Below are 115,343 nucleotides of genomic sequence, written 5' to 3'. Positions count from 1 at the left end.
CACCGCGCAGGGTAATGAGTTGTACCACAGCTTAATTGGTATCGCCCAGACGACCCAACAACTTGCCCGGAGGACATTAGTTAACACCGCAATTAATAGCACAACTAATGTATTAACAGGTGAAGAGGCATGGCAACACAGTGTAGCGATTCCCGCAACCCAATGGCAGCTTACAAGTGTGATTGCCAAAACTACGATTGCGGAAATTGTTGAGGCGTCTACCGCGCGGAACACAGATAGTAACTTACTGCATAAACTTACTAAAAATGATCGTGTGGATTGGGTGACCCTATTAGTTATTATTGGCATTTTGTTTTATAGCTGTGTGCGCTTGCAGCGTAAAAGAACCAGTAGATTGCAGCTGTGGGTTGATACCGGAATTTATACTGTAATTTTCTTTTCCGGCGTTATCAGTATTTGGGTAGTGGAATATGGCGTTATTAACCCACCCAAAAATCAATCAATTATCTTGGCTAATAAAGCCATCATCGAAAAATTTGAACGTAAAAACGCTTTGCGCTCACTCAATGCTTACGATGATGCTCCCGTCTATGTGCCGGTTGGATTATTTATTCAATCCATCGAATTTCTCAGCGCTAGCAATGTCAACATTACCGGCTATATTTGGCACCGCTATCAGGAAGGGCAAGATTCCAATTACGAAATTGGCACAGTCTTTCCTGAGGCAATCACAACTAATATCAAATTGGCATATGCGCAGGAAAAAAATGGTGAGACGTTAAAAGGCTGGTATTTTGAAACGACCCTGCGCGAAAACTTTTCCCCCGATCTGTTTCCGCTAGATCGGCAATCTGTATGGATAAGGCTCTGGCACGAAAAAATTGGCGATAACATAGTGCTAGTGCCAGATCTAAAGTCTTACGACAGCCTTAATACCCGCTCATTGCCGGGCATAGAAAAAGATTTTGTGCTGTCTGGTTGGTCGTTATTTCGCTCATATTTTGAGATGCGTGAAAATCAGTACAACACTCGCCTTGGCATTGCGAGCAAAACTCCTGGTGGGGTAGTGCCGGAGTTGTATTTTAATATTGAAATTATGCGCAACTTTATCAATCCATTTCTCGCACATCTATTTCCGTTATTTGTTGTTGTGCTGATGCTCTATGCTATTGTCATCACTATGTCTACCGATGAAGAAAAGAAAGACTTTCTCGGTTTTAACGCCGCTGGCGTAGTGGCGTCTTGTTCAGCACTATTTTTTGTCGCACTTATATCCCACGTGCAAATGCGCAATGAGCTAGCCGCCAATTCGGTGGTGTATTTAGAATATTTTTATTTAATAACCTACGTGATTATTCTACTTATTACCGCAAATGCGGTTTTGTTGTCGTTAAAAGTAAAATTTTCATTTATTCAGTTTCACGACAATTTATTACCTAAACTCTTTTATTGGCCAGCTATTTCTGGCGCACTGTTTATTTGCACTGTCTGGGCGTTTCGCCACTAGTCAGTAGAAGGAAGTAGCGGTACGAACAAACGTTGCTGTTTTTATCATTGATCTACTATCAGGGAAATCCCGGGAGAACACCATGGCCTTCACAACTCGCCAAACTGCTAGCGAAGAAAAATCGGCGCAACAAGCGGCTGCCAAACCCAGTGTGCAATTATTTAACGATCAGCGCGCCTCCACCGCCGCGCAACTCAAGCAACAACAGATGATGACCTCATCACCAATCACACCTCTGCAACGCGCTGAAGATGAAGAATTGTTGCAAGGAAAATTCCAAATAGCACAATTAATGGAGGAAGAAGAGCCGTTGCAGGGAAAATTTGTCGCACAGCGTATGGAAGAGGAAGAGCCACTACAGGGCAAATTTGAAACGGCACAATTAGTGGAAGAAGAGGAACCCCTGCAGGGAAAATTTGAAACAGCGCAGCTCGCCGAAGACGAGGAATTACTACAGGGTAAGTTTGCTAATGTTGCCACTGCACAATTAGAAGAAAAACCTAACAACACCGGATTACCTAATCAACTGAAATCTGGCATTGAATCTCTGTCTGGGATGAGTATGGATGGCGTAAAAGTTCATTACAACTCAGACAAACCCGCTCAACTAAACGCCCACGCCTACGCGCAAGGCACTGACATTCACGTCGCTCCCGGTCAGGAACAGCATTTACCCCACGAAGCATGGCATGTTGTGCAACAGGCGCAAGGCCGTGTACAACCGACTACGCAAATGAAAGGCACGTCGGTTAATGATGATGTGGGGTTGGAAACTGAGGCGGATGTGATGGGTAATAAAGCCTTGTCAATACAGGCCAAACCGATCCAATCTAAAAAAGATAAAAATTTCAAAGGTGTCACTACTCAACTGAAATCGTTAGTTGCGCAATTGCAGCAAACAGATGTATGCCTTAAATCAGCATCGGGAACTTACACAGATGCTGAAGGTACATCTCAGACATTTACTTTTAGACAAGGAAGTAAAGGTAGTGATGTTTTATTCACCACGAAAAGTCATCCGAAAGGACATATTGATCATTCGGCAGAAGTAATTGATTATCTTAAAAAGCAAAGAGAAATTCCGGATGGAGCCACCAACATAGTACTTACTAGTTATGATACTTACGGAATTAAGAAGTAATTAAGTATTAGCTTTACCTACAAGCATTAATTGGTAATGCCGTCGTGAAACCCTAAGCTCTCGATAGTTGCCCGTATGAGGTTTAGCGCAATGCGGGCGCTTTTATTGCGGAACAACAAAAGTCAAATCTTCATCTATTTCAGGGTAGTGGATGAACTGGCCGTCATCCATGTTGACTAGTAGTCCTTTTTGTAAAAACGCCCAGTCTGCCTGTGGAAATTCGTGACTGAAAAGACTGTCTTCGATTATGCAGACAACTATTCCACACTTGTCTTTCCAAAGCTGGACTTGATCATGAAGCTTGATGTCCTGGCCACTTAAATATTTCATGATGAATTCACCGATTTATACGGTTAAAGATTTCTTAAATAACAGATTTAATTGTTCAATATCCCGCTCAGTATCTACTTCAACGGGCTTATGCTGTTCATAATGTTCCAACATACTTTCAATAAATTGGTTAAGTACTGGAATCGCAGGTGCCAATTCCTTTTCCATACTTTGTTTTTTGCGCTCTAATAACAATTCAATCTCTTCATTCACCTGGGGGAAATCGGTTAATAAGTCACGCAGCCGGTGAAATTCAATGGGTGCCGGTGTTTGGTATTTTTCCAACCACATAATAGAAAGCAGCGGGCGCAATACATAAAAATACTTTTTAAGTGGCACAATTTCTTCTTTGAGATAACCGCGATAATTCGTTTTGGCCATACTACGATAGTGATAAATCCCCTTCGCCGGTGAATAAATCTCCGGCAACAAAGCGCGCGCCGCAGGCGCAAACACACCGTCGTCCACATACACAATGGGCGATTGCAACCACTCCACAATTCCGGGGTTTGACCGCCACAAGAGTTGTAACGCCTTGCGAATATCCCAACCGTTAATATCAATCTCATCCACAATCGGGTATTCAATCACATCACGCTTGTCTTCCACATCAATCGTCAAATACAAATCGCGCGGATGCGCATAAATAAACCGCACATCAAAATCGCTGTTCGGCGATGCAAAGCCCCAAGCGCGGCTGCCGGATTCAATCGCGTACAGAACTTTAACACTGTGTTCTTGCTCTGCGGCTCTAATGCGTTTCAGGATTTCAGTATGGATGTGAGCTGGGATCATAAGTATCTTCTTTTTAATTTGTAAATCTATCGCTTAGGTGGTTGCCGTTTCTTCTCCGGCGCAGCGGCTGATGAAACCCAACCTTTGACAAACAACCCCAAGCCCAAACCACCCAGAAACACCAACCAAAATAAAAATAGCGGTTTGTTTTCCAATCCGCTTGGCAAGTTCATGCCAAACACGGCAGACACACTCATCAATGGAAATGCGATAGCGGCGAGAATATTGAGTTTGTGTTGCGCGCGGTTGCCAACTTCAGCGGCGCGCGCCTGTGCTTCTGCGCTGCGCGCCAAACGAAATTCCAGCGACAAACGCGCATCGGCCAATAGCAATTCAAAGCCGCGCGCAATATCCACACTGCGGTCGCGCATGTCGATAATAAACGCATCATTGCCAAGCGCTTCACGCGCGGTTTGCAGTGCCTGTTTCATATTGTTTGAAGAGCGCGCAAGCGGAATCAATCTATCGATAATGGCAAACAGTGAATCAATGCTGCTCACTTTCTCAAACCGGTCTTCAAGTTCGTTGTACAGCAAACGATAGTCTTCCATAAACTTGGCTAGCGCATGGTCGCCATGATCAATTCCCTTACACAACCATTTACCTTGCGGCAAGCGCAAAAAAATCTCATGCTCCCGCTCATTGCTATCCGCCTTCGGCGGCGCATGCAAAACCAACAACAAATGATCCGCTTCAAAAATCGCCCGCTGCGCCCCCCAGCTTTCGCTACCCAAACGAGCATTAATTTCGCTGGGTAAACTCCATTTATAATTGCTGCGTTTCATGAATGTTCTCCGAACTGAATGATTGAGAAGTTACAGCTTGCCTTGGATTTCTGCCGATTGCGAATCATACATAATCCAATTCGCAGCGGTGTGAATTACCTCATTAAGATTGCGGCGGGTTTTGCCTTTTAGCGCGCATTCCCAAATCACTAATACCTTCCAGCCCATCGCGCTACAAGCTTGAATATTGAGTTATATGCGGCAATTTTTCATTGCGGAATCCTTGAATGATATTTAATTATTATCGGATTCCGCATGGAATTGGTCTACAGACTTTAAGTCACATATAGAAAATTTTTAGACTGCGATCTTTAATTGTTTTACGGGGATTTTTGACTTTGGTTTTACTATGGATGATTTTTTTGATGTTGTATTCAACATTTCGATATCATTTAGTAACGCGACTAATGAACGGCCAACTGCGTAAGCAAGGTTAACGGGAACCGCATTACCTATTTGTTTATATTGCGCTGTGAGCGGTCCAGAAAATTCCCAGCTGTCGGGAAATGTTTGGATTCGCGCATACTCGCGCACAGTAAGAGGTCTATTTTCTTCTGGATGACATCTTTCAGTTTGTTTTTGCGCCGGGGCACAAGTTAATGTGAGGCTAGGCTCTTCCCAAGACAAACGTCTCGCCATGCCTGTTTTTCCGCCACCTAAAAAATAGCTTGCTTTCATATATTCGCGTTGCAATTTATCTGGAAGGTCACGCCAATATCCTCCTTGCGGCACTTTTGCCAATATTTCTGCCTTTCTCTTGGGATATTTTTGTCCTTCAGACTCGGGAACATCAGTAGGATAAAGCTCTCCCGCTTTCAATGCGTCACGCATAGTCATTATACGGTTATAGGGTGACGGCCAACTAAAATCCACTAAAGGCGCGAGGTCTTTACGAATACCAATTAAAAATAATCGCTCACGTTTTTGCGGAACCTGGTAAAACACTGCTTTTAGAACACGCGGATCAACAAGTTCATAACCAATGTCATCTATTACATCAGTAATTGCTTGAAGCGTTGCGCCATCCTCATGCTTCAGAAGACCACGTACATTTTCTGCAATAATTACTTTTGGATTCGTTTCCTTTACTGCACGTGCAAATTCATAAAAGAGTGTCCCACGTGTATCGTTAAACCCAAGCTTTTTACCCGCGTAAGAAAACGCCTGACAGGGGAATCCACCAGATAAAATATCAATTTTATTTTTGTAATCAGTGAAATCAACTTTTGACACATCGCCTTCAACGACATTCCAATGCGGGCGATTTAATTTGAGTGTGTTGCAAGCGTGTTTATCAATTTCATTAAGCAAAACTGATTCAAAACCCGCCTTTTCCATTCCAATTGCTAACCCACCAGCACCAGCAAACAACTCTAATAATTTATATGGGCGCAAAGGCTTAGTTTTCATTTCTTTTGCCCAAGTACTTTTAAATAGAACTTGAGCTTGCTCAAAGGTTTCGAGCTGAGATCGGTGGTAAACACGGTAATTATTATCTGGATGGCGCTGGGGTACCAACGTACCGTTGGCATCCCAGCGACGAAGGGTTTCTTTAGAAAGTGAGAGGATATCTGCTACTTGGGCGATCGAATAATATTCAGGAACCATGGCGTACACCTTGTAACATTGGACATGGTTACAACTGTATACGCATACATATATTTTGTCAAACCTTAGTCATGGTTATCACCATAAGCCATGGCAAAGTACTTGCTAAATAATTCCTTTCCTTCAAGTGTAAAGCTCTCTTCTGGATAATATGTTTTGTACGTATCCTCAATTACTTGTGGCAATACATTGTAAAGAGCTTTTAGTGAGTCTTTTTGATTTGTGACTAAGTCATAGAAACTGGCTCCATCGATAACTCTAATTTTTTCATTGGCTGCGCATTTAGTACCTTTATCTTTATCTGAAGGCGTAAATTCCTTATCCACACGTGTAGGTTTGTTTGGAATTATGTTTACGAAATAAGCAGTGTAACCCCAATAAATACTTGCTTTCGGCATAATTAATCTTTCTAACGACAGGTATTCGTTCACAAGTTTTGCGCCAGTAACGGTGGAGTATTTATTTTTAATTTCAGCAATTATTTTTCGATTTTCACATCTCAAATCGACATTTCCACCTACAGATAAATCTTCCCATCCTTTGACACTTCCAAGTATCTTTTGATGGAATGCTCCTACGTGATTTTGTACAGTTTTTTGCGCTTGTCGCGCCTCTTCGTTATTCCTCCATGCCTCGTGCGAGAGCTTAAACCCCCCAGCCTCAAAAAATGCACCAAATGGATCAATCACATTTGAATGAAATTTAGTTGCCGCAGAACTCTTTGCCTTTCGAGCTATATCGAGCACATGTTTAACAGCACCGATTAAGTTTTCATCATCAATAAAATTAAGGTATGGCATGTAATCCTCTAATTTGAAATCAAGAAACTATTTGGATATAGGTTGGTTACGTCCGGGGTTGGTCTGATGCAATTTGCCAAACGGCGTGCGGCAGTAAAGGTGCAGCGTTAACAACAGTTCATCTTCTTGCCAGTTATTCGCCACGCGCTAACCCTCGGTGGCTGGTGCTGCTGTATTTATTGTTCATCACTCTATTCCATCGCTGTTCCCTGGGGCGGATTCTGTACCAAATCGGAGCAGATGTGAAATACATCGCATTACAGGCTGGGGATTTGTATAGCTTGCCTATACAAATCCACCAAAAGTTAAACCAGTCAGGCTTTTGCCAGCCTAAAATTTCGACCCCGGTTCTTGCAAAAACTCAATCTCCTCCTCCGTCGATTCCCGTCCAAGAATCTTATTGCGATGCGGATAGCGGCCAAAGCGGGTGATGATGGCTTGGTGTTTTAGCTCAAAGTCGAGATTATTTTCCATGCCCGGTGCGCTAAATAAAGTCACCGCAATCTGGTGGATTACGGCGGATTCGCTGTGCATAAAGGGCATATAAAGAAAACTGCGCTCGGTGGGGGATAAGGCTTTGTCGGCGTCTACGGCCAGCGCCTCTTGTGCAAGTGCTAAGGCGAGTGAGTCTTGGGCGAAGGCGTGCGGGGTGTCGCGGAATATATTGCGGGAGAATTGGTCGAGAATAATAATTTCTGCCAGGCGCCCTTTTGCGGCCATGCGCCAATCAAATAATTCACAGCGTATTGCTTGGCTATGAATTGCGGAGTAGCGGCGTTTGATCTCTGCATCCAAGGATTGATCTTTCTTCCACCAGTGTACGGGTGTTAGTTCGTTAAACCAGAAGTTGAGAATGTCTTCGTACATATCTATGCCCTCCAGGAAAATGGCAGATTACTGTAAATGGAGCCTAATGAAGATGCCGTTTGCTAATGCATATGAAGTTGACGATTATCCCTTTCCCCCTGTAGCTGCTCCTTCTATGCTTGTCTACACCACAAAAAACACAGTGACAGTAATCCACAGCGAAAGAGAGGTTTTTATGCGTTGCCCCATCAACTTATTCATCGTCCTGCTATTTGGTTTATGCGCGTTGTCCGCGCAGGCTGATGATGCGGATGCAGAAGTCACAGTCTACAAGGCAATCCAGTTTGCCAAGCCCGACAATTTCCCGCTCACACTGGATATTTATGTGCCGAAGACCGGTAAAAAAACCTATCCAGTACTGGTGGTTTACCACGGCGGCGGCTGGTTAATTAATAACAATTCGATCATGAATGATTTTGCGACCAAAATCGCGCGCGATGGCGATATGGTGGTGGCGAACATGAATTACCGGCTGCTGGTGGATCAAGATAATAGCGTCACTATGAATCAAATTGTGGAGGATGCATTCGGCGGTCTGCTGTGGGTGAAAGACCATATCGCGCAATACGGTGGCGATCCAGCGCGTGTCGCCATAACGGGTGATAGCGCCGGTGGGCACCTTACGGCGATGATTCTGTTGCGCGGGCGCCAGTTGGAGAGCGATGGTTTTGCGGGTGATAGTTTAGGCTTTAATCCAAGTTATCTACCGGCTGGCAAAACCGCCGAGCAGGTGGCACAAGAGGACGGTTTACAGGTGCAGGCGGCAGTGCTGAGTTACGCGGGGTTTGATCTTTATACTCGTGCGGCTTTAGGTAATTTTGAGACAGATAAAAATAGCTTTTGGAAGTTTGCTAACGCCGAGGCGCGCGGTTTGTTCGGCAATCATATTAATGTGAAAGACAACAGCGATTACTACAAAGCGGTATCGCCGATATATTTTGTACCCAAGGCGAGTGAATATAAATTGCCCCCGCAATTTGTACACGTGGGCAGTCTGGATACCGCCACGCCACCCGCAGCGGCGCAACATTATGTTGATTTATTAAAAGCGGCCAAACAACCGGTGGAGTACAAGGTCTACCCCAATAAAAATCATGCCTATTTGGATAACGGCTGCAACTGGGCGGGCAGCTGCTTTGCGCGGGACGCGCTTTGGCCGATGGGCGATATCATTCGCTTTCTCAATAAGACGTTGGAAAACTAGGCCAACCCGCCAGTCACACCGCACTTCGTCACTCCCGCTTACGGGAGCCCAGCTTTAGGCCTTAAAACCTATGGATCCCCGCACGCGGGGATGACATTCTGGAAAATATAGACCTTTCTAAAAAATGATGAATATATTCATCATTGATGTTGATATCAGTCATTATGCTGTATATATTCATCATAATGACTGATCACCTAATACACCTATGAACTCTGCCCTTGAACAGCTCGGCTCACAAATCAAAACCCTGCGCAAACAGCGCGGGTGGAGTCAGTTGCAGCTTGCCGAAATGGCCGGTCTTGATCGCACCACCTTGGGTATGCTGGAGCGCAACGATTACACCGATATTGGCATCCGCAAGATTGAGCGAGTGCTGGCCTTATTGGGGAAAAAATTGACTCTGGCGAATGCGGGTTTGCCCACGCTGGACGAGCTGGTAGCAGCTCAGGCGGAGGGGTCGCAGCATGCAGGATAAGCTCGATGTGTTTGTCGCCAGCCAGCGTGTTGGGCGGTTGGCGCGCGTGCAACAGCGCCACAGTTTCACCTATGGCCTGGATGCAGCCGAGGCGCTCTCGCTTACCATGCCGCTGCGGCTAGAAACCTATAATTACGAGCAGGGTTTGCATCCGCTGTTTCAAATGAATTTGCCTGAGGGTTACTTGCGTCAGGCAATTGAACGTTTTGCCGCAAAACATTTTGGCAGCGATGATTTAAGCTATCTCACCCTGCTGGGCAATCATCAGATTGGACGCTTGCGCTACAGTCTGGTCGATAAAAAATTGCCAGATGAAACCGCCGCAAATCTATCACTCGATGAGCTGTTAAATAGTGATGATGCCGAACTATTCCAGCAATTATTTGACCGCTATGCGATTCATTCAGGTGTAGCGGGTGTGCAACCTAAAGTATTGATGGATGCACACAATACCAATTCGAACCCGCTGACCGACAAAGCAAGCTTGCCATTAAAAAAATATATTGTAAAAAGTTGGGGCCCCGAGTTTCCCGAGTTGGCCTGCAATGAATTTTTCTGTTTAACCCTCGCGCGCAATGCTGGCTTAGCAACACCGAATTTTTTTCTCAGCGATAACGGTAAGTTGTTGGTGTGTGAGCGGTTTGATATTGACGAGCAAGAGCAGTCACTGGGGTTTGAGGATTTTTGTGTATTGCAGGGCAAAACCACGCAACAAAAATATGAATCCAGCATAGAAGCCTGTGCCGGTACAATAATCCAATTTGTATCGCCTGAGCATGTTCAGCAAAGTCTGGAGTATTTATTTACGCTAACTCTACTGAATATCAAAATAAAAAATGGCGATGCACATTTAAAAAATCTGGGTGTGCTCTATTCCGGATTAACAGAATATCGCACAGGGCAAATGCCTTCAGTCACCCGCAAGCTCGCGCCGGTATTTGATTTAATCAGCACTACACCCTATATTCCCCGCGATTCCATGGCGCTCACCTTGACCGGCAGCAAACGCTGGCCAAAGTGGAAAGTGCTGGAAAAATTCGCCAAAATTCATTGCCGCTTGAATGGCAAAACTATCGAGAAAATTGTGAGCGATGTTGAAGAATCATGTGCGTCCAGCCATGCGTTATTGGAACAGCTAATGAACACTCACACTGGGTTTCAGGTGATTGGTGAAGAAATAGGAAAATTATTGCAGCAAAGGATGTTGTGATAGATGAATACTCCGCTTGCTATTTTAAATTCCACTTTCGGCTACCACGAATTTCGCGGCCCGCAGGCGGCGGTGATTGATGCATTGGTGGCCGGTGACGATGTGCTGGTGCTGATGCCCACTGGCGGTGGTAAATCTCTGTGTTACCAAATTCCCGCGCTGGTGCGTGAGGGTGTGGGTGTGGTGATTTCACCGCTGATTGCCCTTATGCAAGATCAGGTCAGTGCACTGCGCGAACTGGGTGTGCGCGCCGGGTTTTTAAATTCATCGCTCAGCGCGCAGGAAATGCGTGCGACCGAGTTGGCCTTGCAGCGCGGCGAATTGGATATGCTCTATGTTGCGCCCGAGCGTTTGATTCAGCCGCGCACCTTGGAATTATTTCACCAGATAAAAATTTCCTTGTTTGCGATTGATGAGGCGCACTGTGTATCGCAATGGGGGCATGATTTCCGTTCGGATTATTTAAAACTGGAATTGCTGCACCGCGAATTTCCGCAGGTGCCGCGCATTGCCTTAACCGCGACTGCAGATGTACGCACCCGCGACGAAATTATCGCGCGCTTGCAATTGGAAAATGCGCAGCAATTTATCAACGGTTTTGATCGCCCCAATATTCAATATCGCATCGCGCAAAAAAATAATCCCAAAATTCAGCTGATGCGTTTTTTGCGGGAGGAACAAGCGGGCAACTCGGGCATTATCTATTGTTTGTCGCGCAATAAAGTGGAGCAAATTGCCGCTTGGTTAAGTGGTGAAAATTTTACTGCGCTGCCCTATCACGCAGGTTTGCCGGCCAATGTGCGGCAAAAAAATCAGGAGCGATTTTTACGCGAAGACAACATCATTATGGTGGCGACTATCGCCTTCGGCATGGGTATAGACAAACCCGATGTGCGTTTTGTCGCGCATTTGGATCTGCCCAAAAGTATTGAAGCCTATTATCAGGAAACTGGTCGCGCGGGGCGCGATGGTGAACCAGCTACCACTTTATTGCTTTATGGTTTGGAAGATGTAGTGAAGCTGCGGCAGATGATGGCGCAGAGCGAAGGCAGCGAAGAATTTAAACGCAATGAACAACAGCGCTTAAATGCAATGTTGGGCTTGTGTGAAATTACCAGTTGTCGTCGCCAAAGTTTACTGCGCTACTTTGGCGATACGCTCGCGCAACCCTGCGGCAATTGCGACTGCTGCATTACCCCGCCGCAAACCTGGGATGCAACCGAAGCGGTGCAGATGGCGCTCTCCTGTGTCTATCGCACCGGCCAGCGGTTTGGTGCGGGTCATGTGATCGATGTGTTGCGCGGCAGCAATAATGAAAAAATTCTTTCGTTTGGTCATCACAAATTAACCACCTACGGCATTGGTAAACATTTAAGTGCGGATGAATGGAAAGCGGTGTTTCGCCAGCTAGTTGCGCGCGGTTTGCTCGATGTGAATGCCGATGGATTTGGTGGTTTGATCTTAAATGAAAGTTGCCGTGGGTATTTGCGCGGCGAAGAAAAAATTGCCCTGCGGCGCGATATAAAAATGGTAGCGAGTTCACCGCGCCGAGCCAACCTCGGCCAAAATATCGAAGCGGAAGATCAGGGTTTGTGGAATGCACTGCGCAGCTGCCGCAAACGTTTGGCAGAAGAACAAGGCGTACCGCCCTACGTTATTTTTCACGATGCAACATTGCGCGAAATGTTGGAGTTCCGCCCACTCACTACCGAGCAGTTGCGCAGTATTACCGGTGTGGGTGAAAGTAAATTAAAACGTTTTGGCGATGAATTTTTAGCGGTCATTCGCGCAGCGGAATACGGGGAGTAAAATGGACTCTTTATCACAAATTGCCTTAGGCGCTGCCGTTGGCGTTGCAGTGATGGGGCGCAAAACCGCGCTGTGGAACGCTGCCTTAATGGGCGCTGTGGTGGGCACCTTACCGGATCTGGATGTGTTAGTTAATCACGGTGATCCGATTCGCGAGATGACCATGCATCGCACCGAAAGCCATGCGCTGTTTTATCTCACCTTGGTTGCACCATTTTTTGCGTGGATTGTCGCAACGCTCGCGCGGCAAAAATATCTATTTAAACGTTGGTGGCTTGCTGTCTGGTTGGTTTTAATTACCCATCCATTACTCGATACCATGACGATTTACGGCACCCAACTCGCGCTGCCGTTTAGCGATTATCCCTTTGGTATTGGCAGTGTTTTTGTTATCGACCCACTCTATACCTTGCCATTATTAATCGGTACAGGCATTGCACTTGGGCGCAAACAACTAGCGGGATTGCGGTGGAATACCATTGGTCTTGCCGTTAGCAGTGTGTATTTATTGTGGGGCCTGGCGATGCAATTTTATGTTGGCACACTCGCCGATAAATCCCTCGCGGCACAGGGTTTTTCAGTGCAGCAGCGGCTTGTCACTGCAGCGCCGTTTAACAGTGTGTTGTGGCGCATAGTGGCGATTACGCCAAAGGGTTATGCCGAAGGATTTTATTCATTGCTGGATGGCGACACAGATATACGTTTTGTTGAATACCCGCGCGGAGAGGCAATTTATAATCTTGTGCGCAGCAACTGGGAAGTCAACCGCATCGCCTGGTTTAGTCACGGCTATTTTAAAATGGAGGAAAAAAATGGGGTGATCAGTATTGCGGATTTGCGTATGGGTGTTGAACCCTATTACACCTTTACTTTTGAGGTTGCCGATTACACAACTGAAAACAACCATACAAAAATAATCTTCACACCACCAAAACAAACCAGACCTGCTATTAATAGTGAACAAACGTTGCAATGGTTTCCAGCGCGGCTATTGGGTAATACAGATCAGTCACTAGTGGAGCTTTTGCAAAAATAGTTTTGTGCTTTTGTAAGCTCTGAATACAAGTAAAAAATCACGAATAATTTTTTAGGGCTGCTACTATCCCGTCAAATCATCAAAGCCCATAATGACCGACTCGCCCTGAGCAACCAGAATTCTAGTGGTTGTCGCGAAGTATTGATCTACCAACGCTGGGCAGCGCGAATGAAAGCTAATTCACAACCCAACCATTAACAGCATCGGAGACAGGAAATGTCGGAAACCAATCCCTATCAAACACCAAAGAGTAATCTTGAAGATGAACAGCCTGGGGGCATTTACCAACCTAATTCTAATTGGGATATAAGTCCTGCACTAAAAGAAGCGTGGGCCCTGACCAAGGGAGTCAAGGGCACCCTTTGGGGAGCAATTTTTATTTACATTGCTATCTCTGTAGCTGTGTCGGTGCCTTTCGAATTTATTGGAAAGGATTCACCATTCATGATTATCATTTCCCAGATCGTTATTGCTCTAGTTACCTATCCCATATCTGCAGGAATTACCATGATAGGAATCAAGCGCAGCGTTGGAACATCTACGAGCGCCACAATGGTGTTTGATTACTACTCCAAAGCTATACCGCTATTTTTTCTCTATTTATTAATGATGATACTGATTCTGCTGGGATTGGTATTGCTGATCATTCCAGGAATCTATTTGATGGTAGCCTATTCAATGGCAATGCCATTGCTTGTGGAAAAGAACATGGGGATCTGGGAGGCATTGGAAACATCGCGCAAGCGGATTACCAAGTGCTGGTTCGAAATTTTTATTCTTTATCTACTTATCCTTATCATTTTTACGATTGCTGTCATACCTCTGGGTATTGGTTTGATTTGGGCTATCCCCTTCAGTGTGATGTTGTTTGCAATTGTTTATCGTAGCTTATTTGGTGTTAGCCAAAAGATCTAAATCTAATTTCATCTGCATTCCCCTACTCAGCTTGGGAGTGCAGATGAAACAGTCACTGTAGACGCTGAAATTATTCACAGCGATATCGATGCTTCAGCGTCCGCTGGGCCCTGCGCAAAATCTTTTACTAATCGATCACCCCCCCTGTGTATCGCAACCGAGTGAGAGCATTTATGCCGTCCTGGATCGAATAGCTACAGCAACCTGTATTGACAATAGCTATACACTGGGTAAAGTGTGTATATCTATTGTGTATGCATTTGGAGCTAGCTATGCGTGCTGCAGCGATTAACCTGCGTGCTTTACCGGAACAGCGTGATCTGATTGATCAAGCCGCCAATTTACTGGGTAAAAACCGCTCTGACTTTATGCTGGAAGCCGCTTGTGAACGGGCTCAGGCGGTATTGTTGGATCAAGTCTTTTTCAGTTTGGAAGGCGATAAATTTCAACAATTTGCTGCTCTGCTGGACGCACCATTAGAGGCAAATCAGGGTTTGGAACGGCTGATGGCTGTGCAGGCGCCTTGGGACGAAACTAAAACATGAGTTTGCAGTTAACCAGGCCGCAACCCTTGGTTGCATCCCATGTCATCAGTGAGTTTGAGTGCGGTGAAGCGAGCTTGGATGACTGGCTCAAACGGCGTGCGCTGATCAATCAAGTGAGTGGCGCCAGCAGAACTTTTGTGGTGGCCGATCAAGATAATCGTGTGTGCGGTTACTACGCACTTACCGCAGGTGCGGTAGCGCATCAATTGGCGACAGGTTCAGTACGGCGCAACATGCCCGATCCGATCCCGGTATTAGTGCTTGCGCGTCTTGCAGTGGATCACCGCGCCCAAGGGATAAAACTGGGCGCAGGTTTATTAAAGGATGCAGTTGCGCGGGCTGGGTCGGTTGCGCAAAACGCAGGGGTCAGAGCGCTGGTAGTTCATGCGCTAAATGAAAAGGCCAAAGCGTTTTACCAACACTATGGTTTTACTGTATCCCCTATTCATCCTCTGACCTTAATGCTGCGTTTGAATTAACGCGTTGCTGTTATCCGGCGCTAGTGTTGCTCAGGTTGTGTTAGCGCAGGCGCGGCCACTTCGGTTGCTCTTAATTCCACGGGCGAAATAGAAGCGTGATGCAGTGTTTGAGTTGGGAAGGCAATCTCCGCGCCGTGTTTGGTGACGATCTCATACACCTTTAGCAGCACACTTTGTTTTACTTCGTGGTAGTGAATCCAATTAATCGTTTTGGTAAAACAGTAAATAAAAAAATCCAGCGACGATGCATTGAACTGATTGAAATTGACGATGGTGGTTTGGCTGGTATCGATTTCATCGTCATCAATTAACATTTGTTTAACGTCTGCAACAATCTTGCTCATCAGGTGTGCATCGTCATAGCGAATGCCAATCACTTCGTGAATGCGGCGATGGCTCATGCGCGATGGATTTTCTAACGAGATAGTGGCAAAAGTGCCATTGGGTACATAGAGCGGGCGTTTATCGAAGGTGCGAATAGTAGTAAGGCGCCAGCCGATTTTTTCTACAGTGCCTTCAATGTCCTGATCGGGTGAACGCACCCAATCGCCCACGCTAAAAGGGCGATCCATATAGATCATCAAGCCGCCAAAAAAATTCGCGAGCAAATCTTTTGCGGCAAAACCAATCGCTATACCGCCAATACCACCAAAGGCTAACACACCAGAAATGCTGTAGCCCATGGATTGTAAAATCACTAACACGGCAGTGATGATGACCGAGCCGCGCAGCAATTTACTCATCGCCGATACAGTGGTTGGGTCCATCGGGTCGGCCATTTTTTCCGGCGATACCACGATGCGCTCTGCGCCACTGATTAAACGCACAATAAACCAGGCGATCATCGCAATTAAACCGAGCCGCGCAACGGGTTCGGCAAAAGCGTAAAACGTGGTGCCGGCGACATGATCAGCCATCGCCGCAGAGAGTGATAAACCGACAATCCAGATCATGGTGCTAATCGGTTTGCGCGCTGCCCACAGAATGGTGTCATCCCACAGGTTGTTGGTTTTATCAAAATGTTTTTGCAGTTGCTTGAATATTTTCCCCACAACAAAACTGACGATAAAGGTGAGTAAGACCAACGAAAATATTTTTATACTGCCGCCCCAACTGGTGTCGGCCATACCAAAACCTTTAAATATCTCGTCGAAAAAATCCAGCTTCATACTTACCTCGCAATTACTCTGGTGTAGGTTTAAGTTAACACTCTAGGTTAATTTAAAATTCGCCGTCGCGCGCCATGCGCTCGCGTTCTTTGCGGTCTTCCTCTTCTTCTTTGGCGTTTTCAATAATGCGCATCATGGTGGCGAGATCAGCCTCCACATTGCTCTGCGCAAATTCGCCGGTGAGTTTGCTGTCGGGGTGCAAATTGCCGTGCTCAAACAAATCCCACATTTCATCTGCGTAGTGGGTGACTAATAAATCGGGCGCGTATTGGCCAAAATAATCGCGCATATTATTCACATCGCGGGTCAGCATCATTTTCGCGCTGTTGTTACCGGCGGCATTGACCGCTTGGGGCAAATCGATGACCACGGGACCAGAGTGATCGACCAATACATTAAATTCAGACAGGTCGCCATGCACTAGGCCAGCACAGAGCATGCGCACAATTTCGGTGATCATCTGCGCGTGATAGGCGCGTGCTGTGTCCGGGTCAAAGGCGACGTCATCCAAACGCGGTGCCGGGTCGCCCTCTTCATCGACCACCAGCTCCATCACCAATACGCCATCGACAAACCAATAGGGTGTAGGTACACGCACACCGGCTTCGGCGAGGCGATACAGCGCCTCTACTTCGGCGTTGAGCCAAGCCTCTTCCGCCTCCTTCTGGCCATAGCGAGTGCCCTTTGCCATAGCGCGAGCGCGGCGCGAGTTGCGCACAGTGCGCCCCTCCTGGTATTGCACAGCTTGTTTAAAGCTGCGTTTTTTGGCTTCTTTGTAGACTTTGGCACAGCGGACTTCATTATTGGCGCGCACTACAAAAACCTGCGCTTCTTTGCCGCTCATGAGGGGGTAATAGACTTCGTCAATCAGGCCATCATTGACCAGAGCCGCTAAGCGATTGGGTATTTTCATTGATATTGGGGTTCAGCTATTCGGGGTCTAAAGGATATTCCCCCGCATAATAACACCCTGAACTTGTTACCGGAAAAACGATTGCCTGCACTACACCAGATTCAGTATTCCCGAAGAAAGCGACGAAGGCGCAGCAACCAGCCTCGTTTGAGGTATTCCTTAAACAATTGTGTTTTATTCCAGCCGATATGACTGAAAAATCGTGTGCGATACAGATCTAATTCAGGGTGCTGATTGTTGTGTAGGCTGCGCATATCGCGCGCGACGCAGATATGGGTTTTCACGCAAAAATAGCTAAAATAAAAACGCGCGCGCGAGGATAGCTGCGGGTATTTTTTTGACCAGAGATCCAATATGCCCGCACAGGCAATGGACATATCCTCAATCTTCTTCTGGTTGGTGCTGGATAAAATACTGCCGTCACGCTGCCGATAGGCAACCCAAACACTGGGTTGATAAAAGTACGTCTGGGCACGCAACATCAGACGCGGTGTCACCACCATATCTTCCATCACCCGGCCTTCCGGAAAGCGCAAATCGCTGCTCCAAAGCGAGCGCTTGGAAATTTTTGACCAAATGTGTAAATTGCGCGCCTTGTAAATCCCTTCAAATAATTTAAGTGGGTCAGTAAGTAATTTTCGTTTTGATCCGACAAAAGTTTTGCTGTGATTTTCGCCGCGCCATAGATGTTTCCAGCGTTGCTGTTCGCGCCAAACACGAAAGTCACACAGTATCAAATCGGGTAAATATTGACGGGTGATTTGCTGTAGTGCAGCCAGTGCCCCGGCTTGTAATGCATCATCCGAATCCAGAAACCAGACATAATCGCCGCGTGCGCTATCGAGCAACGTATTGCGTGCCGCACTTAAACCGCGGTTGAAATCATGGCGTAAAATCGTCAAGGGGATACTGGAATCCTCAGCAAAGCTTTGTAGCACGTGACGCGAATTATCCGTTGAACAATCATCCAGCGTAATTATCTCTACGCCCGGTATGATTTGCTGCACTACCGAATCAAGGCATTCGTGCAGATAGGATTCAACGTTATAGACCGGAATTAAAATACTTAGCCAGGGTTTGAAAGCGGGGATCACAATCAATTACACCTATTAATTTTCCAATACCAACTGATCAACCAGTAGATTGGCATTTTCACGCGGTAAATTCATAAAGACCTGTTCATACTGCTGTGCCATAGTGGCAAGTGAAAATTCTGCGAGTGCGCGCTCGCGCCCCTGCAAGGCAAGCAATTGTGCGTAAGTAGAATTGTGGTACAAAAGTTCCAGCGCATCGGCCATGGCATAAGCGCACTGGGGTTTGACGAGCAAGCCATCCTTACCGTGCTGAATCATTTCCTGCACGCCCGCCACCGCCGACCCAATTACCGCACAACCGGCGGCCATACCTTCTGCGAGCGCAAGCGGCATACCTTCATAGCGCGTACTCAGTACACAAAATTGGTGCCGCATCAATAAAAATGGCAGGTTGCCGCAGTGGCCGGCAAAATGAATTTGTTGATTGAGTTGTAATTCATCGACCAGTTTTTTAGCTTTGGCTAAGTGGCGTGCACTGCCCGATCCGGCAAACAACACGGGCAGATTGATTTTTTTATCGCGCAACAACGCAACTGCACGAATCAGAGTTTCGTGATCTTTTTGTTTGGCAAAACGGGCGGGCATGATGATGCCGGGAATGCGCGCGGAGAGCGGCAGCGAACTCGCGGATTGAAATTGGCTCAGATCGATACCATTGTTAATCGCGCAAACTTTATCGGCGGGAAAACGCAATTCAAGTAGGCGCGATCGCACACCTTCCGAGCAGCCGATAATTTTATCGGTGTATTGCGCAAGCCAGCGCGCTTGTAATAAACGCAGCGGCGTATAGCGCTCGCGCGAATTATGTTCGACATGAATTAAGTGTGGCACCCGCGCGAACAAACCTGCATATCTGCCCCAGAGATGTTCACTAAAACCATGGGTCACGAGAATATCCGGTTGATATTCGCGGCAGATTCGCATCAGCTCGATAATGGTTGCCAGATGCGACCAACCGGCGACAAGCTTAAGTGAAATCCCCTCGGCCTGTAATTGACGAACGCGCTCAGGATCGGTGGAAGATTTTTTCCGTAATACCAACATAGGGGAAAACGCTGGATTATTTTTCGCAGCCCGAATCAGCTCTATAGCGACTTTAGTAGAGCCGGTAAAACCGCCGGTGACAAAATGCACTACTTTAAGGGGATTTGGTACTGCAGATAGGTTTTGCATAAAGACTGCCGCCAATGAGTAAGGCGAGTCGCACGAGCCAAATGGAGTGCAACCCCGATGGCTGCGAGTATAGAAATACGGGTTGCAGAAAGTTGTGAAATTTTGTGCGGGTTGTTAAAACGTCAGATGGGATATTAAAGACATAAAAAAAGCGCACCGATGAGGGTGCGCTTTCAGCAAAGCGAAGGTGGTGGGCTATTGCAGGTGCAGCTTGACAAATTTTACCATTGCTTCGAGTGCTTGTGTGCGGGTAGATGCTTCGAGTAAGTGATGGTTGTCGCCTTCCAGCTCGATTAAATCAGCGGCTTTATTTTGTTTCTTTAAGGCTTTTAACATTTGCTCGGATTGTTTGAACGGAACTCGTTTGTCATTCGTGGAATGAATTAACAAAACCGGCGCAGCGAATTGATTTGCATGGGCCTCTGGAGACATTTTTTCCAGTTCATTTTTATCGACTTTACCATTGGCAAATTGCATTGCCATATAATCTGCGACTTCACTTTTGTTACCGTGTTGGCTTTTGTCCCAAGCGAGCATTTCATTGAGATTGCCGATTCCGTTAATAGACACAACGCACTTATATAAGTCGGGTGTAAATGCACCACCTGCCAGCGCCGCATAGCCACCGTAACTGGCGCCGACAATACAAATACGCTTGGGATCAACCAGCCCTTTGCTCGTAAAAAATTTTACGGCATCGGTCAGGTCATCCTGCATTTTTTTACCCCATTCGCCATGACCCGCTTTGTAGTGGGCAACACCAAATCCGTCTGAGCCGCGAAATTGTGGCTGAATCACTAGATAGCCTTGTGCAGCCAATGCCTGCGCCTGATAATCAAATCCGATAGTGTCGTAGGAAGCGGGGCCGCCGTGTGGATAAATCACTGCAGGCAAGTTTTTAATTGCATCTGCCTTGTTGCGTGGAATTGTAATTAAGGTTGGAATTTTTAAACCGTCGCGCGCGGCATAGGTCACTTTGCCGATGGGCTGGATATCTTCCGGGCTAAATTGCGGGCGTCCGGACGTTAAAAATTGTGAATTGTTATCTTTATCAAATAAAAAATAATCATCCGGATAATCAGAGCCTTCCACATTAACGACGATCTTTTGCCAGTCCGGTGTCCAACTGGCTAACCACACCGCCTGATCAGGGAATTGCGCCATAATATCATTCATTTTTTGATTGGTTTTCGGATCAAAAAATGCGTAACTTGGTGTGAAACCTGAGTATCGGACGCCATATACCACACGTTGTAGATCGGTGATAACGCTCTCGATATCAGCGTCATCACGTCCGAGTAGTGGGCCGGTAATGGTGCCATCAGCCAAACTCATAGTGTAATAACTCGTACGGCCAGTATCTCTATTGTTTGTCAGCATAACGAGCGATTTGAAATCCGGCGTGACTCCAACAAAAGACTTTCGCTTAATCTCTGCACTCTCTTTGAATATCTCTATCCACTTGCCGTCGCGCTGCGCAATAATCTTATGTTCATTATTTCTATCGTCGTGCTCCTCTTTTGCAATTGCCTTACCTTCACGGTTAACAAAAAAATCTTCGGTATTGAAATCTCCACCTTCGGCTGCGCGCAAAAAATTTCTTTGCAGGCTAACTTTATAAAGTGAATAAACCGGTTTTGGAAAATGATTATCAACCTGGGAAAAAGCTGGCATAAGCGCATATTGTCCATCGGGTGTAACGCCTACAACGTTCCCAAGGCCAGTTTGTCCAGCAAGAATTTTATTGCCAGGAATAAGTAACTGCCTGATTTTTTTATCTTTGATATTCAGTACAAAAGCAGTGCTCAGGTCAAACTTTCCTCTGAATCCTGCGACGCGAGTAAATTCTGAAGCGCGCATAAACACTTGCTCATTATTAAAAAAGTAAATTCCTTGCGGTTGAATTGCCGATACATCAAGTGCGAATACCTGTTTTTTTTCTTTGATCGAAACGATGTAGACCGCATCTTGATCTTTGGTCACCTTGCGAAAGGCGATCAAGTCACCGTTAGGTGAAATAGCAACCATGCCAACACTGGGTAAAGCTCCGTAGTCATTGAGCGAGATGCTGGCGTGAGCAGAAAGTGTTATAGCGCAGAGTAGAAAAAAGAGGGAGTTAACAATATTGCGTAAGGTGATGCTCATCCAAAGTTCCATCCAAAATTAGAATTAATATCCACGTTGACTTATTGGCACACAGGTTTTGGTGTCTATCCTATAAATCAAACTACTTGAACCCTATGCCTCTGTTTATAAAATGTTAGGTGGTTTGCTACCACGATTGATAACTGCGAGGCTGTTAGAGTAAATGAGAGCGGGTTGGCCTACTGCGAGCAAAGCCAACATTACCCGCGCGCAGTATCTACAAGTGCAATTTTTACGTCAATCTCCCTGATAGGGTTTGGGCGATAGTTTGGGCATAGTGCACTATCGCGTATAGTAATGTCTCCATAGGTCTCGCATCGAATCCAGGGATGCTTGTTCACAGAAGGCAATGTTATGCGCGGTATGCACTCCTCCGGTTTATCCTCCCATCCCAATCAAGCCCCGCGCAATGCAGCGGCTAAAGTCAATTTGCGCCAGAGCACGGCCTATTTGTTGCCTTATTTGTGGGATTTTAAAGGCAGGGTGATATTGGCGGTGGTGGCGTTACTGGCCGCGAAAGGCGCGACGCTGGTGATGCCTTGGGCGCTGAAACATATCATTGATGGAGTTGACCGCAGCATCGCACCGGAATTGGTGTTGCCCGCCTTTTTTATTTTGTTCTATGGCGCGTTGCGTTTTGGCAGTGTGTTTTTTGGCGAAGTACGCGATGCATTGTTTAGCCGTGTAACCGAACATGCGATGCGCAAAATTGGTTTGCGGGTGTTTCAACATTTGCATTCATTGGAGATGGCATTTCACCTTGATCGCGCTACGGGCGGTATTAGCCGCGATATAGAGCGCGGCACCAATGGCATCAGTTTTTTGATGCGTTTTTTAATGTTCAATATTGTTCCCACCCTATTTGAAATTCTAATGGTGGCGATTATTTTTGCCGCTGCGTTTTCGATCTGGTACGCGGTAATTACCTTGGTCGCGGTAGCGATCTATATACTGTTTACTATTTACACCACAGAATGGCGCAATAAATTTGTACGCGAGGCGAATCAGGCTGATTCATCTACCAGCACCCGTGCGATTGATTCGCTGCTCAATTACGAAACCGTAAAATATTTTAATAACGAAGGTTATGAAGCCGAAACCTACGACAAATTTCTCGCCAATTGGGAGCAGGCTAAATTAAAAAATCGCATGTCACTGCTGGCCCTTAACTCAGGGCAAGCATTGATTATTGCCTTGGCGATGACCGCGATGATGTGGATGGCAGCGCAAAGTGTGATTGATAAGGAAATGACACTGGGCGATTTGGCGATGATCAACGCTTATATGATTCAATTATTTATTCCGCTCAACTTTCTCGGTTTTGTCTACCGCGAAATTCGCCGCTCGCTGACTGATCTGGAAAACATGCTCGCGCTACTAAAGCGCAGCCCCGCGATTAGCGACAGCGCCGATGCGCAACCTCTGCAAGTCAATAAAGGCGCAATCCATTTGCAGCAAGTGGATTTTGGCTACCACCCTGAACGCCCGATTCTAAAACAATTTAATTTGCAAATTCCGGCAGGTACTAAAGTAGCGATTGTCGGCTCCTCCGGTGCGGGTAAAAGCACTCTCTCGCGTTTGCTCTACCGCTTTTACGATATTCAAGCCGGCAGCATTGAAATTGATGGGCAGGATATTCGCAGGGTTACGCTGGACAGTTTGCGCCACGCTATCGCCATAGTGCCGCAGGATACGGTGTTATTTAATACCAGCATTCGCGAGAACATTGCTTACGGTAATCCCCAGGCGAGCGATGAACAAATCGACCGCGCGATTAAGATGGCGCATCTTGAACAATTTATTAATAGCCTGCCGCAGGGCGATAAAACCCTGGTTGGCGAGCGCGGTTTAAAAGTATCGGGCGGCGAAAAACAGCGCATCGCCATTGCACGAGTTTTATTAAAAGGCTCGCCAATTTTAATTTTTGACGAGGCCACCAGTGCGCTGGATTCCAATTCCGAAGCAGCGATTCTCGCGGCCATGCAGGAAGTGGCTAGTGGCCATACCACGCTGGTGATTGCACACCGTCTATCAACCGTGGTGGATGCTGATCAGATTATCGTCTTGGATGCGGGGGCGGTTATTGAACAAGGCACACACGTTGAATTATTAGCTCGGCAAGGGAAATATGCGCAAATGTGGGCGATGCAATTGCAGGAGCACGAATAAAAAATGGGCAGGTCAATCGCTTGACCTGCCCACTGCCAATTACTTTCTAGTCAGTCAATAGACTGAATTAGTTAGTCATCTCTTTTGCGGCTTCTTTGGTTTCTGCTGCTGCATCTTTCATTGCATCGGCAGCATCAGCTGCGCCTTCGCTAATCGCTTCACCGGTTTCTTCCATCGCTTCAGCGGTATCGTCTTTCATTTCTCCTGCCACATCGGCCATATTATCGGCGGCTTCTTTCATTGAGTCGCCCGCAGCTTCCATAGTTTCAGCTGCAGCTTCTTGTGCTTCAGTAACCGCTTCTTTTACTTGTTCGGTGGTGGTTTTTGGCTCTTCTTTTGCGCAGGCAGTGAGCAAACCGGCGGCAATTAACAAGGTGGCAAGTGTGTGAATTGGTTTCATCGTTCGATCCTTATGGTGGTGTTGGTGTGGTTGAGGCGGCCGATTCAAGGCTAGGGCGCAGTCGCGATGGCCGCTGGGGGCAGTCTATACCTATGAGTGCAATCATAAAAGGATAAAAACCTGTACGCCGAAGAACCAAACAGGTGCGAAGTAAAAATTTCATGCATCTTTTTAGCCTTGAGTTCTGCAAACAAAACGGTGCACAGCGGGTTTTATTGCAAAAAAACATTTGTAATGCGCCCCAATAATTGACATACGCGCCAATTTTTTAACTTGGCATAGCTTTCGCTAATGCTCCAACACCAATACGCAAAACGAATGTGGTTGAGGAGTTATTAAAGGGCAGACTTGGATCGCCCGGCAGTGACAGATAACTGCAACTATTGATTGATGTCAGGTGCTTAGCATGTCAGGAACTACCCATACCGAATCCAGATGGCAATTTGATTATGGCAAATATCGCGGCATTATTATTTCTATCGCCTTATTTTTATTGCTCGATGCGTCCGTCTTACTATTTAATTTTTACGTGTCGTTTGAAATTGCCGATGATGCTGTAGGCGTTAATCTTGCCGGACGTCAGCGTATGCTGTCGCAACGCATGGCAAAAACCCTTTTTGTATTAGATGCATCGCACGATGACCCGCAGGGATTTAAAACCGCGTTTGATGAGTTGCAGCTCAGTAAACACTTATTTGATGAAACACTCACAGCATTTAGCAATGGTGGTGTGGTGCGCGGTGCAGGGAGGGAAGTGGTAACGCTGGAGCCGGTAACGAATCGTTTGGGGCGCGACTCACTGCATAATACGCTAGCGCTCTGGCAGCCCTATAAAAATGCGATAGAAAAATTTTCCAATGATGTAGAACAAAATGTAGCGACTGATGGCTCTCTTGCTGGTGCGGTTGCTATGGCACGGCTGCACAATTTGCCGATCCTTACCTCCATGAACGATCTTACACTCAGCTTGGAGCAAGTCGCCGCTTCCAAGGCCACCCGTCTGCGCATTATTCAAACGGTTGGCATTAGCCTCGCAATTATCAACTTCCTTTTTATTATGCTGCACTTTGTGCGGCAATTGCGCGATAGCGATAAGGTGATTGAAAAAGCCCGGCGTGAAACCACGGAAATTCTTGAAACAGTAAACGAAGGTCTGTTTCTGATCGATAAGGATTTAATTATCGGCGAACAGCACTCTGCGCGGCTGCTTGAGGTGCTCGGTCAGCAGGAATTCGCGGGTAAATCCTTGCAGGTATTATTGGAAAATATTGTCAGTGCAAAAGATGCAGAAACCGCTCGTGGTTTTATCGAGTTGTTATTTGACGCCAATGTAAAAGAAAAATTAATTGGCGATTTAAATCCGCTAAATTTGGTTGAGGTTAATATAGCGCAGGACAATGGCGGGTTTCTTACCAAACATTTGCAATTTAGTTTTGCGCGCGCTTATCAAAAAAATGATGACGACGTACAAATCATTTCCCATGTATTAGTGACGGTGTTGGATATCACTGCGCAGGTCAAATTGGAGCGTGCGCTCAATGAGAGCCGCAAGCACAATGAATCGCAACTGGAAATGTTGACCGGACTGCTGCATACCCATCCGGGGTTACTGAGAGAATTTATCGCCAATAGTTTTAATTGTTTTAATCGCGTCAACAATATTTTACGCCAACCGGCTAAAACCACTCAGGCCGTGCGCGACAAAGCTACTAGCATTTTTCGGGAAATCCATAATTTCAAAGGTGAGGCGGCATCACTTAAGTTGGAGTTTTTTGAAAATGCAGCCCATAAAATGGAAGATACTTTGGCGCTTTTGTGCGAAAAGCGCGACTTGAGCGGCAATGATTACCTTGGTCTTACCGTGCAATTAGAAAACCTGATTAGTTACACGCAGCAGATTGAGCATCTCACCGAAAAGCTGGGGCAGTTTGCGGTGGTGAGCAACCATATTCAGCGCCCTGCGACTAATCACTATAGTGCCAATAGCCGCCGCAGTGATGGTTGGGATCATCTGCATGACTTTGTACAAAATATTGCACTGCGCAATGGCAAGCAGGTCAAGTTAGTCACTAGTGGTTTAAGCGAAATTAATTTGGCAACTGCTGCGCAACAGCAATTAAAAGAAATTTGTATTCAACTCTTGCGCAATGCGGTAGTGCATGGCATTGAATCGCCACGGGATAGAGAGCTGAGTGAAAAACCTATCACTGGCCGTATTGATTTGCGGCTCGCAAAAATATCTGACACTGAAATGGAATTGACGGTAATGGATGATGGTCAGGGCCTGGATTACGAAGCCATTCGCACTAAAGCGTTTAAATCCGGTAAATGGCCGGAAGCGGAAATTGAAACCTGGACAAATAAACAATTGCTCGGATTAATTTTTCATGAGGGCTTTAGCACCGCAAAAGACATTAATAAGGATGCAGGTCGCGGTGTGGGTATGGAGGCTGTGATGAACCATGTGTTAACCCAGCGCGGTAAAATTAGTGTGTCTAGTCGCACCGGTCGCCATTGCCGTTTTGTGATTACCTTACCAATAGCTCACGCCACCAGTGGCGAAGAAATAGCAGCTTGAATATGAAAGGAAACTAAGATGCTGTCACTGATGATTGTCGATGACTCGAATATTATCCGCCGTAAAATTGAACGCTGTAATGATTCAGATAGGTTTCGCGTAGTTGCGGCGGCGGCCAATGGAATAGAGGCGCTTGAATTATTTAAACAGACCCGCCCGCAAGTGGTCACCATGGATTTAACTATGCCGGAAATGGATGGCATTGCCTGCATTGAGCAACTGATGGCGTTGGATTCAAAGCTGCGCATTTTAGTGATTTCTGCGCTATCGGATAAAGCCACTGGCATCTCTGCACTAAAAAAAGGTGCGCGTGGATTTTTATGCAAACCCTTTACGGATGATCAACTGCTGGAAGCGCTTACCGAGCTAACTGAAGATTAGGACCTGGCGAATGTCACAAGAAACCTTGCAAGTATTTATCGATGGCGTGGTGCGCTATTTTCATCACACCAATGACAAGAATGTAAAAGTGGGTACACCTTATTTAGTCGAAAATAATAAACCAGCGGCTTATGATGTAACTGGCATCATCGGAATCTCTGGTCCTTATCGCGGCTGTGTCTATTTCACCGCGCCGCGTATTTTGCTCAAACATTTATTGTTGAGTATTGGCGAGTCGGATACTAGCAACGAACATATTTTTGATTTGGTGGGAGAGGTCGCCAATACCATTTCTGGCAATGCGCGTAGCCGTTTTGGGCACGAATTTATGATTTCAGTACCGGTGATGATTGAAGGTGCGCCCAATCATATTCATTTACCGGCACAGATGCGCTCCTATGTTATTCCCGTTTATTGGAAGGCCTATCACGCAGCGGTAGTGATTTGTTTGGAGCAGTAGCCTGATCGCTGATCAGCGAGTGAAATGGGTACTCAAATAAAGTTGTTCGACTTTTTCACGCGCCCATGGTGTTTTGCGTAAAAATTTCAAACTGGATTTCACACTGGGGTCGGCTTGAAAACAGCGAATGCTGATCAAGCTGCCCAACTCTTGCCAGCCATAGTGTTCGGCCAGCCGCGTCACTATGGTTTCTAATGTCAGGCCGTGCAGTGGATTATTCTTTTGCTCGGTCATGTTTTTATCTCACAGAAAATGAAGCCGTTATTCTACCCTATTTTTATGTTGCAACTTGTTTGCTGTTATAGGCGAACCAAAGTTGGCAAACAGTCACACCTAACACGCCCATTAGCATCAGCAGCGAAAAAGGCATGGCGCTGCCAGTGTAAAAAAAGGCGAGCAGTGGCCCGGCCAAAGCACCAGTGCTAAAACGCAGCGTGCCCATTACGGCGGTTGCAGTGCCTGAGTTGTGGGGGAATTTCATTAATACCAGTGCGTCGGTATTGGTTGAGACCAAGGAGAGGCCGGCCATAAGCGGTGCAATGCTGAAGACGGTAAACCAGAGGTTCAATTCAAATAGGTTAAACACGCAGAGTAAAAGTGCACTGACTAAGGCTAACACCACACCTGCACGCAACATTCGCACTGAGCCGAGGCGGGTCACCAAGCGGCTATTCACAAAATTCGCCAATATCAAACACAGCACATTTGCACCAAACAAAATGCTGAACGCTTGTTCGCTGACACCAAAATAATTGATATAGATAAACGAGACGGCGGTAATAAAACAAAAAAAAGCAAATGCGCCAAACATCATGCTCATGATGAGAGGGCGCGCCTCTGTATTGGAAAATACGATTTTGTAACCGCTAAAAAAATTTCCGGCAATCCCGCTACGAGTGTTAATGGGTTTACTGATTTCAGGCAACCACTTCCACACCAAGGCAAAGATCAGTACACCATAGAGTGCCAATATATAAAAAATACTGCGCCAATCACTCAGCCATAAAATGGCGCTGCCAATTCCAGGTGCAAGCAGTGGTGCCAGCATCATAATCATCGACATATACGACATGCCTTTGGCGGTATGTTCCTGATACATATGCCGCACTAATCCCGGTACAACTACTGTTGCTGCGGCGCCACAAAATGCTTGCAGCGCGCGCAAAAATAAAAACTGCTGCACATTATCGACCAGCGCGAGGGCGATACTGCAGAGAGTAAAACCCGTAAGGCCAAAAATCGCCAGAGGCCTGCGCCCGAGTAAATCCGCCAGTGGGCCAAACAGCAACATGCCTACCCCGTAGGCAGCGAGAAAAATGCTGAGCGATTGCTGCACACTGGCTATGTGTGCATTTAAATCCTGAGCGATAACTGGCATCGCGGGCAAATACATATCCACTGCCAGCGGGGTGGTGGCAATAACGGCGGCGAGTAGAACAATTAAAAATGGGTGGGATTGTTTGGTCATAACCAGATCGCATGTCAGAGAAGCGTTTATGCTACGCCTCTGCTGGTTATTAAACGATGGGATAGTGCATCAGTAATTGCACTAAAAATTCGATCATTGCGCAGCAGTGCTTGTTGCCGCGCAATTATTTTTGAGTTTATTTATGGCATCGGCATAAACAGGTTGTAACAGAGCTAATTGTTTTTCACCCAAATAATTTTGAGCGAACTCCCAAGGTGGAACACCGTTATTCCAATCGCAATTCACCACTGCAATTGTTGCCAAGTTTTGCGCGACGGATGTTTTTAAATAAGGACGGTAATTGTTTGCGTGGGCGAATTCGGCAAACCGATCCAATTCCGTAACATAAAATTCTGCCGTTCGGGTAAAGCTCACGTTGTGCACGCCGGCTTGTTCCATAATCGCTTTGACATACATAGGCTTGAGCGCAGCTTGTGTTTGCGGCCAGTCTTGCAAATTAAAATGTCCGGTTTGCGCCGCGCAATTTATCGCGAGAGGCACCAACAATAAACTGAGGATTAACCGGCTTTGGCGCATGAATCGCATGAATGATTTCCGCTGGGATAAGGTGAGGGAGTAATTATACTTGCAGGCTCTGGCGCTTTAGCAAACCCAATTGATTGACATTGATCTAAAGGCGTGTAAACTGAGCCTCAGCTTGAAAGTACGTCTAATATTTATGCACCACATTTCGAAGTTCCATAGTATTTCGTCCTGTTTACATAAGTAATTCCCACATTTCCAGCACAAGCGCCCTTCGGGGTAAACTTACTTTTGTATTAATAGGTAATACTATGTCTAAAACTACTACTGGCACTGTTAAATGGTTCAACGAAGCTAAAGGTTTCGGTTTCATCGAGCAAGAGTCTGGTCCAGACGTTTTCGCTCACTTCAGCGCAATCTCTGGTTCAGGCTTCAAAACTTTGGCTGAAGGCCAAAAAGTTAGCTTCACCGTTACTCAAGGCCAAAAAGGCCCACAAGCTGAAAACATTCAAGCTATCTAATTATTAGATGCTTATTAGCGACTAAGGTCGCTGATGTTACAGCTAAAAAGGCGAAATCTTCGGGTATCGCCTTTTTTATTGCCTGAAATTGGGTGATTTTGCCGCTGAAGCCTGACAAAGGTCATCAACCATCCACCGCAGCCTTGCATTTGATCACTGCTCCCCAATTGTTCCCTGAGCTTATCGACTCCTGCGGAACTATTATGTCTTTATCACGCTCCTCTCCTATAGCCGAACCCTTATCGCGCCGCCAAATTTTGCTGGATCTGCTGCGCCCTTATCGTTTGCGCATACTACTGGCGCTGGTTGCTTTGGTCGTTGCCGCTGCCTGCGTCTTATTAATCGGCCAAGGTTTGAAACAGGTGATTGATAAAGGGTTTGTGGCCGGTAGCCCAGAGCTGCTCAACTATGCGCTGTTGGGATTACTGGGCGTTATTCTGGTGATGTCGGTGGCGACTTACAGCCGGTTTTATCTTGTCTCCTGGCTGGGCGAGCGCATTACCGCAGATTTGCGCCGTCGGGTATTTTCCCATCTGCTAACGCTCTCGCCGGTATTCTTCGAGCAAAATCGCACCGGCGATGTGCTTTCCCGTTTAACTAACGATACCACCCAACTGGAAACGGTAATTGGCTCCAGTGTTTCTATGGCATTGCGCAATGCCTTGTTATTGCTGGGCGGTTTAGTGATGTCGGCGGTCACCAGTGTGAAGTTGATGGCACTGGTATTGGTGGCGATTCCTTTTGTCTTGGTGCCGATTATTGTGTTCGGCCGCCGCCTGCGCAAACTGGCGCGCGCAAGTCAGGACAGTGTGGCCGATGTGGGTGCATACACCGATGAAGTAATCCACGAAATTCGCACCGTACAGGCTTATGGCCACGAATCAGCCGCTGCCAACGAGTTTAATCAGCGGGTAGAAACGACCTTTGGCGCGGGTATCAAGCGTGTGCGTCAGCGTGCATTGTTGGTTGCAGCGGTCATCACCTTGGTATTTAGCGCGGTGGCGATGATTTTGTGGGTTGGCGGTCACGATGTATTGGCGGGCGGTATCACCGGTGGTGAGTTGTCGGCTTTTATTTTTTACGCCGTGATAGTCGCCAGTGCGATGGGAACCATATCGGAAGTAATCGGGGAATTGCAGCGCGCCGCTGGTGCCACTGAGCGATTAGTTGAACTACTGGCGACCCCCTCGGCGTTGCCTATGCGCGAGAAGCCGGAATTATTGCCGGTACCAGCACAGGGTTTAGTGGAAATGCGCGCGGTGCAGTTTGCTTATCCCACACGTTTGGATGCACCGGTGTTTGATGGTTTTAATCTGCGCGTGAATCCCGGTGAAAAAGTGGCGCTGGTCGGCCCGTCAGGTGCGGGTAAAACCACGGTGTTTCAATTGCTGCAACGGTTTTACGATCCCCTCGCGGGTGAAATTTTATTGGATGGTGTCGATTTAAAAGATGCCGATATCCAACAAGTTCGCGAACGCATCGCACTGGTGCCGCAAGACCCAGTCATTTTTGCCGCGAGTGTGCGCGACAATGTGCGTTACGCGCGCCCTTCTGCCAGTGATGAAGAGGTGATCGCCGCGTGCAAAGCCGCATTTGCACTGGAGTTTATAGAACAATTGCCCGAAGGTTTGGATGCCTATCTCGGTGAACGCGGGGTGCGTTTATCGGGCGGGCAAAAACAGCGCATTGCGATTGCGCGGGCAATTCTCGCTGATCGCCCAATCTTATTATTGGATGAAGCTACCAGCGCGCTCGATTCCAATAGTGAACAAGCAGTGCAGCAGGCCTTGGAAGTGCTGATGAAAAACCGCACCACTATTATGATCGCGCACCGCCTCTCGACGGTGGTCAATGCTGATCGCATTTTGGTATTACAGCAGGGAAAAATTGTGGCGAGTGGTACACACACAGAATTATTGGCAAACAGCGATTTGTATCAGCAGTTAGCTCGGTTGCAATTTCAGTTAGATGAGTAGCAATTATCATTAGTAAGCAATATAACCAACGCCTTTTGCCATCATCGCTGCACAGAGAATAACGGCGATCAGTGCGGCAACTTCAATATAGATGACTCGACGAATACGTGTCAGGGTGGTGAGACTAACGTCAGGAAATTGGTGTTTTTTAATAGTTGTGCGCCATGAAAAAAATGTTACTGAAGGATAAATGGATAAAATTCCAATCAGAACAAAAAGAGATATTTTTATAATAAACGGCATGCTATGAAAATAAAAATCTGCGCCTTTTTCAAGATAAAGTACTCGCGCAAATCCGACCAATAAAATAGTTAATGCAGATAAACCGTACAGTTGGTCTGACTTGATTAACGACTGAGCTGTTTGTTGGGTAAAGGGTTTGCGAATTACTATACCTTGATATATTAGTGCAGAAAATAAACTAAACGCTGCAATATGATGAAAGAATGCCATTAACCAACTAATATAAAATACACTCATAATAAACCCCTCAGACTATTCCGATATTGATCGCTTTTAATACGGCTTGAGTGCGGTCGCGACAATCCAGTTTTGCTAGCAAATTGGAAACATGATTGCGCACTGTGCCCTCGGCGAGAAAAATAGCGCTCGCAATTTCTTTATTGGAAAAGCCGCCCGCCAATAACCGTAAAATTTGCAGCTCGCGTTCCGATAGATCAATTTTTTGTTCTGTTTTTTTCAGCCGTGATAATTCCTGTAACATATTGCCTTCAGCGAGAAAGCCAGCGCCTTGCGCGAGGGTTTCAAGGCTGCTGACTAACTTTTCCAGTGATACATCTTTTAATAAAAAACCATTGGCTCCGGCCTTTATGCTCTGCACAAATAACTCACTGTCATCGAAGGTGGTTAACATTAATACCGGTGTCAGGTTGTTTTCGGCGCGCAATCTTTTAACCAGTTCAATGCCATCCATCACCGGCATGCGAATATCAGCGAGTATCACATCGACTGGGTTATTCAGCAGTGCGGCGAGCGCGTTTAGGCCATTATTTGCTTCCCAGCTAATCACTGTTTTGCCCGAGAGTGCGAGTAAACCAGCGATACCTTTGCGCACTAATTCCTGATCGTCTACCAAGCCAATTTTAAGCATGCTGTTGCTCCAGCGAAATCTCCAGACGTGCGCCTTGCGCCAAGGGCGTTAAACGACTGCTGCCATTAAATAGTTGTAAGCGTTCATTGATGCCGAGCAGGCCGCTGCCGGGTGTGATTGTGTTTGGGCAACCGCGACCGTTATCGTCGACGAAAATGCATATTTTATGTTGTTGCTGTTGTAGCGAAATATGTATTTTTGTCGCGCGGCCATGGCGCAATGCGTTGCTAATTCCCTCTTGGATGCAGAGTAATAGTTGCTCTGCACACTCTGCGGATTCCAGTTGTAGCTCCCCTTCCAGCGTCAATTGTAGTTGTGGTAAACGCAGCGCAAGCGCTTGCATTGCTTGGCGTATATCGACAGTTAATGGCGTGCGCTGGTTGCGCACTACAGCGCGAATATTGTCGAGTAATTGTTTGGCGAGATTTTTTGTGTCGGCCACGGATATTTGTAACTCAGGTGCAACTTTGTGCTGCAAAATCTCCAATTGTAAATTCAGGGCGGTGAGTTGATGACCGAGTATGTCGTGCAAGTCGCGCGCAATGCGCAAACGTTCATCTTGTTTGCTCGATTGCGCCAAAATAATCCGCGTGGTGAGCAATTGCTGGTTAACCTGTTCAAGTTGTTCACGGGCACGTCGCTCGCTAACGCGGGCAAAAGAGGTGGATAGGGCGAATAGTTGAAAACCAAGATAGATAAGCGCAGTAATTATCGCGTTGTCAAAGTGCCAGAAATCTATTTGAATGTAATAGAACAGCAGATTGCTAATGAGCACTTGTAGAACTGCTGCGCGGCGCGAAAAATAATCCGGTAACTGTGCTGCCCAGACCACCAATAATACGGGTGATATTTGCCCAGCGTGGACCAGCATTAATAGGAGCGCAATGCACAGTTGCACCAATAAAATGATCCGGGTTTTGCGCAGCGAAATGTTATTGGCATAGCCGCTGCCAACCATTAAAAACAGGAGTAAAAAGACACCGTAGCCAAGTACGCTCGGCCACAAAAATGAGGAGCCTGCGAGCCGCCCAAACTCTACATAGGCCACTCCGCTCCAGGTGATAAATCCAGCCAGTGTCAGTAGATAATTATCTTTATTCATGGTGTTTGTTCATCTTGGAAGTGAGCGCCGCGCTGCTTCGATCTGATCATATTACGGTTTAACTCCGGCGGGCTAAATAGGACATACGTCATGCCGTGACTTTGAATATGGTGCGATGGACGATTGTCATCGCCAAATGATGAGCTTTGTCAGTGTTTAAAGGTGAGCAATGACACCTGAGTTGGGCGCAGAAGTTATCTATGCTGGGTGCTCATCGGGAATTGGCCCGATTGATTTGAGTAAGGAGATCCCTATGCGTATTAACACAGGTGTATTCGCCATTGCGGCCGCTATCATCGCCCTGCCAACTTTTGCCCATGAACTGACTTTGAATGTGAATCATATCAAATCGATTAAGGGTAACTTGTTAGTGGCGGTTTATGACAAAGAGGCGCACTACAATACCAATAGTAATTGGGTAGCTGCGAAACAGGTAAAAGTGGCAGGGACAACAATGTCATTAAATTTTGCCGATTTGCCCGCAGGAACTTATGCGATAAAACTGTTTCAGGATGAAAACGAAAACAACCAGATTGATATTGGTGCTAATGGAATTCCCACTGAGCTTTATGGTTTTTCCAACAACCTTGGTAGCTATGGTCCCCCGTCATTTGATGAAGCAAAAGTCATTATCGATAAGACGACCGAAATAGAAATCCAACTGCGGTAAATAGAAAATTGCGGTAAATAAAAAACGGCAACCCTAGGGATTGCCGTTTTTTATGTTTCAACCATTTTTACATCTGGCTAACTTGCAGGTAGAGCCAGACGCAAATCCGTTGAATTAGTTACACGCGCGAACCAAAGACCATGCATTAGTCCACGCCCAGCCAGTGCCAGGTGCATATGCGCCACCCTGTGAACACCAGCCTGCCACAGTACAGCGGTACTCACTGCCTGCGTTGTTAACCACCGCACCCGCAGCATAAGCTGAACCATTTACGTAGGCAGGTGAGGTGCAGTTGCCGCTTGAAACAGATGAGGGTGCGCTTGAGCTGCTAACCACAGCAACACTTGATTTGCTGGATGAGCTAGGCGCTACGCTTGATGGGGTTGATGAGGCGCCGCCAGAAGTACAGGCACCCAAGTCAAGCCAGTAGCTGTATTGACCGTTGTTGGTGGCTGGATCGTTGCCTTGAGTCCAGTAGTTGGCTTGGTAACGTTTGCCGTTGTGTTGTACTTGCGTTGGGTTTTGGTAAGCAATAGTAGAGTTCCAGATGCCCAGACCAGCACAGGTGTTAGAAGAAATACTTGAGCCAATGGATGAGCTGGCTACCGAGCCAACGGATGAAGAAGTTGAGCTTGGTGCTGCAGAGGAAGCGACCGATGAAGTGCTGCCACCAGAGTAGTTAACATCGATACATTGGTAGAAACCTTCAGCCGAATCTCTTTCCCAGTCGCGTTGCCAGATGCTGTACACGATATGGCGGCCGGTACGTGGTGGCATTTGTACTGTGTGGTAAGAGAATTGTTCCTGATCTGCTTTACCGGAATCGTGAATCAATACCAGGTCAGACCAACGCAGTGGTTGCGCGTGGTTGTAGCCTTCACGGGTGATGTAATAGCGGAAATACATGGTTTTATGCGCAGCAGTGTTAGTCCACACAAATTGCAATGGCCCAGCAGTTACGTTAGTGGCTGGCCAATCGGTGCGCGCCAGATCCATACCGTAAAGATTGGAGCGGCCAGCGCTGCACAGGCGACCATCAGGAATAAAGAATTCGTGATTGTCGCGCACACCACCTACAGCCACTTCTTGTGGCGTGTAAAGGCCGCCGTTACCAGCCGCTTTCGCAGCTATACACGCAGGAGCTGTTGGGTTTTCTACGCCATTTTCTTTACATTGGATTACGCGGCTTTTCGGCGAAGATACATAACCGTGGGAAAATGCCTGGCTGGCAAGCAAGAGCGAACCTAGTACCACAGCGGAAATTCCGCAGGCTTTTATTGTCTTTTTCACTTTTCATCTCCAAGGGATTTTTTGTTTATTAACCAACATGGCCGGGACTGAGCAGTTCAGCGCGCCGATTTGGAATGATGTTTGTTGTCCATACATGCAAGCCGATCTCATGTGATTGAGAATCGGTTCCATTGGTACGGAGTTTAAAATGACAACGTTGTATTTGGCGAGTACGAGTTTAGGGTTTAGGGGTAGTATTTTGCGAAGGAAGTTTGATTTTCAGAATTTTTCAGATGGAAAAGCAATATAAAAGCGGATTTTTGCCCGAGATGGCTGGGACTAATCGCTTCTTTTTATAGAGACAACGTTGCTTAATCTTCGCTTAGTTAAGCGGAAATACACAGATAAACATACTGCCTTTGCCCACTTCACTGGTGATTTTTAGCTCTGCTTCATGGCGCATCAAGACGTGTTTTACAATCGCCAAGCCCAGACCTGTGCCGCCGGTACCGCTGTTGCGGCTGGCATCAACGCGGTAAAAGCGCTCGGTCAAACGCGGGATATGTTGCGCTTCAATGCCGGGGCCGTTATCGCTTACAGATACATAAAAGTGTTTTTGATCCTGCCAGAGCAGCACGCTCACCCTGCCGTCATTGGGGGTGTATTTGATCGCATTGGTGACCAGATTGGAAAACGCGCTGTGCAGTTCCTTTTCATTGCCGGAGAACAGCAGTGGTTTGGTTGTGTTATTGCAAATGAGCGTTAGGTGCTGACGCTTCTCTTTGCTCAGCACTTCTGCTTCGCTTTTTACAATGGTGAGCAGCTGTTCAATATTGATCGGCTTTTGGTTGTGCCCTGCCTCCGTGGTTTCCAGTTTGGAGAGCACCAGCAGATCGTTAATCAACAGCGACATGCGTTTTGCCTGCTGCAGCATTTGCTGTAAGGGCTTATCCCAGCTGGGTGTGCTGTTGTTATCCGCCAGTGTTTCTACATAACCGTTGATAACTGTCAGCGGGGTGCGCAATTCATGGGAGACGTTGGCGACAAAGTCCTGCCGCATTTTTTCCAAATTGTGTAGCTGGGTGACGTCGCGCACCACGATCAAGCGCTCGCTTTTGCCAAACGGGGTGATTTGGAATTGCAGGTGTTTGGATTGAAAGCGTGGTGAGGGTAGCTCCAGCGGCTCCTCGTATTTGCCCTCTTCGAAATAGCTGACAAATTTGGGGTGACGAATAAAGTTAATGACCGATTGGCCTTGGTCTTTGGTGTTAAGCGCCAGCATCCGGTGGGCGGCGGGATTCCAAAAATCCAAGTGTCCGCGGGCATCCAGAATGATCAAACCGTCTTTCAGTGCCGAGCTGATTTCCTGAATACGCTTAATTACTGCCTGCAGATTTTCTTTTTCAACTCGTTGGCTGCGCTGTAACTGGTAGATGTTGTCAAACACCTGACCCCAGATGCCAGTGGCTTCGGGTGCTTCTTCCGCTTCCTGACACAGCAGCCACTGATTGAGGCGGCGCATTTGCCAGAGCATCCAGATAATGTAAGCGGCGCAGCCAATCAGCATCCAAACGGCGTACAGGCCGCTGAAAAAACCAATCAGGCTGCACAGGGCGAGAATAATGAGAATGCGCTGGAGCTCAGCGCTAAAACCTTTTAACAAGACCTAAACCTCGTGGTGTATAGCAGTCACAAGGTCGGGACTCCGCCGCAAGACCGTCTGAGACATGGATGTCGAAGATGAGCCTACATGGATGTATTCACGGCGTGTCTTGCGGTGGAGTCCCGACCTTGCGACGAAAATCAGGGATCAGGCTTCAATACGAGTAGAAAACCTATAGCCCGTACCGCGTACCGTCTGGATCAAATCTTCGTGGCCATCAACGGTGAGGGCTTTGCGCAGGCGGCGGATATGAACATCCACTGTGCGCTCTTCCACATACACATTGCCGCCCCAAACGTGATCCAGCAATTGGCTGCGAGTATAAGCTCTTTCCTGATGGGTGAGGAAAAACTCCAGCAGGCGATATTCAGTCGGGCCCATATCAACCGATTGATCGTGAATGGTAACGCGGTGGCTGGCGGGATCAAGGCACAAGCCTTGTACAGTAATCGGCGCGGAATTGATTTGTGGATCGGCGCGGCGCAATACTGCTTTCAAGCGTGCGACTAATTCGCGCGGTGAAAAAGGTTTGGTGATGTAATCATCGGCGCCCACTTCCAGCCCCTGAATCTTATTATCTTCTTCGCCTTTGGCGGTCAGCATGATGATGGGGGTGTTGGCGGTCACTTCATCGCGCTTCAAACGGCGCGCTAATTCGATGCCGCTGGTGCCGGGCATCATCCAATCGAGCAGGATCAGGTCGGGCTTTTCATCGATAATAATGCCGTGCGCGTCCTGTGCATTGCTCGCTTCCAACACGTTGTATTCAGCCATTTCCAGCGCTACCCGCAGCATATCGCGGATTGCGGATTCATCGTCAACGATTAGAATTTTGCGACCAGTCATAAATGTTCTGCCTGAAAAAACCACGGTTTGCCTCACAGGTTTGTGAAGCTATTGTTGCAGTGTATTAAATAAGCTCAGTGTTACACATTTATGACAGGGTGAAAAATTAGCCGCTAGTGAAATTGATAATCCATAACGATCCCGACAAATACCGCGACACCGACCCAGTTGTTATTGAGGAATGCCTTAAAACAGGCGGCGCGGGCGCGAAAGCGAATCAGCCATTGTTGATAGACAAATAAGCCGGCCGCAACTGCCAGCCCTACATAGTAAAAACTGCCCAACTCAAAGCGATTGCCGACCAGTATCAAAGCGTAAATTGTCATGACTTGGAGTGCGCCAGTGATAATGCGATCCTGCTCGCCAAACAATATCGCGGTGGATTTGACGCCGATTTTCAGATCGTCATCCCTATCCACCATCGCATAAAACGTATCGTAGACCACTGTCCAGAGCACCACTGCCAGATATATCAGCCAAATACCTTGCGTGAGTTCTCCCGCTTCGGCGGCGTAAGCCATAGGTATGCCCCAGGCGAATGCCGCGCCCAGTACCACTTGCGGCAAATGGGTGTGGCGTTTCATAAAGGGATAGCAAAACGCGAGAATCAGGCCGCCAACCGACAGTTTGATGGTGAGAGGGTCGGTAAATAGCACCAGCCCAAAGGCGATCAAACATAGAGTGATAAACAGGCCGATGGCCTCGCGGCTGGTGAGGGCGCCGGTGGCGAGTGGGCGATGTTGGGTGCGCTCGACCCTGCCATCAATTTTGCGATCGGCAAAGTCATTGATTACGCAGCCAGCGGCGCGCATCACTATCACCCCCAGCACAAAAATCACCAGATTCTTGAGGCTGGGCAAGCCCTTGGCCGCAATCCATAAGCTCCAGAGTGTGGGCCACAGGAGCAGCAGGGTGCCAATGGGGCGGTCCATGCGCATCAAACGCCAGTAAAGTGGGGCTTTTTGTCGTATTTTGGCGACAAAGCCGCTTTTTAAGCTATTTTTCGCCACAGGATTAACAATGGTTTTTGCTTTCTGTTTGCTGCGTTCAGGCTTGTGTGTCGCGGCTGATTTGGTCTTGGACGCCGCTATTTTTTTTGCCGTCGCCTGTGTGGCTGCGGGTGCTGAATCGCCGGGTTTTATATCTTTTGGGGTTGTCATAGCCAAACGCCGTTTTATTAGGGTTATCGAGTCGGTGGCGGAGCGAGTTGATCGGCAAAGGCCGGTAAAAATACTTCGCTCACTAGCAGGGGTTTCTGCTGCAAGTAAAACACCGAGCGCCGCCCCCAGAGCGGTTGGTTGCCAACCAGATCAGCGGGAACATAAGCATGATCGCGGCTAATTCGCGCCACTGCAATGGCGCTGCGCTGCAACTGTGGCTGACTGAACAAAAACGCCCCCAAGGGGCGGTTGCCCTGTTTGCGCAGGTGGCGCAGTGATCCGGTCAGGCTGGACAGTGGCAACAGGCTGCGGGCAAATACCCAGGGTTCGCCCTTGCCTTGCAGAATAACTTCGCGAATCAACGCCAGGGTGGGCCGCCGCATTCCCAGCACCTGGCGCTCGTTTAGCCGTGGCACCCCGATTATTTGGCGCACCACCTGCACCTTGAATTGGCCTTGGCTCTTGGCGATGAGCCGCGCAGTCAAGGAGCTGCTGTCGCTCAGCCAATCTTGCATCGCTGCAGATGGATGTTGGTGCCGGGCAATGCGTTGCAGTGGCTGCCATAACAATGAAGAGGGTAAATAACGCGCAGCCTTGGGCAAAATGTGGCTCCTGTTTTGATGCTGCCATGAGGTGTAAAGGGGCAAAAGGCTCAGCAGTTTATCAGCTTGTGTTCGCTTGGGCATGGCGCGGGAGGCGGAAAAAGCCAGATCAAGTCTGCCGTAAACAAATTAATGCGGGTAAACTCCTAAGCCTATCGATAGTTACTACCAAGGAGAGCATCATGCATAAGACCGATATAGTTGTCGCGCTGGCGAACAATACAGATTTGGGTGTAAACAAGGCCGACCTAGTGGTTTCTGCTTTTATTGAGCAGGTCACTAATGCCTTGAGCCGCGGCGAATCAGTCGCCTTACTGGGTTTTGGCACCTTTAATGTGAGCGCGCGCGCTGCACGTGAAGGGCGCAATCCACAAACTGGCGCAACGATTCAAATCGCCGCCAGCAAAACTGTAACTTTCAAACCGGGTAAAGCGCTGAAAGACGCGGTCAACGAATAATCGCTGCGCCAAACGGCTCTGTTGGCGGCACCCATCGGCCGCCAACTTCAACTTCTCTGTCCTCCTCATTTAACAAGTCACAATAATCCTGCGAGGCTACATGTCACTGACCAATAAAATTTTGCTGGGAATGTTGCTCGGCCTGCTGCTCGGGGTGATTTTTAATTTGCTGCTGGGGCTGGATGAAACACAGACTACGGCGACTACCGTCTATGGCCAGTGGATTCAGAATGTGGTGATCAATGGCATTTTTGATGCTGTTGGCCAGGTGTTTGTGGCCTCGCTGAAATTATTGGTGGTGCCCTTGGTGTTTGTGTCGCTGGTGTGCGGCGCTGCCTCGCTCGGCGGCCACAACCGTATGGGTGCACTGGCGACTAAAACCGTCGCACTCTATTTGTTCACTACCTCTGTGGCGATTTCACTGGCGATGGGGGTGGCGATGTTGGTGCAGCCGGGTGCTGGAGTGGATATGGCTGTTGCCAGTACTTATGCAGCACCAGCGGCACCATCGATTAAAGAAACCTTTATTAATATTTTCCCCAGCAACCCGGTGCAGGCGATGGCAGCGGGCAATATGTTGCAGGTGATCGTGTTTTCGATTTTGTTTGGCGTCGCCATCTCGCGCACCGGTGGTGAGGTTGGCAGCAGTATGAAAACCTTTTTTGAGCACCTCAATGAAGTGGTGTTGAAAATGATGATGTTGCTGATGCAGTTGGCGCCTTATGGGGTGTTTTGCCTGCTAGCGAAGCTATTTGCCACGATTGGTTTTTCTGCGATAGCTGATCTGGCCAAGTATTTTTTCACTGTGTTGTTTGTACTGCTGCTGCACGGCTTGGTGGTGTACGGCTCTTTATTAAAAATCCTGACCGGCTTAAACCCGATTATCTTTTTCCGAAAAATGTGGAAAGTAGCGGTATTTGGTTTTAGTACCGCTTCAAGCAATGCCACCCTGCCCGTCACTATGCGCACCGTGGAGCACGACTTGGGGGTGGACAACAAAGTCGCCAGTTTCTCGGTTCCGCTCGGCGCCACCATCAATATGGACGGCACCGCAATTATGCAGGGCGTGGCCACCATTTTTATCGCCCAGGTTTACAACATCGATATACCCGCCTCCGGCTATCTGATGGTGATCCTCACCGCCACCCTCGCCTCAATCGGCACCGCCGGTGTACCGAGTGTAGGTTTGGTGATGTTGGCGATGGTATTGCAGTCGGTCGGTTTGCCGGTGGAGGGCATTGCGCTGATTATCGGTGTGGATCGTCTGTTGGATATGGTGCGCACCGCAGTGAATATCACCGGTGATGCCACAGTGTCGACCATAGTCGCCAAGAGTGAAAACATGCTGGATAAATCCCGTTTTGACGATATGAGCTTAAATGCCGAAGTTGATCCAGTGTGATCTGATTAGCGGGCGGCAAGCCATAAAAAAGGCGAATTGCGCTGCGCAATTCGCTTTTTTAATGATTAAGCCGAGTAAGTAAATATCAGTGACGCGTTTCAGAATCAGTTTCAAACTCCACTCGAATCGATAGGTCTTCTACCAAACAGGGCCAGCGCTCCAGTTCTTCGGTCCAGCCTTTATCGCGGTGCAAATTGACATAACGGGAGATGTTGGCGCCTTCAAAACCGTGTTCGTTTAACAGTAGTTCAGCGGAAAATAACACCGCCTGATCCAGCTCATTGGCAAACGGCTCGCCAATTAATTCGTGGGCAATCACATTGGCGACTGTCATATCCATGGGCGCGAGTGGAATGCCGCTTTTGGCCATAAAGCGATCATTTACCTCCTCCAGTAGGCGATGGGCTAGATAGGCCTCATCCAGCAGCGCCTCTAATTGGCTGTGTGGGTCGACAATTGAAGGCGGCGACATAAAATAATCGCTCGCAATTTTTAATAAAGGCTCAATGTCTTTATCGATTCCCGCTTCTTTAGCCAAGCTGCGAATGGCGTCGATAAAATCGGGAACGTGTTTGATATAGCGCACTACAAAATCAGCTAGTCCCTTGGCTGCCTGCTCTTCCGGTAATTTAATAGCGGTGTGCAGGCGCTTTTTACGGCACTCCACAAATTCCAGCAATTTTCCAGTCGCAGAGTCTTGCTCTTGCGCCTGCTGGATAAGCTGGCGAATAGGGTTTAGGGGGTCGGTCAATCTATTTCTCTGATAGTGGTTATAAGTGATCACATTAGCAGTCCTGCAAGTTGCTGCTGACATTCATTATGTCGCGCTTTAAAAGTAAACCATGACTAGGCAAACGCAAGTGAGTCTTAATACCGACTTTTTATAAAAACGCTGGCAACCGATGAAATCGACCTGAGGGATGCTTTTAACGCCAGCAGGTCGATGCCTTCAATATCGATATTAAAATGCGCCAGAGAGCTTCAAACGGAGGGTGTTATCCAAATCACCGCTGAAATATTGCTGAAATTGCAGGCTGAGATCGAGACTGCCGAGGGTCTGACCTATGCCCAATACGCCATAAACTCCGCCGTTAATGTCGATATCTTCCGAGTAACAGTTGCTGCAATTGCTGATGCTGCGCTCGGACCCCAGAATGCCGCTCACCCCGCCGCGCAGGGTTACAAAGCTCATATTGTTCTGCCCAAAGCGATATTTGGGGCCGTACTCGGCAAACAGCATAAATGCGTTGGCATCGGATTCGGTGTAATCCGTATCGCCCCAGTAGTCTTCAACATATTGGGAAAAGGCAGCGTTATCGCGATAAAACAAAATGTTGGCACCTAGCACCAGAGTGTTTTCAGATTTGCTGGAATAGTATTCAGCGGCACCGCCGATTGCGGTGGCCGTATCTTCAATCCACTGTTCGCTGGCAGCTTGGGTATCGATAGTCACATGATCCACATGGCCGGACCAGCTCCAGCCGGTGTAATCAGCGTTGTTGGGATTGTTGTTGGCGAATGCAGTAGTTGCGGTGAGCAAGCTGGCGCTAAGCAGGCAGCGGCGGAGCAGAGAGTTGGCCATAGAGTGATCCATCATAATGTATAAAGAGGTTGAAAAGCGGCAGGCAAGATACTGCTCTTGTGCCAGTTTGTAACGCATGGATGAGAATTTTGGGAGAAATTATCTGTATGGCAACTTAACAATCAGCCTAATAGCGCGGCTTTCCGTGAATTTGGCGCCCCGAGTCTATATAATTCGCGCTTTATTATGTGCCGCCGGACATTTTCCGGTTTGATGGAGTTCCGCATGTCAGATCGCATTGCTCAAGTTACCCGTAACACACTGGAAACCAAAATCAGCGTCAGCCTCAATTTAGACGGTGCAGGTAAGGGTGTGTTTAATACCGGTGTGCCCTTTTTGGAGCACATGATGGATCAGATCGCCCGCCACGGCATGATTGATCTGGACGTCACTTGTGACGGCGACACCCATATCGACGATCACCACTCAGTGGAAGACATAGGCATCACCATCGGCCAGGCCATCGCCAAGGCCATTGGTGATAAAAAAGGTATTCGCCGCTACGGCCACTCCTATGTGCCACTCGATGAAGCCCTGTCGCGGGTAGTGATCGACTTCTCCGGCCGCTCGGGTTTGGTAATGCAGATTCCCTTCACCCAAAAGCGCATAGGCCAGTTTGATGTGGAGCTGTTTTGGGAGTTCTTCCAAGGCTTTGTCAATCACGCCGGTGTAACTCTGCATGTGGATAACTTGCGCGGCCACAATGCCCACCACCAGATCGAAACCGTGTTCAAAGCTTTTGGCCGCGCCCTGCGTATGGCGCTGGAAAAAGATCCGCGTATGGAAGGCATTATGCCTTCAACTAAAGGTAGCCTCTAAGTCATGAGCCAAGTGAGTAAAGCGCAAACCGTTGCTGTGATCGACTACGGCATGGGCAATTTGCACTCGGTGGCCAGTGCGCTGAGCCATGTGGCGCCAGAGCAGCAGGTGCTAGTCACCGCTGACCCCGCCCTGGTGGCAGCGGCTGATCGGGTGATTTTCCCCGGTGTAGGCGCAATCCGCGACTGCATGGCCGAAATCAAGCGCCTGGGTTTTGATCAACTGCTGCGCGAGCAGATCGCCACCGGCAAACCGGTACTGGGGATTTGTGTGGGCATGCAGGCCTTGATGGACTTTAGCGAAGAAAATGGCGGCGTCGATTGCATCGGTATCTTGCCGGGAAAAGTGCGCTTCTTCGGCGAAAACCACACCGACAGCACAGGTGCACATTTAAAAGTGCCGCATATGGGCTGGAATCAGGTGCATCACAATGATCACCCACTCTGGGCCGGTATAGCGCAGGATGAACGATTCTATTTTGTGCATAGTTATTGTGTTATCACCGAAGATGCCAGCTTAATCGCCGCGACTTGTGACTATGGCATCCAGTTCCATGCGGCACTAACGCGCGGCAATTTGTTTGTGGCGCAGTTCCATCCGGAAAAGAGCCATACCGCAGGGCTGCAGCTGTTGAAGAATTTTTTACATTGGGATGGCCGTAATTAGGGCACGGCAAGCAGCGCTCCTACGGGCGAAATTGTAGGGGGCGCCGCTTGCTGCGCCCAAAATACGCAATTGTTATTCAGACCCCAAATACCAACGATTATCAGGGCGCAGCAAGCAGCGCCCCCACATGAGATTTTGAAATGCTGATTATCCCCGCAATTGATTTAAAAGACGGCCAATGTGTACGCCTGCGCCAAGGTTTGATGGATGATTCCACCGTATTCTCCGACGATCCCGTCGCGATGGCAGCACAATGGGTCGAGCAGGGTTGTCGCCGGTTGCATTTGGTGGATCTGAATGGCGCCTTTGAAGGCAAGCCGATGAATGGCGGTGTGGTTACTGCTATCGCCAAAGCCTACCCCAATCTGCCGATCCAAATTGGCGGCGGTATTCGCAATGCGGAAACCATCGAGTACTACCTCAATGCCGGCGTGCAGTATTTGATTATCGGCACCAAAGCAGTCAAAGAGCCGCAATTTGTGACCGATATGTGCAAACAATTCCCCGACCACATTATTGTCGGGCTAGATGCCAAAGACGGCTGGGTCGCGACTGACGGCTGGGCAGAAGTGTCCAATATTCAAGCATCTGAACTCGCCAAGCGTTTTGAGCAGGACGGTGTGAGCAGCATCGTCTACACCGACATCGCCCGCGACGGCATGATGCAGGGTGTGAATGTGCAGGCAACTGTGGCCATGGCGCAGGCCTCCAGCATCCCGATTATCGCCTCAGGCGGTGTGACCAATATGGATGACATCCGCGCACTTAAAGCCGAAGCCCATAAGGGTATTTGTGGCGCCATCACTGGCCGCGCGATTTACGAAGGCACCTTGACCATGGCGGAAGCGCAGGCTTATTGCGACCAATAAGGGGATTTTATACATGAGCCCGACAGTCTTTAGGGAAAATGGCTACCGGTTTTTCTTCTTCTCACGGGAAGAAGAGCGAGTTCATGTCCACGTAGTGGCAGCCGATGGTGAAGCAAAGTTTTGGCTAAAACCAGAGATTGAGCTGGCGCGTAATCATCGGTTTTCGCGCCTACAATTGAAAGAAATCGAGTCCTTAATTGAGGTTCATTACCATGAGCTTATCAACGCTTGGCAAGAACATTTCGGCGGTTGAAGTGACGCATATATCAGCACATGGCGTTTGGCTGTTAGCTCACAACAAAGAGCTGCTGATGACTTACGACGATTTCCCTTGGTTCAAAGATAAATCGGTCGGAGCTATCTTAAATGTGCAAGAACAAAGCCCCGGTCATTTTTATTGGCCCGATATGGATGTGGATCTGACTGAAGAAATGATCGAACACCCAGAACGATTCCCTTTAAAAGCCAACGTTTGATTAGTTAAGAGTTATTTATGGCACTCGCAAAACGCATTATTCCCTGCCTCGATGTCGATAATGGCCGTGTGGTTAAGGGCGTCAATTTTGTCGGTATCCGCGATGCGGGTGATCCGGTGGAGATCGCCAAGCGCTATAACGACGATGGCGCCGATGAAATCACTTTTCTCGATATCACCGCCACCCATGAAGGGCGCGATACTACCGTGCATACGGTGGAGAAAATCGCCAGCGAAGTGTTTATCCCGCTCACGGTTGGCGGTGGTATTCGCACCGTGGATGACATACGCACCATGCTCAATGCCGGTGCTGATAAAGTCGGCATCAACTCGGCGGCTATCTACAACCCGGAGTTTGTGAAAGCGGCTTCGGATCGTTTTGGTGCCCAGTGCATAGTGGTGGCGATAGACGCGAAAAAGGTCAGTGTGGATGGTGAAGCGCCGCGCTGGGAGATTTTCACCCACGGCGGGCGTAAACCTACCGGCATTAATGCGGTGGAGTGGGCGATCAAAATGGCGGAATTTGGCGCCGGGGAAATCCTGCTTACCAGTATGGATGGCGACGGCACCAAAAAAGGTTATGACCTGGCGGTAACCCGTGCGATCAGCGATGCGGTGCCGATTCCGGTTATAGCCTCCGGCGGTGTGGGCAATTTGCAGCACTTGTGTGATGGGGTAACTGAAGGCCGCGCCGATGCGGTGCTGGCGGCCAGTATTTTTCACTTTCGTGAATACACTGTGCCGCAGGCGAAAGCGTTTATGCGCGCTCAGGGAATTGAGGTGCGGCTGTAAGGCTTGTTGCAAAAACACACCATTAAAATACAAAAAGGGCGCTCAGTGAGCGCCCCTTTTGTAACCGGCCTAAAGCGTACTTCAGGCCGCGCGGTACTGTTTTAGCATGTCCGATACTTTTGGCTCGGACGCTTGAATAAAGTCGATAAATTCCCCAACGCCAATTTCTGCGTCGTCGCGGCTATCAAACGGACCTATATCCACCCCTTCGCGGGTGGTGTAGTACCAGTAGCCATCTTTTTGCAGGTAGCGACCATGGCGCGAAGGTACTGAACCCTGCTCGCCCGCTCTGTTTGATGTAGCCATATACAACTCCTCGCATCTGTTCCTGAAATCGAATCCTTCAGTGGTTGATCAAATATCACCCATGGTGATTATAGACACCATTGAGAGCCACCGGCTAGATTTAGTTGGTCTTTTACAACTGTTTTTTTATAACCAATAGTAAGTATTATAAATTTAATGCGCCATTTTTAGGGGTTTGATGACTAAATCCAGCGAGAATGGGTCAATCGGTAGCCAAATTTGTGGCCAGAGACCCATGGGTGGGGCGATACAGCGAGTCTGTTTTGTATTGTTCAGCGGGCGCGCGCCATGTGTCATCAGTTGCGATACTTTGACCAGCTGAACTTGGTATTGATCCAGCAGCGGTTGTAATTGCTCCAGCTCATGCAGTGTTTCGGGATAAGGGTGGCCAATGGCGATTGCCGAGCCATGTTGCTGTGCCAGCTTTAGGGCGCGAATCAATTGGTATTTGATGTTGCTGGTGGTGCGTTCATCATCCAAAAATACATCGCGCTTGCGACTGGGCAGATGAATCTTTTCCGCCATAGCTAGCGCTTGAGTTTGGGCGCTGGTGCGGCTATCGACAAAATACAATTGCCGCTGCTGCAGTTCCTCCATCAACCAGCTCATGGGTTCAGCTTGTTCGGTCAGCTGGCTGCCCATGTGATTGTTGAGACCTTTAATATGGGGAATATTGGCCAGATTGTGGCGCAATACAGTAAGAAATTCGCCGTGCTGCATGCCGCTCTTTAATCCACCGCGCCCCAATGGATAGTTGTGACGATTGCTCATGGGAGCATGGAGCATGATCTCTTTGCCGCTGCGATGGGCGCGCTCAGCCAGTTCGATTCCGTGGGGGGTAAAGGGTAAAACGGCGAGGGTGAAATCGCCGCTTAAATCTGCCGTGCGTTTGCCTAAGGTGAGATTGTAGCCAATATCATCGATGATGATTGCCAAACGATTTGAGGCGACCACTGGCAAGCTGAGGAACGTCGCAATCCAGAACAAGGTCAGGCCTAAAGCAAGGCGATGGGCGCTCGGTTTTAACACGCGAATTTATTCGCTGTCGCCCGTGGTGGACTGCGCTGGCTCGAGGGCTATGTCGGCTGCTATGGGTGCAACATTTGTTTTAGCCGCAAGCGGTGAACTCTGGATAAAAATATGCAGCCCTTTTAACAAGTTCAACGCTTCATGTAGCTGATTATCTTCTTTAAGTAACTCGGCGCTGCTGATGCGTTTTTTAGCGCGATCTTTACTGGTGCTTTCTGTGCCGCCCTTGCTATTGCCCAAATGGCGGGCGAGGTCTGCTTCGGTGGTGTTGATACCCGGTTGAATGGCGGTGACTTGCACCCGCTCTACATCAACGTCCGGTTCAATACCCTGTGCCTGAATCGAGCGGCCATTAGGGGTGTAATAGAGTGCAGTAGTGAGTTTGATCGCGCGGTCATTGCTGATTGGGATGACCGACTGCACTGAGCCTTTGCCAAAACTGCGCGTACCCATGATGACGGCGCGCTTGTGGTCTTGCAGCGCACCGGCAACTATCTCGGACGCCGACGCAGAGCCATCGTTAATCAATACCACCAGCGGTAAATTATGGGTGAGATCGCCGACTTCAGCGTTATAACTGATATTGCTGTTGTCGAGGCGACCTTGGGTGTAAACCACTTGGCCACCGTCGAGAAAGGCATCGACTACTTCCACCGACGACTGCAACACACCGCCGGGATTGTTGCGTAAATCCAGAATAACGCCTTTGGTTGCAGGGTTCTTTTTTAATTGAGCGCGCAGCTTTTTGGCCACATCTTTGCCGGTATCGAGTTGAAACTGGGCGAGGCGGATATAAAAATAATCCTGCTCCAGTACCCGCGTGCGCACACTTTGCACCTTGATGATATCGCGCACCAAGTCAAAATCGATGGGTTGATCGGCGCCGTCGCGCATCACTGTAATTTTGATTGAGCTATTTTTTGGGCCGCGCATTAAATTGATGGCTTTGGTTAAGTCCATGCCTTTGACCGGTTGGTCGTCGATACGGATAACAATATCGCCCGACACTATGCCTGCGCGCGCCGAGGGGCTGTCATCAATTGGGGTAACCACTTTGACAAAACCTTCGTCGATACTGACCTCCAACCCGATGCCGCCAAATTCGCCGGAAGTGCTGGCTTGCAGGTCGGCAAAGGCTTCTTTATCGAGATAGGCTGAATGGGGGTCAAGCTCGGCGATCATGCCTTTTATGGCAAATTCGAGCAGTTGCGCATCGTCGATTTCATCGACATAACCGTTGCGCACATGGTCGTAAACGCGGGTGAAAGTGCGCAGTTCTTCAAGCGGTAACAAACCGGCGTCAGTATTGGTTTTGTTGTCGGCTTGGGCGGGCGCAATCAATACGCTGAAAAGCGCGTAGGGAGCAACCAACCTGATAAAAACAGGTGCTTTAAACGGGAAAGTAAAAGCAGCGCGAAACATAACGTCTCCGATAGCGCAACAACTGAAAAAATAAGCGCGACATAAAGGTCGCAATCTGAATGGCTTAGCGGGCGCACACTAAGCTAAACTATAAAAAAATGACAGCCGCCCCAAAAAATAATTCCGGCGCCAGTGTAGATATTAACCGCGTGCTAGCCAACCACCGGGATCTATGGGTTTACCATTGTGGCGAATTTCAAAATATAAACCAGTTCCCGCCTGACCACCCGAATTGCCGACATTGGCGATGGCTTCACCGGCGCGCACGGGTTCACCGGCTTTTTTTAATAAACTTTGGTTGTGGGCATAGAGGCTCAAATAGCCTTCGCCATGGTCAACAATCACCAGCAGACCGTGGCCGCCAAAATAATCGGCAAAGACAACCCGGCCATGATGCACCGCTATCACCGCATTGCCCATAGGTGCAGCAATATAAGCGCCATTCCAATTCATCTGCCCCGCAATCCGTGCGCTGCCAAAGCGATGAATCATGCTGCCTTGCGTTGGCCAGGGCAAGCGGCCTTTGCGCAGCGAGAATTTTTCGCCGCCTTTGGGCAGGGGCACATAGCTGGGGGAATTGATGGCGCCGGTGGTGGCGACACGTTTAGTTACTCGCTCTAACAGCGCCTGCAAGCGGCGGCGATCATTGTTGAGCTGGTTGAGTTCCTGACTTTTATTTTTTAGCTGGCTATTCACTTTTGCCAGCGCTTGCTGACGTTGCCCGTGAATGGTTTTGAGTTGCGCGCGCTGGGCATCCAACTCGGCTTGCATAGTGCCTAATTCAAGCGTTTTTTTTTCTATTTCCGGGGTGAGTGCATCGATGCGGGTGATGGTATCCAAATAAGCTTGCATCTTGCTGGTATGGGCTTCCATGAAGTAACTGTGGTATTTCATGATGCGTGATAACTGATCGGGCGATTCCTGATTTAGCAGTACCTTCACTTCACTCTGCTCGCCGAGTTTGTGCGCCGCGCGCATTTGTTCGGCAATCTGCGCCTGCTGATTTTTGCGCGCCTGCTCTAATTGGCTGCGCTCGTTTTTTAATTGCTCCAGCTCTTTGTTTTGTTCATTGAGCTGCTTGTTGATATCGCTCGCTTTCTTTTGCAGCTCGTTGATTTGTTTTTCCGACTTTTCCAGATCTTTTTGCAAATCTGTACGAGTACCCTGCACATTTTTTAATTCTTGTTGCAGCGCCTCGATTTCTTTTTGCAGTTTTGCCATCTCGGCTTTTTCGTCGGCGAGCGCAAAGGTGGCGATGCTACAGACCAAGCCCGCAAAAATAATTCCGGTAATCGATGCAAACAAACGATTCATCATTGTTATAGATCTGATAGGAAACGTAGGATGGATGGCGCGCTAGCGATACCCATCAACTTTGGTCGTGAATGCCAGGCGGGTATCGCTTGCGCTCCACCCACCCTACACAATTAGGCACAGATTAACCGAGGGTAATTAAATTCTTACCGGTCATTTCTGCTGGCTGAGGAATACCCATCAAATGCAACATGGTGGGGGCGACATCGGCCAATGAACCGCCGGGCGCAATAGTGCCCTTGCGTGAACTGCAGAAAATAAATGGCACCGGCAGCGTGGAATGCTGGGTGTGTGGCTGGCCAGTTTCCTCGTCGAACATTTCTTCCACATTGCCGTGGTCGGCGGTAATCAGCGCTTCGCCGCCGACTTTTTCTACCGCCGCCAGTACCCGGCCGAGGCAGATGTCGATGGCTTCTACCGCTTTGGTTGCCGCTTCCATAATGCCCGAGTGGCCGACCATATCGCAGTTGGCGTAGTTGCAAATAATCGCATCGTACTTGCCCGACTCAATCGCTTCGACCAGTTTGTCGGTCACAATTGGCGCGTTCATTTCAGGCTGTAAATCGTAAGTTGCGACTTGTGGTGATGGCACCAAAATGCGGTCTTCACCGGGATAAACCACTTCGTTACCACTGTTGAAGAAAAAGGTGACGTGCGCATATTTTTCCGTTTCAGCGATGCGCAATTGGGTTTTGCCCAGCTGCGATATGTAATCGCCAAAGGAATTGCTCAGGCTCACCGGTGGAAAGGCGATAGGCGCATTGATGCTCGATGCGTATTCCGTGGTTTGTACAAAGTGGGCGATTTCTGGGTGCAGCTCGCGGGCAAAACCGTCGAAGTCCGGGCTGATTAAGGCATTGGTGATTTCGCGCGCGCGATCCGGGCGGAAGTTCATAAAAATCACTGAGTCGCCATCGTTAATAGTGGCGACTTCTTCATCTTCACCGCAAATCACCGTGGCTTTGACAAATTCGTCGTTTTCGTCGCGCGCATAAGCGGCGGCCAAACCTTCAACGGCGGTGTGAGCATCAAATTCAGCATCGCCAGTGACCATCACATCGTAACAAGCTTGTACGCGATCCCAGCGGTTGTCGCGATCGAGTGCGTAATAGCGGCCGATAATCGAGGCAATTCGGCCAGCGCCCAATTCTTTGAACAGATCCTGCGCCTTTTGCAGGGATTTTTCCGCACTGCGCGGCGCGGTATCGCGGCCGTCTAAAAAGGCGTGCAGGTATACCTCTTTGGCACCGCGCTGTACCGCCATTTTCATCATGGCGTAGATGTGATCTTCATGGCTGTGGACGCCGCCCTCGGACAGCAAACCGAGAATATGCACGGCTTTGCCAGCGGCGATCGCGCTATCGATGGCTTTTACATAAACCGGATTGGTAAAGAAGTCGCCATCGCTGATGGCTTTATTGATGCGCGTAAAGTTCTGATACACCACGCGGCCAGCGCCGAGGGTCATGTGTCCCACTTCGCTATTGCCCATTTGCCCGTCGGGCAAACCCACTGCCATGCCGGAGGTTTCGATCAAACTTTTGGGGTTGTTGGCCCAGAGTTTATCGAATACGGGTTTGTGGGCAGCAGCAATTGCGTTGTACTTGGTTTTTTCAGAGTAACCATAGCCGTCGAGGATCAGCAGAACTACAGGTTTTTTCGCGCTCATAAATCGCTTCCAATGTCGGATGAACATGATTGGTTGATGCCGGCAGCCGCTCGTGGCAGCACAGGGATACAACCTCGTGGGTGATGGTTTGGGTGGAAACCCAAGAATGGCAAGCATTCTAGCGGGTTGGGCGCCTCAACTCTAATGTTTAAACAAAAAAGCAGCGATTGGGATCTGACTATAGGGTCGATTGCCCGCGCGCAATCCGGCGTCTAACCGTAAGAGGCAATCGTGTATACTTCGCCGCCTTATCGCCCGCGCCGTTAGCCCGCGCCGAAAAAGTTGCGGCGGCTTGCATTGAAATCTCTGTGCCTGCCCCCACTTTTGTCCTGGCGGCGCAGTTTCGGGCGGTCTGAGCCCCTTACCGCAAACCATTAAAAGGCAAGTATCGTGGATTTTATCGCATTTGTTTCGCAAGAGTGGCTGCTAGTCACCACCCTGATTGTGTTGATTTACATTTATGTTTGGCGCGACCGTATTAAAAGTGGCCGCCCGGTATCTCCCCACGAAGTGACCAAACTGGTGAACGATGGCAATGCAGTGGTTGTTGATCTGCGTGAGAGCGCGGAATTTAAGGCGGGTCATATCGTAGGGGCGCTAAATATTCCCTACGCCAAACTCAGCAAAGAATCGACTGAAGTGGCCAGCTACAAAGACAAAACCATCATCCTTGTGGATAAACTTGGCCAGCATGCGGGTGCCGTTGGTCGGCTGTTGGGCAAAGAAGGTTTTGATGTGCGCCGTTTAGGCGGTGGTATCGGCGAGTGGCAGGCACAAAATTTGCCACTGGTAAAAGGTAAGTAATCGTTTTAGAACCCATTGTTATTTTTTGGAGTTTGTTATGGCGCACGTGAAAATGTACACCACAGCTGTATGCCCTTTTTGTGTCAATGCGAAAAAATTGTTGGCGCAAAAAGGTGTGGCGGTGGAAGAAATTCGCGTGGATAGCCAACCGCAATTGCGTCAGGAAATGATGGCCAAAAGCGGTCAGCGCACAGTTCCACAAATCTGGATTGGCGAGCAGCATGTCGGCGGCTTCACTGATCTCTGGGCGCTGGATAAAGCCGGTAAGTTGGATGCGCTCTTGGCACAAGCCTAAGCGCCTTTTTAAATATTCCTAAACCAGTCAAGTCGAGTTCATTATGACAGAAGAAAATAACCAACAAGATGCTGGCCAAGCAGCTGCTGATGCGCCGGTATTTGCGATTCAACGTATTTACTTGAAGGATATCTCCTTCGAAACCCCAATGGGACCAGAGGCATTTACCAAAGCCTACAAGCCTAATATCCAGCAGGATTTAAACATTCAGGCCAACCAAATCGAAGAAGGTTTGTTTGAAGTGGTATTGTTGCTCACCATCACTGCTCGCATTGAAGATCGTGCGGTATTTTTGGTAGAAGTGAAACAAGCCGGTCTGTTTGCGATCTCTGGTATTGAAGGCCCGGCAGTGACCCAGCTGATCAATACTGCCTGCCCACAAATTCTGTTCCCCTACGCGCGCGAAGCCGTGGATGGCATTCTCGGTCGCGGCAGCTTCCCTCCACTGATGCTCGCTCCTATCAATTTTGATGCAGTATTTGTGCAAGCGATCACCGCGGCACAACAGCAAGCTCAAGAGCAGGCACAGGCAGAAAAGCCGGAAGTGGTGAACTAATCTAACCGCTGGGTTATATGAAAGTTACATAAAGGCGATCATTGCGATGATCGCCTTTTTTATTGCGCGCAATTTATCGCTATCCGCCTTGGCACGGAATTTGTCATTGTAATCTCCCCAAAGTCTCGCATAATCAAGCCTGCCGTTCGCTTTGGAATTTTCGCATGTTCAATCTCTCTAGCAATAACCGCAAGACCAGCCATATCGCCGCGATTGATCTCGGCTCCAACAGTTTCCACATGATTGTGGCCCGCTGGGACAATGGCCAACTCACCCTGCTCGACCGTTTGCGCGAACCTGTGCGTTTAGGTTTTGGGCTGCAGGAAGATCTCAGCTTGAGCGATGACGCGCGCGATCGCGCGCTTGCCTGTCTGGAACGCTTTGGCGAATGCCTGCGCGGCTATCCCTCGCGCAGCGTGCGAATTGTCGGCACCAAAACCCTGCGCACCGTAAAAGATTCGAGTGCGTTTCTGATTGAGGCGGAAAAACGCCTCGGGCATCCGGTGGAAATTATTTCCGGCGATGAAGAGGCGCGCCTGATTTATCTCGGCGTGGCCAACGATATAGCGCCCGATGGCGATAATCGTATCGTGATGGATATAGGCGGCGGCAGCACGGAAGTGATTATCGGCAATGGCATGCAACCGAAATTGAAAGAAAGTTTGAACATGGGCTGCATCGCCATCACCAAAAAGTTTTTTATGGATGGAAAGGTCACCGAAAAATTAATTACCAAAGCGTTGATTGCCTGCTTGCAAGAAATTGAGCCAGTAAAAGAAGAGTTTTTACAAGCTGGCTGGCAACAGGTATTGGGTGCCTCGGGCAGTATTAAAGCGGTCGCCAAAGTCTGTGAAGCCAACGGTTGGAGCGATGGCACTATCACCCTCGAATCGCTGGAAAAAATCATGGCGATTTATTTAGACCACGGCAAACTGGATGCGCAAATTGCCGGATTGTCAGATGATCGCCAACCGGTTTTTCTCGGCGGCGTGATTGTCTTGAGTGCACTCTTTGATGCGCTCGAATTGCGCCAAATGGTCGCCGCCGAATGGGCGCTGCGCGAAGGCCTGTTGTTTGATCAAAAAGGCCGCTTGGAAAATCACGATATTCGTCAGGCGAGTGTTGATGCGCTCGCCGCGCGTTTTCACGTGAATATGGATAAAGCCAAAGCGGTAGAAAAAACCGCGCTCAATTTATTGCAGCAAGTGGCAGAAAGCTGGCAGCTCACCGCTGACGACGCCAGTAAATTACTCGGTTGGGCGGCGCGTTTGTATCAAGTGGGTCTGGACATAGCGCACAACGATTATCACAAACACTCTGCCTACATAGTGCAAAACGTCGATCTCGCCGGATGCTCGCGCGCCGAACAAATCCAACTCGCCGCATTAGTGCTGGCACACCGCAAACGCTTTCCCAGCAAAAGCTTTCCGCTCGATAATACCGATTTAGTTCGCCTTGCTATGTTATTGCGCCTCGCCGTTATCTTTCATCGCGGCCGGGTTAAATCCGGAATGCCAGCAATTACATTATCGGCCGGAAAAAAACGTGTGGATTTACAGCTGCCCCATGACTGGCTGGAACAGCACCCGCTGACCTGCGCAGACTTGGAAACCGAACAGCGTTATTTGGGGGATATTGGCTATGAATTGACAGTTAATTGATGATTAAAAAGAATTTTTCCATATCGAATAATAGAGCAGGGATTTATATGAAGTCAGGGTTAATTTACACGTTTCGTTTTATTTTATTACTGTTGGCAGTGTGTTTATCAAGTACAGTATTTGCCGCTAATATTGAAAAATTGGCTAAGGGAAAATGGTTGCAGCTCACTAGTGATAATTTTCAAATTATTACTGATTTAAAAGAAAAGAAAGCGCGAATTTTGATTGATGATCTTGAAGCATACCGATATTTTTTGATTGAGTTAATGGGCATGCAATTACAGCCAAACCTTGATCCGCTACAGGTATTGGCATTGGGGTCTGGCTCAAGTTTTAAACATATGGGGTTGCCCAAAACTTGGGCTGGCGTTTTTGTGATTCACCCCGACAGATACTATGCTATCGCCAATGTGGATAATTACTCTGATGATTTGAAAAAGCCGAGTTTTGGCCGTCAGGTTTTATTACATGAATATACGCATTTTGTGCAAAAGTATTCACTCAATCGGGTTCCTCATCCATTATGGGTTCAGGAAGGTAAGGCTGAGTATCTAGGCACGTTTAAATTTGACGGTGACAAAATTTATTTGGGTAATCCCAAAGCCATTATGTTTCGCACCGCAGGACTTTATTCCAATGCAGGGAGATTGCAGATAGATGCTGAAAGCATCATGAAAACCAAAAGTTTGCCCATTCATTCGACCAAAATAAGCGATAGAGTTGTCATTGATCAGTTTTATGCTCGCGCATTTTTTATTATGCATTACATAAACTCTTCACCTGAATTACGGCAGGGTCTAGATGTTTATTTAACTGCAGTAAAAGACGGTAAAAATGAAGATGAGGCGTTAATGCAGGCGTTTGATCAAAATTTTTCTGAGTTTGAAAAAAACGTAACTGATTATGTTCTTAATGGTTTGTGGATGAGAGTTTTATCTCCTAAAGCAGGCAATATTATTTTTCCGGTACCAGAGGTTAAGGTCACCAAGTTGGATGCGGAAACATTCAAGACCAAAGTCGGCTATTTTATTTCTGAATAGAACAGGCGCAATAAAAAAGCCGATGGCAAAACGCCATCGGCTTTTTGTTTTTTGCACACGAATTAATTACACGCCGAACCGCTCACTACAGGAATTTCTGCTGTGCCTGAGTGAGTGCCCTGGAAGCCGAACTCAACCGATTGCCCGGGTTGAATGGTGCTGTTCCAACTCAGGCCAGATGCAGAGTAAGGATTGTTGCCGCTGACCGTTGCATTCCAAGTGCCGCTCAGGCGGGTATTGCCTGCGTAAGTCCAACTCACATTCCAGCCGTTGATTGCGCTGCTGCCTTTGTTGGTGATGCGGATCGTGCCGGTAAACCCCGAACCCCAGTTATTGCTAATCACATAGCTGCAGTTGCCCGCTGCGGTTGCTGTACTGGATGCGACACTGGATGTTGCGCGGCTACTGGCAGGCAATGAGCTGGCCGGAGTCGAGCTGGGCGCAACTGAACTGGCCGGGGTTGAGCTCACAGCGGTGCTGCTGCGCGATGAGCTGCTAACCGGTGCGCTGGCATTGGGGTTGGTGCCGACAAAATTCAGGTCGGGTGCTGGTGGTGTTGCCATGCCATCACCGAGGAAAAAGCTGGTGTGCGGCGGTTGGTTGTAGCCCACGTTTTGCCAGGCGATGGCGGTGCGGTATTGGGTGTCGTGCATCAGCGTGCGCAGCTTGTGGCTGGTGACATGGGGGGTGGCAAAAATCAGTAGCTGGCTGTTGTTTTCGTGGCGCCAGATCACCTCTTCGCGCCAGTCACCGAGGATATCAGCGGACAGACCGGGGGTCGCTTTGGTGCCGTTGTTGGAGGCGGCGCCGTAGTTATAAGCGGTGAGCAGACGCGAGCTGTTATTGCTGGTGTAATTCCACTTATCGATCATGGTGTTGTTGAGCTGTTCACGCAGCAGATCGCCATCCCACCAGGCGGCAAAATTAACTGAAGCGGGTTTGTTGCTGGTGATTTGGCTGCCACTGGCCGAATTGGTGCCACCTACACTCGCCCAGCTTTCAGCGCCGGGGGTGCGCGGGTCTATATCCATTATCACGCCCCGGCCTATATCGCCGCCGCCTTGGAAGCTCCAGATAATCTGACCGGTTTTCGCGTCGTGCATTTCCACCCCGTGGTTGCCGTAACTGGAGGGCGACTCATGCACCATAAACACTTCCAGACCGGGGCGATTGGGCAGGAAGTCGGAGAGATGCAGCGCATCGCCGTGACCCAAGCCAGTGGAGTACAACAGAGTGCCGTTGTCGTTGATAGTAGCGGCGCCAAATACGATTTCATCTCTACCGTCCTGATCCACATCGCCCACCGTAAGCGAGTGAGCGCCCTGACCGGCAGCGGCGCCATTGCCGCTGGAGCTACTATCAAAGGTCCAGCGGCGGCTGAGCTGGCCGTTGCGCCAATCCCAGGCGACCAGCACGGCGCGGGTGTAGTAGCCGCGGGAAAATATCAAACTGGGGCGGCTGCCATCCAAATAGGCGACACCAGCGAGAAAGCGATCGACACGGTTGCCGTAGTTATCGCCCCAACTACTGACGGTGCCGCGTGCGGGCAGATAGTCGGTCGTCGCCATTGCCACGCCTGTTTGGCCGTTAAAAACAGTGAGATATTCCGGGCCTGAGAGGATATAACCGGCAGAGGTGCGGTAGTCGGTATTGGCATTGCTGCCGCCGAGCACAGTGCCTGCGGCATCGCGGGTGCCCGGGGCGGTTTTCATCGCCACTTCGGCTTTGCCGTCGCCATCCAGGTCATACACCATAAATTGCGTATAGTGGGCGCCAGCGCGGACGTTTTTGCCCAGGTCGATGCGCCAGAGCTGGGTGCCATCCATCTCATAAGCATCGATAAACACATTGCCGGTATAGCCCGATTGGGAATTGTCCTTGGCATTGGATGGGTCCCATTTGACGACAATTTCATACTGACCATCGCCATCCAGATCACCCACACTCAGGTCATTGGGCGAATAGCTATAAGCCTCACCACTCGGTGTACTACCGCCATTAGGGCGATTGAGGTTAATGGTCAGATAAGGGTTCGCCCAAGTCGCTTTGGCGGCGTTCGCTGCCAGCTCGACGCCATTCACTACCGCCCGGACGGTGTAAGCCGCGCTGGTAGTGCCGCTGCTATCCAGATAGTTGGTGCTATTGGTAATGGGCGATGCAGTGATTTTGCTGCCGTTGCGATAGACGTTAAAGCTCACGTTGGATGGATCATCACCCAGCATGCGCCAGCTGATCAGCACACCGCTGCCAGAAGGCAGCGCAACCACACCTCGGTCGAGGTATTCGGCTTGGCGTGCGGCAAAGCTACTGAAACTGGCGAGGCTGAGGCCGACACAAAAACACGCTAACAGGGTTTTGCGCAGCCGTGGCTGCAAAGAGAATCTGCTCATAGTGGTTATCTCGTTATTCGATGAGTAAGGCAGGCCCGATCGCAAGACATAGCAAACCTGTCATGCGCGCCGGAGCTGCGTTTATTTGGGTGTTACCGAATGCCGTTAGGTTCAGCTACAACTGATTATTGGAATTATTGTGATTGTTAGCCTGCTGGAGAAAACCGGTACGTTGCCGGAAGCGGGTGTGAGCGATAATATAATAAGTATGATTAATGAAAAACCAGTGGCGTAATTTTAAACGCCAGATTGGCGAAGTTTTTCTCAATTTTGCGACGTAATGGGAGATTTGCTGTTGGGCATTGCTGCCCAACCCAAGGGTTCAGGATGAGTGTGCTGTCCATGCGTTAAATTTATCGCGCAGGCGCAATGAGATAGCGGCAAGGTAGGCCACGAACAAAGCCGAGAAAGCGCTCAAATACAGCGCATCGACGGTGGTTAAACCCAAAAACGGAAACTCTAGGCGTGCGACAATAAAGGATGCGGCATAGGCAAAAAGCGCATAGGCAACCAGGAATGCCTCATGCCTTATCAGCTCGGGGCGCCCCAAGCGGCTTAAGGACGGCAGCCCCAGAATAAGCCTTACCCATAATGGTCTCTCGATATACTCATTTGTTGTGCTGTTCATTGCATATAGCTCCCGTTCCAGTAAGTCGACATTGATAGCAAATGTCGCCGCCAGAGCCCGAAGCGATGCATAACTCACACGATGACCCGCTTCAACACGCTGAATGGTGCGAAGACTTAAATGAGCCGCTTCAGCAAGTTGTTCCTGCGAAATACCCCTATCTTCTCTAAGTTTGCGAATTAGCATGTCTATCTCCGGTTGCGACACCCCCAATCTAGACCACTTAAAGCACTGTCGGTGACGACAGCTGCCGCCAAATTACCCGCCAATTACAGTTTGTAAGCTCACCTTGGGGTTAATTACCAATATGCGCTGACCAGCGTTCCAGCAGAATGGCTTGGGCGTCTATTGCATCTTCATCCTTTTGGGGATGAGTGGGGATGTAGCTGCCGTCTTCCTGCAGCAGCCAGGCGTGGGTGTTATCGCGTAAATAGAGTTCCAAGTCTTCGATAATGCGGTCGCGAATTTTTTTGTGTTTGATTGGGAAGCAGGTTTCTACGCGGTGAAACATATTGCGCAGCATCCAGTCCGCACTCGAACAAAATAATTCGGCGTTGCCACTATTTTCAAAATAAAACACGCGGTGATGTTCCAGAAAGCGGCCGATGATCGAGCGCACGCGAATGTTGTCCGACAGCCCGGCTACTCCGGGGCGCAGTTGGCAGACGCCGCGCACAATCAAATCGATTTGTACTCCCGCCTGCGAGGCGGCATAGAGTTCGTTTACCAATTCTTCATCGTAAAGCGAATTCATTTTGGCAATGATGCGCGCGGGCTTGCCCTGTTCGGCATTTTCTTTTTCGATGCGGATGCGCTTCACCATACCTTTGTGCAGGGTGAAGGGGGCGTACAAAAGCGCATCCATTTTGGAGGCTTTGCCCATGCTCGATAATTGCAAAAAGATGCGGTACACATCCTCGCCGATTTCTTTGTCGCAGGTGAGCAGGCCATAGTCGGTGTAAAGCTTGCTGGTGCGCATATGGTAGTTGCCGGTGCCCATGTGCACGTAGTAACGCAGCTTGTCGGTTTCGCGGCGAGCTACCAAAATCATTTTGGCGTGGGTTTTAAAACCTACAACACCGTAAATCACGTGAATGCCGTAGCGCTGTAAACGCTCGGCCAGCGCTACGTTTTGCTCTTCATCAAAACGCGCGCGCAGTTCGACAATCGCGGTGACTTCTTTACCTGCCTTGGCGGCGGCGACCAGCGCATCTACCACCGGTGAGTTGGTGCCGGTGCGGTACAGGGTTTGTTTAATCGCCAAGACATGGGGATCGGCGGCGGCTTCGCGCAAAAAATCCACTACACCTTGAAAGGCATCAAAGGGGTGATGCAGCAAAATATCCTGCTTTTGCAACACCTCAAAATAGGAGTTGGTGCGCTTGGGCAGTTTTGGCATCGCCTGTACAAACGGTTTGAAATAATACTGCGGGTCTTTGATTAGATCGAACAAGTCACCGTAGCGATTTAAATTGACCGGGCCGTTGATGCGGTATAAATCGCGCGCTTTAATTTCACAGCGCTGTAATAGAAATTGTTCCAGTTCCGCGGGGCACGAATCGGTCAGCTCCAAACGCACTTCGTCGCCGTATTGGCGATAGGCCAGCTCACCCTGTACCGCGCGCAGTAAATCTTCGGTCTCTTCTTCATCGAGAAAAATGTCCGAGTTGCGGGTGAGGCGGAATTGGTAGCTTTCCATCACCGTCATACCGACAAAAATTTCGCCCATAAAAAAGTGAATGATGGAGGAGATAAATACAAAACTGCGCCCGTCATCGCTCAGCTCTGGAGGCAGTTCAACAATATGCGGCAGCGAGCGCGGCACCTGCACTATCGCGCGGCCGGAATTGCGTCCGAAGGCATCTTTGCCATCCAGCCGGACGATAAAATTCAAACTTTTATTGAGAATGCGCGGAAACGGGTGCGCCGGGTCTAAACCAATCGGGCTGAGTACGGGCAATACATCGGACAAAAACACCTGTTTGAGATGTTGGATCTGCGCCTCTGTCCACTCTTCACGGCGCAGGATATGAATGCCGTGCTCGTGCATTTCCGGCACTATTTCGTTATTGAGAATGGCATATTGCTCTGCCACCAAGGCGTGGGCGCGCACTGAAATTTCGTTCAGGGTTTGGGTTTGGGTCAAGCCGTCCGGCCCTTGGGTGGGCGGTGCGTTGCGCTCCAGAATTTCAACCAGACCGCCGACGCGCACTTCAAAAAACTCATCGAGGTTGGTGGAAAAAATGCCTAAAAAACGCAGCCGTTCCAGCAGTGGCAAGCTGCGATTATAGGCCTGATGAAGGACACGTTTATTAAATTCGAGCAGACTTAGCTCGCGATTGAAATAGGCGCTAGACACCTTGTACCTCGTTAAACTGATTCGTGTGGAGCAATATCGCGCCAGATTATGGCAATTGTGTGACAGAAATAAGACAGCCAATGCCTAGTGCTAACACTAGCAAAGTTTTGACTCTGGTGGCGGGTTAAGTGCAAGAACGAAACGAAGGAGATTAATAACAGTCATCGGGGAAATAGCGGCAAGGATGAGTGTTGTTTAGGTTAAGTAGGGAGTCGTCACCCCCGCATGCGGGAGTGACGACTATACTCAGCCGCTGGTGAGCGGCGATGCAATTATCTTAGTTGCACTTGTACACATCAAAGCTTTGGCGACCATCTTGTACCAAGCTTGCAGGCACTACTGTGTCGCCGCCAAATTGGCTAGCTTCGTTGCGCGCCATATTGGTCAGTTCAGTCGCTACTTTTTCCGGTGAGCGTTTCATCGAGCCAACAAAGTTGTCTTTGACTTTGACGTTCACGGTGCGCACTTTGTCACAGCTACGTACATTGCCGGCATTGGCAACCGCAACACTGGCGCCTTGTTCGCTGACTTTTACCCAGCTGCAGGCGCTGGTCAGGCTGACGATGGCGGCGAGTAAAAGGGTGGTTTTTTTCATGGTAATTCCTCGGTAGTGATCAAGCATAAACGGGGGCAAAAAACTCGCGGATACACTAATCGTAAGGCGATCCAGTTGCAAGCTGTGGCAAGACATGTCTTTCGATGTAATGTGCGGTAATAATTTTTTTTGGTAATCGCGGGCATGAGTAGTATCTTTAGCGAGCGATTACTTACGCCGGATTGATTGGTTTTGTTGTAATCCGGACAAGTTACTAGCAATAACATAAGAAACTTTAGGAAAAAAACACTAAAGAGGAGTTAACCCTATGGGCGCATTCAACGCTGGCCTGTGCGATCTATTTTCCCGACACAATCTGTGGCGGCTGACCAAGTTGGTGATAATTCTCGCCATCCCGTTCGGCATCACTCTGCTAATCGGCAAACTTTACCAAAGCTGGGATGATGACCCGGAGCGCGGCGCCATTGCGATTGAAAACGGCGCCTTTGGCGAGAGCTATTCCACCCCCATTTATTTGGATCAGGGTTGGACTGCCAACGACAGCCTCTGGTACTACAACACCACGCAAGGTTCGGCGTTAATGCCCTACGACTTTTTTATCGCGCTGGAACAGGCGGATTCCAAAGCACCGTTTCGCGCTAACAGTGTCATCGATAAGTATCGCTACCTGCCGCAAAAACCCACCTTTTTTAATCCCGACGGTCTGCCGGTTGGTTTTGTAAAAGAGACCTACAAAGGCAACGATTACATTGGTTTTACCTGCGCCGCCTGTCACACCGGGCAGGTGAATTACAAAGGCACGGCACTGCGTATCGATGGCGGTCCGGCCATGGCCGATATGGTGGGTTTTCTCACCGAGCTGCAAAAGAGTATGGATACTGCCTTGGCTGACAGCGAAAAGAACCAGCGTTTTGTGGCTAAGGTATTGGAGCTAAATAACACCTATAGCAATGCCGAAACCGTGCAGGCTGATCTGCGGCGCTGGGCGCGCAAAATTCGCCTTTACAACAATATTAACGACTCGACAGTTGAATACGGTTACGCGCGGTTGGATGCCTTTGGTCGTATTTATAACCGCGTGCTGGAACATGTGATCAGTCGTGATCAAGTGCGCGATGTGCTGTTGGGGATGACCAAAGCTGGCGACGCCGAGGCTGATTTGCTGACGCCGACACAGGTTGACAAAGTACTGGAAGGCATCAGCGAAACCATTATTGGGGATCTGCAATTTGCCCAAATCATCGACCGGTTGATGTCCACCAAAGAAGGCTATCCAGGCCTTGCAATGAGCGATATGAATCGCATCAAAGCAGAGATATTTAATGAACCAAACGCGCCGGTAAGCTACCCCTTTTTGTGGGACATAGTGCAATCAGATTATGTACAGTGGAATGGTCTGGCTGCCAATGCCGGGGTTGGCCCACTGGGGCGCAATACCGGTGAAGTGATTGGGGTGTTTGGGATTCTCGATTGGACCGCACACAAGCGCGGCTGGAGTTTATCATCGTTTATTACCGGGCAAAAAAGTAAGAGTTATCAAATCGATTTCACTTCTTCCATCGACTTGGTAAACCTGTCGCGTTTGGAGACCCATCTCGCCAGCCTCACCTCACCTGTCTGGCCGACGCTGGAAACCGATAATACCCAGCAAAAAATCGCCAATGAGATTTTTGGCAAGTTACCCGAGTGGCAAATCGATGCAAAAAAAGTGCGTCGTGGCCGTCAACTTTATGCTGAGTATTGCGAATCCTGCCACGAGGTCATTGACCGCACCGACCACGACCGGATTGTGGTAGCCGATATGTCGAGCCTGGATGTAGTGGGCACCGACCGGGCTATGGCAGAGAACAGTGTCAATTACAAAGGCTATGCGGGTAACTTCACCAATACCTATCAAAGTGAAAGCGTGGGCTCATTGGTAATTAAAAATCAGGCGCCGGTAGTGCAGATCCTTACCGCAGCGACTATGGGCGAAGTGACTACCGCACCGGATCCGGATAAATGGTGGCCGCGCCGCGCGCTGGATTGGCTGTATATGTTGGCCAAATCCTTCTTTGATAATGAAATCAAAGCCAGTGTAAAATCCGGCAACTATCAACCGGATACCACCGCTGCGCCCTACCAATCGCTGCTATCCTACAAGGCGCGTTCACTCAATGGCATTTGGGCAACTGCCCCTTATTTGCACAACGGTTCAGTACCGAGCATTTATGACCTGTTGTTGCCAGTAAAAGGCGCTAATGACCCGGCTGATGGGCACTATCGCCCGAACCAATTTAAAGTAGGCAGCCGCGAGTTTGATCCGGTCAAAGTGGGCCTGCGCACCGAAGGTTACGAGGGTTTTACCTTCAAAGCCGACAAGCGCGGGGATTACAACAGCGGTCACGAATACGGAACCGCCAATGCACCGGCGGTTAATGGCGTGAAAATGGAGCCACTGACCGAAGAGGAGCGCTGGGATTTGGTTGAGTACATTAAAACCTTGTAGCGATCATTAAATAGATCAGCATGCTGGATTTTTACACCCTGCAGTGTTTTTTTAGGCACGAGCCTGATTAACACACAAATCAGAGTGTAATCAAAGGAACGAAAACGCCACTTTTTGTCTTATTACCTGTAGTGGGGCTAGGGCAAAAGTGGCGTTCTTGTATCTGTTGATGTTTGAAAGCATCGAGGATACGCAGTAAAGATCGCATTTTTTTTGCCCCCAATTTTTATGGTCATCACTTACTGACCCTTAACGAGTTAGCTGTTTGGTTATGCGATCAACAATAAGTAGTAATTTTTACTCATGGGGGCGCCTCATCAGCGGCGCTGCTTTGGGGGTATTACTGGCGGCGCCAGTGGTGCAGGCAAACGGCGAAAAACGGGTCACTGTGCCCATCGCCCTGCCGTTTCAACAACAGACTCAACAGCAAGCTAGTGCTGCTGCCAGTTCGCTTGGTGCGGCGCAAAATACCTATGCACCTAAAATCCAGCCGATGACCTATACCCAAACGCCCCCGCCAGTTGCGGTGGCATCGATTGCGGCTTCCTCGGTTTCCTCCGCTGCTGCAGTTGCTATTGTCAGTTCTAGCGCGAAGAGTATTGCGGCGGTTGCTGCAACATCGGTAGCCGCTGCACCGGTAGCGGCAAAAAAGCCCCCTCCTGCCCCCAGCGCTGCCAAAGAGGCGCGCCCAGTGGCGATCAATATTCCGTTGGTGACTACAGCGCCGATCAAGGCGCCGCGCTATCCGGTCGGGCATCCGGAGGCATTTGTGCCGGAATTTGAGGATTACGTCGCCAAAAAGATTGCGCCCTTTGTGCCGGGCGTAGCGGTTGTTATTGTCTCCGGTGGGCAGATCAAATCCCTCAACGGCTATGGCGTACGCCGTGCAGGCACCCGCGAAACGGTCACGCCAGATACGGTGTTTCGTCTTGCTTCATTATCTAAAGTATTTGCTGCAACGGCGGCGAGCGTGTTGGTGAGCGAAGGGCGCATCAACTGGGAGACCACCGTCACCGCGGTATTACCCGATGTTACCTTTAGCAATGCGCGCTACAGTAAGCAGCTCACCTTGCGTCATATTCTCTCTCAATCCTCGGGTTTGCCGCGCCACACTTACAGTCACTATATCGATGCGGGCAAGAGCTACGCCGATTCAGTCGCGCGCTTGCGCTATGTCAATTTCGTCTGCCCGCCGGGCAAGTGTTTTGCCTACCAGAACGTGCCCTATAGCCTCGCGGGGGATATGATCAAGAAAAAATCAGGCATGAGTTTCGAGCAGTACACCGAAGAAAAAGTATTTGATCCACTTGGGATGCGCACGGCGTCCTATGGTTTGGCCAGCTATAACGCCTCACCCAATCGCGCCGCGCCGCATATCAATGATGGCAAGCGCTGGGTACCCACCGCCGTGGTTGGCAATTGGTATCGCGTAGCACCAGCGGCAGGGGTGAATGCCAGTATTGTCGATATGTCGCGCTTTTTGCTGGCACAAATGGGCAAACGTCAGGATGTATTGCCGCTTGCGGTGCTCAACCCCATCCAGTCGCGGGTGACCAAAAATACCCCGGCGCAAAACTATTATGGGGTGCGTAAAGCGGTGGACAATACCGCCTATGGCATGGGCTTGCGCGTATTTGACTACGGTCGCTACAAAAACTTTATCCATCATGGCGGTCATGTAAAAGGTTTCCGCACCGAGATGGTATTCAATCGCGACCTGCAAATCGGCATGGTGTTTTTATCCAACTCCGAAACTCGCCTCGCGCGCGATGTGATTTTTAAGTTCCTCGATAGTTACGAACGCGCCCAGGTTGCCGCGCGCGAAGCGGCGAAGAAGAAAAAATAACCATGAAGCTCGCCACACTTGCCACTGCTCTGCACCCGCGCCAGATTTTGCGCGCGCTCGATGATATAGACCGTGCAGAGACCTCTTATACGCTGGATCGCCCCGCCGCCCTTCGCCGGGTGATGCTGGTCTTGGCCTGTGTGTCGGTGAGTTTATTGGTGCTGCATTACGGTAAGTTTGCCCAGAACCTGCAGCTGTTGTTGGGCTGGTTGGATGCGGGTTACTGGCCGCGGTTGCAGGCCAGCGGCTGGTTGGAGCTCTGCGGTTATCTCTGGTGGACACTGTGCCATCTGCTCACGTTTATTGTGTTGCCCTGGCTGGTGATTCGTTATGGCTTTCAGCAATCCATGGTGGATTTTGGCTGGCGCTGGAATCAGGTGGGCGAACACTGGCGCGGCTATCTGCTGCTGCTCAGCCCGATTTTGGTATTTGTGGTGCTGGTGAGTTTTGGTGAAGATTTTGTCAATCACTATCCGTTTTATCGCAACGCCGGGCGCAGCTGGTTGGATTTTTTATTGTGGGAACTGCTCTATATGAGCCAGTTTGTATTTCTCGAATTTTTCTTCCGCGGTTTTATGGTGAATGCCCTGCGCCCCGCCATAGGCGCCAATGCCATTTGGGTGATGTGTGTGCCCTATATGATGATTCACCTGCCCAAGTTGGCGCTGGAGGCAACCGGGGCCATTTTATTTGGCCTGTTCCTCGGCATACTTGCTTTGCAATCGCGCTCTATATGGGGTGGTGTTTTGGTGCACGCCGGTGTCGCGCTGAGCATGGATGTCGTTGCATTGCTGCGTAAACAAGAACTACCTGGATCGTTTTTTCCCTTCTGATTTTCCTCTTATAACTTTCTGCTAAATGCAATGTTGCGCTGCGCTGGCGGACCCCAGCAAAATCAATGACTTGTCGCTTAAACATACAAATAAGCAAACTAACTGCCGGGATTTTGCCGAAATAGTGAGACTTGAATCACGTATTTTTGCTGCTAGAGTCACAGTTACCCCATAAACATACCCATGTGAGGAAAGGATATGAAACACCTCAATCAGGCGGTAAGCATCAATATTGTATTGGTATTGAGTGCGTTGATGATGGTAGCGGCAGCCAATGCATCCATGCTCGACTGCGGTAAATCCTTAAGGTTGGAATTGGTCGCGAGTGCAGACTGTGTTTTTGTTGAGATGACTGCAGCGGAAGGCAAAGTAACGGTTGGGAATCATAGCGTTTCCGCGCCCGCAACCAACACCCCAGGCGCGGGTTTTCAGGTCAACCAAACGCGTACGGCGAGTGCAATACCTGAATCAGCGCCACTCTTAGTCTTGATCGGTGCATTGCTCGCTGTGTTATTAGTCCGCGCCAAGAGCTACAACACCAAGTAATTTACCCGCAAGATTGCCCCGCTGATCCGCCCAGTAAAAACAAAGATGGCCATATGTATATCTAGCCAGTAAAATTGCCCCACATTTTTTACTGGCACCGGTTATGGATGTTTCCCTCCTCTTAGATTCCCTCAACGATGCCCAGCGCGCAGCGGTATCCGCCCCCGCCTGCAACCAGTTGATTCTCGCCGGTGCTGGCAGTGGTAAAACCCGCGTATTGGTGCATCGTATTGCCTGGCTGATCCAGGTGGAAAAAGTATCGCCCTACTCGATTATGGCGGTGACCTTTACCAATAAAGCCGCCCGTGAAATGCGCGCGCGGCTGGATGAGTTGTTCGCGCAGAACGGCCAACACATCAACAGCCGCACTATGTGGGTGGGCACCTTCCACGGCCTTGCCCACCGCCTGCTGAAAGCCCATTGGCAGGATGCAAAACTGCCGCAGAACTTCCAGATTCTGGATAGCGATGACCAGTTGCGGCTGATCAAACGCGTCTACCAAGCGCTTAATATCGACGAAAACAAATGGCCGCATAAACAGGCGCAGTGGTACATCAACGGCCAAAAAGACGAAGGCCTGCGCCCGCAACATATTCAGGATTCGGGCGACCCGTTTGTGCGCACTATGCTGCAGATTTATCGCGCCTACGAAGAAGATTGCCAGCGCGGCGGCATGGTGGATTTTGCCGAGATTCTGCTGCGCGCCCACGAACTCTGGCTGCACAAACCGCACATTCTGGAACACTACCAGCAGCGCTTCCCGTTTGTATTGGTCGATGAGTTTCAGGATACCAACAGCGTGCAATACGCCTGGCTGCGCGTACTCGCCGGTAAAACCTCCTGTGTTTCGGCAGTGGGCGACGACGACCAATCCATTTACGGATGGCGCGGCGCAAAAATCGAAAACATCCAGCGCTTCTCGCAGGATTTTGCCGACACCACAACGTATCGCCTCGAACAAAACTATCGCTCTACCGGCAATATTCTCAAAGCCGCCAACGCGGTGATCAAACACAACTACGGCCGCCTCGGCAAAGAGCTGTGGACGGATGGTGAAAAAGGCGACCCGATTTCGCTCTACGCCGCCTACAACGAACAGGACGAAGCGCGTTTTATTGTTGAGCGTATTCAGGAGTGGGCGCGCAAAGGCCGCGAGAAGAAAACCATCGCCATTTTGTACCGCTCCAACGCCCAGTCGCGGGTATTGGAAGAGGCGCTGCTGCGCGAGGCGATTCCCTATCGCATCTACGGCGGCCAGCGCTTTTATGATCGCCTCGAAATTAAAAATGCTTTGGCCTACATGCGCCTGATCAGCAATCGCCATGACGATGCCGGTTTTGAGCGGGTGATCAACACACCTACACGCGGCATAGGCGGCAAAACGGTTGACGATATCCGCCTGTTTGCGCGCGAACAGGGCTGCTCGCTTTGGGCGGCCGCAGAGCAAATGGTAGCCAAGCGGGTATTTGCCGCGCGCGCCGGCAACGCGGTGCAATCCTTTTTAAATTTGATTGAAAAGCTCGCACAGGATGCCAACGCGATTGATATCCACGGCGATACCGCCTCGCTCGATATGATTGCCAAACAGGTATTGGATGAAACCGGCTTGCTGGCCTTTCATCAAAATGAAAAAGGTGAAAAAGGTCAGGCGCGTGGCGAAAACTTGCAGGAATTAATTACCGCCTGCCGCGCATTTGATGCCGAAGAAGAGGATGATGAGGGCCTCACGCCGCTGCAACAATTTTTAGACACCGCCGCGCTCGACGCCGGTGAAACCCAGGCCGATGAATTTGAAGATGCAGTGCAATTAATGACCCTGCACTCGGCCAAGGGGTTGGAATTTCCGCTGGTGTTTTTAGCCGGTGTGGAAGAGGGGTTGTTCCCGCATAAAATGTCGGCGGACGACCCGGATCGCTTGGAAGAAGAGCGGCGCCTGTGTTACGTGGGCATCACTCGCGCTATGGAAAAGTTATTTATTAGTTACGCTGAAACCCGTCGCTTGTACGGCAATGAAACCTTTAACGCGGTGTCCCGTTTTGTGAAAGAAATTCCTGAAGATTGTATCGAAGAAGTCCGTTTAAAAACCGCGGTTACCCGTCCGGTGAGTTTTAATCGCCCGGCCTTAACCCAAGCCTCCAAACGCGCCCCCATGTACGAAACCGGAGAAGACACCGGCTTCCGCCTCGGCCAGCGCGTCACCCACGCCATGTTTGGCGAAGGCGTGATTTTGCAATTTGAAGGCACCGGCCCCAACGCGGTGATTCAAGTGAAATTCGCCGAAATTGGCATCAAGCGGTTAGTGATGCAGTATGCGAAGTTGCAGGGGCTGTAAACCTTAAGGGTGATAAGCCCGCCACTACAAATGTAGCCAAATCAGCTACATTTGTAGCAAATTTGGCTACACAAAAAATCCAATAATACGAAGTGCCCAAACGCAGGAGCTACGAATCAAATACCATGAACAATAAATCCATCAATTGGTATCCGCTGGTTATCATCGTTTTGATTGCGCTGTTTGCCGCGACTTTTGCGGCCTTGGTATTGGAGAAATCCAAACCTAAAGGTGCGCTGCAACAAGAGGCGGCAGCTGAGCAAGCATCCGCCAGTGTTTCTACCCAACAATACCATTGGAAAATGGTGACTTCTTGGCCGAAAAATACACCCGGCTTAGGGGTTGGCGCGGAAAATATTGCGCGGGTGATTAATGAGATGTCCGGTGGGCGTTTGCAAATTCATGTGTATGGCGCCAATGAATTAGTGCCCGCCATGGGGGTGTTTGATGCGGTGTCGTCCGGTAGTGTGGAGATGGGGCACTCGGGCAGTTATTTTTGGCGCGGCAAAGTGCCCGCTGCGCAATTTTTTACCTCTGTACCTTTTGGTATGAACGCGCAGGAACTCTACGGGTGGATCAATCACGGCGGCGGTATGGAGTTGTGGCGCGAGCTCTATGCGCCGTTTAATTTAATCCCCTTTCCGGCGGGCAATACCGGTGTACAGATGGCCGGTTGGTTTAATCGCGAAATTAATTCAGTAGACGATTTGCGCGGCTTAAAAATGCGCATTCCCGGTTTGGCCGGTGAAGTGTTTAATATCGCCGGTGGCACCTCGGTGAATATTCCCGGCGGCGAACTTTATACCGCGCTGCAGACCGGTGTGATCGACGCGGCTGAATGGGTCGGGCCGGAAAATGATTTGGCCTTTGGTTTCCAGCAAATCGCCAAATATTATTACTACCCCGGTTGGCATGAGCCGGGGCCGTCGATGGAATTGATCATCAACAAAACCGCGTTTGAAAATTTGCCCAAGGATCTGCAAGCGATTGTGACCTACGCCGCCCGTGCGATGAGTCAAGATATGTTCGACAGCTACACCGCGCATAACAGCCGCGCGTTGAAGGAGTTGGTGGAAAATCAGGGGGTGCAAATTCGCAAATTGCCGGATGAAGTGTTGCAGCGTTTTTATGAAATAGCGCAGCAGGTATACGCGGAGCAGGCGGCCAAAGATCCGCAATTTAAAAAGGTGTACGATTCTTATTCAGCGTTTATGAAAGATTCGGCGGCCTACCAAAAAATTTCTGAGCAGACCTACTACGAAGTGCGCGAACAGCAAACCCAACGGCACTAACACGATTAAACGCGCACGCTCGATGACTCGGGCGCGAGCTTATTGTTCGCTAGGTTCCTCGCCCTTTTGTGCCTCATCTTGAGCGGTAATTTCCACCAGCGTGGCAATGCCATTGCTGCGCAACTTTTCCATCAATCGCGCCAGCTTTTCTACTTGGGCGGCATCCAACTGTTCACCGTGGGTAAAATTTAAGCGTTTTTTTGCCACCAGTTCACGCACATAGTCGGGGCGCACGCGCAGGCGTTCGGCGGTTTGGGTGATGGAGAGTAATTGGCGCAACATAAATAACTCAGGAGTTGATCTGTGGGTGTGGCTTACTATGCCATATTAATGTGCCTTTATGACCTTTTGCCCGCTCGGCGACGCCATTTTGCGTGATTCACTGCGGAACTTAGCCGCCTTGGCTGTGAGTTCCGGCAAGCTGTGCCATAATTTCCCCCATCAATTGAATGCCGCCTCCACTTACTGCTGATTAAGGTTCTTTCATGGCTAATCTTGGCACCCTCTATACCGTTTCTGCGCCCTCGGGTGCTGGCAAAACCAGTCTGGTCAGCGCGCTGGTGAAATCCAATCCGGAAGTCTGCGTCTCTATTTCCCATACCACCCGCCCTATGCGCCCCGGCGAGGTCGATGGAGTGAATTACCACTTTGTCGATCACGCGACGTTTGAATCTATGCTGGAACAGGGTGCTTTTCTCGAACATGCGCGGGTGTTTAGCAATCTCTACGGCACTTCGCAGCAATGGGTGGTGGATACCCTCAAGCAGGGTATAGATGTGATTTTGGAAATTGATTGGCAAGGTGCAGCGCAGGTGCGCAAGTTGATGCCGGATACGGTTAGCCTGTTTATCCTGCCGCCGTCACTGGCTTGTTTGCGTCAGCGGTTGACTGGTCGTGGGCAAGATGATGAGTCGGTAATCGATGCACGCATGAGTGAGGCGATTAGCGAGATGTCTCATTATGTCGAGGCGGATTATTTGATCATCAACGACGACTTCACCGTCGCGCTGGCGCAATTTCAGGCGCTGATTACCAGTCAACATATCCGGCTTGCACGGCAGGCGGAGCGCCATAGTCAGCTACTGAAAGACTTATTGGCTTAAATTTAGTCATGCGCGGTTGGCATAGTTGCTGCTGCTGACGCATAATAGCCGACCGGACTGCAGCTGAGCTGTATTTCCCCAAGCGCCTATTCCCAGCGCCCTAGATCATCCATAGAAAGTAGAGCACACAAAGTTATGGCACGTATTACCGTTGAAGATTGTTTGGATCACGTTGACAACCGTTTTGAGTTGGTAATGGTTGGCAGCAAACGCGCACGTCAATTGGCCATCGGCGGCAAAGATCCACACGTTGCCCCAGAAAATGACAAGCCTACCGTTATCGCACTGCGCGAAATCGAAGAAGGTTTTATTGATGCGAGCATCCTGTTGGAAAAAGACACTCTGCCGCAACCTAAGCCAGAGCGTGTGTACGAAAACGATATCTAAGTCGATTTTTTTTCTGCCAGTACCCGCTATCTTCCCCGGCGGGTCTGTTGTCTGGCGTGATTTCTGGAGAGGGACGTGCAAACCATAGAGGCTTTGAGCCACCGGCTTTCGTCTTATCTGGAACCTTCCCAAATTAATTTGGTGAAGCGCGCCTACTTCTACGCCGAACAAGCCCACGACGGCCAAAAACGCCGCAGCGGCGAAGCCTATATCACCCATCCCCTCGCGGTTGCCGACATTCTCGCCACCATGCATATGGACCATCAAAGCCTGATGGCGGCCATGCTGCACGATGTGATTGAAGACACTGGCATCAGCAAAAAAGCCATCGCTGGTCAGTTTGGCGATTCAGTGGCGGATTTGGTGGATGGCGTGAGCAAGCTCACCCAGATTGAGTTTGAATCCCACGCCGAAAAACAGGCGGAAAACTTCCAGAAGATGGCCTTGGCCATGGCCAATGACCTGCGTGTGATTCTGGTCAAACTCGCCGACCGATTGCATAACATGCGCACTCTGGGCGCCATGCCGCCCGACAAAAAACGCCGTATCGCAAAAGAAACCCTGGAGATCTACGCGCCTATCGCCCACCGCCTCGGCATGAATGAAGTGCGCTTGGAGTTGGAAGACCGCAGTTTCTACTGCATGTACCCACTGCGCGCGACTCGCTTGCAAGCGGCGTTGAAAACCGCGCGCGGCAACCGCAAGGAATTGGTTGAGCAAATCCAAACCTCTTTTGAAAAGCGTCTGCTCAAAGAAAATATCAACTCAATTGTCATTGGGCGCGAAAAGCATTTGTACAGCATCTACGAAAAGATGCGCCTGAAGAAAAAGTTCTTCAAAGAAATTATGGATGTCTACGCCTTCCGCATCATTGTGGACACGGTGGACACCTGTTATCGCGTGCTGGGTGTAGTGCATAACCTGTACAAACCCGTCGCCAGCGAATTTAAAGATTACATCGCCATTCCCAAAGCCAATGGCTATCAATCGCTGCACACTGTGCTGGTGGGTATGCACGGCGTGCCGATTGAGGTGCAAATCCGCACCAAGGAAATGGACGAAATGGCCAACAGCGGTATCGCCGCCCATTTCCTCTATAAATCCAATAGCGATGAACCAATCAACGCCAGCCACAGCCGCGCGCGCCAATGGGTGCAAGGCCTGCTGGAAATGCAGAAAAATGCGGGCAACTCCCTCGAATTCATCGAAAACGTCAAAATTGATCTCTTTCCCGATGAGGTTTATGTATTTACGCCGAAAGGCAAAATTGTCGAGTTGCCCACCGGTGCAACACCGGTCGATTTTGCCTACGCGGTACATACCGATGTGGGTAATACTTGTGTCGCCTGCCGTATCAATGAGCGCATGGCGCCGCTGTCGCAGCCGCTATTGAGCGGCCAAAAGGTGGCGATCATCACCGCACAGGGCGCCCAGCCTAATCCCAACTGGCTCAATTTTGCGGTATCGGCCAAGGCGCGCTCGGCGATTCGTCATTACCTCAAACATCAGCGCCATCACCAGTCAGTTACTCTCGGTAAGCGTATGCTCAGCCGCGCGCTGGCAGAAAACCATATAGATTTGGAACATTTGAGCGAAGAGCAGCAGCATAAATTGCTGATGGGCGCGCAATTGGAATCCATGGACAAACTCTACGAAGAGATTGGCCTTGGCAACAAAGTGGTTTATTCGCTGATCAAATTGCTGCAGCCAGATGCGGATGTGAAAGGCCGACCCGGTACGCTCAACTCGGCGATTACTATCGATGCCGCCGAAGGCATGATGATCAGCTTCGCGCGCTGCTGCCGCCCGATTCCCGGCGACCCGATTATCGGCCACGTCAGCTCTGGCAAAGGCTTGGTAATCCATCAGGATACCTGCCGTAATATCGCCGAAATCCGCAACTATCCCGACAAAATCAGCCAGGTCAACTGGGCTGCCACAGTCAGTGGTGAGTTTTTGGTGGATGTGCGGGTGGAAGTGGAAAGCGACCGGGGTATTATCGCCACCCTCGCCACTCGCATTACCGAGCAGGGGGCGAGCATCGAACATATCAACGTACACGAGCGCGATGCCCACAACAGTGTGATTCATCTGTGCATCGGCGTGCACAACCGTATCCACCTTGCCAACATCATGCGCCGCATCCGCAACCTGGGTTTTGTGATTCGGGTCAATCGCAGTAAAAACTAGCCATTATCTTCTATACTTTCGCTTCTACTCTTCGCTTTTCCATTTATTTAAAAACGCCAATAAGGTTCACTTATGACCAATAAAGCTATTATTCACAGCGATAACGCCCCCGCCGCCATAGGCACCTATTCCCCAGCCGTAAAAGCCAACAATACGGTTTACCTCTCCGGCCAAATTCCGCTCGACCCAAAAACCATGCAAATGGTTGAAGGCGACTTTGCCGCGCAAGCGCATCAGGTATTTAAAAACTTGGCCGCCGTATGCGAAGCCGCCGGCGGCAGTTTGAAAGACATAGTCAAGCTCAACATTTACCTGACTGATCTGGCTAACTTCCCAGTCGTAAATGAAGTGATGGGGCAATACTTTCAGCAACCCTATCCCGCCCGCGCTGCGGTAGGTATCAACCAACTGCCCCGCGCCGCACTGATTGAAGCTGATGGGATTATGGTGATTTAAGCGATCACGCTTTTTTTACTTATAAAAATGCTCGATTCGTCGGGCATTTTTTTTAGGTTTTGATTGCTAACTAGGTATTGAAAACTTGTTGAATAAAGAGAGGTGATTTATTGTAGTTGCGCATGTGATTTTGTCGTTTTTAAAACGCTGAATGGGATTGCATATATAAAAATTAAGTGGGCTATAGCCAGGGTAAAAAGGATTATCTATGAGCTTTTATTTTCGTTATTTATTCATTATGTGCGTTGCTTTGTTTTCGGCAACCAATTCTGCAACAACTCAACTTGCGACAGAAGATTTTTCCCAACTGCCAGATGTGAATCGTTTAGTGTTATCGCCTAATGGCAAGACACTCGCTTATAACGCCCGAATTAATGTTGGCGACATTCAAGGCGTTGGCGTACATGTGTTGGATCTGGCCACAAAAAAAATGAAAATTGCCTTGTTCACCGATAACTCTAAATTTTTTATGAGGTGGTTGAGCTGGAAAGATAACAAGACGTTATTGGTTGGTGTATTTAGCCCTTCCGAACGTGACACTGTTGTTAATGCGCAGCGGGTTCGTTTTAAAACCCGTGATTTTCATTTGATGATTATAGATACCGAAACCGGTGAAGTTACTGAGCCGTTTACGCGCACATTTTTGCGCCGTTACAACGTATTGCCACCAATACGTGATTATGTGGTGGACACGTTACCCAATGATCCTGAACATATTTTAATGCAAATGCCAGGAGTGGATATTGGATACTGGCGTGAGCCCATTGTTTACAAAGTGAATATCAAAACACAAAAAGCCAGCCTTTATCATCCCGCACAAAAAGAAGTAAGTGATTGGATAACCGATCAACACCATCAGGTTAGATTAGGGCATGCCAACGATGATAAAGGGATTCAATCAACAAAAGTGCTAGATGCCAACTCTGGGAACTGGCGAGAGCTGTGGCCATACAGTATTTTTTCTGAAGAGCGAGTAGAAGCCTTGGGATTTGATAAGGATCCCAACGTGCTTTATATCCGCGCCTACCACCAAAAACGTCTGGCAATATTTAAGGTTAATTTGAAAGATCCTGATTTAAAACGGGAATTAGTTCTCGCTGACCCCACCTACGATGTAAAGGGGCACCTGATATATTCGCCATTGAATGATGCAGTTATTGGTGTGACTAGCATGGAGCAAGGTGGGACCTATTTTTTCGATAAAGAATTGCAAACTCTACAAACAAAAATTGATAAAGCAATTCCAGGTAATCGTAATTACATTTATTCGATTACCGATGATCAGCAAAAATTTTTAGTATTCTCCACAAGTAGTACAGATTCAGGTACTTATTATTTAGGGCAAACTAATCCGATTAAATTAGATGCGGTGGCCTATAGCTACAAAAAATTAGTTCCCGAAGTGCTGAGCAAAACCGAGCAGATCGAATACAAGGCGAGAGATGGGTTGAAAATTGAGGCTTATTTAACCACGCCCAAAAATCAACCTGCCAAAAATTTACCCACGTTGCTATTCCCACACGGCGGGCCAATCTCGCGTGATAATGACGCCTTTGATTATTGGACACAGTTTTTTGTCAATAAAGGCTATGCTGTGCTGCAGATGAACTTCCGTGGTTCCGATGGCCAAGGTATTGAGTTGCGTAATGCTGGCTTGAAAAACTGGGGCAAGGAGATGCAGGATGATATTGAAGACGGTGCGCGAAAATTAATTGCTGATGGCATAGCAGACCCTAATGCCATCGCGATTGTGGGAGCAAGCTATGGTGGTTATGCCGCTTTAATGGGGGTAGTAAAAACTCCGGACTTTTATCGCTGTGCAATCAGCGTCAACGGTGTGTCTAACGTGTTTGACCTGGTAAAAGACAATCGTGCATTTTGGCGTAGTTACAATGTGGTGGACGAACAAATCGGAAATGACAATTCGACGTTGCGCGCAATTTCGCCGGTTAATTTTGCCGATAAAATTAAAGTGCCCGTGTTGTTGGTGCACGGCACTGATGATCGCCAGGTTAAAATACAACAAAGTTATGAAATGCGCGACGCGCTACAAAAAGCTAAAAAAGAAGTGACCTTTTTGGAGTTGCCGAGTGAAGATCATTATTTGTTAAACGAAAAAAATCGTATTGATACTTTCCGTGCGATGGATACATTTTTAGACCGGTGTTTACCGGTTAAAAAAGCAAAAGCTGTAGCAGGTAATTAATTGGATTAGTCCCCCGTTAAAAACCACCCAACCCATTACTTTCAAAAGGAAAAATGGGTAAAAATAACACTCCAAATTGCAAGAAAAGCCCGCTAGACTGTGTAAAAGCTTGCAATTTGGAGAGTGTTATTCATGAAGCCTCGCCACCAAAAGAAGTTAAAAGCGATGTTTTTTTTCGTTCGCGATTAACCCAAATCATCAATACTCGACACGAGCTTGCACGACTCAGCGAACAGGTTGACTGGGCGCATATAGATCAGCAGGTTCAGCCATTCTTTGCGGCCGAAGGTCGCCCAGCGATTCCATCGCGCCTAATGGTTGGCTTACATATTTTAAAAAGTATGTATCAGCTATCGGACGAAGCTGTCTGTGAGCGATGGGTTGAAAATCCCTACTATCAATATTTTTTTGGCGAAGAGTTTTTTCAGCATGAGTTTCCTATTCAGCGTTCTGCGATGACACATTGGCGCAAGCGTGTCGGCGAAGCTTTCTTTGAAAAACTATTGCAAGAAAGTTTACGTATTGCATTTGACACAAAAGCATTAAAAACAAATCAGCTCAAACGCATTGTGGTGGATACCACCGTACAACCCAAAGCAGTTTCCTTTCCAACCGATGTTGGCTTGATGAAAACAGCGATTAATTCACTGACAGCGCTTGCCAAAGAACACCACCTGAATTTGCGCCAGACCTATGAGCGTGTGGTGAAACGCGCGGCGATAAAAAGTGGTCGCTATCGTCACGCAAAACAAATGAAACGTGCGAAACGAGAAGAGCAATTTATCCGCACCCGTTTAGGTCGAGTGATTCGCGATATAAGCCGTAAAATACAGGGGAATGAAGTACTAAAAGACATTTTTACCGGCGATCTTTTAAAAGCGCTCAGCATCAAAAACCAACAGCGGCATAGCAAAGGAAAAATCTATTCATGGCACGCGCCAGAAACCGAATGTATTGGCAAGAGTAAAGCCCATAAACCTTACGAATTCGGATGCAAAGTATCGGTTACCACCAACATTAATGCCGCTCCCGGGGGACATTTTGTTTTACATATTGGTGCCTTACATCAAAACCCATTTGATGGTCACACATTGGCTCCCGTATTGAACTCATACACAGAGCAAACGGGAGTAACACCCGAGCGAATTTATGTGGACAAGGGTTATCAAGGTCATAGTTATGAACACAAACATCGCGTATTTAAATCAGGCTAAAAACGTGGAGTCAAAGGTACGATTAAGAAAGAATTAAAACCACGTAGCGTGGTAGAACCGATCATTGGGCATTTGAAATCAGATCATGCCTTGGGGCGTAATTTCTTAAAAGGTATTGATGGCGACAAGATTCATACATTATTGGCAGGCATTGGTTACAACTTTCGCCTGCTGCTGAAGTGGCTGCGATTTTTTGTCCCGCTATTTGGAGATGGTTGTCAGCGCTACTGTCGAAAAATAGCGAATGTGTTTTTTGCACATTCGCTATGAGATAAGGATGGAGATCTATAGATGGGTTTTTAACGGGCGACTTTTTTGTAACTGGCTAATGTCCCATCACCTGAGTAATCTCTTCCGGCTTATGGTGTACGCCAAAATCATCCACAATGGTGGTGGTCGCTTTGTTCATATTGATTACATCCACTTCAACGCCTTCTTTGCGGAATTTAAGTACGACTTTGTCGAGTGCGGCGACTGAGGTGATATCCCAAAAATGCGCGTGGGTTAGATCGATAATCACTTTTGAAATTTTTTCTTTCATATCAAAGCCACTCACAAACATATCGGCAGAGCGGAAAAATACTTCGCCGTAGACTTGATAAGTGCGCTGGGTTTTTTCTTCGTTAAGCTCCGAGGTGACTGCCATGTAGTGGCCAATTTTGTTGGCGAAAAACATAGCGGCCATAAGCACACCAATAAATACACCATAAGCCAAATTATGAGTGGCAACTACCACACTCACCGTGGTGAGCATAACGATATTAGATGAAAGCGGATGGGTTTTTAGATTGCGAATGGAAGCCCAACTAAAGGTGCCAATGGATACCATAATCATCACGGCGACTAATGCCGCCATTGGAATAATAGAAATCCAATCGCTTAAAAACACCACCATGATTAATAGGAGCGCGCCGGCGAGAAATGTTGATAAACGCGTGCGGCCACCGGATTTTACGTTAATCACTGACTGCCCAATCATTGCACAACCGGCCATGCCGCCGAGCAAACCGGTGGCGAGGTTGGCAATTCCCTGGCCTTTGCACTCGCGATTTTTATCGCTGGTGGTATCGGTCATGTCATCCACAATTGTGGCTGTCATCATGGATTCCAATAAACCGACTGCTGCCAGTGGAATCGAGTAGGGCAGAATAATCATTAAGGTTTCAAGATTGAGCGGTACTTCTGGCCACAAAAAAATCGGCAAGGTATCGGGTAGGTCACCCATATCGCCTACGGTGCGAATATCAATTTTGAAAATTAATGCAATCGCAGTGAGCACCAGAATGCAAACCAGTGGCGAGGGAATTATTTTTCCAACTTTTGGAATATAGGGAAACAAATAGATAATGCCGAGCCCCGCAGCGGTCATGGCGTACACATGCCAGGTGACATCGGTAAGCTCGGGCAACTGCGCCATAAAAATTAAAATCGCCAGCGCATTTACAAAACCGGTGACGACTGAACGGGAGACAAAACCCATCAAATCGCCCAAGCGCAAATAACCCGCGACGATTTGAATCGCGCCAGTTAAAAGCGTCGCCGCCAATAAATATTGCAAGCCGTGTTCTTTTACTAAGGTCACCATCAACAGCGCCATGGCACCGGTCGCGGCAGAGATCATCGCCGGGCGACCACCGGCAAACGCAATCACAACCGCCATAGAGAAGGAGGCATACAAACCGATTTTAGGATCGACCCCCGCGATAATTGAAAAGGCAATCGCTTCCGGAATTAATGCGAGCGCGACCACCAGGCCCGATAAAAAATCGCCGCGCACATTAGAAAACCATTGTTGTTTCAGGGTCGTTAACATAAAAAATACCTATTAAAAATCGCACACAATTTGCGGTTATAACAAATACAACTGCGCAGCCATATTAAACATTACAGCGCAGACGCAAATTTATTAGCAAAACAAAAGAATATAAAACATCGCACGCCAGCAATAGCCGAACGCAAACTAACGGAGGGAGAGAAAAACTAAGGCGGCGTTAATGCCGAGGGTAACCGAATCATAACTGTTAACGACTTCACATAAAAAAGTGCGCGCACCTTAGCAGCCGAGGCAAATTTTGGCAAGGTTAAAAAATGTGCAGATCGATATTAGAGGCACTATCTTTTCTAGCGTTGTGTAAGGCGTCAATATGATTGTGAGAACTACCAAATAGAATCCGAGTGAAAAGCTTTGTAAAGTGCGGTATCAATAAGGAGAAGGTCTAATAGCAGTGCTGCTTTAGATCCGTTTATGCTGATGCTCCACTCAGCACAAAGGACATAATTCCGCTGTTCCGTTTTCCCAGTTAACCAAAACGCAGTCAGCATTTCACTAGGATAACTTCCATGAAATGGTATGGCTCACTCCACTGCTGCTTGTTGTTCAGGCAGTGGTTATATAAATAAGATTGGTTTAACTGCTTGGTTTAATTATTTAACGAGTTGAGACAAGAGACGCACCCATCAACTTCAGCCATTGATAGGCATTGGCTGTGGCGAAGCTTTGTCTAAATGCAGAGGATTTATGAAAACATTGATCGTTTACATCCATTTAATTGCCGCCTGTATCTCTATTGGGATTCTGCTGATTCAGGATTTAGCGCTGGCAAAATCGCTCGGTAAACCCTTATCAAAAACCGCCATTCAAGAGCTATCAAAGTCGGCAGATGTGATGTTTGTCGCTCTGGTTGCGCTCTGGATTTCAGGCTTGACGCTGGTTGTGATGGGCTATTTAGATGACCCTCAACAATATCTGTTAAATGAAAAACTCTGGGCGAAATACACCGTGGTATCAATTCTGACACTCAATGGATTGCTGCTGCACTTTTTCAGTTTCGCGCGTATTACCTCTCCCAGTGGCCTGCTGACATTTTCTGCCCACGAACAAATTTTGGTAGTAATTACCGGTGCTATTTCATCGGTCTCTTGGTTGTTTGCGTGCTACCTCGGTATTGCGCGCAACTGGAATCACAATGTCAGCTATGAATTTGTAATGACAGTGTACGGCGCATTTTTATTTATCGCCTTTCTTGTTGCTGGCAGTGTTTTGTATAACCTGCACCGCAAAGATTCTTGCGAGTTCCCCCAGAATTTTTATTCTTAATTTAAAGAGCAATCGTCATGCTAACTCAATCATTTGCCACTACCTTGCTCAAAGGAATTGCACTCTGTAGTTCGATTGCATTGTTATACGCCTGCGGCGGTAGCCCTATCGAATCTAGCGATGCCTCACCTGCGCCGGGATCCAGTAGTGCACCTGCGGTTGACTCAAGCTCGGCCGTTTCAGTAGAAGCCAATAGCAGCTCAGTGGCATCCAGTATCGCACCTTCTAGCTCAAGCCTTGGCCTGTCTAGCTCCTCTGCCAGCAGTGTACTTAACAGTAGCGCACATTTTTCCAGCGTATCTTCTTATAGCCGAGTGGTGTCGAGCAGCATTGGCCTATCCAGTTCATCTGCCAGCAGTACACTTAGTAGCAAATTATCAAGCAGCAGCAAGAGTTCATTGGCAGCGGTAAGCAGTTCATCCAAGAGTAGCGCCGCTGCAACCAGCACCTGGCAGCTGGACTCGGCCAATTCTTACCTCAACTTTGTCAGCGCAAAAAACACCCATACGCTTGAAGTGAGTCATTTCGCCAGCTTGTCCGGCGATATCACCCAAAACGTTGCCAAGCTGGTTATTGACCTAAATAGCGTGAACAGCGGCATCACCCTGCGCGATCAACGCCTGCGCGATTTACTCTTTCAAACCACGCAATTCCCCACCGCAACGGCCACCGTTAACTTACCAAGCAATCTGCTCAGCAGTTTGGCGATTGGCGCAGAAACCCAACAAAACATCAGCGCCGAACTGGATTTACACGGTGTAAAAACAACGCTGACTACCAAGCTTTCGGTGCATAAATTGAGTGCTACACGTGTTGCTGTGCAAACCATCGCCCCGGTGCTGGTCAACCCGGCTGATTACGCCCTGACCAATGGTATTGAAGCACTGCGAGCAGCGGTGGGCATTGCCTCTATCAGCGCTACCGCGCCGGTGGATTTCACCCTCATCTTCGACGCTCGTTAATCAGATGTGCAGAGAGAAAAAACATCATGAAAACATTTCTGAAAATCGCACTGCTAACGACAGGATTGCTGATGACCGGTGCATCGGCCTACAGCCAGACTTTAGGCAGCGCGAGCTGGCTTGTTGATACCAGTAAATCATCACTGCATTTTGTTTCGATCAAAAATACCAGCGTGGCGGAGAATTTCACTTTCAGCCAACTACAAGGCACAGTGGCGAGCAATGGTACCGCCACTTTGACGATTCCTTTAACCAGCGTGCTGACCGGCATCGACCTGCGCAATACCCGTATGCAAAACCTGCTGTTTGAAACCAGCATGCTGCCCAATTTACATTTCACTACCCAGCTGAATTTAACCGCCATTGATGCACTAGCAGTGGGCAGTGTGAGCACTCAAACTTTCAACGGCAATTTGACTCTGCACGGTGTTACCCAGGCGATCACCTTTGATGCCACCCTGCTCAAACTCAGCGCCACCAGCATCACCCTTACACCGCGCAAACCGATTTTAATCAACAGCGCCGATTTCGACCTCAATGCCGGTATTGAAGCGCTGCGTTCCGTAGCCGGGGCGATCAATATTGCCGAGCGAGTGCCGGTCTATTTCAAAATGTCGCTGACCAAAAGTAATCCGACTAATGTACCTGCCATCGTCCTAACCGCCCCGCCGGTAGCACCACAAAGTCTTAAAGGCACCATCAGCCAGGTCACCGGATTGGCGAGCTTGACCTGGGCCGATGTAAATGCCAACGAGACTGGATTTATCGTGCGCCGCAAAGGCAGCGATGCGCGCTGGATCAGCTTGACTAAAACCGCACCCAATACAGTGACCTATGACGATAGCTTGGCAGCTATTCCCGGTGCCTATGAATACAAAGTTATCAGCCTGATCGATAGCATTCCCTCGGCACCGACCACCGCTGTCGCGTTGACTTACACCAAAGCGAGCAGTGCATCCAGTACCAATTCAGTAATCAACAGTTCAGTTGCTAAAAGTTCCAGCAGTGCCAAAAGCTCTACCGCCGTACAGCCAGGCAATGCCGCCACCGGCGCAACCCTGTTTGCAGCCCAGTGTGCAGGGTGTCACGCTGGCGGGGCACTGTTTAGCAATATTCCCGCACGTGTCAGCAACAATACGCTGATATCAAAAATTGACCTGACCATGCCGCAGGGTAACCCAGCTAACTGTGTCGGCCAGTGTGCAGCAGATGTAGCGGCTTATGTAGCAAATCAGTTTGGCGCCAAAAGCTCCAGCTCGGTGGCCAAAAGTTCTAGCAGTGCCGCCAGTTCTACCCCGGTGGCATCGGTAGACTGTTCCAACATGCAAACCTTGATGCAAAGCGCGGAACTGAATTGCACCAACTCCTCCTGCCATGCTGCCAGCCCCAGTCAGGCCGCCAAGTTTGCGCTGACCGGTACACTGGAAGAAATTGCGCATCGTTTGGGCAATGTGAATTCAGTTAACAGTAAATGTGGTGGCGAGAAAGTTATCGACCTGAACAACCCGAGCAACTCGCTGTTGCTTAAATTAGTCGACCCTAATTCCGGTACGCAATGCGCACAAAAAATGCCGTTTGGCACTAGTACTGGCGTCTCACCAGCGCACTTCCAATGCTTCCAAAAATGGGTGGGCGACATAGCCGCGGCCGCCGATATTCCCGAGCCACCAGCGACCAAACCCTTTGAGCCGACACGGCCTTTTAACGCGCTCAATAAAGTGAAATTGCTGCTGCACGGCGGCGCAGTCACCGGCGCTGAATTGAATAAAGTGAGCCCCGCTGGCACCAGCCTTGATCAGACTGCGCTGAAAAAACAGATTACTGATTGGATGGCGACACCCGAATTTGAAGTGAAATTCAAATCGTTTTTGCAGCTCGCTTTGCAGCAAAAGAATGTCAATCCAGACACCCAATGGCGCAACCAGTTTGATGTGCTCAACAACGCCAAAGTGATGGATGGAGTGAAACTGATCTCCACCCTGGAAGAGAGTTTTGTGCGCACAGCCTACAAAATCTTCACCAGCAATAAAGATTTCCGCACCGTTGCCACTACCCGCGAGTGGGAGGTGACCACCGCCATCCTGACTGCGTTAAGTTATGCAGATTATGAGGCGCGTTTCCCTTTTGGAACCGATCTCAGATCCTTTGCTAATTTATGTGGCGACAACGACGGTGGCGGCGTGGATGAAACCGCTATTTGTAGCGGTATCGATGACTACAGTGACTGGCGTACCGTGCGTTTGGTACAGGGCACCAGTCGCGCTGCTTTCTCCGATACGCAAGGTATGGTGAGCGGTTTAAGAGCCATCCCGGCGGGTGGCAGCTATAGCTTATACGCACCTCGCGTGGGCTTTTTTACTACACCCGCCTTTTTCCAAAGCTGGGAAAGCAATACCGGCAATAGCTTCCGCGTAACGGCAAACCAAACCATGATTGCCGGCTTGGGTTTAACCTTTGAAGCGGGTGACATCACGCCGTCTGGCGACCAAAGTGCAATCGATAACGCTCACGCCGGTCCAAACAACGCGGAATGTTATGCCTGCCACCGCATGATGGATCCGATGCGTCAGGTGTTTAAAAATTCGTATCACGTGTTCCGCAGCCGCGCGCTGACCACACCCACCAAAGTTACCGCCGCCTTTGCGTTTCACGGCAGCAGCGCCCCGCTGAATTCGCTCGACGATTTGGGCAAGGCCATCTTTAACCACCCTAACTTTGCCAATGCCTGGGTCGGCAAGATGTGTAACTGGGCCAACTCGGCACCATGCGATAGCAACAGCGCGGAATATTTGCGCTTGGTTGAGGTGTTCAAGAACAGTGGCTACAAGCTCAAAACCCTTGCCGTTGAACTGTTTGCCTCGCCAATGATTACCGGTGTGAGTTATACCGATGCGTTTGCAGAGGCTGGCCCCTCGGTTGTTATCAATCGCACCAACCATTTCTGCGCCAGTATTAAAGCGCGCCTTGATCAAGTGCGCGCCTCCCAAGGGCTGCCGCCATCAACTACCACCAATGTGTGCAATCTCTCGGGCACTGCACGTGCAAAAGCGGGTCTGTTGCCAGAGGATGAATTCTCACGCGGGAGTATAGATTTAATTCAATCGGTCAATATCGACCCATTCCTCACCATGGGCTACCGCCAACTGTGTGAAACGGCGGGCAACTCGCTGGTGTCGTTCAACGCCGGGGCGACCGGCACCAACTACGAGAAAATATTCAACGCCAGCAACCCCACGCGCAGCTTGGATGAGATGACTACCTACATTATGGGCATTCCACCGGAGTCGGCCGAATGGAGTACAACCCGCGCCGCGCTCAAGAAAATGTACGACATACAAATGCACCAAACCAATTGCACCACCGCCGGCCTCGATATCATTACAGCAAACCAAACCACCATTCAGTGTGGCATGAAGGCCGCCAATGCTGTGGTTGCGCTCAAAGAAGTCTGGACATTCGCCTGCTCGGCGCCCTCTGTTATGGCTATGGGGTTTTAACATGAAAACAACTAACAGCATCAGTAGACGCAACTTTCTACGCGGCAGCAGCGCCGTTGCCCTGTGCCTGCGCGCAGCGGCAACTGGCCTGCCGGTGAGCTTTTTAATGAGCGGGGCTATGCCTACTTACGCCGTAGGTACCGCAGGCAAATCCTTGATTCTGGCGATGTCGGATGATGGCGAAGCCATCAATAGTTATGCAGGCGGCACCTACTCAAGCGATAGCAACGACCCGCGTTTTGCCATAGGTCGCCCGAGCACCGCGCAATTGGGTACGGGTGTACTGGGGCAGGTCAATGGCAACAATGTCACCGCTAGCGATTTCAGCAACTCCGCACAAATTAAAATGGGTAACACCCAAGTGACGGCGGCTAAGTTTTTCTCTTACCTGCCACAGGATTTGCTCGACCACCTGGCAATGTTCCACTTGCGCACGGCGGCCAACGGGCATCCGGAAGGCACCCGCGTACACACAGTCAACAGTGTATTAGTCAGCAAAACCGGGCGCGGCACTGAAGAAATCCAATCGGCGTTAATGCAGGAAATCCTCTTGCAAGACCCGGCGATGCCCAGTGTGCTCAGCACTCCCATGGTGTTAAACAGCGGCGGGGGCTTGGGCACACTGACATCGGAAAATGTGGCAATCACCCGCTATTCGCCGCTCGATGTCAAAAACCTGTTTGTCGGCACACAGCCTGCCGCAACCGTCGACAACATGGCGAAGCTCTATGCCAACACCATCGACACCATCTATAAAAATGTAAAAACCAATGGCACCGCCGCACAACTGCGCTATTTGGATGCACACGCCTCGTCCCGCAGCCAGGCCACGACGCTCGGCAACCAACTGGGAGGTTTGTTGACCGAGGTCACCGGATCAAGTTTTGGCGATCAAATCAAAGCCGCCGTTGCCATGGCCAAGGTCAATCTCGCACCGGTGATTGTGGTGCGCTACGCCTACTCAGGCGACAACCACAACGATGATGATCTCAGTCAAGAAACGCGCCTCACCATCGCCCAGCTAAACAATCTGGTGACCTATTGGAATTTGGTTAAAGCCGAGGGTTTGCAAAACAGTATTAACTTCGCCACTTACGATATTTTTGGCCGCACTTTGGGGCGCAATGCCACCGGCGGGCGCGACCATCACAACAGCTCCTGCGTGAATATGATGATCGGCGCCAATATCAAACCCGGAGTGATCGGCGGCCTAGAGGCCTGGAGCAATTCCGGCCATCGCCTAATGCGCGCGACCGGCATCAACTCCACCACGGGTTTATCGGCCAGTGCCGACATCGCCGGTAGCGAAACCCTCACCGCCTACGCCCGCACCCTGATGGCCTCAGTAGGTATTCCGGAATCCCGTATCAACTTCCGCATCCCCGCCGGTAAAACTGTGAAGGGCGCACTGCTCAGCTAGTCATCCATGCGCCAGAGTCATCACTCTGGCGCATTCCCTCCCTCTGTTAAGCCTCATCCACACACGCCACTTAATGAGCAGGCTTGCTCTTCTGCAAAAATAAACATACACTTTTTAATATATACGTTTATTCATATGTTATTAAAAAGATGTAGCCCATGAATCCAGCCGAGTTAAGCAAAACCCTCGCCGACGAAACCCGCGCCCGCATTGCGCTGTTAGTGGCGCGCGAAAAAGAGCTGTGTGTGTGTGAACTCACCTGCGCGCTCGATGAAATCCAACCGAAAATTTCCCGCCATTTGGCACTGCTACGCGAAAGCGGTCTGCTTGCCGATCGCCGCCAGGGGCAGTGGGTGTATTACCGTTTGCATCCTGAGCTGCCAACCTGGGTATCCGAAATTTTACACACCATGCTCAATGCCAATAGCGATTGGCTGGCAGAGAATTGTCAACGCTTGTGCGCTATGGCCGATCGGCCAGTCCGCTGCTGTTGATCCAAACCATTCAACATTCACTGAGAGTTAACCATGAAAAAAATCAAAATTGGTATTAATGGTTTTGGTCGCATTGGCCGTTTAGCACTGCGCGCCAGCTGGCACTGGCCGGAATTTGAATTTGTACAGATTAATGACCCAGCAGGTGATGCCGCTACTTTTGCGCATCTGCTGAAATTTGATTCAGTGCAAGGCCAGTGGGCGCCGGAAACCAGCGCAGATGAAAATGCCATTATTATTGATGGCAAAAAAATTGCCTTTAGCCGCAATAAAAGTATTGGCGAAACCGATTGGAGCAACTGCGATTTGGTGATTGAAGCCAGCGGCAAAATGCGCGAGGTGAAATTACTGCAAGCCTATTTGGATCAGGGCGTAAAACGTGTGGTGGTGAGTGCGCCGGTAAAAGAGCCGAGTGTATTAAATGTGGTGATGGGTGTGAATCAGCATTTATTTGATCCAGCGAGCCATCGCATAGTCACCGCCGCTTCTTGCACCACCAACTGCCTCGCGCCCGTAGTAAAAGTGATTCATGAACAGCTCGGCATCAAACACGGCGCCATCACCACTATTCACGATTTAACCAATACCCAATCAATACTGGATCAGCCGCATAAAGATCTGCGCCGCGCGCGCGCATCCCATTCCAATTTAATTCCTACCAGTACCGGATCGGCTACCGCCATCGCTGAAATTTTTCCCGAGTTGCGCGGCAAATTAAATGGCCATGCGGTGCGGGTACCGCTGGCGACCGGTTCGCTGACTGACTGCGTGTTTGAAGTGGAGCGCGCCACCAGTGTGGATGAAGTAAATGCATTGTTAAAAACTGCGAGCGAAACCTACTTAAAAGATATTCTCGGTTATGAAACGCGTCCGCTAGTATCGAGCGATTTTTGTGGCAACCCGCTGTCATCGATTGTGGATGCGCTATCGACCATGGTGGTAAACAATTCATTGGTAAAAATTTACGCTTGGTACGACAACGAGTGGGGTTATGCCAATCGCACCGTCGAACTGGTAAAATTTGTTGGTTTGCACACATTCTAAGGTTTCACACCGCCGGCAATCGAGGCGCTATTGACGGCGGTTGAGTCTTGTTAGAGGTCAGTCCAACCATAATTTATGGGTGGGTAACTATAATAATCACAGAGAATAATAAACTATGAAAATTTGGAAGGAACTCTCGGATACATTGCGCATAACGAGCTTATTGGCAATTTTACTTATAGTAGCAATCCACTATCACAGCCAGCCGTTTATGGGCACTTACACTGGCAACTATTTAGCTCAAGAATTCATACACAATATTATTGGCCGCGCTGCAGTGCCAATTTTTTCACTCATGTCAGGTTTTCTGTTTTTTCAAGGGTCAACATTTACTTTATCAATATTAGCAACCAAGTTAAAAAATCGCGTTGTAACTATTCTATTGCCGACACTGTTCATCAGCTTGTTAATTTGGTTTTACGATCAATATCCAACTTTAATATTAGCCAATCAACCCTACCTAGGCAGCTGGAAACAATTTTTTGTGGTGTGGTGGCTTTATCCCAATGGCAGCCAATTCTGGTTTGTTAGAGATCTGATGATATTGTTTTTTTTAACGCCTTATATTTATTTATTAATCCAGCGATTTTCAACATTAGTGCCAGCTATTTTGTTGTTTTTCTGGTTAATGGACTGGCAGATTTTTCCCATTTGGGAGAGCCGTTATTTTCTTAACAATGATACGCTGACTTTTTTTGTTATTGGTGCCTGGTTTTCACTGCGTGGAAATGAAGATAGCCTTAAATTATTATTAAACCCCAACCGAAATACTATTTTCCAGCTATTAATAATCTATAGCTTACTAACAGCTGCGCGCATCTACCTCGAGCCATCAATGAGCCTCTGGTACCAAACTATTTACCATTGGTATTCCTTGCCAATACAAAAAGCAGTCATTCTTATTGGTATGTATTTGTTAATAATCTGTGCACAAGGATTTTGTCGCTCTCGTTTAAAAATTGGACTTCTACGCTTATCTGGATATTCATTTTTTATTTTCCTGACGCATGACTACCCCTTAAAAAATATTCTTTGGGAATGGCTTTATCAACAAGGTATCAGCTTAGTCTGGATTTTTTATCTACGTTTAGGAATGGCTCTGTGTCTACTATTTTTGGCAGCAGCTGTATTAGAAATTACATTTCCCCAATTTTTTTCTTGGCTCAGCGGCGGAAGAAACAAACAGCGCCAAACATCGGAAGATGACCAGCTCCGCGAAGTTTTAAACAGCAACCAATCCATTGAACTCAGATGAAAATTTTAACCACACCTAGAGTCCGTCAATACGCCATAGTCACCGGCAATTATTGGGCGTTTACACTCACCGACGGCGCGCTGCGCATGTTGGTGGTGTTGCACTTTCATCAGCTGGGTTACAGCCCGCTGCAAATTGCTGCGCTGTTTTTGTTTTATGAAATTTTTGGCATTGTCACCAATTTGTTTGGCGGTTATTTGGGTGCGCGTATTGGTTTGAATCGCACCATGAATATCGGCTTGGCACTGCAAGTAGCTGCGCTTGCACTACTCGCGGTGCCCAGCCACTGGCTCAGTGTGCCGCTGGTGATGGGCGCGCAGGCGCTGTCGGGCATCGCCAAAGATTTAAATAAAATGAGTGCCAAAAGTGCGATTAAATTATTGGTGCCGGGCGACCAGCATGGCACACTATTTAAATGGATCGCGCTGCTCACCGGCTCAAAAAATGCCTTAAAAGGCGTGGGATTTTTTCTCGGTGGTGCATTACTCGCGCTATTAAGTTTTAAGGGCGCGGTGTTGGCCATGGCCGCTGCGCTGGCATTGGTATGGCTTGCCAGTGTAATCACACTCAAACACGATTTAGGCAAGGCGAAAAACAAACCCAAATTTAAGGAATTATTTTCCAAAAGCCGCGCGATAAATATTTTATCTGCCGCGCGGCTATTTTTATTTGGCGCGCGGGATATTTGGTTTGTAATCGCGCTGCCGGTTTTTTTAAGCAGCCAACTCGGCTGGAGTTTTTGGTGGGTGGGCGGTTTTCTCGCCAGCTGGGTGATAGGTTATGGTTTGGTGCAATCTATCGCGCCGCTAATTCTGCGCAGCAAAACTCAGGCGGCACCTACCGGTAAGGCAGCACTTTTGTGGGCCGTTATATTAACGCTGGTCACAGCGGGTTTGGCCTTGGCGCTCAGCACCAACTTATCTGTCGCGCTGGTATTAATCACCGGTTTGATTTTGTTCGGCATCGCCTTTGCTATCAACTCCTCGCTGCACTCCTATTTAATTGTCAGTTACGCCAAAGGCAATGGTGTATCGCTCGATGTGGGTTTTTATTATATGGCCAATGCCTGCGGGCGCTTGGTAGGAACCCTATTATCCGGCTATCTTTATCAGCAGGGCGGTTTATCACTGTGCCTCTGGGGTAGCGTTATTTTTCTGCTGCTGGTGGCGATTATCTCGATTGGCTTGCCTGGCTCTAACACTCCAACGCACAGTCTCACAAACAAACAACAGGCAGATTAAGAATGCTGATTTCTCTACTGATTAATTTTGTGGTGGTCGCAGTCTGTGTGTTGATTCATTTTGAAGCCATCAACATTCTCAGTAATACATTATTTAAATCCAAAACCACACCGCGCATTAGTATTTTATTCAGTTTGTTCGCCTGCTTTTTTGCACATTTGTTAGAAGTATTAATTTTCGCTTTGGCCTACTACGCCTATATGCAATTCGGTGACTTCGGCCAACTTATGGGTGGTGACATTGAAGGGCATGGTTTGTTTGGTACACCCAGTCGCGGTTTTATCGACTGTATTTATTTTTCATTAACCTGTTATACCTCACTCGGTTTTGGCGATTTAGTACCCACCGGTTGGCTGCGCTTTTTGGCGGGCGTGGAGGCATTGACTGGATTGCTATTAATCGCCTGGACGGCATCGTTTATGTATTTGGAAATGCAAAAACATTGGCGAGTTAAATAATTTCCATAGGTATTCACTGTGAACAAATGTGAAATTGATTGCAGCTCTGCCGCCGAGGAATTGAATCGCGGCTGCTATTGCAAAACTCTGGAGCGCGACCAGTTGCTCGCGCGTTTGCAAGCCCAACCCCTGCCAGCAGAAGTTTTACACAATCATCAGCAATTATTTTCCCACACCGCTGTATTTATCTCGCCCGCACAGTGGCAACAGTTGCAGCAATTGGTGGAGGCAGTAACACGGGTTACTGAATTGCCAGCCTATCGCACGAGAGTATTCAATAATGCTCCCGCTATCGCCCAAAAGCCCAGTTTACATGCTGGTGTATTTATGGGTTTTGATTTTCATTTAAGCGATCTCGGCCCGCAAATTATTGAAATTAATACCAACGCCGGCGGTGGATTTTTAAATGCGGTGCTGCTCAGCGCGCAAACTGCCTGTTGCAATGCAAGCGGAAGTTTTCCCGCACTGTTGCAACCGCAAATAGAAAGTGAATTTATCGCCATGTTTTTGCGCGAATGGCAATTGGCGCGCGGCGATCAACCGCTGCGGACTATTGCAATAGTGGATGAAGATCCAACCAGACAATTTCTTTATCCGGAATTTTTATTGGCGCAATCACTCTTTGAACGAGCAGGCATTAAAACGCTGATTGTCGATCCGCGCGAACTGGAATTAAATTCAGAAGAGTTATTTTATCAGGATCAAGTTATCGATTTGGTATACAACCGTTTAACCGATTTTTCGCTGGCGCAACCCATCAACCAAACCTTGCGCAGCGCTTATGAACTGGATGCGGTAGTGCTTACACCTAATCCATTCCATCACGCACTTTACGCCGATAAACGCAATCTGGTTGTATTAAGTGATGCACAACAACTCAGCGACTTGGGTGCAAACACTGAGGATATTAAAACACTGCTGGCGGGAATACCGCGCACACAATTAGTCACAGCTGAACGCGCCGATGAATTATGGCACGCGCGCAAACAATTATTTTTTAAACCCGCCACCGGCTACGGCAGCAAAGCCGCCTATCGCGGCGACAAAATTACCAAACGCGTGTGGGATGAAATCCTGCAGGGCGATTACATCGCGCAACAACAAGTACCACCCAGCGAACGCGGCATTTTAGTCGATGATGAAAAACAGCAATTAAAAATGGATATCCGCGCCTATGTCTACGCTGGAAAAATCCAGCTACTCGCGGCGCGTTTATACCAAGGCCAAACCACCAACTTCCGCACGCAAGGTGGTGGATTTGCACCGGTGTTTGTGGCGGGGTAATTACTGCACTTCCGCCACCGCCAACACATGCGTTATCGAATTCCCATCCCAATAAAACTGGTAATGCCCCGCTTGGATAGCCGGTGGGGTTAAGGCTTTTGGGCGCAGTGCGGCTATGCATTCGCCGCCCAGATGACGCACTGAGTTATACAAAATGCCCATTTCGTTTTGCGCTTTTAGTTGCCGGCCTATGGCTTGGGCGTGGATGAAACTAGCGGGATTGTGGGCTTCTGCGTCGGCGCGAACGTCTACTAATGTTGAGTGCACTTCGCAGGTATAGCAGCGCATGGTGAGCATCTGTGGCGACTCATTGGTCGCTTGTAAAAATCGAGTGCGGCTGAAGCGGGATTCGGCCAGCGCGGTTTCCAAACTCAATCCAGCGTAATAAATGCCGAAGCGGCCATCGGTAAAACGGCTGGCGATTCCGGTGTGGGTGAAGGCGGCCATGATGGCTGTAGTGCCCGGCCCGGTTACACGATCTTCCGGCGCGACCAGAGTGATATTGCCCGCTTGGTCTTGCAAGCGATCATTGGTCAGGCTTTCGAGCGCATACGCTGCGTCCAGTTCGCTGGGGTCGAGCAGGTTTTCAAAGAGTGAGATCGGCGGGAAATGGCTGGGGATCAGGCGGTAGCTGTTGCTGTGAACTTCCCTGTATTGGATTGCGGCGGTCATCAAACATAAACCTCACCGCGCCAGCCATCTACATAGCGGCGTACATCCACCAAGTCCACCACGCGCCCGGCCAACATGCGCTCCAAAGCAGAGGCGCCGCCAAAGTCGCGATTGGGTTTGCGCACCCAGGTTTTCCACTGCGCGGGATCAGCAAACAACAGTTGTACACCCTTATAGATTCCGGCGAGGTAAGACAATCGCTCCAGTGTGTCTTTGCCCAGTTTGATAGGCTCACCGGATGCTAGTTTTTGTCGCCAATTGTGCAGAGTGGTGCGAGTTCCTAACCCGGCGAGGGTGCAGCGCTGTTCATCGGTCAGGCTCCATTCTTCGGCGATACCAAAAAACAATTTCACCGCAACACGGCTCATTTGGGCTTCATTAACGGCGGGCAGGGGCTGCGCTGTTTTCATTTTTTTGCTCCAGTTCAAACACACTTCCTTTTAAGGATATGTTCAAAAGTGAACATAGGCAAATAATTATTACTTGATATGAACAGATTTAATACAAAATGAACGGCAAAAACCCCATCACCAGTCGCTGCACGAGCCACTGGTGATAAGGGAAGTTTTTAACTTGGGGGAAAAAAAGACGGGCGATTAACTTGCCAATTTGAAGAACGACATCAGCTGTTGCAGGTGGTGTGATTGGTCATTGGTCTGTTCTGCCGTTGCCGCCAGCTCTTCGGCGGCGGCGGCGTTTTGTTGGGTGGCGCTGTTGATTTGGCTCATGGCGACATTGACTTCGGACAAACCACCGGATTGCTCCACTGAGCTGGCTGAAATTTCCTGTACCAAGTCTGAGGTTTTGGTGATGGCGGGCACCATGTCATCCAATAGCTGACCGGCGCGTTCAACCAGTTGTACGTTGCTGTTGGTGAGCGCATCGATTTCCTGTGCGGCTACGCGGCTGCGCTCTGCGAGTTTGCGCACTTCGCTGGCCACTACCGCAAAACCGCGCCCATGTTCGCCCGCGCGCCCGGCTTCAATTGCTGCGTTGAGCGCGAGCAAATTAGTCTGGTAGGCAATGTCGTCGATAATAGCGACTTTTTCGGCCACCAAGCGCATGGCATCTACCGTTTTTGTCACTGTCTCGCCGCCTTCTTTGGCTTGCTGCGCCGCTTTTGCCGCTATGCCATCGGTGATTTTGGCGTTGTCAGAATTCTGCGCGACCGAGCCGGAAATTTGCTCTAGCGTGGCCGATATTTGCTCCACACTACTAGCTTGCTCGGTGGTGGATTGGCTCAGGCTTTGGGTGGTGGCAGATACCTGCGCAGAGGCACTGGAAAGAGCATCCGAGGTTTGCAATATATCGGTCACGGTTTGCGATAAGCGCTCCATCGATTCATTCATTGCATTCAATAGCTCGCCGAATTCATCTTTGCGCATATCGTTGTTGCGAAAAGTAAGATTGCCCTCGGCCAATTGACGCACTGCATGCACCACCGTTTGTAGCGGCGCAGTAATGCTGCGAAACAAGGCAACCGACAATACCACCGCTAACAACACACCAATCAAAGCGGTGATCACCATCGCCAGCGAGGTACTGCGGAAATTTGCCACCGCCGACTCGTGTTTATCAGCGAGAATTTGCTCCAACCGGTCCTGCATTAAATCCAGTTCATTGCGCATCGCTTCAAAATCTTCCGCCGCTTTGCCGGTACTCAATTGCAATGCTGCCGCCTGATCCCCCTGTTTAACCAAGGCAATAACCTGATCGGTAGATGCCTCCCAGGTATCGCGCAAACCGGTGTAGTTATGCATCAACTCACTCAGCTTGTCGTCGGACATAAGGCCGAAAAACTTATCGACCCTATCGCGTGCTTGCTGTTTGTTTTCTGCATGATCTGCCAGCAGTGACTCAAATTTTTCACTGGCAGAATCCGTTGCGATCAGCGTGCGCTCGGCCACCAATGCTTGTTGTAAATCCCGGTCTGACGAATAGAGCGTGCTGGTGCCAGGTATAAAGTTGCTCAAAATTAACTTAGTGGTTGAGTGCTCCGCCTGAAATGCCTGCGCAACAAAAATCAGCAGCGCCACAAACGTTAATGTCACCAGCGCAAAACCGCCACCCAAGCGTTTGGAAACCGAGATATTGACTAACATAAGGATTACTCCGTTCCTACTAGAAATTGAAGATTACTGAACAACAACCACAATGATGTGAGCTTAACCCTAGCCCCAAAATAAGGCAGATGCCAGTTTGCCCGGGAAGATTAAGGCTAGGCAGCGGCCAGTGAGTTGAGTATGCTCTGCTCATCTTTATCGGCGCCGAACCCCATGCTTACACGCTCCCATCAATTTGCCTTTGTCGCTCTCGCCTTCTGGTTGCTCAGCAGCTGGGCGGGCGCTCATGGGCATTTGTGTTTTGATGGCCAAGAGCCGCCAGTGTCGGTGCAGATGAGTGTGATGAATGGGCACCTTGAGCACCATGCCGATGAGCTGCATCAGGATGTCGATGTGGATTTGGTGCAATCGATACTGGCGCAATCCAGTGCCAAGCTAAGCAAAATCGATTGGGCGCTGGGGCTAATCGCGGCCTTGTCGCTGGTGCTGCTAATCCTGCCTCGCGCTGTTTTTATCTGCGCCTATCGCGCTTTTTACCCTCCTATTTCCCTCCATTGGCGGCCTTTACTGCGCGCGCCGCCGGTTTCTGCCTGAGCTTTTAACCTACAACTCGTCCGTCACTCCCGCTCGCGGGAGTCCAGCTCTGATTGAAAGCCCAGCTTTCGTTTTTATGGATCCCCGCTACGCGAGGATGACGACTCCCTGTTCGGTTTTACGTGACTGGCTCACGACAGGATTGACCATGAACAAATTGTTATTTGCGCTGCCCTTGTTGGCGGGCGCTTTAGCTTGGCCTGTTGCGGCCGAGAGCATCAGCCTGCAACAGGCGCTCAGCGCCAGTTTGCAGCACAACCCCCAGCTAGGGGGATACCAATTTCGCCGCGCCGCGCTGGCCGGTGAACAGACTACTGCCGCCCTGCGGCCGGAACTGCGCCTGCATTCAGAGCTGGAAAATATCGCCGGTTCGGGGGAGCTCTCCGGCGTTGATGGCGCTGAATTGACCCTTTCCTTTGCCTCGATTATCGAACTGGGCGACCAGCGCGACGCCCGCATCCAGGCAGTCACTGCCCGCCAGCAACACTTGGCGACGGAACAGCGGGTCGCGGTTTTAGATCTGGTCGCCGCTGTGAATTACCGCTTTATCGCGCTGCTTGCCGCCCAGGAACAACTGCAGGTTCAAGAGCAGGCGCAGCAACTGGCGCACAGCCTAGTCGCCAGTTTGAACCGGCGGGTACAAGCGGGGCGGGCGCCGAAAGAGGAGTTATTGCGCGCCCGCGCCGCCGAGGCCAGCGCCAACTTAGAGCTAAGTAAAACCCGCCAACAAGTGCAGCTGGAGATGCTAAAACTGAGTGCCTACTGGGCCGATAGCACGCCAGATTTCACTCGCGCCAGGGGTTATTTGTTATCGCTTACTAACCCCGCAGCGCTCGCTGATTGGCAAATACGCCTGGCCAACAACCCAGATTTACTGCTGCTCGCCAACACCACCCGGCTGCAGGCGGCTGAGCTGCGCAAGGCCGAAGCCCAAGGCCAGATGACGCTGGGCTGGAATGCCGGTGTGCGCCAGCTACAGGCGAGCGATGAACAGGCGCTGGTACTGGGCGTGAATATTCCGCTCGCCAGTGGCAAACGCGCCAGCGGGGCGATCAACAAGGCGCGCGCCGAGCAGGATGCCGCCGCTTTTGCGGAAGATAGCGCCAAAATCCAGCTGGAAGCCCGTTTAAACCAAGTCTATAGCGAACACACCCAAGCCCTCAGCGCCCTGCACAGCCTGCGCGATCAAATCCTGCCGTTGCTGCAAGAGGCCTATAGCGCCACTGCCGCTGCGTTCGAACAGGGTCGCTACAGCTCGCTCGAACTGGCCTTCGCCCAGCGCGAACTGCTGGACGCGCGCGCTGCGCTGATCGCCACCGCCGTGCGCGCCCATGAAACCCGTATTGAACTGGAGCGTTTGACCGCGTCCGCCCACTGGCATCAACCTCATTAGCTGAGACTGCACCATGAATCTATTTATTAAAACCCTGATCTTAACCGCCAGCTTGGGTTTGTCTGCCCAGCTCTTGGCCTCTGGCGATCACGACCACCATGACGATCACGGCCAGGATGAACACCACGAAGAAGCGCCGGAAAAAGGCCCACACAATGGTCGCCTGCTGGAAGATGGCGACTTGGTGGTCGAATTGGCGATAGTTGAGCAGGGCGTTCCGCCCGAATATCGCGCTTGGGCAAGCTGGGATGGCAAGCCGCTTAAACCCACCGACTGGAAACTGGAAGTCCAACTCACCCGCTTGGGTGGCGAAGTGAATCGCTTTGCCTTTACCGCCGAGCAGGACTTTCTGCGCGGCCAGGGAGTGGTGGAAGAACCGCACTCGTTTGATGTGAAGGTGACGGCCAGCTACCAAAACAAGCAATACCAATGGGATTATCCCTCCTACGAGGGGCGCATCACCCTGAGCGAGCAGCTGGCCGCCGCCTCTGGCATTAGCACCGCTATTGCGAGGGCGGGTGAGCTGCAGGAGCGCATTAAACTCTACGGCGTAATCGTCGCCGACCCGCTGCGGGTCAGCCATATTCAGGCGCGCTACCCGGGGCTGATCCGCTCGGTAAAACCCACCATTGGTGCGCGCGTCAAAGCGGGCGATGTATTGGCGACCGTGGAATCCAACGAAAGCCTGCGCGAATACCCATTGCTGGCGCCGATTGATGGGGTGGTGGTGGAGCGCCATGCCAACCCGGGTGAGTTCAGCGCCGACAAAGTCTTATTTACCTTGCTCGATGAGCGCGTATTAGAGCTGCATTTGCAGGCGTTTCCTGCCGATGCCAGCAAAATCACTACAGGTCAAACCATTACTTTCAGCGCTAATGGCACTCAAGCCAGCACCCGCAGCGAGTACATCACCCCTCGCCACGGCGAAACCCCTACGCTGGAAGTGCATGCGCCGGTGGATAACAGCGCCGGCAACTGGGTGCTCAACCAAGCCGTAGAAGCTTGGGTTGATATAGCCCGAACTCCGGTGCCGCTGCTGGTAGATAACCGCGCGCTGCAGTCGTTTCGCGATTGGCAGGTAGTATTTATCCACATCGGCGATACCTATGAGATACGCCCGCTCGAACTGGGGCGCAGCGACGGCCAATTTACCGAGGTGCTCAGCGGCCTGAACGCGGGTGATACCTATGTGGTGGATAACGCTTTTTTGCTCAAGTCCGACCTGGAGAAATCTGGCGCGACTCACGATCACTAGGGAGCAAACAAGATGATTGAATCGATTTTACGCACGGCCATCGCGCGCCGTTGGCTGGTGCTTGTCGCCGTGTTTGGGCTTATCGCACTCGGCCTGTGGAATTACCAGCGGCTGCCGATTGATGCAGTGCCCGACATCACCAATGTGCAGGTGCAAATCAATACCGAAGCGCCCGGTTACTCGCCCTTAGAGGCGGAGCAGCGCATTACCTATCCGGTGGAAACTGCGCTCGCCGGTATGCCCAAACTCGCCTATACCCGCTCGCTGTCGCGCTATGGTTTATCGCAAGTCACCGTAGTGTTTGAAGAAGGCACCGATATTTATTTTGCGCGCAATCTTATTAACCAGCGCCTCGGCCAAATTAAATCGAGCCTGCCAGACAATATCGAGCCGACTATGGGGCCCATCGCCACCGGTCTCGGTGAAATTTTTATGTATACGCTTGAGGCGCAGGATCCTAAACAGTTTGATGCTATGGCACTGCGCGAATTGCAAGATTGGGTCATCCGCCCGCAATTAATGCAAGTTAAAGGCGTGGTGGAAATTAACGCGATTGGCGGCTACACCCGGCAATATCACATCACGCCCGACCCGGTAAAATTGTTGCAATGGCAGCTCAGTTTTGAGGATGTCATCCACGCACTTAACAGCAATAACGACAATCGCGGTGCCGGTTACTTAGAGCGCGACGGCCAACAATTGTTGGTGCGCACCCCGGGGCAACTCGCCAGCATTGCCGATATTGAAAATGTGACTGTGACCAATGCCAAGGGGGTGATGGTGCGTATTGGCGATATTGCCCAGGTGGCCATTGGCAAAGAATTGCGCACCGGCGCCGCCACTCAAAATGGCCGCGAAACGGTTATCGGTACGGCGATGATGTTGATGGGCGAAAACTCGCGCACCGTGGCACGCGCGCTGGCAGAAAAACTGGAAGAAATTAATCGCTCGCTGCCGGAAGGAGTTCAAGCGGTTGCTGTGTATGACCGCACCCAACTGGTGGATAAAACCATCGCCACCGTACAAAAAAATCTGCTCGAAGGCGCGCTCCTGGTGATCGCGGTTTTATTTTTATTGCTCGGCAATCTGCGCGCCGCACTCATCACTGCGGCGGTTATTCCCATCGCCATGTTGATGACCATTACCGGCATGGTTGAAGCCGGTGTGTCGGCAAACTTAATGAGCCTCGGCGCATTGGATTTTGGTTTGATTGTCGACGGCGCGGTAATTATTGTCGAAAACTGTATTCGCCGTTTAGGTGAAGCGCAAAAAGGCGGACAGCTCGCATTAAAAGACCGATTGCAACTCGCCTATGAAGCCACCAGCGAAGTGATTCGCCCGAGTTTATTTGGGGTGGGCATTATCACTCTGGTGTACTTGCCGATTTTTACCCTCACCGGTGTGGAGGGAAAAATGTTTCACCCTATGGCCATTACCGTGGTGATCGCCTTAACCTCGGCATTAATTTTGTCACTCACCTTTGTGCCGGCTGCAATTGCACTCATCATGAACGGCAAAGTCGCCGAACATGAAAACCGTTTTATGCAAACAGCGAAAAAACTTTATCAACCCTTATTAATGCGCGCATTTCAATGGCGCGCTTTGGTATTGGGCGGTTCACTGGTGTTAGTACTGTTCAGTGTTTGGCTCGCCACGCGTTTGGGTTCGGAATTTATTCCGCAATTGGATGAAGGCGATATAGCGCTGCACGCATTGCGCATTCCCGGCACAGGTTTGGAACAGGCAGTGGCGATGCAAACTGTGCTTGAAGCGCGCATTAAACAATTTCCGGAAGTGGATAAAGTATTTGCCAAACTCGGCACCGCCGATGTTGCCACCGACCCAATGCCGCCTTCTGTTGCCGACAACTTTGTCATTTTTAAACCGCGCAGCGAATGGCCAAATCCAAAACGGGAAAAATCGGATTTGGTGGAAGCGATTGAAACCGCCGTGCGCGAATTACCCGGTAACAATTACGAATTCACCCAACCAATTCAAATGCGTTTTAACGAATTGATTTCCGGTGTGCGTTCAGATTTAGGCATAAAAGTGATTGGCGATGACTTGGAGCAACTGCAAACATCGGCCGCGGAAATTTTAGAAGTTGTGGAAAAAATTCCCGGCGCCGCCGATGCGCGCATGGAGCAGGTCACAGGTTTGCCGGTATTAACCATCACCCCTAAACGCCATCAACTGGTGGCTTATGGTTTAACGGTGACTAGCTTGCAAGATTTTGTCGCCACTGCACTGGCCGGTGAAACCGCTGGTTTAATTTATGAAGGTGATCGCCGTTTTGATATTGTGGTGCGCCTGCCGGAAAACCTGCGCAATGATCTGCTCGCGCTGGAGCGTTTGCCGGTGCCGATCAGCATCGAACCATTTTTTGTACCGCTCAATGAAATCGCTAGCATCGAACTTGCGCCCGCGCCCAATCAAATCAGTCGCGAAAACGGCAAACGTTTAGTCGTCGTCACCGCCAATGTGCGCGGCCGCGATTTAGGCTCCTTTGTTAGCGAAGTACAAGCGCGCATCAATAACGAAGTCAAATTACCGGCCGGTTATTGGCTGGATTACGGCGGCACTTTTGAGCAACTCGAATCGGCCAGTAAACGCTTAACCCTCGTAGTACCACTCACACTCTTAATGGTGATCGCCTTATTGGTGATGGCGTTTGGCTCGCTTAAAGACGCGCTAATTATTTTCACCGGCGTACCACTCGCCTTAACCGGCGGTGTACTCGCGCTCTGGCTGCGCGACATGCCCATGTCCATGTCTGCCGGTGTAGGGTTTATTGCACTCTCCGGTATTGCCGTCTTAAATGGATTAGTGATGCTCGCGTTTATCCGCCAACTTTATTTGGAAAACGGCGATTTAATGAATGCCATCATCCAAGGCGCACTCACCCGTCTACGCCCGGTACTTATGACCGCACTCGTCGCCAGTTTAGGTTTTGTACCCATGGCCTTTAACATTGGTATAGGCGCAGAAGTGCAACGGCCATTAGCGACAGTGGTGATTGGTGGGATTATTTCATCGACGCTACTAACGCTGTTGGTATTGCCGGTGTTGTATGGATTGGTGCATCGCAATCAATCAAACGCTAAACGTGGAAAACTATGAGCTGAATTTTTACCAAATACCTAATCACCGCCGCTATGGTGGTAAAACGTTTTGGGATTGAACTGTGGTAAGCGGAGATTATTGATTCAAAAAGATAATGGGTTTTATGCCCGTTATCTTTTTTAAAAATTAATCAGGTTGAATGATTTTTTTTCTTCACTCGATAATGCCGTAAAAATATAAACCAACAACACCATAAGCTCAGCGAAATAACTATCGCGGTCAAAATGGCTGGTTTAGGATCAGCCAGGCTGCTCTGAGAGCCAGCGAAGGCGGTAATCAATGCGTATGGCAAAGAGGATAAACTATAAAACGCCATGAATTTTAACAGCGGCATTTTATTGATGCCGGCCAAACAAATAACCACCTCTGGCAATATAGGTAATGCGCGGCATAATAAAATTAGCGCGCCTGAATGGGTGGCAAAAGTCTGCTGCATATCCTGTATTTTTTGTGGGTTAGCATATATCTTGCGCAATAATCGCTCGCCGGAAACATAGCTAATTCCGTAACCGAGCAGACCCGTTAATAGCAAACCTGCCGCCGCCGATATGCCTCCTGCGACTGCACCCAAAAAATATCCCGCTAAAATGCAGACTGTCATTGTAGGCACGGCAATAAATAGATCCAGCAAGAGTAATCCAATGACCACTAACACCAAGTAGCCTGGATGTATTTCACTTGCGCTTGTCAGCCAGCGAGTAATATCCGCAAGCGACAAAATGCCCGTGAGATTGATCAGCAAAAAGGTTGCTGCAAAAACACTGGCTAGCAGGGCACCGATAATCAATATCTGTTTCACTGAAGCACCTCTTTCAATTTCATTATGTATTTGTTTTTTGTGTTCGGTATTTTCTTTGGCACATGCACTATGCATTTTTCATCATCTTTGCGACCAGGTTCGGCGCCAGGCGCAGCAATAGCGGCAGCCATTTGGTCTTGCCAACATAGATGGTGGATTTATTTTGTTCTATGCCTTTTATAATCTCCTGCGCAGCCTGTTCTGCCGAAATTTTTCCGCTGCCGCGCCCTTGGGTCATGGGTGTATCCACTAATGGCAAAATAACCTCAATAACATTTATTTTGGTCGGCGCTAATTGATAGCCGAGGCTGATACTAAAATTGTGTAAGCCAGCTTTAGTTGCGCAATAGACGGCTGAGCTGGTTTTAGGGGAGTAAGCGAGTCCGGAGTTGATATTGACAATGGCCGCTGATTGTCCTTGCCTGATCAAGGGTTTTATCATTGTGGCGCAGATTAGCAGCGGCGCCGTAAGGTTGGTTGCCACTTCTGTGGTGATAGAATCCGCATTGAAATCTTCATCGGTAAATCGCACTGCGAATTGCACTGCGGCATTGTTAATCACAATGGAAATTTCAGGATGCTGAACGCAAATTTTTTCCAGCTGTTCAACAAGCGGCAGCGATTGATTCAGAGCGCAAGCATAAGGGATCACATTGGGGTAAGTGGCAGCCAAGGTATTGAGTTTCTGCGAATCCCGCGCCAATACAATTATCGATTTATTGCGCTGCGCCAACTCACTGACCAGCGCTAAACCTATGCCCGAGGTGCCCCCTGTGATCAAAATACTGCGCCCCTGTAATTTCATACTATGCCCTTTTGTTTGGTCGCTAAGCCGCGAGTCCTATTGCTATTCAATCTCGCTGAGTTTAAAAAGGGTTTTACCGATATTCATTAACCTGAGTTAACAAACCGCTTCTCAAGGACGCTACCCGTGCAAGACATTCTCGTTTCTTTAGGCACAAAACGACATTTTCCTAAAGGCAGCCTCATTCAACAGCAGGGGCAAGTGCAGGGAAGTTTGTTTTGCATTCAGGAGGGTTTAGTGAAAGCCTACTACCACACACGTCACGGCAAGGACTTTATTAAGTCATTTATTGGCGCCGGTGAGGTGATTGGCAGCATGCAGGCGCTAGTTGCAGGCCAGGCCTGCTCATTCAGTATTAAGGCCCTAGAGCCTACTCACGCCCTTGAAATCAATGCTGGGGTTTTAATGAATGCCGCAACCCAGCGAGCTGATTTAGCGCGTTGGTTGAATCAATTGTTGCTAAAGTTAGCAATGAAGAAAGAAGCGCGCGAATTTGAGTTTCTTTGTTTGAGCGCAGAAGAGCGCTACTTGCGCCTGTTAGAAGCACAAGAGAATTTGTTGGCGCGAGTCACGCAACAGGATATAGCGCAGTATTTGGGCATTACCCCTGTTGCATTAAGCCGAATTCGCAAACGCTGCGGGCTCGTCTAATTCACTCCGTTTTGAATTTTGAGAGGTTAGCAATGGGCGCCAGCTGTTGCCATCACGACCACAATCATGAGCCATCGCATTCACCCGATCCAAAATACCGCCGTATTTTATGGGTCGCGTTAATCGTCAACGCTGCTATGTTTGTGCTAGAAATTGTTTTTAGTATGCGTTCGGGTTCGGTTTCACTCTTGGCCGATGCGATTGATTTTTTTGGTGATGCAGCCAACTACGGCATTAGCATCTGGGTGTTGGCGATGAGTGTGCAGGCGCGAGCAAAAGCGGCGCTGTTTAAAGCCACTTCTATGGCGCTGTTTGGCATTGGAATTTTAATTCACGCTGTCTGGAATTTAATTACCGGTGTATTACCCGATGCGCAGACCATGAGTTTGGTGGGATTACTCGCTCTTGCGGCCAACCTTGGAGTGGCAATTTTGCTCTACGCCTATCGCAATGGCGACAGCAATATGCGCAGTGTTTGGCTTTGTACCCGCAACGATGCGCTGGGCAATATCGCGGTGATTATTGCGGCCATTGGTGTATTTGGCACTGGAACCGCCTGGCCGGATTTAGTTGTTGCCAGCATTATGGCATCGCTCGCGTTAACGGCGGCCTGGCAGGTGATGAAACAGGCGCGCCGGGAGTTGCTCAATCAATCAGTAGTAGGATAATTATTTTTTATTGGCGGCCAGCGGATAAACACTCGTGCTTGCCGCTTGCGCCCTCATAAAGCTGACAAAATCTTCCGGCGAAATAGGTTTACTAAAATAATAACCTTGGGATTGATCACAAGCATGATCACGTAAAAACTCTTCTTGTTCTTGTGTTTCTACACCCTCGGCGATGACAGTCAAACTCAATGTTCTGCCCATAGCGATAATAGCTTCAGTGATGGCGCGGTCCTGAGGGTTTTGCGGAATATCGCGAATAAAAGAACTGTCCACTTTTAAGGTATCAATGGGGAAGCGCTTTATTTGCGCGAGCGATGAATAACCCACACCAAAATCATCAATCGCCAAACGCACACCCAACGCTTTGATTGCGGTGAGGATGCGAATGGCGCGCTCTGCATCTTGCATTACCATGCCTTCGGTAATTTCCATTTCCAACAATTGCGGTTGCATGCCCGATTCACTCAATGCGTCGGCAACATCATCAATTAATTGTTCATCAAAAAACTGTCGCACCGATAAATTCACTGCCATACACAGTGGTGGCAAGCCTTGTTGCAACCAGGCAACATTTTGCGCGCAGGCGGTTTTTAAAACCCAGCGGCCAATTAATACAATTAAGCCAGTTTCTTCTGCGAGGGGAATAAATTGTGCCGGCGAAATAATTCCCAGCTCAGGGTGTTGCCAGCGCACCAAGGCCTCAACGCCGGCTATTTTGCCAGTTTGTAGATTGCGTTTTGCCTGATAGTGCAAGAAAAACTCATTGCGTTCTAGTGCCATGCGCAAATTATTTTCCAGCACTAGCCGTTCCAGTGAGCGAGCTTCAATATTGGGCGAATAAAATTGATAATTATTTTTGCCTTCTTCCTTCGCGCGATACATGGCGATGTCGGCATTTTTCATCAGCGTCTGTTCGCCTATGCCATCTTCAGGGTACAGGCTTATACCAATGCTTGCGGTAACGCGACACTCCTGCCCATTAATGTCGATAGGATTGATTGTCGCCGCCAAAATTTTCTTTGCAACTGTGGCTATTTGCTCGGTGTTTTCTATCTCGGGCAACAAAATGACAAACTCATCGCCACCCAAACGCCCCACCACATCGCTGGCTCGCAGACATTGCTTCAGACGCATGGCCATTTCGCGCAATAAAAAATCGCCCGCCTCATGGCCCAGCGTGTCGTTAATATTTTTAAATCTATCTAAATCGATAAAAAGAACGGCGAGCTTGCGGTGATAGCGATGGGACGACTCAATCGCCAAATTCAGAATTTGGCTAAACATAAAACGATTAGGCAGTGAGGTTAAGCTGTCATGTGTGGCGAGATAATGAATATGCTCCTCTGAGCGTTTGCGCTCGGTAATATCGCGGCCGATTCCACGATAGCCGCGAAACTTGCCGTTTTCATCAAATACGGGCAATCCGGTTAAACTAATAAAATAGGTATTGCCATTATCCGCTACGCGGCGCAATTCCAAATCGCGAAAAGGGCTGCGTTCCGCCACCAGGTCGTCGTATTCAATCCAGGACTCCGATAAAAGTTCAGTGCCGGGCAACACCTTTAAATCCTTGCCCAGAACCTCGTCGCGCTGATAGCTGGATTTGTTGTTGGGGTCTTCAAATTCGATAAATTGTAAATCCGCATCTTGCTCCCAATACCAGTCGGACGACAATTCAATCAAACTGCGAAAGCGCGCTTCACTTTCACGCAAGGCGCGCTCAGCGCGGCGCCTTAAAGTAATATCGCGACCAATACCGACCAGCGCAACGGTTTCGCCTTTGTCATTGCGCACGGGGAGTTTGGTGGTTAAAAACCAGCGCATATTACCGGTCTCTTTATTGACCGCCATTTCTTCCCGGTTAACTAATCCTTCACCGGTACGCACTACAGTTTGTTCATCTTCAAAAAAATTCTGCGCCATCTCTTGCGGGAAGAAGTCAAAATCATCCCTGCCGATCAGATTCTCCGGTGTAGTACCCATGCCTCGAGCAACGGCATCGTTCGCCAACAAAAATTTGCTGTTGATGTCTTTGATAAAAATACTGTCAGGCACAGCATCAACCAAAGTGCGCATTAAATTGCGCTCCTGCTCAAGAGTCGTACTTATGGCTTGCAGTTCGGCAGTGCGCTGCGCAACCCGCTTTTCTAATTCCGCATTCTCGTCGCGCGCATTGAACTCGGCTTGTTTGGTTTGAGTGATATCGCGGCTAATACCGATGATGCCAATAATCCTGCCGTTGTCATCCCGGAGCGGAACCTTGGTTGTAGAATGCCAATGAGACTCGCCAGTCTTAGCATTTTTTAACAGCTCCACGCGCGCCACCAACGCCTGTCCAGTACGCATCACCCATTGATCATCGTCAACATAGGCTTGCGCTGCGGCAGGAGGATTAAGATCAAAATCGGTTTTGCCCAATATACTCTCTACCGATTCTGCACCGGTCATATTTACCAAAGCCACATTGGCATAGATAAACCGGCCGTTTTCGTCCTTGGCATAGATAAGGTCGAGCATGTGGTCGCCGAGGGTGCGAAGTAAATAACGTTCCATAGAGAGGTCTTATGTTTTTAGTGGTTCTGTCAATTGCAACGGCTTCATTAGGCATGAGTATAGGCAGTGATTGAGGTAGACGAGAAAAATAACGTTAATAAACACTTACTTCTGCCAGCTTATTGACGTACTCGAGCGGCAGCTAGTGTGCCATTGCTTTTGGGGCGGATTTTTGGCGGGAATTGAAAGGGTTGATCGAAAGAGAATGTACACGAAAAAACACCGGCATCGAGAAATGTTAAATTATTTATCGATACCGGCGCTTACACAGCTAAAAACCAATAGTCTTTTTTACAGGTTTAAATCGCTTTTCCATTAATTGTTGCGGACACCAATTCGCTAATATCCCCCTGTGATTCGGTGCGTACAGAAATACCTGTATCTACACTAAACCAGCTAGTAGAAACACTATTTGTCGTTACTCCAGACGTTGTGGTTTGATTGCTGGTTTCGATGCGACAGGTGCTAAAACTTCCCGCCGGCACAGTGACCATCTCTATACCTTTAAATGTCACCGTGCTAGCAATTTGAGTTACTGTATTTACCGGGAATCCAAGTACTTGAGTAGCAGACGTTAAGTTATAAGTTTGTGAATAACTTTCACCTGCACTCAAATCAAAACGTTCGAGCCGCGCTGGATTTATAGTAATTGTGGTGCTAACAGCAACCGGGGCTGTAGCATCAACAACACTGCCGTGATAACTAAAACGTTTTGCACCGGCATCAACCGTTAAATAACTCTTGGTTGTCGATGTAGAGGGCGAAGCACCTGTGGCCTGTGTTTGGCTAACTGATTCAATGGTTGATACGCCGTTGAATGCAACATTGCCTTTTACTTCAATTGCTGCACTAGTATTAATAACCGCGCTACTGTTGCCATCGGTACTCTTATAATTGAGTTGAATTTTTGTACCTTGTTTTGCGAGATCCGCATTAAAACAAGAAGCAGCGCTTCCACTTCCACCAGTATTGCCACTGCTTTTAGGTGGAATTGCATTTAGATTTCCATCTTTAACAAGATTTAATAAATCTGCATAAGTCGACAAAGTATTAGACGCATTGATTGCTGCTTGAATTTGATCTAACAACTGATCCCACACATCGCCAATTTGAAAGCTGACAGTAAAGGGATTAAAAGTGCCTTGCGGCAAAACATAATTGGCATTGCTCAATGCCGTTTTTAAATTGTTTTGTGCAGTTTGCAATTGTGTTTCAAGAATTTGCCAACTGGTACTTTGAAACCAGGTGGATGGAGCTTGGGTTGTTGCACTGGCAATTAACAAATCGGTCAGCGGAGTAATATTCACAGTACCTGAGGTCAGCGCATAACTATGTAAAGTGACTGCAGGGGTACCGCCAGTGATTTGTAATGCACAAGGAAATGAGGTATTCGGCAAAGTGCCCGAGTAAACGCCTTGACTATTGGTCGTTACTGTTTGAGTAAAGCCACTGCCATTAGCGCATTTCGCGGTGACTGTTCCGTTCACAATGGCAGCACCTACAGCAGCTATGCCACTCAAGCTCACATTGGCTGGCGCACTACTGGCGATAGAAGACGTTGTCGCACTGGATGGAGCAACACTGGATGGAGCAGCACTGGATGGGGCTATCGAGCTAGCAGCAACACTGGATGGTGTGCTGCTACCGACAGTCGCTTCGCTGCTAGTAACCGCGGAGCTCATATTGCCTGATGAGGAGGATGATTTTTTCTTGTTTCCATCGCCCCCACAACCAACCAATAGAATGGCAATTAATACTGCTGAAAACATGCCGGGATTAGCTTTCATTTATGTATTTTCCTTTTTGAGACAGGTGAGTGAGCCTGTCAGCATTGCCCAGCCCTCAGATTCGCGCTACCCCTGTTCAGGGGGGATAGACACCTTTATCGAGTAGCTCGACTCTTCGTCCCTACACTCTAGTAGAGCGTTAATTTCCGCTGCACGCTCGCGCATAATGCGCAAGCCACTACCATGGCCTACAGCTTTTTCCGTCATTATTGGATTATTAAGCGTGATTTTATTTCGCTGGAACTCAACTCGAATAACGGCAGGGGATGCATATTTGAGCGCGTTACTAACTGATTCTCGCAATATTCGCGAGAGATTGGTGTAAGTGCGCACAGATAATAGTTCCGGCAAGTCTTCTCTCTGATCAGACCAGTGCAATTCCGCACCAGCAACTTTGCACCGCTCTTCTGCTTCTTGTCGCCAGTTGGCAATCGCGACACTTTTATCGACAGGATATTGCTCCAAGGTTGTGACTAGTTGGCGCATATCTGCAATCGCATCACGCACCAATGGCTTGGTATCTTCACTGCTTGCATGTAATAGTTTCAGCAGTGTTGCTCCCAGATCGTCGTGCATATCTCGTCTGATTCTATCGCGCTCTAGTTGCATACCCTGATTACGCGCATCGATTCGCGCCAATGCCAAGCCGATCATTTGCTGCAGGTGTTTCACTGTTTTAATATCGGCAGACGTAAATAAACGCGCGCCCGCATCAGGTAAATCAACGCGAAAATGATAGGGCAGTTGCTCAAGATAAGCAGGCACCCATAAGCTCAAACCATCATTGGTAATGACGGGCTTTTTTAACTCCCCAGTACACTGCTCTACATGCGGCGTACGCCACACCTCGCGTAAAATTTCCTGCCAGCGATCACTACTACTTTTTAATGACTCATCGGATCTCTGATCGATTAATAATGGCAACACATTTCCGATCCATGTGTTTATGCCTGGATTCGCCTGTTTACCAATGCGGCTCCATAAAAATTGACGCAATGGAAAATACAGCCAGCCGGCAATGGCCAACGCAATTGGCAAGGCTAGCTCTTGCGGCAACGCCAAACCACTGACCAAGGCAATATCAAACACAACAATAAACAAACCGCTGACAAACCATCCGGTAATGGAATGCCACCACTGCTCCAATTGGAATAAACGATATTTCACAATCCCCAGTGCCAAACCCCAATACATCAGCAAAAAAGCACCGAACATAATGCCTTGCGACGCAGGCTGCGCAATATGCAACGCCGCTGGGATAATAATAAATCCAGCAAACAAACCCGTGGCGGTGTAAATAGATAACAGAAACCAACGCAGCGCAGCGCGAGCGCTAGGATTCTTCCGCGTTTTTTTCCACTGCACTGCAGAAAAAACAAAACTGATAGAAAAAATTAACAATACGGCAAGATGCATAAATGCCGGTGCCATCCATTGCAGCACATTCAATAACCATGCGACGAATGCAATTGCATAGATAGCAACAGGAATTCTCGCACTGCCCAAACGAATCGGATAAGTCCATAACAAAGAAGTCAGTGAGGCAGTAAAAAATAATGCACCGAAATGGTTAAGTGCGGAAAGCAAACGAAATAATTCACCATTGATAATTAATTCACGGGTGCTGTAAATCGCCGCTGCCGGTGCAAAAATTAAATAACCCACCCCCGTCAGCGCATATAAAATTGCCGCTGGATCGCGGCGACGCGAAGCCCACACTAGCGCACCGGTTAATGCACCACCCACTCCGACAAATAATTGAAACCAAAACAATACTGGCAGAGAGATTAAAGAGCGGGAGGTTGTTTGAATCGCAATGCGTTGACCATCTTGCAAAATTAATGACAGCTCATCCCGCTCACTTGCCCGAAATAATGCCTGTTGATCTTGCATCAACTGATTGAATTGCTCATAAGATGGCAGGGTGTCCGGCTCGTCAACAAATAACACATCCGTCAACAATTGTTGCTTATCACCAAGCTGAAAGCCTTGCACAAGCAGCGGAAAAGTCTGACTATTCTGCTGTAAATGCTCATCAATGGTGCGTCGATTGCTGCTCTGTTGATCCACATTGATCAACTGCCAATGATTATTTGTTGCGTTGAATTCGATGTTTAATCCGAGCCAAGGCAAATGTAAAGCGAGATACACGCAGAGCAGCACAACGACAGAACAAACCAGCGCAGAAGCGGAGATCAATACATGGGGTGATTGGCGATTTAGCATAGAGTTATCTGTACCATTTTGTGAAAACGAATCTGCGGCGACATAAATTCACATACACTATAATCACCTGCATTGGATCATCCTAAGCATAAACATTTACAATTTAATAGCAAACTAAGAGGTTACGGTGAAATCAGCCTTGGTAGTTGAAGATATTGCTGGTGTTGCACAATCACTAGCTGAATCACTCATGCGAGTCTTTCCCGGTATTGAAGTTTCTTTTGCTACCACGCTCGCCGATGCTATTCAGCAGGTAAACCAGATACTGCCTGACATTATTTTACTCGACCTTGGCCTACCCGATGGCCGGGGCAGTAACTTGTTGTTACATCGTGAGCTCAAGGATAAAACCTGGGTTGTTATTACCACTATTTTCGATGATGACGAACATCTTTTTGAAGCTTTACGGCTTGGAGCGCAAGGCTATCTGCTAAAGGATGACCTAGGAGAGGCATTCGATGCTGCACTCTCCGGCATTCTTACCAACAAGCCGCCTTTATCAGCAGGAATTGCACGACGAATTTTGCAAACATTCAGGCCTGCCAATCAAGAGTCCAATTTATCGGCACGCGAACATAAATTACTTGCATTAGTAGCGCGAGGTTACAGTGTCCAACGCGCTGCTGATGAACTGGGTATCACTTACAATACAGCAGCAAGTTATTTAAAAAATGTATATCAAAAACTTGAAGTTGGGTCTCGCGCAGAGGCAACACGAAAAGCCATCCAGATGGGTTTGGTTTAACAAGCGCCGTGGATAATTTTAAGTCTATTCAGCAAAAAAGAAGGCGCTGTGTTTTCCGCAATAAATGCTACTGCTAATCCTGAAAAACACCACAATAGAAAGTAGTAGAAAATAGATGGGGTAGTTGTTGCTTCGTAATATTTTAATTGAAAAAACCGGCACCATCCTGCTGCCGGTTTTTATTATGCATAACGATGAGTGATAAAAATTATTCAGGTAACCACATACGTGCGGTGCGTGCAGGCAGCGCAAAGGTGTAATTACTGCTGTTGATGTATACCAAAGCATTATTGGTTAATACATCGCGATAATTGCGGTACCACTTAAAGCGATTATTGGTATTCACGCTGAAGTTTTGTTGGCTGCCACACTTGTTAATGCCCACCACACCTTCTTCACCGCGACGGAATAAAATTGCGCAGCTGTTGTGTGCCAACACTTCCATACCTTGGCCTTGCACTGTGTTGTGGAAACGAATCATGGCACTG

The 115,343-nt window shown here is 49.0% G+C and carries 103 protein-coding genes and 1 pseudogene (2 of these 104 cut by a window edge); 59 read left to right on the top strand and 45 right to left on the bottom strand.

All coding sequences use genetic code 11. The features are described 5' to 3' along the window. Together AC2CG4_RS14325 and AC2CG4_RS14320 are read left to right on the top strand one after the other, a co-directional pair. On the top strand, positions 1 to 1,468 hold the 3' portion of the coding sequence (locus AC2CG4_RS14325) for a cache domain-containing protein (protein ID WP_484486910.1). It extends 677 nt beyond the left edge of the window; the window shows 1,468 of its 2,145 coding nt (coding positions 678-2,145); the start codon falls outside the window, past its left edge; its stop codon occupies positions 1,466 to 1,468. A gap of 82 nt (positions 1,469 to 1,550) precedes the next feature. Next, on the top strand, positions 1,551 to 2,609 hold the full coding sequence (locus AC2CG4_RS14320) for an eCIS core domain-containing protein (RefSeq protein WP_484486909.1): 1,059 nt from the start codon (positions 1,551 to 1,553) through the stop codon (positions 2,607 to 2,609). A 102-nt stretch (positions 2,610 to 2,711) separates the two neighbouring features. Here the strand turns inward: AC2CG4_RS14320 and AC2CG4_RS14315 are convergent, their stop codons facing one another. The 6 genes from AC2CG4_RS14315 to AC2CG4_RS14290 all read right to left on the bottom strand — a co-directional run bounded on the left by AC2CG4_RS14315 (position 2,712) and on the right by AC2CG4_RS14290 (position 7,794). After that, complete coding sequence (locus AC2CG4_RS14315) at positions 2,712 to 2,939, bottom strand: hypothetical protein (protein WP_484486908.1); 228 nt, start codon at positions 2,937 to 2,939, stop codon at positions 2,712 to 2,714. 15 nt (positions 2,940 to 2,954) lie between these two features. Beyond that, positions 2,955 to 3,734 carry a nucleotidyltransferase domain-containing protein gene (locus AC2CG4_RS14310; protein ID WP_484486907.1) on the bottom strand — a complete coding sequence of 260 codons (780 nt, stop codon included), beginning with the start codon at positions 3,732 to 3,734 and terminating at the stop codon, positions 2,955 to 2,957. Positions 3,735 to 3,760: 26 nt separating this feature from the next. Further along, positions 3,761 to 4,519 carry a magnesium transporter CorA family protein gene (locus tag AC2CG4_RS14305; RefSeq protein WP_484486906.1) on the bottom strand — a complete coding sequence of 253 codons (759 nt, stop codon included), beginning with the start codon at positions 4,517 to 4,519 and terminating at the stop codon, positions 3,761 to 3,763. 297 nt (positions 4,520 to 4,816) lie between these two features. Continuing rightward, positions 4,817 to 6,127: a DNA cytosine methyltransferase gene (locus AC2CG4_RS14300; RefSeq protein WP_484486905.1), complete on the bottom strand. Its 1,311-nt coding sequence runs from the start codon at positions 6,125 to 6,127 to the stop codon at positions 4,817 to 4,819. A gap of 65 nt (positions 6,128 to 6,192) precedes the next feature. After that, a complete protein-coding gene (locus AC2CG4_RS14295) occupies positions 6,193 to 6,927 on the bottom strand; it encodes an Eco47II family restriction endonuclease (protein WP_062057589.1) in 735 nt (244 codons plus the stop codon). Positions 6,928 to 7,257: 330 nt separating this feature from the next. Beyond that, on the bottom strand, positions 7,258 to 7,794 hold the full coding sequence (locus AC2CG4_RS14290) for a DUF924 family protein (RefSeq protein WP_484486904.1): 537 nt from the start codon (positions 7,792 to 7,794) through the stop codon (positions 7,258 to 7,260). Between the two features lie 175 nt (positions 7,795 to 7,969). Here AC2CG4_RS14290 and AC2CG4_RS14285 point away from each other — a divergent pair, with 175 nt between their 5' ends. The 8 genes from AC2CG4_RS14285 (at position 7,970) to AC2CG4_RS14250 (ending at position 15,470) form a co-directional block, all read left to right on the top strand. Next, positions 7,970 to 8,998, top strand: coding sequence for an alpha/beta hydrolase (locus AC2CG4_RS14285; RefSeq protein ID WP_484486903.1), 1,029 nt, complete (start codon positions 7,970 to 7,972; stop codon positions 8,996 to 8,998). 208 nt (positions 8,999 to 9,206) lie between these two features. Further along, a complete protein-coding gene (locus AC2CG4_RS14280; protein WP_484486902.1) occupies positions 9,207 to 9,476 on the top strand; it encodes a helix-turn-helix domain-containing protein in 270 nt (89 codons plus the stop codon). Next, positions 9,466 to 10,686 (top strand): type II toxin-antitoxin system HipA family toxin, encoded by a 1,221-nt coding sequence (locus tag AC2CG4_RS14275; protein ID WP_484486901.1) that lies wholly within the window; start codon positions 9,466 to 9,468, stop codon positions 10,684 to 10,686. The genes AC2CG4_RS14280 and AC2CG4_RS14275 overlap by 11 nt, the downstream gene beginning before the upstream one ends. Before the next feature lie 3 nt (positions 10,687 to 10,689). Further along, positions 10,690 to 12,495 carry a DNA helicase RecQ gene (recQ, locus tag AC2CG4_RS14270; protein WP_484486900.1) on the top strand — a complete coding sequence of 602 codons (1,806 nt, stop codon included), beginning with the start codon at positions 10,690 to 10,692 and terminating at the stop codon, positions 12,493 to 12,495. Between the two features lies 1 nt (position 12,496). Then, entirely contained in the window at positions 12,497 to 13,531 is a 1,035-nt protein-coding gene (locus tag AC2CG4_RS14265) for a metal-dependent hydrolase (protein WP_484486899.1), read from the top strand. A gap of 216 nt (positions 13,532 to 13,747) precedes the next feature. Next, complete coding sequence (locus tag AC2CG4_RS14260) at positions 13,748 to 14,446, top strand: DUF975 family protein (protein ID WP_484486898.1); 699 nt, start codon at positions 13,748 to 13,750, stop codon at positions 14,444 to 14,446. A gap of 272 nt (positions 14,447 to 14,718) precedes the next feature. Continuing rightward, a complete protein-coding gene (locus tag AC2CG4_RS14255) occupies positions 14,719 to 14,991 on the top strand; it encodes a type II toxin-antitoxin system TacA family antitoxin (protein WP_484486897.1) in 273 nt (90 codons plus the stop codon). Continuing rightward, positions 14,988 to 15,470, top strand: a complete 483-nt coding sequence (locus tag AC2CG4_RS14250; protein WP_484486896.1) for a GNAT family N-acetyltransferase — start codon at positions 14,988 to 14,990, stop codon at positions 15,468 to 15,470. Before AC2CG4_RS14255 ends, AC2CG4_RS14250 begins: the two co-directional genes overlap by 4 nt. Before the next feature lie 20 nt (positions 15,471 to 15,490). Here AC2CG4_RS14250 and AC2CG4_RS14245 read toward each other — a convergent pair whose 3' ends face one another. The 5 genes from AC2CG4_RS14245 to AC2CG4_RS14225 form a co-directional block, all read right to left on the bottom strand. Then, on the bottom strand, positions 15,491 to 16,597 hold the full coding sequence (locus tag AC2CG4_RS14245) for a mechanosensitive ion channel family protein (RefSeq protein WP_484486916.1): 1,107 nt from the start codon (positions 16,595 to 16,597) through the stop codon (positions 15,491 to 15,493). A 94-nt stretch (positions 16,598 to 16,691) separates the two neighbouring features. Further along, entirely contained in the window at positions 16,692 to 17,552 is an 861-nt protein-coding gene (locus AC2CG4_RS14240; protein ID WP_484486895.1) for a PA4780 family RIO1-like protein kinase, read from the bottom strand. 101 nt (positions 17,553 to 17,653) lie between these two features. Then, positions 17,654 to 18,646 (bottom strand): glycosyltransferase family 2 protein, encoded by a 993-nt coding sequence (locus AC2CG4_RS14235; RefSeq protein ID WP_484486894.1) that lies wholly within the window; start codon positions 18,644 to 18,646, stop codon positions 17,654 to 17,656. Positions 18,647 to 18,661: 15 nt separating this feature from the next. Further along, the gene (locus tag AC2CG4_RS14230) at positions 18,662 to 19,819 is read right to left on the bottom strand and encodes a glycosyltransferase (protein ID WP_484486893.1); all 1,158 of its coding nucleotides are present in this window, start codon (positions 19,817 to 19,819) and stop codon (positions 18,662 to 18,664) included. 195 nt (positions 19,820 to 20,014) lie between these two features. Further along, complete coding sequence (locus tag AC2CG4_RS14225) at positions 20,015 to 21,964, bottom strand: alpha/beta hydrolase family protein (protein WP_484486892.1); 1,950 nt, start codon at positions 21,962 to 21,964, stop codon at positions 20,015 to 20,017. Between the two features lie 354 nt (positions 21,965 to 22,318). Here AC2CG4_RS14225 and AC2CG4_RS14220 point away from each other — a divergent pair, with 354 nt between their 5' ends. After that, on the top strand, positions 22,319 to 24,133 hold the full coding sequence (locus AC2CG4_RS14220; protein ID WP_484486891.1) for an ABCB family ABC transporter ATP-binding protein/permease: 1,815 nt from the start codon (positions 22,319 to 22,321) through the stop codon (positions 24,131 to 24,133). A 67-nt stretch (positions 24,134 to 24,200) separates the two neighbouring features. Here the strand turns inward: AC2CG4_RS14220 and AC2CG4_RS14215 are convergent, their stop codons facing one another. Further along, positions 24,201 to 24,533: a hypothetical protein gene (locus tag AC2CG4_RS14215; RefSeq protein WP_484486890.1), complete on the bottom strand. Its 333-nt coding sequence runs from the start codon at positions 24,531 to 24,533 to the stop codon at positions 24,201 to 24,203. Between the two features lie 406 nt (positions 24,534 to 24,939). Between AC2CG4_RS14215 and AC2CG4_RS14210 the strand changes: the two genes are divergently transcribed. Genes AC2CG4_RS14210 through AC2CG4_RS14200 form a run of 3 tightly spaced genes read left to right on the top strand, consistent with a single transcriptional unit; the run spans position 24,940 to position 27,952 of the window. Continuing rightward, on the top strand, positions 24,940 to 27,111 hold the full coding sequence (locus tag AC2CG4_RS14210) for an ATP-binding protein (protein WP_484486889.1): 2,172 nt from the start codon (positions 24,940 to 24,942) through the stop codon (positions 27,109 to 27,111). 18 nt (positions 27,112 to 27,129) lie between these two features. Continuing rightward, positions 27,130 to 27,492, top strand: a complete 363-nt coding sequence (locus AC2CG4_RS14205) for a response regulator (protein WP_062057559.1) — start codon at positions 27,130 to 27,132, stop codon at positions 27,490 to 27,492. Positions 27,493 to 27,502: 10 nt separating this feature from the next. Further along, positions 27,503 to 27,952 (top strand): chemotaxis protein CheX, encoded by a 450-nt coding sequence (locus AC2CG4_RS14200; protein ID WP_062057556.1) that lies wholly within the window; start codon positions 27,503 to 27,505, stop codon positions 27,950 to 27,952. A gap of 12 nt (positions 27,953 to 27,964) precedes the next feature. Here AC2CG4_RS14200 and AC2CG4_RS14195 read toward each other — a convergent pair whose 3' ends face one another. The 3 genes from AC2CG4_RS14195 to AC2CG4_RS14185 form a co-directional block, all read right to left on the bottom strand. Next, positions 27,965 to 28,186, bottom strand: a complete 222-nt coding sequence (locus tag AC2CG4_RS14195) for a VF530 family protein (protein WP_062057552.1) — start codon at positions 28,184 to 28,186, stop codon at positions 27,965 to 27,967. Positions 28,187 to 28,229: 43 nt separating this feature from the next. After that, positions 28,230 to 29,420: a Bcr/CflA family multidrug efflux MFS transporter gene (locus AC2CG4_RS14190; RefSeq protein WP_484486888.1), complete on the bottom strand. Its 1,191-nt coding sequence runs from the start codon at positions 29,418 to 29,420 to the stop codon at positions 28,230 to 28,232. Positions 29,421 to 29,513: 93 nt separating this feature from the next. Further along, complete coding sequence (locus tag AC2CG4_RS14185; RefSeq protein WP_484486887.1) at positions 29,514 to 29,966, bottom strand: hypothetical protein; 453 nt, start codon at positions 29,964 to 29,966, stop codon at positions 29,514 to 29,516. A 248-nt stretch (positions 29,967 to 30,214) separates the two neighbouring features. Between AC2CG4_RS14185 and AC2CG4_RS14180 the strand changes: the two genes are divergently transcribed. Continuing rightward, positions 30,215 to 30,424, top strand: coding sequence for a cold-shock protein (locus AC2CG4_RS14180; protein ID WP_062057542.1), 210 nt, complete (start codon positions 30,215 to 30,217; stop codon positions 30,422 to 30,424). A 203-nt stretch (positions 30,425 to 30,627) separates the two neighbouring features. Continuing rightward, a complete protein-coding gene (locus tag AC2CG4_RS14175) occupies positions 30,628 to 32,400 on the top strand; it encodes an ABC transporter transmembrane domain-containing protein (protein WP_484486886.1) in 1,773 nt (590 codons plus the stop codon). 9 nt (positions 32,401 to 32,409) lie between these two features. On the opposite strand, the gene AC2CG4_RS14170 is transcribed toward AC2CG4_RS14175, so the two are convergent. From AC2CG4_RS14170 to AC2CG4_RS14160, 3 genes are read right to left on the bottom strand one after another with little or no spacing between them, the layout of a single operon-like run. Further along, positions 32,410 to 32,880, bottom strand: coding sequence for a DUF2214 family protein (locus tag AC2CG4_RS14170; RefSeq protein WP_484486885.1), 471 nt, complete (start codon positions 32,878 to 32,880; stop codon positions 32,410 to 32,412). A 10-nt stretch (positions 32,881 to 32,890) separates the two neighbouring features. Further along, the gene (locus AC2CG4_RS14165) at positions 32,891 to 33,511 is read right to left on the bottom strand and encodes a response regulator (RefSeq protein ID WP_484486884.1); all 621 of its coding nucleotides are present in this window, start codon (positions 33,509 to 33,511) and stop codon (positions 32,891 to 32,893) included. Continuing rightward, positions 33,504 to 34,613: a sensor histidine kinase gene (locus tag AC2CG4_RS14160; RefSeq protein ID WP_484486883.1), complete on the bottom strand. Its 1,110-nt coding sequence runs from the start codon at positions 34,611 to 34,613 to the stop codon at positions 33,504 to 33,506. Before AC2CG4_RS14160 ends, AC2CG4_RS14165 begins: the two co-directional genes overlap by 8 nt. 253 nt (positions 34,614 to 34,866) lie before the next feature. Here AC2CG4_RS14160 and AC2CG4_RS14155 point away from each other — a divergent pair, with 253 nt between their 5' ends. Further along, positions 34,867 to 35,283 carry a DUF2141 domain-containing protein gene (locus AC2CG4_RS14155; RefSeq protein WP_484486882.1) on the top strand — a complete coding sequence of 139 codons (417 nt, stop codon included), beginning with the start codon at positions 34,867 to 34,869 and terminating at the stop codon, positions 35,281 to 35,283. A 114-nt stretch (positions 35,284 to 35,397) separates the two neighbouring features. Here AC2CG4_RS14155 and AC2CG4_RS14150 read toward each other — a convergent pair whose 3' ends face one another. From AC2CG4_RS14150 to AC2CG4_RS14130, 5 genes are all read right to left on the bottom strand, one after another. Further along, on the bottom strand, positions 35,398 to 36,573 hold the full coding sequence (locus AC2CG4_RS14150; protein WP_484486881.1) for a lytic polysaccharide monooxygenase: 1,176 nt from the start codon (positions 36,571 to 36,573) through the stop codon (positions 35,398 to 35,400). A gap of 322 nt (positions 36,574 to 36,895) precedes the next feature. After that, positions 36,896 to 38,176, bottom strand: coding sequence for a phosphate regulon sensor histidine kinase PhoR (phoR, locus tag AC2CG4_RS14145; protein WP_484486880.1), 1,281 nt, complete (start codon positions 38,174 to 38,176; stop codon positions 36,896 to 36,898). A 147-nt stretch (positions 38,177 to 38,323) separates the two neighbouring features. Continuing rightward, positions 38,324 to 39,022: a phosphate regulon transcriptional regulator PhoB gene (phoB, locus tag AC2CG4_RS14140; protein WP_062057524.1), complete on the bottom strand. Its 699-nt coding sequence runs from the start codon at positions 39,020 to 39,022 to the stop codon at positions 38,324 to 38,326. A gap of 113 nt (positions 39,023 to 39,135) precedes the next feature. Beyond that, positions 39,136 to 40,182, bottom strand: coding sequence for a 4-hydroxybenzoate octaprenyltransferase (gene ubiA / locus AC2CG4_RS14135; RefSeq protein ID WP_484486879.1), 1,047 nt, complete (start codon positions 40,180 to 40,182; stop codon positions 39,136 to 39,138). Between the two features lie 23 nt (positions 40,183 to 40,205). Beyond that, positions 40,206 to 40,784, bottom strand: coding sequence for a chorismate--pyruvate lyase family protein (locus AC2CG4_RS14130; RefSeq protein WP_484486878.1), 579 nt, complete (start codon positions 40,782 to 40,784; stop codon positions 40,206 to 40,208). A 182-nt stretch (positions 40,785 to 40,966) separates the two neighbouring features. Here AC2CG4_RS14130 and AC2CG4_RS14125 point away from each other — a divergent pair, with 182 nt between their 5' ends. After that, on the top strand, positions 40,967 to 41,242 hold the full coding sequence (locus AC2CG4_RS14125) for an HU family DNA-binding protein (protein ID WP_062057518.1): 276 nt from the start codon (positions 40,967 to 40,969) through the stop codon (positions 41,240 to 41,242). Positions 41,243 to 41,342: 100 nt separating this feature from the next. Further along, the gene (locus tag AC2CG4_RS14120) at positions 41,343 to 42,644 is read left to right on the top strand and encodes a dicarboxylate/amino acid:cation symporter (RefSeq protein WP_484486877.1); all 1,302 of its coding nucleotides are present in this window, start codon (positions 41,343 to 41,345) and stop codon (positions 42,642 to 42,644) included. Between the two features lie 85 nt (positions 42,645 to 42,729). Here AC2CG4_RS14120 and AC2CG4_RS14115 read toward each other — a convergent pair whose 3' ends face one another. Together AC2CG4_RS14115 and AC2CG4_RS14110 are read right to left on the bottom strand one after the other, a co-directional pair. Continuing rightward, positions 42,730 to 43,395: a hypothetical protein gene (locus tag AC2CG4_RS14115; protein ID WP_484486876.1), complete on the bottom strand. Its 666-nt coding sequence runs from the start codon at positions 43,393 to 43,395 to the stop codon at positions 42,730 to 42,732. Positions 43,396 to 43,605: 210 nt separating this feature from the next. Further along, positions 43,606 to 44,226: a hypothetical protein gene (locus AC2CG4_RS14110; RefSeq protein WP_484486875.1), complete on the bottom strand. Its 621-nt coding sequence runs from the start codon at positions 44,224 to 44,226 to the stop codon at positions 43,606 to 43,608. 225 nt (positions 44,227 to 44,451) lie between these two features. Between AC2CG4_RS14110 and hisB the strand changes: the two genes are divergently transcribed. The 6 genes from hisB (at position 44,452) to hisF (ending at position 47,847) form a co-directional block, all read left to right on the top strand. After that, the gene (hisB, locus tag AC2CG4_RS14105) at positions 44,452 to 45,045 is read left to right on the top strand and encodes an imidazoleglycerol-phosphate dehydratase HisB (protein ID WP_484486874.1); all 594 of its coding nucleotides are present in this window, start codon (positions 44,452 to 44,454) and stop codon (positions 45,043 to 45,045) included. Between the two features lie 3 nt (positions 45,046 to 45,048). Continuing rightward, positions 45,049 to 45,711, top strand: a complete 663-nt coding sequence (gene hisH, locus AC2CG4_RS14100; RefSeq protein ID WP_484486873.1) for an imidazole glycerol phosphate synthase subunit HisH — start codon at positions 45,049 to 45,051, stop codon at positions 45,709 to 45,711. A gap of 140 nt (positions 45,712 to 45,851) precedes the next feature. Further along, positions 45,852 to 46,580, top strand: a complete 729-nt coding sequence (gene hisA, locus AC2CG4_RS14095; RefSeq protein ID WP_484486872.1) for a 1-(5-phosphoribosyl)-5-[(5-phosphoribosylamino)methylideneamino]imidazole-4-carboxamide isomerase — start codon at positions 45,852 to 45,854, stop codon at positions 46,578 to 46,580. Positions 46,581 to 46,593: 13 nt separating this feature from the next. Further along, a complete protein-coding gene (locus tag AC2CG4_RS14090; protein WP_484486871.1) occupies positions 46,594 to 46,833 on the top strand; it encodes a DUF4160 domain-containing protein in 240 nt (79 codons plus the stop codon). After that, complete coding sequence (locus AC2CG4_RS14085) at positions 46,793 to 47,056, top strand: DUF2442 domain-containing protein (protein WP_484486870.1); 264 nt, start codon at positions 46,793 to 46,795, stop codon at positions 47,054 to 47,056. Before AC2CG4_RS14090 ends, AC2CG4_RS14085 begins: the two co-directional genes overlap by 41 nt. A 17-nt stretch (positions 47,057 to 47,073) precedes the next feature. Beyond that, positions 47,074 to 47,847: an imidazole glycerol phosphate synthase subunit HisF gene (gene hisF / locus AC2CG4_RS14080; RefSeq protein ID WP_062060081.1), complete on the top strand. Its 774-nt coding sequence runs from the start codon at positions 47,074 to 47,076 to the stop codon at positions 47,845 to 47,847. Between the two features lie 81 nt (positions 47,848 to 47,928). Here the strand turns inward: hisF and AC2CG4_RS14075 are convergent, their stop codons facing one another. From AC2CG4_RS14075 to gpmI, 5 genes are all read right to left on the bottom strand, one after another. Then, entirely contained in the window at positions 47,929 to 48,153 is a 225-nt protein-coding gene (locus tag AC2CG4_RS14075; RefSeq protein ID WP_484486869.1) for a DUF6316 family protein, read from the bottom strand. A gap of 153 nt (positions 48,154 to 48,306) precedes the next feature. Next, complete coding sequence (locus tag AC2CG4_RS14070) at positions 48,307 to 49,182, bottom strand: divergent polysaccharide deacetylase family protein (RefSeq protein WP_484486868.1); 876 nt, start codon at positions 49,180 to 49,182, stop codon at positions 48,307 to 48,309. Between the two features lie 6 nt (positions 49,183 to 49,188). Further along, the gene (locus AC2CG4_RS14065) at positions 49,189 to 50,604 is read right to left on the bottom strand and encodes a S41 family peptidase (RefSeq protein WP_484486867.1); all 1,416 of its coding nucleotides are present in this window, start codon (positions 50,602 to 50,604) and stop codon (positions 49,189 to 49,191) included. A gap of 141 nt (positions 50,605 to 50,745) precedes the next feature. Next, positions 50,746 to 51,921 carry a murein hydrolase activator EnvC family protein gene (locus AC2CG4_RS14060; RefSeq protein ID WP_484486866.1) on the bottom strand — a complete coding sequence of 392 codons (1,176 nt, stop codon included), beginning with the start codon at positions 51,919 to 51,921 and terminating at the stop codon, positions 50,746 to 50,748. A 121-nt stretch (positions 51,922 to 52,042) separates the two neighbouring features. Further along, complete coding sequence (gpmI, locus tag AC2CG4_RS14055; protein ID WP_484486865.1) at positions 52,043 to 53,587, bottom strand: 2,3-bisphosphoglycerate-independent phosphoglycerate mutase; 1,545 nt, start codon at positions 53,585 to 53,587, stop codon at positions 52,043 to 52,045. Between the two features lie 390 nt (positions 53,588 to 53,977). Here gpmI and AC2CG4_RS14050 point away from each other — a divergent pair, with 390 nt between their 5' ends. From AC2CG4_RS14050 to AC2CG4_RS14030, 5 genes are all read left to right on the top strand, one after another. Further along, positions 53,978 to 54,391 (top strand): rhodanese-like domain-containing protein, encoded by a 414-nt coding sequence (locus tag AC2CG4_RS14050; RefSeq protein WP_484486864.1) that lies wholly within the window; start codon positions 53,978 to 53,980, stop codon positions 54,389 to 54,391. Between the two features lie 37 nt (positions 54,392 to 54,428). Further along, entirely contained in the window at positions 54,429 to 54,686 is a 258-nt protein-coding gene (grxC, locus tag AC2CG4_RS14045; protein ID WP_484486863.1) for a glutaredoxin 3, read from the top strand. 43 nt (positions 54,687 to 54,729) lie between these two features. Beyond that, positions 54,730 to 55,242 carry a protein-export chaperone SecB gene (gene secB, locus AC2CG4_RS14040; protein ID WP_484486862.1) on the top strand — a complete coding sequence of 171 codons (513 nt, stop codon included), beginning with the start codon at positions 54,730 to 54,732 and terminating at the stop codon, positions 55,240 to 55,242. Between the two features lie 164 nt (positions 55,243 to 55,406). Further along, positions 55,407 to 56,903 carry a Ppx/GppA phosphatase family protein gene (locus tag AC2CG4_RS14035; protein ID WP_484486861.1) on the top strand — a complete coding sequence of 499 codons (1,497 nt, stop codon included), beginning with the start codon at positions 55,407 to 55,409 and terminating at the stop codon, positions 56,901 to 56,903. Between the two features lie 47 nt (positions 56,904 to 56,950). Beyond that, positions 56,951 to 57,943, top strand: coding sequence for a hypothetical protein (locus AC2CG4_RS14030; protein ID WP_484486860.1), 993 nt, complete (start codon positions 56,951 to 56,953; stop codon positions 57,941 to 57,943). A gap of 62 nt (positions 57,944 to 58,005) precedes the next feature. Here AC2CG4_RS14030 and AC2CG4_RS14025 read toward each other — a convergent pair whose 3' ends face one another. The 4 genes from AC2CG4_RS14025 to AC2CG4_RS14010 all read right to left on the bottom strand — a co-directional run bounded on the left by AC2CG4_RS14025 (position 58,006) and on the right by AC2CG4_RS14010 (position 63,915). Next, a complete protein-coding gene (locus AC2CG4_RS14025) occupies positions 58,006 to 60,333 on the bottom strand; it encodes a rhamnogalacturonan lyase family protein (RefSeq protein ID WP_484486859.1) in 2,328 nt (775 codons plus the stop codon). A 322-nt stretch (positions 60,334 to 60,655) separates the two neighbouring features. Then, a complete protein-coding gene (locus tag AC2CG4_RS14020) occupies positions 60,656 to 61,147 on the bottom strand; it encodes a helix-turn-helix domain-containing protein (RefSeq protein WP_484486858.1) in 492 nt (163 codons plus the stop codon). A 109-nt stretch (positions 61,148 to 61,256) separates the two neighbouring features. Beyond that, positions 61,257 to 63,320: a polyphosphate kinase 1 gene (gene ppk1 / locus AC2CG4_RS14015; protein WP_484486857.1), complete on the bottom strand. Its 2,064-nt coding sequence runs from the start codon at positions 63,318 to 63,320 to the stop codon at positions 61,257 to 61,259. A 277-nt stretch (positions 63,321 to 63,597) separates the two neighbouring features. Continuing rightward, a complete protein-coding gene (locus AC2CG4_RS14010) occupies positions 63,598 to 63,915 on the bottom strand; it encodes a DUF4156 domain-containing protein (RefSeq protein WP_484486856.1) in 318 nt (105 codons plus the stop codon). A gap of 268 nt (positions 63,916 to 64,183) precedes the next feature. Here AC2CG4_RS14010 and AC2CG4_RS14005 point away from each other — a divergent pair, with 268 nt between their 5' ends. The 6 genes from AC2CG4_RS14005 (at position 64,184) to AC2CG4_RS13980 (ending at position 73,213) form a co-directional block, all read left to right on the top strand. Further along, the gene (locus AC2CG4_RS14005; protein WP_484486855.1) at positions 64,184 to 66,364 is read left to right on the top strand and encodes a di-heme-cytochrome C peroxidase; all 2,181 of its coding nucleotides are present in this window, start codon (positions 64,184 to 64,186) and stop codon (positions 66,362 to 66,364) included. A gap of 271 nt (positions 66,365 to 66,635) precedes the next feature. Continuing rightward, on the top strand, positions 66,636 to 68,210 hold the full coding sequence (locus tag AC2CG4_RS14000; protein ID WP_484486854.1) for a serine hydrolase domain-containing protein: 1,575 nt from the start codon (positions 66,636 to 66,638) through the stop codon (positions 68,208 to 68,210). A 2-nt stretch (positions 68,211 to 68,212) separates the two neighbouring features. Next, positions 68,213 to 69,043 carry a CPBP family intramembrane glutamic endopeptidase gene (locus AC2CG4_RS13995; protein ID WP_484486853.1) on the top strand — a complete coding sequence of 277 codons (831 nt, stop codon included), beginning with the start codon at positions 68,213 to 68,215 and terminating at the stop codon, positions 69,041 to 69,043. 198 nt (positions 69,044 to 69,241) lie between these two features. Further along, positions 69,242 to 69,589: a hypothetical protein gene (locus AC2CG4_RS13990; protein WP_484486852.1), complete on the top strand. Its 348-nt coding sequence runs from the start codon at positions 69,242 to 69,244 to the stop codon at positions 69,587 to 69,589. Between the two features lie 103 nt (positions 69,590 to 69,692). After that, complete coding sequence (gene uvrD / locus AC2CG4_RS13985) at positions 69,693 to 71,921, top strand: DNA helicase II (protein ID WP_484486851.1); 2,229 nt, start codon at positions 69,693 to 69,695, stop codon at positions 71,919 to 71,921. 125 nt (positions 71,922 to 72,046) lie between these two features. Beyond that, complete coding sequence (locus tag AC2CG4_RS13980) at positions 72,047 to 73,213, top strand: TRAP transporter substrate-binding protein (RefSeq protein WP_484486850.1); 1,167 nt, start codon at positions 72,047 to 72,049, stop codon at positions 73,211 to 73,213. 39 nt (positions 73,214 to 73,252) lie between these two features. Here the strand turns inward: AC2CG4_RS13980 and AC2CG4_RS13975 are convergent, their stop codons facing one another. Next, the gene (locus AC2CG4_RS13975) at positions 73,253 to 73,495 is read right to left on the bottom strand and encodes a hypothetical protein (protein ID WP_484486849.1); all 243 of its coding nucleotides are present in this window, start codon (positions 73,493 to 73,495) and stop codon (positions 73,253 to 73,255) included. Positions 73,496 to 73,698: 203 nt separating this feature from the next. Here AC2CG4_RS13975 and gmk point away from each other — a divergent pair, with 203 nt between their 5' ends. The 6 genes and pseudogenes from gmk (at position 73,699) to AC2CG4_RS13945 (ending at position 81,044) form a co-directional block, all read left to right on the top strand. Further along, entirely contained in the window at positions 73,699 to 74,316 is a 618-nt protein-coding gene (gene gmk / locus AC2CG4_RS13970; protein WP_484486848.1) for a guanylate kinase, read from the top strand. Positions 74,317 to 74,451: 135 nt separating this feature from the next. Continuing rightward, complete coding sequence (rpoZ, locus tag AC2CG4_RS13965; protein WP_062060126.1) at positions 74,452 to 74,703, top strand: DNA-directed RNA polymerase subunit omega; 252 nt, start codon at positions 74,452 to 74,454, stop codon at positions 74,701 to 74,703. Between the two features lie 75 nt (positions 74,704 to 74,778). After that, the gene (locus AC2CG4_RS13960) at positions 74,779 to 76,893 is read left to right on the top strand and encodes a RelA/SpoT family protein (protein ID WP_062060127.1); all 2,115 of its coding nucleotides are present in this window, start codon (positions 74,779 to 74,781) and stop codon (positions 76,891 to 76,893) included. A gap of 72 nt (positions 76,894 to 76,965) precedes the next feature. After that, positions 76,966 to 77,349 (top strand): RidA family protein, encoded by a 384-nt coding sequence (locus tag AC2CG4_RS13955; protein ID WP_484486847.1) that lies wholly within the window; start codon positions 76,966 to 76,968, stop codon positions 77,347 to 77,349. A gap of 208 nt (positions 77,350 to 77,557) precedes the next feature. Then, complete coding sequence (locus AC2CG4_RS13950) at positions 77,558 to 79,555, top strand: alpha/beta hydrolase family protein (protein ID WP_484486846.1); 1,998 nt, start codon at positions 77,558 to 77,560, stop codon at positions 79,553 to 79,555. A 128-nt stretch (positions 79,556 to 79,683) separates the two neighbouring features. Continuing rightward, a pseudogene (locus AC2CG4_RS13945) lies at positions 79,684 to 81,044 on the top strand (IS5 family transposase). A 50-nt stretch (positions 81,045 to 81,094) separates the two neighbouring features. Here the strand turns inward: AC2CG4_RS13945 and AC2CG4_RS13940 are convergent. Further along, positions 81,095 to 82,582 (bottom strand): SulP family inorganic anion transporter, encoded by a 1,488-nt coding sequence (locus tag AC2CG4_RS13940; RefSeq protein ID WP_484486845.1) that lies wholly within the window; start codon positions 82,580 to 82,582, stop codon positions 81,095 to 81,097. A gap of 705 nt (positions 82,583 to 83,287) precedes the next feature. Between AC2CG4_RS13940 and AC2CG4_RS13935 the strand changes: the two genes are divergently transcribed. From AC2CG4_RS13935 to AC2CG4_RS13890, 10 genes are all read left to right on the top strand, one after another. Beyond that, the gene (locus tag AC2CG4_RS13935; protein WP_484486844.1) at positions 83,288 to 83,866 is read left to right on the top strand and encodes a DUF2214 domain-containing protein; all 579 of its coding nucleotides are present in this window, start codon (positions 83,288 to 83,290) and stop codon (positions 83,864 to 83,866) included. Positions 83,867 to 83,883: 17 nt separating this feature from the next. Further along, complete coding sequence (locus tag AC2CG4_RS13930) at positions 83,884 to 84,828, top strand: YceI family protein (protein WP_484486843.1); 945 nt, start codon at positions 83,884 to 83,886, stop codon at positions 84,826 to 84,828. A 26-nt stretch (positions 84,829 to 84,854) separates the two neighbouring features. After that, positions 84,855 to 88,325, top strand: coding sequence for a YceI family protein (locus AC2CG4_RS13925; RefSeq protein WP_484486842.1), 3,471 nt, complete (start codon positions 84,855 to 84,857; stop codon positions 88,323 to 88,325). A 1-nt stretch (position 88,326) separates the two neighbouring features. Beyond that, positions 88,327 to 89,745 (top strand): DUF1501 domain-containing protein, encoded by a 1,419-nt coding sequence (locus AC2CG4_RS13920; RefSeq protein WP_484486841.1) that lies wholly within the window; start codon positions 88,327 to 88,329, stop codon positions 89,743 to 89,745. A gap of 158 nt (positions 89,746 to 89,903) precedes the next feature. Then, positions 89,904 to 90,239 (top strand): metalloregulator ArsR/SmtB family transcription factor, encoded by a 336-nt coding sequence (locus tag AC2CG4_RS13915; RefSeq protein WP_484486840.1) that lies wholly within the window; start codon positions 89,904 to 89,906, stop codon positions 90,237 to 90,239. 33 nt (positions 90,240 to 90,272) lie between these two features. Beyond that, entirely contained in the window at positions 90,273 to 91,283 is a 1,011-nt protein-coding gene (locus AC2CG4_RS13910) for an ArsJ-associated glyceraldehyde-3-phosphate dehydrogenase (protein WP_484486839.1), read from the top strand. A 115-nt stretch (positions 91,284 to 91,398) separates the two neighbouring features. Then, on the top strand, positions 91,399 to 92,538 hold the full coding sequence (locus AC2CG4_RS13905; protein WP_484486838.1) for an acyltransferase family protein: 1,140 nt from the start codon (positions 91,399 to 91,401) through the stop codon (positions 92,536 to 92,538). After that, positions 92,535 to 93,779, top strand: a complete 1,245-nt coding sequence (gene arsJ / locus AC2CG4_RS13900; protein WP_484486837.1) for an organoarsenical effux MFS transporter ArsJ — start codon at positions 92,535 to 92,537, stop codon at positions 93,777 to 93,779. The genes AC2CG4_RS13905 and arsJ overlap by 4 nt, the downstream gene beginning before the upstream one ends. 2 nt (positions 93,780 to 93,781) lie before the next feature. Beyond that, a complete protein-coding gene (locus AC2CG4_RS13895) occupies positions 93,782 to 94,237 on the top strand; it encodes an ion channel (RefSeq protein WP_484486836.1) in 456 nt (151 codons plus the stop codon). A gap of 18 nt (positions 94,238 to 94,255) precedes the next feature. Next, a complete protein-coding gene (locus AC2CG4_RS13890) occupies positions 94,256 to 95,521 on the top strand; it encodes a hypothetical protein (protein WP_484486835.1) in 1,266 nt (421 codons plus the stop codon). On the opposite strand, the gene AC2CG4_RS13885 is transcribed toward AC2CG4_RS13890, so the two are convergent. From AC2CG4_RS13885 to AC2CG4_RS13875, 3 genes are all read right to left on the bottom strand, one after another. Continuing rightward, on the bottom strand, positions 95,522 to 96,193 hold the full coding sequence (locus AC2CG4_RS13885; protein WP_484486834.1) for an RES family NAD+ phosphorylase: 672 nt from the start codon (positions 96,191 to 96,193) through the stop codon (positions 95,522 to 95,524). Continuing rightward, positions 96,193 to 96,603, bottom strand: coding sequence for an MbcA/ParS/Xre antitoxin family protein (locus AC2CG4_RS13880; protein ID WP_484486833.1), 411 nt, complete (start codon positions 96,601 to 96,603; stop codon positions 96,193 to 96,195). Before AC2CG4_RS13880 ends, AC2CG4_RS13885 begins: the two co-directional genes overlap by 1 nt. Before the next feature lie 186 nt (positions 96,604 to 96,789). After that, positions 96,790 to 98,295: a methyl-accepting chemotaxis protein gene (locus tag AC2CG4_RS13875; RefSeq protein ID WP_484486832.1), complete on the bottom strand. Its 1,506-nt coding sequence runs from the start codon at positions 98,293 to 98,295 to the stop codon at positions 96,790 to 96,792. Positions 98,296 to 98,469: 174 nt separating this feature from the next. Between AC2CG4_RS13875 and AC2CG4_RS13870 the strand changes: the two genes are divergently transcribed. The 4 genes from AC2CG4_RS13870 (at position 98,470) to AC2CG4_RS13855 (ending at position 104,618) form a co-directional block, all read left to right on the top strand. Next, complete coding sequence (locus tag AC2CG4_RS13870) at positions 98,470 to 98,850, top strand: hypothetical protein (RefSeq protein WP_484486831.1); 381 nt, start codon at positions 98,470 to 98,472, stop codon at positions 98,848 to 98,850. Positions 98,851 to 98,998: 148 nt separating this feature from the next. After that, on the top strand, positions 98,999 to 100,243 hold the full coding sequence (locus AC2CG4_RS13865) for a TolC family protein (protein WP_484486830.1): 1,245 nt from the start codon (positions 98,999 to 99,001) through the stop codon (positions 100,241 to 100,243). 13 nt (positions 100,244 to 100,256) lie between these two features. Beyond that, on the top strand, positions 100,257 to 101,498 hold the full coding sequence (locus AC2CG4_RS13860) for an efflux RND transporter periplasmic adaptor subunit (protein ID WP_484486829.1): 1,242 nt from the start codon (positions 100,257 to 100,259) through the stop codon (positions 101,496 to 101,498). Between the two features lie 12 nt (positions 101,499 to 101,510). Further along, positions 101,511 to 104,618, top strand: coding sequence for an efflux RND transporter permease subunit (locus AC2CG4_RS13855; RefSeq protein WP_484486828.1), 3,108 nt, complete (start codon positions 101,511 to 101,513; stop codon positions 104,616 to 104,618). 133 nt (positions 104,619 to 104,751) lie between these two features. On the opposite strand, the gene AC2CG4_RS13850 is transcribed toward AC2CG4_RS13855, so the two are convergent. Further along, positions 104,752 to 105,276: a VTT domain-containing protein gene (locus tag AC2CG4_RS13850; protein WP_484486827.1), complete on the bottom strand. Its 525-nt coding sequence runs from the start codon at positions 105,274 to 105,276 to the stop codon at positions 104,752 to 104,754. 211 nt (positions 105,277 to 105,487) lie between these two features. Beyond that, on the bottom strand, positions 105,488 to 106,225 hold the full coding sequence (locus tag AC2CG4_RS13845; RefSeq protein ID WP_484486826.1) for an SDR family oxidoreductase: 738 nt from the start codon (positions 106,223 to 106,225) through the stop codon (positions 105,488 to 105,490). A 126-nt stretch (positions 106,226 to 106,351) separates the two neighbouring features. Here AC2CG4_RS13845 and AC2CG4_RS13840 point away from each other — a divergent pair, with 126 nt between their 5' ends. Next, entirely contained in the window at positions 106,352 to 106,876 is a 525-nt protein-coding gene (locus AC2CG4_RS13840; protein ID WP_484486825.1) for a Crp/Fnr family transcriptional regulator, read from the top strand. Between the two features lie 32 nt (positions 106,877 to 106,908). Continuing rightward, positions 106,909 to 107,544, top strand: a complete 636-nt coding sequence (locus AC2CG4_RS13835; protein WP_484486824.1) for a cation efflux transmembrane domain-containing protein — start codon at positions 106,909 to 106,911, stop codon at positions 107,542 to 107,544. Here AC2CG4_RS13835 and AC2CG4_RS13830 read toward each other — a convergent pair whose 3' ends face one another. The 3 genes from AC2CG4_RS13830 to AC2CG4_RS13820 all read right to left on the bottom strand — a co-directional run bounded on the left by AC2CG4_RS13830 (position 107,545) and on the right by AC2CG4_RS13820 (position 114,110). Next, the gene (locus AC2CG4_RS13830) at positions 107,545 to 110,097 is read right to left on the bottom strand and encodes a sensor domain-containing protein (RefSeq protein WP_484486823.1); all 2,553 of its coding nucleotides are present in this window, start codon (positions 110,095 to 110,097) and stop codon (positions 107,545 to 107,547) included. 299 nt (positions 110,098 to 110,396) lie between these two features. Beyond that, positions 110,397 to 111,884 carry a TapB family protein gene (locus tag AC2CG4_RS13825; protein ID WP_484486822.1) on the bottom strand — a complete coding sequence of 496 codons (1,488 nt, stop codon included), beginning with the start codon at positions 111,882 to 111,884 and terminating at the stop codon, positions 110,397 to 110,399. Positions 111,885 to 111,950: 66 nt separating this feature from the next. Further along, complete coding sequence (locus tag AC2CG4_RS13820; protein ID WP_484486821.1) at positions 111,951 to 114,110, bottom strand: sensor histidine kinase; 2,160 nt, start codon at positions 114,108 to 114,110, stop codon at positions 111,951 to 111,953. Positions 114,111 to 114,237: 127 nt separating this feature from the next. On the opposite strand from AC2CG4_RS13820, the gene AC2CG4_RS13815 reads away from it, so the two are divergent. Then, positions 114,238 to 114,855, top strand: a complete 618-nt coding sequence (locus AC2CG4_RS13815; protein WP_484486820.1) for a response regulator — start codon at positions 114,238 to 114,240, stop codon at positions 114,853 to 114,855. A gap of 208 nt (positions 114,856 to 115,063) precedes the next feature. On the opposite strand, the gene AC2CG4_RS13810 is transcribed toward AC2CG4_RS13815, so the two are convergent. Beyond that, positions 115,064 to 115,343, bottom strand: the end of a protein-coding gene (locus AC2CG4_RS13810; protein WP_484486819.1) for an alpha-amylase family protein. 1,139 nt of this gene lie beyond the right edge of the window; 280 of the gene's 1,419 nt are visible here — the last part of the coding sequence; the start codon falls outside the window, past its right edge — the gene reads right to left on this strand; the stop codon is at positions 115,064 to 115,066.

This window comes from Cellvibrio sp. ATLC23 (assembly GCF_057196725.1).
This window is presented reverse-complemented; position numbering and strand designations above follow the sequence as displayed.

Coding starts and splice junctions, on each gene's coding strand:
- AC2CG4_RS14320 (WP_484486909.1), top strand. CDS start 1,551: ATGGCCTTCACAACTCGCCAAACTGCTAGCGAAGAAAAATCGGCGCAA.
- AC2CG4_RS14315 (WP_484486908.1), bottom strand. CDS start 2,939: ATGAAATATTTAAGTGGCCAGGACATCAAGCTTCATGATCAAGTCCAG.
- AC2CG4_RS14310 (WP_484486907.1), bottom strand. CDS start 3,734: ATGATCCCAGCTCACATCCATACTGAAATCCTGAAACGCATTAGAGCC.
- AC2CG4_RS14305 (WP_484486906.1), bottom strand. CDS start 4,519: ATGAAACGCAGCAATTATAAATGGAGTTTACCCAGCGAAATTAATGCT.
- AC2CG4_RS14300 (WP_484486905.1), bottom strand. CDS start 6,127: ATGGTTCCTGAATATTATTCGATCGCCCAAGTAGCAGATATCCTCTCA.
- AC2CG4_RS14295 (WP_062057589.1), bottom strand. CDS start 6,927: ATGCCATACCTTAATTTTATTGATGATGAAAACTTAATCGGTGCTGTT.
- AC2CG4_RS14290 (WP_484486904.1), bottom strand. CDS start 7,794: ATGTACGAAGACATTCTCAACTTCTGGTTTAACGAACTAACACCCGTA.
- AC2CG4_RS14285 (WP_484486903.1), top strand. CDS start 7,970: ATGCGTTGCCCCATCAACTTATTCATCGTCCTGCTATTTGGTTTATGC.
- AC2CG4_RS14280 (WP_484486902.1), top strand. CDS start 9,207: ATGAACTCTGCCCTTGAACAGCTCGGCTCACAAATCAAAACCCTGCGC.
- AC2CG4_RS14275 (WP_484486901.1), top strand. CDS start 9,466: ATGCAGGATAAGCTCGATGTGTTTGTCGCCAGCCAGCGTGTTGGGCGG.
- recQ (WP_484486900.1), top strand. CDS start 10,690: ATGAATACTCCGCTTGCTATTTTAAATTCCACTTTCGGCTACCACGAA.
- AC2CG4_RS14265 (WP_484486899.1), top strand. CDS start 12,497: ATGGACTCTTTATCACAAATTGCCTTAGGCGCTGCCGTTGGCGTTGCA.
- AC2CG4_RS14260 (WP_484486898.1), top strand. CDS start 13,748: ATGTCGGAAACCAATCCCTATCAAACACCAAAGAGTAATCTTGAAGAT.
- AC2CG4_RS14255 (WP_484486897.1), top strand. CDS start 14,719: ATGCGTGCTGCAGCGATTAACCTGCGTGCTTTACCGGAACAGCGTGAT.
- AC2CG4_RS14250 (WP_484486896.1), top strand. CDS start 14,988: ATGAGTTTGCAGTTAACCAGGCCGCAACCCTTGGTTGCATCCCATGTC.
- AC2CG4_RS14245 (WP_484486916.1), bottom strand. CDS start 16,597: ATGGCCGACACCAGTTGGGGCGGCAGTATAAAAATATTTTCGTTGGTC.
- AC2CG4_RS14240 (WP_484486895.1), bottom strand. CDS start 17,552: ATGAAAATACCCAATCGCTTAGCGGCTCTGGTCAATGATGGCCTGATT.
- AC2CG4_RS14230 (WP_484486893.1), bottom strand. CDS start 19,819: ATGCAAAACCTATCTGCAGTACCAAATCCCCTTAAAGTAGTGCATTTT.
- AC2CG4_RS14225 (WP_484486892.1), bottom strand. CDS start 21,964: ATGAGCATCACCTTACGCAATATTGTTAACTCCCTCTTTTTTCTACTC.
- AC2CG4_RS14220 (WP_484486891.1), top strand. CDS start 22,319: ATGCGCGGTATGCACTCCTCCGGTTTATCCTCCCATCCCAATCAAGCC.
- AC2CG4_RS14215 (WP_484486890.1), bottom strand. CDS start 24,533: ATGAAACCAATTCACACACTTGCCACCTTGTTAATTGCCGCCGGTTTG.
- AC2CG4_RS14210 (WP_484486889.1), top strand. CDS start 24,940: ATGTCAGGAACTACCCATACCGAATCCAGATGGCAATTTGATTATGGC.
- AC2CG4_RS14205 (WP_062057559.1), top strand. CDS start 27,130: ATGCTGTCACTGATGATTGTCGATGACTCGAATATTATCCGCCGTAAA.
- AC2CG4_RS14200 (WP_062057556.1), top strand. CDS start 27,503: ATGTCACAAGAAACCTTGCAAGTATTTATCGATGGCGTGGTGCGCTAT.
- AC2CG4_RS14195 (WP_062057552.1), bottom strand. CDS start 28,186: ATGACCGAGCAAAAGAATAATCCACTGCACGGCCTGACATTAGAAACC.
- AC2CG4_RS14190 (WP_484486888.1), bottom strand. CDS start 29,420: ATGACCAAACAATCCCACCCATTTTTAATTGTTCTACTCGCCGCCGTT.
- AC2CG4_RS14185 (WP_484486887.1), bottom strand. CDS start 29,966: ATGCGATTCATGCGCCAAAGCCGGTTAATCCTCAGTTTATTGTTGGTG.
- AC2CG4_RS14180 (WP_062057542.1), top strand. CDS start 30,215: ATGTCTAAAACTACTACTGGCACTGTTAAATGGTTCAACGAAGCTAAA.
- AC2CG4_RS14175 (WP_484486886.1), top strand. CDS start 30,628: ATGTCTTTATCACGCTCCTCTCCTATAGCCGAACCCTTATCGCGCCGC.
- AC2CG4_RS14170 (WP_484486885.1), bottom strand. CDS start 32,880: ATGAGTGTATTTTATATTAGTTGGTTAATGGCATTCTTTCATCATATT.
- AC2CG4_RS14165 (WP_484486884.1), bottom strand. CDS start 33,511: ATGCTTAAAATTGGCTTGGTAGACGATCAGGAATTAGTGCGCAAAGGT.
- AC2CG4_RS14160 (WP_484486883.1), bottom strand. CDS start 34,613: ATGAATAAAGATAATTATCTACTGACACTGGCTGGATTTATCACCTGG.
- AC2CG4_RS14155 (WP_484486882.1), top strand. CDS start 34,867: ATGCGTATTAACACAGGTGTATTCGCCATTGCGGCCGCTATCATCGCC.
- phoB (WP_062057524.1), bottom strand. CDS start 39,022: ATGACTGGTCGCAAAATTCTAATCGTTGACGATGAATCCGCAATCCGC.
- ubiA (WP_484486879.1), bottom strand. CDS start 40,182: ATGACAACCCCAAAAGATATAAAACCCGGCGATTCAGCACCCGCAGCC.
- AC2CG4_RS14125 (WP_062057518.1), top strand. CDS start 40,967: ATGCATAAGACCGATATAGTTGTCGCGCTGGCGAACAATACAGATTTG.
- AC2CG4_RS14120 (WP_484486877.1), top strand. CDS start 41,343: ATGTCACTGACCAATAAAATTTTGCTGGGAATGTTGCTCGGCCTGCTG.
- AC2CG4_RS14110 (WP_484486875.1), bottom strand. CDS start 44,226: ATGGCCAACTCTCTGCTCCGCCGCTGCCTGCTTAGCGCCAGCTTGCTC.
- hisB (WP_484486874.1), top strand. CDS start 44,452: ATGTCAGATCGCATTGCTCAAGTTACCCGTAACACACTGGAAACCAAA.
- hisH (WP_484486873.1), top strand. CDS start 45,049: ATGAGCCAAGTGAGTAAAGCGCAAACCGTTGCTGTGATCGACTACGGC.
- hisA (WP_484486872.1), top strand. CDS start 45,852: ATGCTGATTATCCCCGCAATTGATTTAAAAGACGGCCAATGTGTACGC.
- AC2CG4_RS14090 (WP_484486871.1), top strand. CDS start 46,594: ATGAGCCCGACAGTCTTTAGGGAAAATGGCTACCGGTTTTTCTTCTTC.
- AC2CG4_RS14085 (WP_484486870.1), top strand. CDS start 46,793: ATGAGCTTATCAACGCTTGGCAAGAACATTTCGGCGGTTGAAGTGACG.
- hisF (WP_062060081.1), top strand. CDS start 47,074: ATGGCACTCGCAAAACGCATTATTCCCTGCCTCGATGTCGATAATGGC.
- AC2CG4_RS14075 (WP_484486869.1), bottom strand. CDS start 48,153: ATGGCTACATCAAACAGAGCGGGCGAGCAGGGTTCAGTACCTTCGCGC.
- AC2CG4_RS14065 (WP_484486867.1), bottom strand. CDS start 50,604: ATGTTTCGCGCTGCTTTTACTTTCCCGTTTAAAGCACCTGTTTTTATC.
- AC2CG4_RS14060 (WP_484486866.1), bottom strand. CDS start 51,921: ATGATGAATCGTTTGTTTGCATCGATTACCGGAATTATTTTTGCGGGC.
- gpmI (WP_484486865.1), bottom strand. CDS start 53,587: ATGAGCGCGAAAAAACCTGTAGTTCTGCTGATCCTCGACGGCTATGGT.
- grxC (WP_484486863.1), top strand. CDS start 54,429: ATGGCGCACGTGAAAATGTACACCACAGCTGTATGCCCTTTTTGTGTC.
- secB (WP_484486862.1), top strand. CDS start 54,730: ATGACAGAAGAAAATAACCAACAAGATGCTGGCCAAGCAGCTGCTGAT.
- AC2CG4_RS14035 (WP_484486861.1), top strand. CDS start 55,407: ATGTTCAATCTCTCTAGCAATAACCGCAAGACCAGCCATATCGCCGCG.
- AC2CG4_RS14030 (WP_484486860.1), top strand. CDS start 56,951: ATGAAGTCAGGGTTAATTTACACGTTTCGTTTTATTTTATTACTGTTG.
- AC2CG4_RS14025 (WP_484486859.1), bottom strand. CDS start 60,333: ATGAGCAGATTCTCTTTGCAGCCACGGCTGCGCAAAACCCTGTTAGCG.
- AC2CG4_RS14020 (WP_484486858.1), bottom strand. CDS start 61,147: ATGCTAATTCGCAAACTTAGAGAAGATAGGGGTATTTCGCAGGAACAA.
- AC2CG4_RS14010 (WP_484486856.1), bottom strand. CDS start 63,915: ATGAAAAAAACCACCCTTTTACTCGCCGCCATCGTCAGCCTGACCAGC.
- AC2CG4_RS14005 (WP_484486855.1), top strand. CDS start 64,184: ATGGGCGCATTCAACGCTGGCCTGTGCGATCTATTTTCCCGACACAAT.
- AC2CG4_RS14000 (WP_484486854.1), top strand. CDS start 66,636: ATGCGATCAACAATAAGTAGTAATTTTTACTCATGGGGGCGCCTCATC.
- AC2CG4_RS13995 (WP_484486853.1), top strand. CDS start 68,213: ATGAAGCTCGCCACACTTGCCACTGCTCTGCACCCGCGCCAGATTTTG.
- AC2CG4_RS13990 (WP_484486852.1), top strand. CDS start 69,242: ATGAAACACCTCAATCAGGCGGTAAGCATCAATATTGTATTGGTATTG.
- uvrD (WP_484486851.1), top strand. CDS start 69,693: ATGGATGTTTCCCTCCTCTTAGATTCCCTCAACGATGCCCAGCGCGCA.
- AC2CG4_RS13980 (WP_484486850.1), top strand. CDS start 72,047: ATGAACAATAAATCCATCAATTGGTATCCGCTGGTTATCATCGTTTTG.
- AC2CG4_RS13975 (WP_484486849.1), bottom strand. CDS start 73,495: ATGTTGCGCCAATTACTCTCCATCACCCAAACCGCCGAACGCCTGCGC.
- gmk (WP_484486848.1), top strand. CDS start 73,699: ATGGCTAATCTTGGCACCCTCTATACCGTTTCTGCGCCCTCGGGTGCT.
- rpoZ (WP_062060126.1), top strand. CDS start 74,452: ATGGCACGTATTACCGTTGAAGATTGTTTGGATCACGTTGACAACCGT.
- AC2CG4_RS13955 (WP_484486847.1), top strand. CDS start 76,966: ATGACCAATAAAGCTATTATTCACAGCGATAACGCCCCCGCCGCCATA.
- AC2CG4_RS13950 (WP_484486846.1), top strand. CDS start 77,558: ATGAGCTTTTATTTTCGTTATTTATTCATTATGTGCGTTGCTTTGTTT.
- AC2CG4_RS13940 (WP_484486845.1), bottom strand. CDS start 82,582: ATGTTAACGACCCTGAAACAACAATGGTTTTCTAATGTGCGCGGCGAT.
- AC2CG4_RS13935 (WP_484486844.1), top strand. CDS start 83,288: ATGAAAACATTGATCGTTTACATCCATTTAATTGCCGCCTGTATCTCT.
- AC2CG4_RS13930 (WP_484486843.1), top strand. CDS start 83,884: ATGCTAACTCAATCATTTGCCACTACCTTGCTCAAAGGAATTGCACTC.
- AC2CG4_RS13925 (WP_484486842.1), top strand. CDS start 84,855: ATGAAAACATTTCTGAAAATCGCACTGCTAACGACAGGATTGCTGATG.
- AC2CG4_RS13920 (WP_484486841.1), top strand. CDS start 88,327: ATGAAAACAACTAACAGCATCAGTAGACGCAACTTTCTACGCGGCAGC.
- AC2CG4_RS13915 (WP_484486840.1), top strand. CDS start 89,904: ATGAATCCAGCCGAGTTAAGCAAAACCCTCGCCGACGAAACCCGCGCC.
- AC2CG4_RS13910 (WP_484486839.1), top strand. CDS start 90,273: ATGAAAAAAATCAAAATTGGTATTAATGGTTTTGGTCGCATTGGCCGT.
- AC2CG4_RS13905 (WP_484486838.1), top strand. CDS start 91,399: ATGAAAATTTGGAAGGAACTCTCGGATACATTGCGCATAACGAGCTTA.
- arsJ (WP_484486837.1), top strand. CDS start 92,535: ATGAAAATTTTAACCACACCTAGAGTCCGTCAATACGCCATAGTCACC.
- AC2CG4_RS13895 (WP_484486836.1), top strand. CDS start 93,782: ATGCTGATTTCTCTACTGATTAATTTTGTGGTGGTCGCAGTCTGTGTG.
- AC2CG4_RS13885 (WP_484486834.1), bottom strand. CDS start 96,193: ATGACCGCCGCAATCCAATACAGGGAAGTTCACAGCAACAGCTACCGC.
- AC2CG4_RS13880 (WP_484486833.1), bottom strand. CDS start 96,603: ATGAAAACAGCGCAGCCCCTGCCCGCCGTTAATGAAGCCCAAATGAGC.
- AC2CG4_RS13875 (WP_484486832.1), bottom strand. CDS start 98,295: ATGTTAGTCAATATCTCGGTTTCCAAACGCTTGGGTGGCGGTTTTGCG.
- AC2CG4_RS13870 (WP_484486831.1), top strand. CDS start 98,470: ATGCTTACACGCTCCCATCAATTTGCCTTTGTCGCTCTCGCCTTCTGG.
- AC2CG4_RS13865 (WP_484486830.1), top strand. CDS start 98,999: ATGAACAAATTGTTATTTGCGCTGCCCTTGTTGGCGGGCGCTTTAGCT.
- AC2CG4_RS13860 (WP_484486829.1), top strand. CDS start 100,257: ATGAATCTATTTATTAAAACCCTGATCTTAACCGCCAGCTTGGGTTTG.
- AC2CG4_RS13855 (WP_484486828.1), top strand. CDS start 101,511: ATGATTGAATCGATTTTACGCACGGCCATCGCGCGCCGTTGGCTGGTG.
- AC2CG4_RS13845 (WP_484486826.1), bottom strand. CDS start 106,225: ATGAAATTACAGGGGCGCAGTATTTTGATCACAGGGGGCACCTCGGGC.
- AC2CG4_RS13835 (WP_484486824.1), top strand. CDS start 106,909: ATGGGCGCCAGCTGTTGCCATCACGACCACAATCATGAGCCATCGCAT.
- AC2CG4_RS13830 (WP_484486823.1), bottom strand. CDS start 110,097: ATGGAACGTTATTTACTTCGCACCCTCGGCGACCACATGCTCGACCTT.
- AC2CG4_RS13825 (WP_484486822.1), bottom strand. CDS start 111,884: ATGAAAGCTAATCCCGGCATGTTTTCAGCAGTATTAATTGCCATTCTA.
- AC2CG4_RS13820 (WP_484486821.1), bottom strand. CDS start 114,110: ATGCTAAATCGCCAATCACCCCATGTATTGATCTCCGCTTCTGCGCTG.